Raw genomic sequence first — 115343 nt, 5'->3', positions numbered from 1 at the left:
GAAGACCAGTCTACGTGACCATTGATATTGATGTGTTGGATCCCGCTCATGCACCAGGAACCGGAACGGTCGATGCAGGTGGTATTACATCAAAAGAGCTGTTAGCATCCATTCATGAGATTGCTCATTCCAATGTAAACGTCATAGGAGCCGACTTAGTTGAAGTAGCGCCAATCTACGACCACTCAGAACAAACAGTCAACACAGCAAGTAAATTAATAAGAGAAATGATCCTTGGATGGGTCAAATAAATAGGTGCCAGGCACCATCCAAATTTTGGATGGTGCCTGGCACCTCCTTTGTTGCACTTCCCATACAAAAAAATTATAATAATTAAGTTAAACACTAGATAAGAAGAGAATATTTATAAAGCACAAAATCACGATATATTTGGCAACTTTGTGCATATTTGAACAAAAATCCAACAAAAAGAAAAACTTCGATTATAATAAGCGAAGTAAAGGAAGTGTGCCCGTTGCAGACGAAACCGGCGGACCAAGTACCTATACAACTAAAAATCAAAACAGTGATTCAAAATGATGAGGACAAACAGTCTTTTGAATTAATCACATTTGGTCGATACTATAAAAAAGGCCAATCTTATTACCTGCAGTATGATGAGGTTCTTGATGAGGTAACAGTCAAGACGATTGTAAAAGTAGCTGATGGAAATGCTATGATACTAAGAAGGGGTGCAATTAATATGAGGCTACCCTTTCAATTAAAGCAAAAACTCCGAGGTAGCTATGAAACCCCATACGGAACTCTTGAAACCACTACATATACAAAAAGATTAGCGTATTCTTTTGCCGAAGATCAAAATGATGGTTCGGTCGAAATTATTTATGATTTATCCATGCATGGTTCGAATGCGGGCAATTATCATCTAAACATCACGTTTAAGGAGGAGAAAGGATGAACATCGTCGAGCAAATCCAAACAAAATTAAAAGAAGAGATTAAAGCAGCTGTCGTGAAGGCTGGTCTTGCCAATGAAGGCGAAATTCCATCTATCATATTAGAGGTTCCAAAGGACAAATCACATGGGGATTATTCAACAAATATGGCTATGCAGCTTACGAAAATAGCTAAGAAGGCTCCACGTATGATTGCAGAAGAGCTAATATCTCATTTTGACCAATCCAAGGCTTCCATTGAAAAGATAGAAATTGCAGGCCCAGGCTTCATTAATTTTTACATGGATAATAGCTACCTAACCGATTTAATTCCTGTCATTTTAGAGGCAGGGGACAGCTTTGGGGAAACAAATGTAGGAAATCATCAAAAGATTCAAGTCGAGTTTGTTTCTGCTAATCCAACTGGGGACCTTCATTTAGGACATGCTCGTGGTGCTGCGGTGGGGGATTCCTTATGTAATATTTTAGACAAAGCTGGTTATGATGTTTCTCGTGAATACTATATTAACGATGCCGGAAACCAAATTAACAACTTAGCATTATCAGTAGAAGCACGTTATTTCCAAGCACTTGGAATAGAAAAGGAAATGCCTGCAGACGGCTATCATGGCGAAGATATCATCGGTATTGGAAAAAGACTTGCAGAGGAATTCGGCGACCGCTATGTCAATGCCGATGAACAGGAACGTTTTGACTTTTTCCGTGAATATGGTCTTAAATATGAAATGGAAAAATTGAAAAAGGACCTTGAGGATTTCCGCGTTCCATTCGATGTATGGTATTCTGAAACTTCACTGTACCATGATGGAAAAATTGATGCAGCATTGGATAAGTTACGTGAAAATGGTCATATTTATGAAAAGGATGGAGCCACTTGGTTCCGTTCCACTACGTTCGGTGATGATAAGGACCGTGTTTTAATTAAACAGGATGGTTCATACACGTATTTAACTCCAGACATTGCTTATCATAAGAATAAATTGGATCGTGGCTTTGAAAAGCTAATTAATATTTGGGGCGCTGATCACCATGGTTATATCCCACGTATGAAAGCAGCGATTCAAGCAATGGGCTTTAGCAAGGATGCATTAGAGGTTGAAATCATCCAGCTTGTTCATTTATATAAAAATGGTGAAAAAATGAAAATGAGTAAGCGTACAGGAAAAGCTGTAACCATGCGTGAACTTGTTGAAGAAGTGGGATTAGATTCAACTCGTTACTTCTTTGCGATGAGAAGTGCAGATACACATCTTGATTTTGACTTAGATTTAGCCGTTTCCCAATCAAATGAGAACCCGGTTTTCTATGCACAATATGCACATGCACGTATTTGCAGTATCCTTCGCTCTGGAGAAGAGAATGGTTTAAAAGTAGATAAAAATGCCGATTTCTCACTAATCCAAGCAGAAAAAGAAATCGATGTGTTGAAAAAGCTAGGGGAATTCCCTCAAGCAGTTGGTGAAGCAGCATTAAAACGCTTGCCTCATCGCGTTGCCAACTATATCTTTGATTTAGCATCTACCTTCCATAGCTTCTATAATGCGGAAAAGGTACTAGATATGGAAAACGTGGAAAAATCGAAGGCGCGTCTTGCTTTAGTAAAGGCAGTACAAATCACATTGAAAAACGCACTTGCATTAATTGGTGTATCAGCACCGGAAAAAATGTAAAAAAGTTCAGAAGTTAATAGGTGAAAGTTATTTTCCTCCCTGTTATGAAAGAATCCTTGATTAATGGAACTTCAAAAATGATTCATGCATTTCTTGCAGGTAGGACATAATGAATAATGTAAGAATCTGAAGTTTTTAGAGGAGGAAAGCAGCATGAAGATTGTCATACTTTCAGTTTTTACCGGATTTATCGTTGGATTCTTATTTTCCTTATTTAAGCTTCCAATTCCTGCCCCACCAGCATTAGCAGGTGTTATGGGAATAGTTGGGGTTTACTTAGGATTTGTCGTATTTCAAAAAGTTGCACCATGGTTTCAAAACCTTCTTGGTTAACCAAAAGCACACTATACAATATAGTAGGAATAACAGCTGGCGCTTAAATATGAAGCCAGCTGTTTTATTTTTTCCCTGACTCTTATTTTGAAATAAACTAGACTTAATGGCAACGAAACAAATGGAGCAGGCTCCTAATTTTACAAGAAAAGGGATACTGGCCTTGCGATGATTTCTTTCACCTTTATCTGGAAGCTCACCATATCCAAGGCATTCGGATTTAATAAATCGGCGTCATTAATATCTTCCTGAACCGCCTGCTGAACTTGATTAAAAAAATCCTGACTATAAATAAAACAGTTCAATTCATAGTTCAAAAAAATGCTCCGCATATCAAAATTTGCTGTTCCAACATCACAAGATTCTTGATCAATCATAAAAACCTTAGCATGGTAAAAGCCATTAACAAATTGATAAACCTTGGCTCCTTCCTTTAATAGCTGACGTAAATATCGGAAGGATGCCTCCTTTACAAGTGCGTGATCAGGCTTATCAGGAATAAGAAGAGTAACCTTTATTCCTTTTTGCAATGCCTCAATTAGAAGTTGATTTAATTTACTGCTTGGAATAAAGTAAGGGGTCCCGATAACAATAGATTCTTTTGCGTTCTTAATATGATCGGCAAAGACTTTATCTAAAAATAAACCATCAGTTGGCACAATCTGATGTAAGACTGGTCCTTTTTCAAGTGGAGGAAAATAATCCTCCTTTTGAAGTAAATCCATTTTTGTTGCTTCCTTCCAATCATGGAGAAATTCCTTTTGTAAATCCTGAACTCCTTCTCCATTAATTTTTAAGTGGTAATCCCTCCAGGGGGAAAGCTTCGGATTCATACCAATATATTCTTCACCAATATTAAAACCACCCATATATCCGATTTTTCCATCAATCACGCTAATTTTCCGATGATTCCTGACCTGGCTTGAGTAGAAGTAAAAGGGAGCCACTATTTTATTGCAAAAGGAAAATTCAATCCCTTCCTTTTTTAATTCAGCAATTGTTTTTTGAGAAATCTTATGGCCTCCGATTTGATCAACCAAAAGACGGACCTCAACTCCCTCTGAGGCCTTTTCAATCAAAAGTTTGAAGAATTGTTTGCTAATATTGTCATTCTTGACAATAAAAAAGAGAATATGAATATGTTTTTTCGCTCTTCTTATTTCAGAAAAGAAATCATCAAAAAGATCGTTTCCTTGTTTAAATAATGAAATATCGCTATACCTTTTTGGATAGTGTCTCTTTTGAAGTGTAGCGAGATGCCTTTTTCTACCGAATGAATAATCAAGCCATAGGTACATGAATATGATTAATAGGAGGATGAAGGCCGTGAAAAGTATCTTCATTTGATTGACTCCTCGCTTGGTTTTCTTATTATTTTTAACCTGAATGGTTGGAACTATGAGCTGAAATTAAGAGGGGGGGAATCGGTGGAGGAATAAAAATTATCTAAAAAAATTGGTTGACTGAATGTTCATTCATTATATAATGGAGATAAGTTATATTGTCAGAAAATTTTATTCTGTTATAATTTTAAGTTATTAAAGGGGTTAAGAAGGGGATAGTCAGACCTCGTGAAAGGAGAAGGTTGGATGAACGGTCTATTATGGCTGAATTTAATTGCGTTCTTATTCGTAACCGCTTACGCAATTAATCTGTTTGTTTACTTAGTTAGGACCAGAATCAAATTTATTAAGCTTGGGAAAAAGGCTGAGTTTGATAATGATGTAAAGAAGCGTCTTGATAAAATATGGGTGAATGTCTTCGGTCAGAAAAAACTGATGAAGGACAAAAAAAGCGGTGCCATTCACGTCATGTTTTTTTATGGCTTCATTCTCGTTCAGTTTGGTGCTATAGATTTCATAATAAAGGGGATTAAACCAGGGGCACACTTACCTCTTGGGCCACTATATCCTGCGTTTACATTCTTCCAGGAAATTGTCACCTTCATTATTTTAGTAGCCGTTGTTTGGGCTTATTACCGTCGTTATATTGAAAAACTTGTTCGTTTAAAAAGAGGTTTTAAAAACGGCCTTGTCCTAATTTTCATCGGTGGATTAATGCTTTCTGTTCTTGTTGGGAATGGAATGAGTATGATTTGGCATGGAGAAGAGGGCGTTTGGACAGAACCGATAGCTTCAATTATTGGTACAGGATTATCAGCAATAGGTGAAACACCTTCCATTGTTATTTTCTATATTGCTTGGTGGTTACACTTATTATTCTTATTATCCTTCTTAGTGTATATTCCACAAGGAAAGCATGCCCACTTAATTGCTGGTCCTGCGAATGTATATCTTAATCGTTTAGATAAAGCAGGGAAATTAAGAAAAATCGATTTTGAGGATGAAACACAAGAATCCTTCGGTGTGGGTAAAATTGATGACTTTACACAGTTACAATTAGTTGATTTATATGCTTGTGTTGAGTGTGGGCGTTGTACAAATATGTGTCCAGCAACCGGAACAGGTAAAATGCTTTCACCAATGGATTTAATTTTAAAGCTACGTGATCATTTAACCTTCCATGGTGCTGCAGTAACATCACAACAGCCATGGGTTCCAACATTTGCTTTTTCAAATACAAAAGGGAATCAAATTGCTCTTGCTTCAGCAGGAAAAGGTGTTGAGGAAGCAGCTGCAGGTCTTGCATACAACCCAAGCCTTATTGGTGAGGTTATTACCGAAGAGGAAATTTGGGGATGTACAACTTGTCGTAACTGTGAAGACCAATGTCCGGTTATGAATGAACATGTTGAAAAAATTATCGACCTTCGTCGTTACCTTGTATTAACTGAAGGAAAAGTGGATCCAGATGCAAAACGTGCGATGTCAAACATCGAAAAGCAAGGAAATCCATGGGGACTTAACCGTAAAGAGCGTGAAAACTGGCGCGAAGCTCGCGAGGATGTGTACGCTCCAACTGTGAAGGAAGCGAAAAAGGCTGGAGAAGAATTCGAATATTTATTCTGGGTTGGATCTATGGGTTCTTATGATAACCGTAGCCAAAAAATTGCCCTTTCCTTCGCTAAGCTACTAAACGAAGCAGGCGTGAAGTTTGCCATTCTTGGAAACAAAGAGAAGAACTCTGGAGATACTCCAAGAAGACTCGGAAATGAATTCCTATTCCAAGAGCTAGCAACGAAAAATATCGAAGAATTTGAAAAGAACGAAGTGAAAAAGATCGTTACCATCGATCCGCATGCCTATAATATTTTCAAAAATGAGTATCCTGATTTTGGGCTAGAAGCAGACGTTTACCATCATACAGAGGTATTGTATGAGCTTGTGAAGGAAGGCCGATTAAAACCACAATATCCGGTGAATGAAACCATTACCTTCCATGACTCTTGTTACTTAGGTCGTTACAATGATGTTTATGACCAACCACGAGAAATTTTAAAATCAATACCAGGTGTGAAGCTTGTGGAAATGGAACGTAAACGCGAAACAGGTATGTGCTGTGGAGCCGGTGGGGGATTAATGTGGATGGAAGAAGAAACCGGCCACCGCATTAACGTTGCACGTACAGAACAAGCATTGTCTGTTAATCCAACAGTCATCAGTTCAGGCTGCCCTTACTGCTTAACAATGCTAACGGATGGAACGAAAGCGAAAGAGGTTGAAGATCAGGTTTCAACCTATGATATTGCCGAGCTATTAGAAAAATCCGTATGTGGAGAGCAAAAGGATTTAGTTTCATAATAGAAGCTGACACTTGTTAACTAAGTAGAAATTGAAGCACGGGGAAAATTCGAAAAAAATTTCGAATTTTCCATATTGTGTTTCAATTTCTATTCTTTTTCGGTAAAATAGATATAGAAAACGATTACAATCCATCAAAAATAGAAAAGGGTCTTTGATTTATTATGAAGGCCCTTTTTTATGAAAGCATTTCGAACGAGCGTTCAGTCAATGAACGCGTTGAATTCTAGAATGGTCTAATAAAGGGGGAATTAGATTCATTCATTTATTCAAACTTTCTACAGTTGCATTTTGTTTAGGGGAGAAAATGTCAAACTACCAAACCTCAAGTTATTTCACCAAGATTACACTTCATATTTATCTGTCAACAGGTATATTTCCGTTAAAAATGACTGTTCTTTAAACAAATGAATAAGGGGGAATTTTTTTGGGAAAAACCGTTATTTTAGGTGGGGCTCGTACACCATTTGGAAAGTTAGGCGGAGCCTTGAGCAGCTTAACTGCATCTGACCTCGGAGGGATTTCTGCGAAAGATGCTTTAAAAAGGGCAAACGTTAATCCTGAAGAAGTAGGAGAATTTATTTTTGGAACGGTTCTCCAAGGAGGGCAAGGTCAAATCCCGTCACGTCAGGCTGCAAGAAAGGCAGGTCTGCCTTGGGAGGTAAAAACCGAAACGATTAATAAGGTGTGTGCCTCTGGAATGAGGAGTGTAACGCTCGCAGATCAAATCATTCGTGCTGGAGACGAAGAGGTCATTGTGGCAGGAGGAATGGAATCCATGAGCAATGCTCCATATATTCTTCCAAAAGCACGTTTTGGATTCAGAATGGGAAATGCGAGTGTCTTAGATCTCATGATTAACGATGGGCTAAGCTGCAGCTTTTCTGGTGTCCACATGGGTACCTATGGAAATGCCGTTGCAGAAGAGCTTGGAATTAGCCGCATGGAGCAGGATCAATGGTCTTTGAGAAGCCATGAGCTTGCCATCGCTGCAATGGAATCTGGAAAATTTGCAGAGGAAATTGTTCCAATCGAAATTCCACAAAGGAAGGGAAATCCAATTGTAGTGACAAATGATGAAGGGCCGAGAAAGGACACCTCGTTAGAGAGATTGTCTAAATTAGCACCTGCCTTTCAAAATGAAGGCACAATTACAGCCGGGAATGCTCCTGGTGTAAATGATGGTGCAGCAGCACTTGTGTTAATGAATGAGAAAAGAGCCTTGAGAGAAGGAAGAACGATTGAGGCCTTCATTCTTGGTCATGCAGCTGTTGCAATAGAAGCGAAAAACTTTCCGAAAACGCCGGGAATTGCCATTAACGAGTTATTGAAAAAGACTGGAAAATCGGTTGAAGATATCGACCTTTTTGAAATAAATGAAGCTTTTGCCGCCGTTGCTCTAGTTAGCAGTCAAATTTCAGGTATACAACCGGAAAAACTGAATGTTAATGGAGGTGCCGTTGCCTTAGGACATCCAATCGGGGCCAGCGGAGCCAGGATTATTTTAACCTTAATCCATGAGTTAAAGCGACGTGGTGGGGGAATTGGAATTGCTGCCATCTGTAGCGGCGGAGGGCAAGGCGATGCAATTATGATTGAGGTACCAAGGACTGGGAATTAAGCTAGTATCCAGGCTGGGCCGTGAACTTAAGCAGCAATTTAATAAAATAAATAATATGGAATAGATACGGGGGAATGGAACATGGAAGTTAAGAAAATAATGGTCATTGGCGCAGGACAAATGGGCTCTGGGATTGCCCAGGTTTGTGCGGAAGCAGGCTACACAGTCGTCTTAAATGACTTAAAACCAGAATTTGTCGAGAGAGGCTTTGGGATTATCCAAAAAAATCTAGCTCGCCAAGTATCAAAGGAACGAATCACACAAGAAAAAATGGACGCAACCTTAAGCAATCTCATCCAATCAACATCACTAGATGATGCAAAAGAAGTGGATTTAGTCATTGAAGCGGCAGTAGAAAATATGGATATTAAGGCAAAGATTTTCGCGCAGCTGGATGAAATTGCTCCAGATCATGCGATTTTAGCAAGCAATACGTCATCATTACCAATTACAGAAATTGCCGCTGTAACGAAAAGACCTGAAAAGGTGATCGGTATGCATTTTATGAATCCTGTCCCTGTAATGAAATTGGTTGAAATTATTCGAGGACTTGCTACAGCAGATGAAGTATACCAAATCATTGAAGATATCACGAAAAACATTGGGAAGGTTCCAGTAGAAGTGAATGACTTCCCAGGCTTTGTTGCCAATAGAATATTGCTTCCAATGATTAATGAAGCGATTTACGCTCTATATGAAGGGGTAGCAACAAAAGAGGCAATCGATGAGGTTATGAAGCTTGGAATGAATCATCCAATGGGTCCATTAACATTAGCTGATTTCATTGGTCTAGATACCTGCCTATATATTATGGAAACATTACAAGAAGGACTTGGTGATGATAAATATCGCCCATGTCCATTGCTTCGCAAATATGTGAAAGCCGGATGGTTAGGCAAAAAGTCAGGTCGAGGCTTTTACGTGTACGAATAACCTTTTGACACAATCAATAGAGCGAAAACCGATGATACAACTGGAGGGGAGATATGAATCTACATCTTACAGAAGAACAAAAGATGATGAAAAAAATGGTCCAAGAGTTTGCCCAAAACGAAATAGCCCCATTTGTTGAAAAAATGGAGCAGGGAGAGTTTCCACGTGAAATTCTTAAGAAAATGGGGGAGCTTGGCCTAATGGGAATCCCAATTCCTGAGCAGTATGGAGGATCCGAGATGGACTTTATCTCCTATATACTCGCAATTCATGAAATTTCTAAGGTCAGCGCGACCATTGGGGTAATTTTATCTGTTCATACATCCGTTGGAACGAATCCAATTGTCTACTTCGGGACAGAAGAACAGAAGCAAAAATATGTTCCAAAATTAGCGTCGGGTGAATTCCTTGGTGCCTTTTGCCTCACTGAACCGAGCGCTGGATCAGATGCAGGAAGCTTGAAAACAAAAGCAGTACTACATGGAGACCATTATGTGATAAACGGTTCTAAGGTTTTTATAACAAATGGTGGGGAAGCCGATGTTTATATTGTCTTTGCCAAAACCAATCCAGAGGCTGGCTCAAAGGGTATCTCCGCTTTTATCGTGGAAAAGGGGACACCGGGGCTTATTTTTGGAAAGGATGAGCATAAAATGGGGCTCCATGGTTCAAGAACCCTACAATTAACCTTTGAGGATATGCGGATTCCTAAGGAAAACCTTCTTGGAAATGAAGGGGAAGGGTTCAAAATTGCCATGAGTAACCTTGATGTAGGGCGCATTGGAATCGCTGCTCAAGCTTTGGGAATTGCTGAAGCGGCCTTTGAAGCCGCTGTGGCATACGCAAAGGAAAGGCATCAATTTGGGAAGCCGATTGCATCTCAACAGGGGATTGGATTTAAGCTTGCAGACATGGCAACTAATATCGAGGCAGCTAAACTATTAATCTACCAGGCAGCTGATATGAGAATGAAAGGTCTTCGCTGTGGTAAGGAAGCCTCTATGGCAAAACTATATGCTTCGAAAACAGCAGTTGAGGTTACGACGGAAGCGATTCAAGTTTTAGGCGGGTATGGCTATACCGAGGAATACCCAGTTGAGCGCTTTTTCCGCGATGCAAAAATCACTGAAATCTATGAGGGAACAAGTGAAATTCAAAGAATCGTAATCAGTAAACAATTGTAGCTTATGATTAGGGGTTTTTAGGTTAACGAAAATCTCTAATTTAAATAAAATAATGTTTCAAACATGGGAGGAAGCAGAAATGAACTTTCAACTAACGGAAGAACACGAAATGATTAGAAAAATGGTTCGCGACTTCGCGAAAAATGAAGTAGCTCCAACCGCTGCAGAGCGTGACGAGGAAGCACGCTTTGACCGAGGAATTTTTGACAAAATGGCAGAGCTAGGCTTAACAGGGATTCCATGGCCTGAGGAATACGGCGGCATTGGAAGTGATTTCTTAGCCTATTGTATTGCTGTTGAAGAATTATCAAGAGTAGACGCATCAGTAGGAGTTATGCTATCTGCCCATACGTCTTTAGCTGGATGGCCAATTTACAAGTTCGGTAACGAGGAACAAAAACAAAAATACCTTCGCCCTATGGCACAAGGTGAAAAAATCGGTGCTTACTGCTTAACAGAACCAGGAAGCGGCTCGGACGCCGGTGGTATGAAAACGACTGCACGTCTTGATGGAGATCATTATGTACTTAACGGTTCAAAAATCTTTATCACAAATGGTGGAGCGGCTGAAACCTATGTCGTTTTTGCTACTACTGACGCAGAAAAAGGAACAAGAGGGGGTCAAACGGCATTTATCGTTGAATCAGACTTCCCTGGCTTCTCCGTTGGGAAAAAAGAAAAGAAACTAGGCATTCGTTCATCACCTACAACTGAAATTATCTTTGATAACTGTATCGTTCCAGTAGAAAATGTCCTTGGTAAAGTAGGGGAAGGCTTCAAAATTGCGATGATGACCCTTGATGGTGGACGTAACGGAATTGCTGCACAAGCTGTTGGTATTGCTCAAGGTGCCCTAGATGCTGCAGTTGATTATGCAAAGGAAAGGGTTCAATTTGGTAAACCAATTGCTGCACAACAAGGAATTGGATTTAAGCTTGCTGATATGGCAACGAATGTTGAAGCTGCAAGACTATTAACCTACCAAGCAGCATGGTTAGAATCAAATGGTCTTCCATATGGTAAAGAATCTGCCATGTCAAAATTATTTGCTGGAGATACAGCAATGAAGGTGACAACAGAAGCAGTCCAAGTCTTTGGTGGATATGGATATACAAAAGACTACCCAGTAGAAAGATTTATGCGTGATGCAAAAATCACCCAAATCTACGAAGGTACACAAGAAATTCAACGCCTCGTTATCTCAAGAATGCTAACAAAATAACAAATAAAATAAACCAGTTACCCCTCGTGGACAACTGCCCACCCGGGGCAACTGGTAATAAATGGATGGTGCCTGTCACCCTAAAGGGGGATTACATGGAAAAACGTGAAGTTCATGCGTCAGTTAAGGATGAACGACTAGTAAAGATGCGGCGAAATCAAATGATTAAAGGGGCAATCACCCTTTTCAAACAAAAGGGGTTTCATCGGACGACAACGAGAGAAATTGCGAAGGCCTCAGGATTTAGCATAGGAACGCTATATGAATATATCCGCAAAAAAGAGGATGTTCTCTACCTTGTTTGTGATTCGATTTATGATGAAGTTCGCGAGCGGCTGCAAAAGGATATAAATACGAATCATGGAACGCTTGATAGCTTAAAGCAGGGGATTTCTGATTATTTCCGAATCGTCGATGAAATGCAGGATGAGGTACTAGTCATGTATCAAGAGGCCAAATCCCTTACTAAAGACGCTCTTCCATATGTTCTCAAAAAGGAAATGCAAATGGTTGCGATGTTTGAGAAGCTAATCCGGGTTTGTGTCGAGAATGGAGAATTGCAATTAACAGAAACACAAGTAAAAATGCTTGCACATAATATTTTTGTCCAAGGTCAAATGTGGAGCTTTAGACGTTGGTATCTTCAAAAAATATATACACTAGAAGAATACATTGAGCTTCAAACGGATTTGATAATTAAAGGTATAAAGTAAAATCACTATATTCATGGGTTTTACGTTAACTATAGAATGATTAGGGGATAGGGGGAAAATTATGGACCAAGTACAAGTATATAAACCGAAGCATCATATTCGTTTTGTCACTGCTTCAAGTCTCTTTGACGGGCATGATGCCTCTATTAATATTATGAGAAGAATACTGCAAGCAAGTGGAGCGGAAGTGATTCATTTAGGCCACAATCGTTCTGTCGAGGAAGTAGTCAATGCAGCCATTCAAGAGGATGTGCAAGGAATTGCCATCTCATCCTATCAAGGCGGACATGTTGAATACTTCAAATACATGTATGATTTATTAAAAGAAAAAGGTGCACCGGATATTCTAATTTTTGGCGGCGGTGGCGGTGTAATCATCCCAAGGGAAATTAAAGAGCTTCATGATTATGGCATCGCAAGGATTTTTTCACCAGAGGATGGAAGAACACTTGGTCTCCAAGGAATGATCAATATTATGCTTGAACGATGTGATCATCCAACCATTTCCGGAGAAGCATCAGAGCATATTGCCAGACTTCCAAAGGGAGAAGTTAATGCGATTGCCAAGCTCATCTCACTTGCCGAAAATCATACCGAGGTTTTACAAGAGGAAGCAGCAGCGGTTGAAACAATCTTAGGAAAAATAAAGAGCTTAGAAAAATCAGTTCCAGTCATCGGTATCACCGGTACAGGTGGAGCAGGAAAAAGCTCTCTAACTGATGAATTGATCCGTCGTTTTCTAAATGAAATTCCTGAAAAGAGAGTAGCGATTCTTTCTGTTGACCCAACGAAACAAAAAACAGGTGGCGCTCTTCTCGGAGACCGCATCCGAATGAATGCCATCTTTTCACCTCGCGTTTATATGAGAAGCTTAGCTACAAGAAAATCAAAAAATGAGTTAAGTCTAGCAATCAAAGATGCAATTACAGTAACTAAGGCAGCAGGTTTTGATCTAATTCTTGTGGAAACAAGCGGTATCGGTCAAGGAGATGCAGAGATTACAGAAATCTGTGACCTTTCCATGTACGTAATGACAAGTGAATTCGGTGCCCCTTCACAGTTAGAGAAAATAGACATGATTGATTTTGCTGACCTCATTGTTATCAATAAATTTGAGCGGAAGGGTTCAGAGGATGCCAGACGCCAAGTGCAAAAGCAATATCAGCGAAGCCGAGCCATATTTGATCAGGAATATGAGAACATGCCAGTCTACGGGACAATTGCCAGTCAATTTAACGACCCAGGAACAAACGCCCTATTTGCTGCATTAATTGAAAAAATCAATGAAAAGACCGGAACCAACTGGTCAACAACCTTTAGTAAACATACCCAAGTAGAAAAACAAAATGTCATTATCCCCAATGAACGTCGCTACTATTTAAGAGAGATTTCTGATACCGTTAGAAACTATCATAAAAAAGCCAATCAACAAGTTCAAACCGCACGAAAACTATTCCAGCTTGAAGGTGCCATCGAAGCAGTTAAAGGAAGAGAAGCAAATGAGGAAGTATTAGCCTCACTTAATGCAATAAAGAAAGAGATAGAAGCTCAGCTTACACCAGAATCTAAGCAAATTTTACAAACCTGGGAAGAAAGAAAAGCAAAATACAATGCGAATCAGTTTGTTACGAAAATTCGCGACAAGGAAATCGTCACGGTCTTAAAAACAAAAAGCTTATCAGGGCTTCATATCCCTAAGGTATCTTTACCAAAATATGAGGACTATGGTGAAATTCTAAAATGGGTATACAAGGAAAATGTCCCTGGAGAGTATCCTTATACGGCAGGTGTATTTCCTTTTAAACGTGAGGGAGAAGATCCAAAGCGTCAGTTTGCAGGAGAAGGAACACCAGAAAGAACGAACCGTCGCTTTCATTACCTGTCAAAGGATGACCCGGCGAAACGTTTAAGCACAGCATTTGATTCTGTTACACTGTATGGTGAAGACCCAGATTATCGTCCCGACATCTATGGGAAGGTAGGGGAAAGCGGAGTTAGCATTTGTACCCTTGAGGATATGAAAAAGCTATACAAGGGCTTTGACTTATGTCATCCGTCAACCTCAGTTTCTATGACCATTAACGGACCTGCACCGATTATTCTTGCTATGTTTATGAATACAGCCATTGAACAGCAGGTAGAAAAGAAGGAAAAGGAATTAGGAAGAAGCCTATCTGATGCAGAGTTCGAGGAAGTAAAGGCTTTTACACTGCAAACGGCAAGAGGAACGGTGCAAGCAGATATTTTAAAAGAGGACCAAGGGCAAAATACCTGTATCTTTTCAACGGAATTTGCCTTAAGAATGATGGGAGATATTCAGCAGTACTTTATCGACCACAAGGTGCGAAACTATTATTCGGTATCTATTTCCGGCTACCATATTGCAGAAGCGGGAGCGAACCCAATTTCTCAGCTGGCTTTTACCCTATCTAATGGCTTTACCTATGTGGAATATTATTTAAGCAGAGGAATGCATATTGATGATTTTGCACCAAATCTTTCATTCTTCTTCTCCAATGGGCTGGACCCAGAATATACGGTTATCGGGCGTGTGGCACGCCGCATATGGGCGACAGTCATGAGAGAGAAATATGGAGCGAATGAACGCAGTCAAAAGCTTAAATATCATATTCAGACCTCTGGGCGTTCACTCCATGCTCAGGAAATAGACTTTAATGATATTCGAACGACCTTACAGGCGCTTATGGCCCTTCATGATAATTGTAATTCTCTTCATACAAATGCATATGATGAAGCGATTACGACACCAACAGAGGAATCAGTCAGACGGGCGATGGCGATTCAAATGATTATTACAAAAGAGCACGGTTTAACAAAAAATGAGAATCCTCTTCAAGGATCCTTCATTATTGAAGAGCTAACTGATTTAGTAGAGGAGGCGGTATTACAGGAATTTGATCGCATCAATGACCGTGGTGGGGTACTAGGTGCAATGGAAACGCAATATCAACGGGGAAAAATTCAAGATGAATCCATGTACTATGAAATGAAGAAACACACTGGTGAGCTACCTATCATCGGAGTGAACACCTACTTAAACCCAAACCCACCATCAGAAGAGGCTGTTGATAATATGGAGCTAGCTCGAGCAACGAAGGAAGAAAAAGAGCTTCAAATCCACAACTTGCGAGCATTTCAAACAAGTAACAAGGACAAAGCAACAGGAGCGCTCAATCAACTAAAGGAAACAGCTATCCATGGGGGCAATATTTTTGCAGAATTAATGGAAACAGTGAAAGTTGCAAGTCTAGGTCAAATAACAAGGGCCCTATATGAAGTAGGAGGCCAATATAGAAGAAATATGTAAAAAATAGAGTTGGTCAGATTTCCTTAATCTAATATCAGGTCTTTCCTGATTCAGATTGAAGACATCTGACCAAACTACTTTAGGGGAATAATTTCATATCAACTATTTTTAAAGTGAAATATGATTAAAGTAATCATTTTTTTCTCTAATTCCTGTATAATCAAAATAAGAATGAAGGGTTCAATTGCCAATAAAGGCTGATATACATAAACACGTAAGCATACTTAAACTTTTTTGAACCTATTTAGGAAGTGAGAAGGGTGAAACGTTTATTTCTTTTTGCAGCTTTCGTAGGCCTCATAATCGCGACCTACTACCTATATCAACGGCAGCTAGGTGCAATTGGTTTTTTAATATTGTCTGTATTCTTCTTTTCCTTAGCATGGAATCAACGTTTCAAATATGCATATCGTGAAAAAGAGAATCGCATCGGCCGAAAATATTGGAGAATAGCAAACAAAAAAGAACTCGGAAAAAAGTAAGTGAAACAATAGATAGAACTAGCATAAACCCCAATTTTTTGTTTATAATGAAGAATATGCAATCATGGATAAATTTATTTTAGCAAGAAATGAGAGTATTACATTTATATGTTCGTTCGAGGAGTGTCTTGAGAAAGGAAGTGCCATAATGAGTTTGGAAAAGTACTCAACGGAACAGTTGCAAGAAATGTCTTTTATCGAAATTTGCTATGAAATGCTAGAGGGGAATAAGCAGCCGGTCTCTTTTAGTGAGATTATGGAGGAAATAAAGAAAATCCTTAATCTTTCCGATGAGGAAGTCAGAGCAAAAATCGCACAGTTTTATACGGATTTAAATATAGACGGTCGCTTCATCGCGTTAGGGGAAAATCGTTGGGGCCTTCGTGTTTGGTATCCAGTAGATCAAATAGAAGATGAAGTTGTTGCTCCTGTAAAATCGAAGAAGAAAAAGGCGAAAAAGGTTGTTGAAGATGAAGAAGAACAAGTGGAAGACTTTGATGATCTTGATGAAGAAGAGCTTGATATAGATGAAACTGAAGAGTTTGATGATGAAGAAGATAGTGATGATGACCTTCTAACAGATGATTTAGATGAAGAAGATGAAGATGAAGATCTATTAGAAGAAGATGAGTTTGATTTAGATGATGAAGACCTTGACGATGAGGAACTGGATTTAGATGAGGAAGATGAAGATCGATAATTGAATCATCTTGACTTTTAATTTTTATGCTTGTAAAATAATTTTTGGGCTCCTTAAAAAAGGAACGATAATGATAATACGCTAAAATAGCGCTCCCTTACTGAAAAGTAAGAGGGCGTTTTTGTTTTTTTTTACAAAAGGTTAACGGAATAATTTTTATTGCTACCCCCTAACCAAACTATTATTTTAACAATAGTCTTTATTTTAAATAGTGACCAATTGTGCAAACTGTATCTAAGGGGGAATTTACATGACAAAGTATATTTTTGTAACTGGCGGGGTTGTGTCATCACTTGGAAAAGGAATCACCGCTGCGAGTCTAGGGAGACTCTTAAAGAACCGTGGATTAAGTGTAACCATTCAAAAATTTGATCCATATATTAACGTGGATCCGGGTACGATGAGCCCATATCAACATGGGGAAGTATTTGTTACAGGTGACGGAGCTGAAACGGATCTAGACTTAGGTCATTATGAGCGTTTTATTGATATTAATTTAACAAAGTACAACAATGTCACAACTGGAAAAATCTACTCAACAGTACTGAAGAAAGAACGTCGAGGAGATTATTTAGGTGGTACTGTTCAAGTAATTCCGCATATCACGAATGAGATCAAAGAGCGTGTTTTCCGTGCCGGAAGAGAAACGAATGCTGATGTGGTCATCACTGAAATTGGTGGAACAGTAGGGGATATTGAATCATTGCCATTCCTTGAAGCGATTCGCCAAATTAAAAGTGATATTGGACGCGATAATGTCTTATATGTTCACTGTACTCTTGTTCCTTATATTAAGGCAGCAGGTGAAATGAAGACAAAACCAACTCAGCACAGCGTGAAGGAATTAAGAAGCTTAGGTATTCAACCAAACGTGATTGTCGTTCGTACGGAAATGCCAATGACTCAAGATATGAAGGACAAGATTGCCTTGTTCTGTGATATCGACGCAAAAGCTGTAATTGAATGTCAGGATGCAGATACTTTATATACCATTCCATTGGCACTTCAAGAGCAAAATTTTGACCAAATTGTTTGCGACAATTTGAAAATTCAAAGCCATGAAGCGGATATGACTGAATGGAAAAAGCTTGTTGATAAAGTTGTTCATTTATCTCGAAAAACGAAAATTGGCCTTGTAGGTAAATATGTTGAATTACAAGATGCCTATATTTCCGTTGTAGAATCATTAAAGCATGCTGGATATGCATTTGATAGTGACATTGAAATAAAATGGATTAATGCCGAGCATGTAACAGCAGACAATGTGAAGGAATTGTTGGACGAGGTGGATGGTGTTCTAGTTCCAGGTGGATTTGGAGACCGCGGAATAGAAGGGAAAATTCTAGCAATCCAATATGCTCGTGAAAACAAAAAGCCATTCCTGGGAATTTGTCTAGGCATGCAGCTTGCTTCTATTGAATTTGCTCGTAATGTATTAAAGCTAGATGGAGCACATACTGCAGAAATCGACCCTAATACTAAGCATCCAATTATCGATTTATTACCTGAACAAAAGGATATCGAGGATCTTGGTGGTACCTTGCGTCTAGGATTATATCCTTGTAAGCTTATAGAAGGGACAAAGGCATTCGCTGCCTACAATGATTCAGTTATCTATGAGCGTCATCGTCATCGCTACGAATTTAATAATCAATATCGTCAAGAGATGGAACAAGCAGGATTTATCTTCTCTGGTACAAGCCCTGACGGCCGTCTAGTTGAAATTGTTGAGCTAGAGGACCACCCTTGGTTTGTAGCATCACAATTCCATCCTGAATTTACCTCAAGACCAACGAGACCACAGCCTCTATTTAGAGACTTCGTTGAAGCGTCCTTAAAAATGAGTGAAAAATAACAGTAAATAAAAAGGCTGACCCAAAAGTGAAGTTGCCAGGCACCCAAGCACTATATCTAGTATCAAGGTGATATAGAAGTTTAGTGGTGCTAGACGACTTATGGGACAGCCTTTTTCCTATCATTTTATTGGCTCTCAAGTCATTGATAGCTGAAAAATGATAATGGTAAATATTGGAACTAGCGCCAGTTAAGGAGATGTATTAATCTCGAGTCTAGTAATAACGGAACCGGTGTCCGTAAAGGAATTAAGGATAAACCAGGTGGAACTATAACGGACACAGGATTCGCTAAATTAATAAAAACAGGCAAATAAGGGAAAGTAACGGACAGGGAATCCACTATTGGTTGAAAATAACAGAAAAAACACGTCAAATGAATTAAATAACGGAAGGAGAGTCCGTAGAACTCAAAATTCCATGCCTAAAAACTGAAATAACGGAACCAGTGTCCGTAAGTGAATTCCCAAAACACCAGTATTTCACAAGCCAAATTCCACAGTTATCTAGCCTGATAACATTTAATCCTCATATTCCTCCAAAATTTCCTCCAAAGTATATTTTAGAGCATAATAAGCAAAAAGTGCGGCCATGGATGAAGGGAAGCCATATCGATTGCCTTCATTATTTGGTAAAAGCCCCTTGGTTAGTCGTAAATCAATATGAACATCCGCTAGCTGGACCAAACTCGATTGGTCAGAAGAGATTTCACTAGAAATAGAAACAAACGGAATATTGTTATCCGATAGTCCTTGCCCAATTTGACAAGCCTGTTCATCATGGGAAAAGCGGGAAATAAGAATTACTCGGTCGGCATTGGTTAGGGTTGAAATGCTCTCAATCCCTTGCCATTCATAGACACCCTTAAATGGCTCTGCACCGTATAGAGCCTCTATTTCAACTGCCTTCATTTCATTTATTCCAACAATATAAATTTTACCTTCCCCAATAGCTGCCTGTGCTAGTAAACGAGCACCGTCTTCCATCGCCATTTCCTCTTTTTCCTGAATTCGCTTAAACAAGCCCTGAAGCTGAGTAGTAAACATTTTTAGCAATTTTTTGCACATCCTTTTTTCATTCTGTTCTAAACATTGATTATAGAGAAAATTTGATTGAAGGTAAAATGCTCAAAGAGAAATAAACAAGAGACCTTCAGAACATACGAATTCAAGCCACAAATACCGTTGAGTAAATCATATGAAAACAGTAAAAAATGTTTGTAAGCATGCAGGAAAATCAGTGGGTGAAATAGAAGTAAATGGATATGAGAAAAGGATGCTTGAATTACCCGAATAATAAGGTTTATCTCCATAGAAAAGTTTTCATCTAGGAAATTTCTATAAATAGAGAAGAGGTGGCTTAATGAAAGGGAAAATATTAATAATAGACGATCAGTTTGGCATTCGTATCCTCCTTAATGAAGTCCTTCAAAAGGAAGGATATAGGACCTTTCAAGCAGCAAATGGAGTACAAGCTCTTGATATTGTAAAAACCGATTTACCTGATTTAGTCCTCCTAGATATGAAGATTCCAGGAATGGACGGGATTGAAATATTAAAGAGAATGAAAATGATTGACCCAGACATACGTGTCATTATCATGACCGCATATGGAGAACTAGATATGATTCAGGAGGCCAAGGATCTTGGTGCTCTTACGCATTTTGCAAAACCATTTGATATTGATGATATTCGTGCAGCAGTGAGAAAATACTTACCGGTACACCTCAGCTAATGGTAGCGCTTCCTTTATAGCGAAATTATGACACTTCATAAAAAATGGAATGTTTAATAGAAATTCCTATTTCAATTTGGTATGATTACAAATGAATTAGATGATTCGTCTTCTACTCTTTTCAATCTTAAATGTTACATAATCTTACCCAAATAGGGTAAACTTATTTAGAAATATTTGCACCTGAGGACAATCATCAATGAAGGAGGAAAAATATAATGCCTTTAGTATCTATGAAGGAAATGCTTATTAAAGCAAAAAATGAAGGGTATGCTGTAGGACAATTCAACATAAACAATCTAGAATTCACTCAAGCCATTCTACAAGCTGCTGAAGAAGAAAAATCACCTGTAATCCTTGGAGTATCAGAAGGTGCAGCTCGTTATATGAGTGGTTTTAAAACAATTGTAAAAATGGTTGAAGGTTTAATGGAAGACTTAAATATTACTGTTCCTGTTGCTATTCATTTAGACCATGGTTCTAGCTTTGAAAAATGTAAAGAAGCTGTTGATGCTGGTTTCACTTCTGTTATGATTGACGCATCTCATCATCCGTATGAAGAAAATATCGAAATTACTTCAAAAGTAGTTGAATATGCACATTCTAAAGGTGTATCTGTTGAAGCAGAATTAGGAACTGTTGGCGGTCAAGAAGACGATGTTGTTGCAGAAGGCATTGTTTACGCTGATCCAAAAGAGTGTGAAGATCTTGTAAAACGTACAGGCATCGATGCACTTGCACCAGCACTAGGTTCAGTTCACGGACCATACAAAGGTGAACCAAAATTAGGTTTCAAGGAAATGGAAGAAATCGGAAACATCACAGGACTACCTTTAGTTCTTCATGGTGGTACTGGAATTCCAACAAAAGATATTCAAAAGGCTGTATCTCTTGGAACAGCAAAAATCAATGTGAACACTGAAAACCAAATTGCTTCTGCAAAACGCGTACGTGAAGTATTAGCTGCAGATTCAGAAGTATATGATCCACGTAAATACTTAGGACCAGCTCGTGAAGCTATTAAAGAAACAGTTATTGGCAAAATTCGCGAATTCGGTTCTTCTAATAAAGCATAATAAAGCTGAAATCTAGTTTGAAACCGTCTTTTTTATAAGAGACGGTTTCAATTTCATTCATTAATTTCTAAAAATTTCGTTGAGTGGGAACATTTAGATTAGATATAGATTTTATACATAATTTGGTTTGCTACAAACTTGACTATTGGTGAAGGAAGAGGGGGTAAAAAAATGAAGTTTTTTATTGATACGGCTAATATGGAAGAAATAAGAGAGGCATATTCTCTTGGAATTGTTTCTGGAGTAACAACCAATCCATCACTCGTTGCTAAGGAAAAAAATGTCTCTTTTCATGATCGTCTTCGAGAAATTACAGAGCTTGTACCTGGTTCCGTAAGTGCTGAGGTCATTGCACTTGATGCTGAAGGCATGATAAAGGAAGGTAGGGAACTCGCAAGCATTGCTCCTAATATTACAGTTAAAATTCCTATGACACCAGAAGGCTTAAAGGCTGTCAATGTCTTGTCAAAGGAGGGTATACATACAAACGTTACCCTTATTTTTAGTGCCAATCAAGCTTTGCTCGCTGCAAGAGCTGGTGCAACCTATGTTTCGCCATTTTTAGGTAGACTTGATGACATTGGTCACAATGGTTTAGATTTAATATCAACCATTTCAGATATTTTTACAATCCATGATATTCAAACAGAAATAATTGCAGCCTCTATTCGTCATCCACAACATGTAACTGAAGCAGCTTTAAGAGGTGCTCATATTGCAACTATTCCATATAAGGTTATTCTTCAATTGTTTAAACATCCACTGACAGATAAAGGGATTGAAGCATTTTTAGCTGATTGGAGTAAGCGCTAAATTCTAATTAGATTTGTGCTTCATATGAGCTAAAGTTCATATAAAGGTTGACCCGATACCCGGGTGATTTCGTTTCATTGAGATGATGTTTCTCCATTTGAAGCTATCCCAAAGAAGAGCCTCTTCACTTTTTCTTTCTAGCATTCCTCATGAATAGGAATCTAGGTAGATCAAGGTTGATGATAGGTTCATCCTTTGGGATAGCATCCTTTCTTATTTTCCATCGAGTGTCCACAATAACTGGTGAATATCCCTATTCTATTCCTTCAAATTATAAAAATTGGATTCATTTCCACTAGAATTTCAGAACTTTTTAGTCGACCTAACGGCCAAACAGTATTAAAGTGAAAATATAGAATTTTATTATTTATTCTATTCATTAGAGAAACTTTTTCGAATTACCGCACATGAACAATGGTTTTTCGTGTAAACTAAAGATTAGGATAATGTCGGAATTTGCTTTTAACAATTGGAAGATAATGCTAATAGAGCAATAGTCTTTTTCAATTTGGTAAAAGCTTTGCCGTTTTTAATGATTAGTATGGTTAACAGTTGGAGAAATATGATAATAGAAAGAGAACTAGACAAAGCACCCCAGTATATGAATTTCTATTATACGTTGAACTAACTAGCAGGTAAATCAGTACTGATATTTTAAAAAGAGCATAATGACTAAAGCTTATTAGGCGTAGAAGGGAGTCTAACATGGAAAAGCTTATGATCGCAGGGGGATACCCTTTAAAAGGAACCGTTCGAATTAGTGGTGCAAAAAATAGTGCTGTAGCATTAATTCCCGCAACCATTCTCGCAGATTCCCCTGTCACAATTGAGGGTTTACCAGATATTTCTGATGTTCATATTTTGAAATCATTATTAGAGGAAATTGGTGGTGTTGTTATATTTAAGGATAACGACATTACCGTCAATCCTTCTTCGATGGTTTCAATGCCACTACCAAATGGTAAGGTGAAGAAGCTTCGTGCTTCCTATTATTTGATGGGAGCTATGCTAGGTCGATTTAAAAAGGCCGTTATAGGGCTTCCAGGTGGGTGTCATTTGGGACCTAGACCAATTGACCAACATATTAAAGGCTTTGAGGCATTAGGGGCAAGGGTAACAAATGAACAAGGAGCTATTTATTTACGGGCGGATGAGCTAATAGGAGCTAGAATCTATCTAGATGTTGTGAGTGTTGGGGCAACCATCAATATCATGCTCGCAGCCGTTCGTGCAAAAGGTAAAACCATTATTGAAAACGCTGCAAAAGAGCCTGAAATCATCGATGTGGCGACATTATTAACAAACATGGGGGCGAAAATTAAAGGTGCTGGTACCGATGTGATACGCATAGAAGGGGTTGAGCATTTACACGGATGCAGGCATACGATTATTCCAGATCGTATTGAGGCTGGTACATATTTGATTTTAGGAGCAGCAGTTGGGGAAGGAATCCTAATCGATAATATTATTCCTCAGCACTTAGAATCCTTGATTGCAAAATTAAGGGAGGCAGGTGTTCATATAGAAGCAAGTGACGATCAGGTCTTTGTCGGGAAAGCGGATAAATTAAAGGCAGTGGATATTAAAACACTCGTTTATCCCGGATTTCCGACCGATTTGCAGCAGCCTTTTACTGCCTTATTGACAAAGGCAGAGGGAACAAGCATGGTGACCGATACGATTTATGGAGCAAGATTTAAGCATATTGATGAATTAAGAAGGATGAACGCGAATATTAAAGTAGAGAGCCGTTCCGCCATCATCAATGGTCCTGTACAACTTCAGGGAGCAAAGGTAAAAGCAAGTGACCTAAGGGCTGGAGCCTCATTAGTCATTGCAGGCTTGCTCGCAGAGGGAGTATCAGAGATCACTGGGATCGAGCATATTGATCGGGGTTATAGCCACCTGGTTGAGAAACTCAATGGACTAGGGGCAACGGTTTGGAGAGAAGCATTAACACCTGAAGAAATTGAACATATGAAAAACGCCTAAAAGAGGTTTCAAGCCAGACAACTAGACTTACATAAAAAGGAGTGCTTGTTGAATAATTGGGGAGGAATCAAAAATGGAGAGAAGTTTAACAATGGAACTGATCCGTGTGACTGAGGCAGCAGCATTGGCATCAGCCCGTTGGATGGGGAGAGGAAAGAAAGAAGAAGCAGATGATGCTGCAACAACCGCAATGAGAAATGTCTTTGATACGGTACCAATGAAAGGAACAGTAGTCATCGGAGAAGGTGAAATGGACGAGGCTCCGATGCTCTATATCGGCGAAAAGCTTGGCACTGGATTTGGACCAAGAGTGGATGTTGCTGTTGATCCGTTAGAAGGAACAAACATTGTGGCATCAGGGGGCTGGAATGCTCTAGCTGTCGTAGCGATTGCAGACAACGGAAATCTCCTTCATGCTCCAGATATGTATATGGAAAAAATCGCTGTTGGACCGGAAGCAGTTGGAAAAATTGATATCAATGCTTCTGTTACTGATAATTTAAAGGCAGTAGCGAAGGCGAAAAATAAAGATATTGAAGATGTCGTAGCAACGGTATTAAATCGACCACGTCATGATCAGATCATTGCTGAATTACGAGAAGCAGGGGCGAGAATTAAACTAATCAATGATGGTGATGTGGCCGGTGCAATTAACACAGCATTTGACCATACAGGCGTTGACATCTTATTTGGAATTGGTGGGGCACCAGAGGGTGTTCTATCGGCCGTAGCCTTAAAATGTCTCGGCGGTGAAATCCAAGGAAGACTCCTTCCGCAAAACGATGAAGAATTAGCACGTTGTATAAAAATGGGCTTAGATGTAAATAAGGTTCTTTTAATGGAAGATTTAGTAAAAGGCGATGACGCTATTTTTGCTGGTACTGGTGTTACCGATGGAGAATTGCTCCGTGGAGTACAATTTAAAGGCTCTCATGGCTCTACTCATTCTGTCGTTATGCGCGCCAAATCAGGAACTGTCCGATTTATCGAAGGCCGTCACAGCTTGAAGAAGAAGCCAAATCTAGTAATGAAATAAAGCTACTCATTAACGAGGTTAACCCAGGTGATCCTCTGCCGGGTTAACCTCAAAAATGAATAAAAATACAAAAAGATGTGACATTCTCCCAAAACTTTTTCTTCACTTATCTGGATTTCCTTAATTATTCGAAAAAATCTATTGATTATTTTCCTTCCAAAAGGGTAAAATAAGATTGTTTTTTATTATTTTAAAATTGTATGCATGAACATGCAATTTTTCATCTTTTTTCCATCTGTTATATCTTCATTTACTTCAAGAAACCTCAGTCTAGGATTTTTTCCTTTTCGACCATAATTATTTTTAGAAGAATATCAATTAAATAGTATGGTGGAAATGTTTAATACTATAAAGTGTGGTGCCAAAATGGAATTAACTATTTCAAGTTTAGAAAATTTAAAATTAAAAGAGCTTTATGAGCTGGCGAAAACCTATAAGGTTTCTTATTACAGTAAGCTTACTAAAAAGGAACTGATTTTTGCCATCTTAAAAGCACGTGCTGAACAAGAGGGATACTTCTTCATGGAAGGCGTGCTAGAAATTATCCAATCAGAAGGGTTTGGATTCTTAAGACCAATTAACTATTCTCCGAGCTCTGAGGATATTTATATTTCTGCATCTCAAATTCGTCGTTTTGATTTACGTAATGGCGATAAGGTTTCAGGAAAAGTAAGACCTCCTAAAGAAAATGAACGTTATTATGGACTTTTGCATGTAGAAGCAGTTAATGGCGATGACCCTGAGTCAGCTAAGGAAAGGGTTCACTTCCCTGCATTAACACCTTTATACCCCGATCGACAAATGAAGCTTGAAACAACTCCAAAACGAATCTCTACGAGAATTATGGATTTAATTGCACCTGTTGGGTTTGGACAACGCGGACTGATTGTTGCTCCTCCAAAGGCAGGTAAGACAATGCTTCTAAAGGAAATAGCTAATGCCATCACGACCAATCACCCAGAATCAGAACTAATCGTTCTATTAATCGATGAACGACCAGAAGAGGTAACTGATATCGAGCGTTCCGTTGCGGGCGATGTTGTAAGCTCAACCTTTGACGAGGTTCCTGAAAACCATATTAAGGTTGCTGAGCTTGTTCTCGAAAGAGCGATGAGACTCGTTGAGCATAAACGCGATGTGATTATTCTAATGGATAGTATTACTCGTCTTGCTCGTGCCTACAACCTAGTTATTCCTCCAAGCGGCCGTACGTTATCCGGTGGTATCGACCCAGCTGCCTTCCATAGACCAAAGCGTTTCTTCGGTGCAGCCCGTAATATTGAAGAGGGTGGAAGCTTAACGATATTAGCTACTGCATTAATTGATACGGGATCAAGAATGGACGATGTAATTTATGAGGAATTTAAAGGAACGGGAAATATGGAGCTTCATTTAGATCGCTCCTTGGCAGAAAGAAGAATCTTCCCTGCAATCGATATACGTCGTTCAGGAACTCGTAAAGAAGAGCTTCTTCTTCCGAAGGATCATCTTGATAAACTATGGGCGATTCGTAAATCCATGTCAGATTCTCCTGACTTTGGCGAGAAGTTTTTACGCAAGCTGAAGCAAACCAGAACAAATGAGGATTTCTTTGCCCAGCTGTCAGAAGAAATGAGAGCGAAACGTTCCTGAAATAGATTATAGAAAAAAATCTCGGTTGGAATTCCCATATTGCAAAAAGGAATAGTCCTTGCTATAATAAATCCAGTGTGTTTTTGAAATATTACGGGTATCCTAACCGTAACCATATAACTCTGTTTCGAATGATTCAGGGCGGAAGGAGATGAAAAGAATGAAAGCAGGAATTCATCCTAATTATAAAAAAGTAATGGTAAGATGTGCTTGTGGAAACGAGTTTGAAACTGGTTCTGTAAAAGAAGAGGTTAAAGTAGAAACTTGTTCTGCTTGTCATCCATTCTATACTGGTCGTCAAAAATTCGCTGAAGCTGGCGGACGTGTTGACCGATTCAATAAGAAATACGGTCTTAAGTAATTTGAAAATAGCAAAGACAGGCAAGAGGTTTGATTACTTGCCTGTTTTTTATTGGTGATAGAGAGTTATTACATAGATTTTTCGCTCAAGATGTAGTAATCTCCATAGGCTTTTTAAGAAATGTGAGGAAGGAGAGGCCGTACATGTACGTAATGAAGCATCACGGATGGGTTGAAGTAATCTGCGGCAGTATGTTCTCTGGAAAATCAGAAGAGTTGATTCGACGTGTGCGAAGAGCTCAATTTGCAAAACAAAAAATTGCGGTTTTCAAACCGAAAATCGATAATCGATATAGTGACGAATCTGTAGTATCACACAATGGGACATCCTTTATAGCGATTCCTATCTCGCATTCAACGGAAATTTTTCAGCATATTGATTCAGATATTGAGGTTATTGCTGTCGATGAAGTACAATTCTTTGACCCTGAGATTGTCGATGTGATCCAACACCTTGCTGATAGTGGACATCGCGTCATTGCAGCGGGTCTTGACCAGGATTTCCGTGGTGAGCCATTTGAGCAAATGCCAGCCCTAATGGCCATTGCTGAACTAGTTACTAAGCTGCAAGCTGTTTGTGCGGTTTGTGGTTCGCCGTCAAGTAGAACCCAGCGTTTAATCAATGGACAGCCTGCTTCATACGATGATCCGGTTATTCTTGTAGGTGCCTCAGAAAGCTACGAGCCACGTTGCAGACATCATCATGTGGTTTTAAAATCACCAAAAATGATGGAGAGCCGTTCTGAAACAAAAAGGGCGTAATGATATAAGATAAATCTGGGCAACAGCCCATAATTTTTTTAAAAGCTGATGTTTTGTCAGCTTATTTTTTTGTCCTTCATGAGTCTTCCAACTGGAAAAAAATCATTAACACAATCCTACTAAAAGAGGGAACTCTACTAGTAGGAGGTGTATTAAAGTTGAAAAAAGCATCCTTATTCCTTATTCTTTTAGCCATTTTAACCGGATGTAATCAAAATCAAAATGCTGAAGGTGTATATGATCGGGACGAGGATTCGAATGCCCGTACATTTGTCCAAAATAGTCATTCGCTGGATTCCCCAATTGGTAGAGCAGACCAAAGGATGTCAGAGCAGAATCCAAATCTCGTTCCTGTTGATGAAACCAGAAGCCGATCCAATCAAAAGTCAGACATTGATCAAGCTAGAAAAACAATTGAAACAATGAATGGATTTGTGCCTGGTTCTGTTTGGATAAATGGTGGGAGGATGAGAGTAACAGCCTATACAAAGGGGAACCTCTCCGATGAGGAAGAAAGAGCGGCTGAAAAAAGGCTTAATAACGCATTGGTTCATGCCCTTCCTCGTTATAAAATAGATGTTCATGTTGAAGGCAAGCAAAGATAGCATGCTCTGAATAGGGCATGTTTTATTTTTGGTTTGGTGAAAGAGCGATTTTTGAGATGAATTTTGTAGGGATCAATCAACAAAATCTTTAATAGAAACTCCCCCCTTCTCCTAATAGATGGCTTTGACGTCTCTCCTTCCCTATACTATAATTAAAATGTTATGCATCGAGATAGAATTCAATTTTTATATATAAATGCAAATGTCGTCGGACTACAATTTTTCCGAAAAAAATTAATAAAATAAATGAAAGAACTCGAAAAATAAATAGAGGTGAATGTCTGTGTTTGATCGTCTTCAAGCTGTAGAAGATCGCTATGAAAGATTAAATGAGCTTTTAAGTGATCCCGATATTGTGAATGATCCAAAAAAACTCCGTGAATATTCCAAAGAACAATCTGGGATTCAAGAGACCGTGCAAACGTATCGTGAATATAAAGAGGTTCGAGGGCAATTACAAGATGCAAAAGCAATGCTAGAGGAAAAACTAGATGCTGAAATGCGTGATATGGTGAAGGAAGAAGTTTCCGAGCTTGAGGAAAGAATCGAAGAATTACAAGATAAGCTAAGAATTCTCCTTATTCCAAAGGATCCGAATGATGATAAAAACGTAATTATGGAAATTCGTGGAGCTGCAGGTGGGGATGAGGCGGCCCTTTTCGCAGGGGATTTATTCCGCATGTACAGCCGCTTTGCAGAAAGCCAAGGATGGAAGATTGAAATCATCGATTCTAATACAACAGGCGTTGGTGGCTATAAGGAAATAATCTTCATGATTAACGGAGACGCGGCTTATTCAAAATTAAAGTTTGAAAATGGGGCGCACCGTGTCCAACGTGTTCCTGAAACTGAATCAGGCGGCCGAATCCATACTTCTACAGCAACGGTTGCTGTTTTACCAGAGGCTGAGGAAGTGGAAGTGGAAATTCATGATAAAGATGTCCGTGTAGACACCTTTGCATCGAGTGGACCTGGGGGACAAAGTGTTAACACGACGATGTCTGCTGTTCGCTTGACCCACTTACCAACCGGTATCGTCGTTTCCTGTCAGGATGAAAAATCACAAATTAAGAATAAAGAAAAAGCAATGAAGGTACTTCGTGCCCGCGTTTATGATAAATTCCAGCAGGAGGCTCAAGCCGAGTACGATCAACAACGTAAATCAGCTGTTGGAACGGGTGACCGATCTGAACGAATTCGCACATACAATTTCCCGCAAAACCGCGTGACTGATCACCGTATTGGCTTAACGATTCAAAAGCTCGACCAAATTCTTCAAGGAAAGCTTGATGAAATTATTGAAGCGCTAATCATGGAAGAGCAATCTAGAAGATTAGAGAATGCCTCTAATGAGTAAGAAAGTGTTCGAAGCCCTCAAATGGGCTTCTTCTTTTTTAAAGGAACAAAATCGGGATGAAAATGCGGGAGAAATTTTATTGCGATATTATATGAATCTAAGTCGGGCACAGCTTTTGTCTCGATTGCAGGAGGGAGTTCCTACTGAAAAATGGGAGCTGTTTAAGCTTGCGGTACAAACCCATGTTGAGGGAAAACCAATTCAGTATATTATGGGGCAGGAAGAGTTTTACGGACGTATTTTTTATGTGAATGAAGAAGTTTTGATTCCAAGGCCAGAAACGGAAGAGCTTGTTTTAGGCGCTTTGGAGAGAATGAATCGTATGTTTGCTGGAGATTTGACTTCGCTACGAGTGCTTGATGTTGGAACAGGAAGTGGAGCAATCGCCATCACATTAAAATTAGAAAATCCTGAGCTTGAAGTAACGGCATCTGATATAGCTGAAGCCTCTTTAGAGGTTGCGAGGAAAAATGCTGTAAATCTTGGTGGAGAGGTTGAGTTTGTCGCAGGGGACTTATTGAAGCCTTTTATCGAATCAGGTACGAAATTTGATGTTGTTCTTTCCAATCCACCGTATATTCCTGTGAGTGATATGGCCTCAATGTCTGAAGTGGTAACCGAACATGAACCGCATCGCGCACTTTTTGCTGGTGAAGATGGGTTGGACTTGTATAGAAGGTTCGCGAAGGAATTGCCACATGTTTTAAATGAAAAAGCTCTTGTTGGTTTTGAGGTAGGCGCAGGTCAAAGTGATGCTGTTAAAAAACTGTTGCTCGAGGCCTTCCCACAGGCAAAAGTAGATGTTGTTTACGATATTAATGGCAAAGATCGAATGGTATTTGCAGAGATCATTTAGATATGACGCATGAGGTACTGATTGCTCCCTTTTAAGTAGAAATTTTGGCTACGAAAGGGAGTATATCATTGGTTCGTGCGTTTTTTTCTGTGTCAAAACCTTTAGCATCCGAAATTTTATTCTATTTTTTCATTTTACTAGTGTTTAAGAATCCGATTTCTTGTCCACAATATTTCTATCAAGTTGAAAACGGGCAGTAAGTTCTCCCAGCTCAAAAGTACATTAATTGAGAAGCTCACTGCCCGAAAACTCGATACAACAAGCCCACCTGAAATGGAAGAAACTATGAAATGGTGGTGGCATAAGAGAAGGGGCGGAGGAAATCTTGAACACAAAGCATCTTGCAATAATTTATATTTTTATTCTATCATTCGGAACAATCTTAAGTTTATATATACCAAAAAATGAAGTAACCGCAAACAGCGAAATCGTCATTCCAAAGGAAGCCATTCGTCTTAGAATTCTAGCTAACAGTGACAGTGAAAAGGATCAACAGCTAAAAAGAAAGGTAAGAGATGCGGTTAACCATGAAATAAATGGTTGGGTTGAAAATCTTACATCAGTGGAATCAGCAAGAAGCCTAATTCGTTCTCGATTACTAGAAATTCAAAGAATCGCAGAGCAGGTGGTAGCTAGTGAGAAGTCAACTCAAAGTGTACATACGGATTTCGGAAAGGTAGAGTTTCCTACTAAGCTTTATGGACAATATCTCTACCCGGCAGGAGAATATGAAGCCATCTTAATCACACTTGGAGAAGGAAAAGGGGCGAATTGGTGGTGTGTACTTTTCCCTCCATTATGCTTTTTAGACTTTGCGAGTGGTGTCGCTGTTAAGGAAGATGAAAAGAGTAATGATAGTTTGGAAGGCTCGGAAAATAGGAGCGGGGAAGGCAGTAAAAGAAGTGAAAACAAAGAACAAACTAGCAGTGAAAGGCAGGATTTAGACCAGGACAAGGCACCAGACACAAAGCAAAACCAAGGTCAAAGTCAAGACTCAAAGCAAGCCCCACCAGTATATACAGAAGAAGACGAAAAACCAGTAGAAGTGAAGTTTTTCATTAAAGTCCTTTGGGATAAATTGAGGTGACAGGCACCATCCAATTGGCACCATCCAATTTTTGGATGGTGCCTGTCACCCTTTTGGTTCTACTTTTTCAAATCTATCATATTTATTAATGAATGATTAAGAGAGGGTAGGTGGGTTTGATGGAGACATTGGTTCGTGGTGGAAAGGTAGAAGATGTGGATAAGCTGATTGCTTTTTTAAATGAAGCAAGAGTGGGCACAGAAGGAGTAGAAAGCGGGATTGAATATTTTTTAATAATGGAAGATAAAGATGGAAATATTAAAGCGACACTTGGGATTGAACCTCTTGGGAGCTACGGACTGCTCAGGTCGTTAGTGATGACATCCGTACTGAAGGAACAGGACATACTGGTCATGTTTGAACAAATCCTGCGCTTAGCACGGGAAAGGCAATTAACAACCTTATATTTGGCTACCAATAAATCAAAATCACTAGATTTCTTTCAAGTAATCGGATTTGAAAAGGAAGAGACTGAGGAATTACCAAAGGAGCTAATGCATTCAAAGCATGTCCAATATATTTTATCTGTGGATAACTCCGTTTTCATGAGGTTAAACCTTTAAAATTGTGGATATGTAGCTTAAGTTATCCACTATAAAAACGTTTTTATACACAAAATGTGGATAAGACTTGAGTTATCCTCCTTCTTCTTTTATACTTTCATACGTATAAAGGAAGGATAAGTATTTGAAATAGGAGAATTATCAAGGTCATCTAGAAAAATCAAATACTTCTATTTGAAGGTGGATATTAAATGAAAACAATCATTTGGTCAGTGGATAAAAATGTGGATAATCAAGAAAGTTATCAACAAATTGCACAGGCAGCCGAGTTTTTAAAGGAAAATGAGGTTATAGCCTTCCCGACAGAAACCGTATATGGTCTCGGTGGGAACGCAAAAAGCAATGAGGCGGTTGCGAAAATCTTTGAAGCAAAAGGAAGACCGAGCGATAATCCGTTAATTATTCACATTGCAAATAAGGGCCAGCTGCTCCAATTTGTTAAGGAAATTCCTGAAAAGGCAAATCAGTTGATCCATCACTTTTGGCCAGGACCATTAACTATCATATTTCAGAAAAAAGAGGGAGTATTATCGGAAAAGGCGACGGCTGGTTTATCAACTGTGGCCGTTCGAATGCCCAATCATCCAGTTGCTCTTGCGCTCATCGAGAAATCTGGTCTTCCGATAGCAGCACCAAGTGCAAACCGATCAGGGAAACCAAGCCCTACAACGGCAAACCACGTATTTGAAGATCTAAATGGTCGAATTCCCGGGATTGTCGATGGGGGGAGTACGGGAGTCGGCGTGGAATCCACGGTGGTTGATTGCACGGAGGATATTCCAGTCATCCTTCGTCCGGGAGGCATTACAAAGGAACAGCTGGAGGCGGTTGTTGGAGAAGTGAAGGTGGACCCCGCGCTAACGGATGAGCAAAAGGCACCAAAAGCTCCAGGCATGAAGTATCAACATTATGCGCCAAATGCGCCACTTTACCTTGTTAATGGAAGTACAGCCTTTATTCAAACCCTTGTCGATGAAAAGCAAAAGGAAGGATTCAAGGTTGGAGTTCTAACTACAGAAGAACATCAGGGAGATTACAAAGCGGATTATATATTTGCCTGCGGGAGAAGAAGTGAGCTAGAAAGTGTAGCAAACCTCCTTTATAAGGCTCTTAGAAGCTTTAATCGCTCAGGTGTAGATTTGATTTTCAGCGAAATGTTTCCAACAGTTGGGGTAGGGCATGCCATAATGAATCGGTTAACAAAGGCAGCTGGTGGTAAAATAATAGAAGAAACAGGGAAAAAATAGGCTGATAAGTCAATGTAGTGGGAACCTTTTTCATAAAAGAATATTCTAAACCTCCTTGGACGTGCATATCTTGAAGTAGCAAGTCCCGAGGGAGGAATAGAATGTCTGCAATGGTTGGAGAAATATTCACACTTGGTTTAATGGCATTTGCCCTAAGTATGGATGCATTTTCAATCGGTTTAGGAATGGGAATGTATCAGATAAGGCTTAGGCAAATTTTTAAGATAGGGCTGACAATAGGTATCTTCCATGTGTGGATGCCATTGCTAGGGATTATTTTCGGTCGATTATTGTCTGAGAGATTGGGAGCCATCGCCGGATTCGTAGGTGGAGGTCTATTAATCTTATTAGGTATTCAAATGCTTTGGTCAAGTATGAGAAAGGATGACCAAGCACTTATTACTCCAGTTGGCATCGGCTTACTTATTTTTGCCATCAGTGCAAGTCTTGATAGTTTTTCAGTGGGACTCACTTTAGGGATATATGGAGCAAAAACGGTAGTGGCATTATTTTGCTTTGGAATTGGAGCAACCCTATTAACATGGGCGGGCTTGCTTATTGGACGAAGAGTTCAAGGGCTGCTAGGTACATATAGTGAAGCATTAGGTGGAGGAATCCTACTAGCATTTGGAATAAAATTGCTATTATCGTTCTCTTAAAAAGTATATAAGTGCAAACAGAAAGGCTCATCTTCAATCGGGATGGCCTTTTTGTATGGGATAAGAAACCTATTCACACAGTAGAAAATGAAAAAAATGATGAAAGCCCCTTCATTTAATGGAGATTTTAGGATATTCTAAATAATGATAAAAATTTAGGAGTTTTGACTCATATTGTTTGGGTTAAACCCAAAATTCCAAATGTTTTAAATTTTTCAAAGCTTGTCTATGGATGTCAACGTTTTTCGCTTATAATGGTAATGAGGAGGAAAAGGAATGACCCGCATTCTGTTTGTATGTACAGGAAATACCTGTCGAAGCCCAATGGCAGAAGCTATTGTAAAAAGCAAATCCATTCCTAATTTAGAGGTGAAATCTGCAGGGGTTTTTGCCATGGATGGGGGAGCAGCCTCAGAAAATACACAAGCTGTATTAAAGGAAAACCAAATTGAACACAACCATCGTTCACAAATGCTGTCAACAGAAATGGTTAAATGGGCCACCTACATTTTAACAATGACTAGTGGTCACAAAAGTACAGTCCTGAATATGTTTCCAGAGGCAAAAGAAAAAACATTTACTATAACTGAATTTGTAGAGGGAAACTCAACCCGTGATATTGCTGATCCTTATGGTGGATCAATAGAAATATACAGAGATACATACAAGGAACTAAATGAAAAAATAGAAAAAATAATCGAACGTATACAAAAGGAGAGTTAAAGGAACAGGGGGAGGAAGAAATGGGGGAAAAAAAGAAGTACAAGTTTGGACTTAGGAAAAAGCTTGTTATGTTTACAACAGTCCTAGCGCTTATCACATATTCGACAAGTGGAGTATTTATTTATATTTTATATCCATTGTTTAAGGATATTTTACCAGTAGGGGAATTTACCTTTACGGTGATAACACTAAGCTTGGGGATTATTTGGTCTGGTATTTTGGCCTTCTTCTTTGCAGCGCTAATAATAAGACCATTACAGAAGCTTGAGAAAATTGCATTAAAGGCAGCGCATGGAGACATCGGGGAGGATGTGGAACTTCCACGTACAGATGATGAAATTCGTTCATTAGGGGTAGCCTTTAATCACATGCTTTATTCTTTAAGGGATATGGTCCTTAAGATCGATGAAAACTTCCAAGAAACGAATGAGAAGGTTATTGCTATTTCGCAGGAAGCATCTGCAGCAGCTGAGCAGGCATCAGCCATCTCCAGAACCATTAGTGAAATATCACAAGGTGCTGACAACTCTGCAATTTCCATTCAAAACACAGCAGAGGCCGTAGAAGATGTCATTAGAATTGCGGTCGAGGTTCAAAATAAAGCAAAGGCTTCAGAGGGTGTTTCCAATGATATGGTTCATGAGCTTGAAGAATCTAAGAAAGTCGTTCACTCATTAATCTCTGGTATTGAACGATTGGCTGATGATAATAAAAACTCTCTTCAAACAGTAAAAAGATTAGAGAGAAACGCAGAGAAGGTCGGGGAAATTATTCAATTGGTCGGTGATATTGCCGCCCAAACCAACTTGCTAGCATTAAATGCCTCTATTGAAGCAGCTCGTGCCGGTGATCACGGAAAGGGCTTTGCTGTAGTGGCTGAAGAAGTTAGGGTTCTAGCAGATGAAAGCGCTAAGGCCGTTCAAGGAATTTCCGAATTAGTACAGAACATCCAACAGGAAGTCATCAATGTCGTCAATCAAATCACTCAGCAAGTAGACATAGCTAATAATGAAGCGAAAAAAGGAACCGAAACAAAAGAAGTCATTGAAGAAATGACGAAAACCATCGATGAGATGGCGTCATCTATTGCAACGATCACTAAATTAGTAGACCAACAAATGATTGAAATTCAGCATACATCTACGCAATCACAAGAAGTAGCTGCCATCGCAGAGGAAACCTCAGCTGGAGCACAGGAAGTAACAAACGCTACTGTCCACCAAACACAGGTAATGGAAAACGTAGAAAGCCTAGGTATGGACCTCAAGCATCAAGCAGAAAAATTAAAAGAGACCATTACGCGGTTTAAGCTGTAGGGATGTAATAGGTTTGTTGGTATTTTTAGTGTGAACTGTTGAAAGCGGTAACTAAAGGGCTGAATTGCTTGCTGTCAGACAGTACCTAATATGAATAGCCGAAGTCATTGTTCCAATGAAGATATAAGACAAAAGCATTAGCCCTCACCGAACAGCTAATGCTTTTTCTTTTTACCTTTATATTTATAGGTGAATATGTCAAAATAAAAATATTAAATCATCTATCAAATGGACAGAGTGAATATGGAGGAGAGAAAAATGAGAGTAGCCATTGCATCGGATCATGGTGGAGTAAATATTCGAGAAGAAATTAAAAATTTACTTGAGGAAATGGGTATTGCCTTTGAGGATTTCGGCTGTGAATGTGGAACCTCCGTTGACTATCCAGATTATGCATTACCAGTTGCTGAAAAAGTAGCAAACGGTGAATTTGATCGCGGAATTCTTATTTGCGGAACAGGCATCGGCATGAGCATTGCAGCAAACAAGGTAAAAGGAATTCGCTGTGCGCTTGTACATGATGCATTTAGTGCAAAGGCTACACGCCAGCATAATGATAGTAATATTTTAGCCATGGGAGAGCGGGTTATTGGTCCAGGGCTTGCTCGTGAAATAGCAAAAATATGGCTGACAACGGAGTATGAAGGTGGCCGTCATGAAAACCGTTTAAATAAAATTAAGGAAATAGAGGATAGAAATCTTTAATTCTTTCATGTCAAGAAGGAGGAATACCAATTGTCAGATTCCATATCCCATTGGGAGGAAGAATTGCACAGCATCCTACAAGAATTTCAAAAGCAGGCCAATCTGACAAGCAAGCATTTGTTAGTAATCGGCTGTAGTACAAGCGAGGTCATTGGCAAGAAAATCGGAACCGCGGGCTCTGAGGAGGTTGCCGAGATGATTTTTCGTAAGCTTTTGGATTTCCAAGAGGCTACTAGTGTTTCATTGGCCTTTCAATGCTGCGAACACTTAAACCGGGCGCTTGTGATTGAGAGAGAAACAGCTGAGGAAAAGGGCTATGATGAAGTAACGGTCGTTCCTGTTCGAAATGCTGGTGGAGCGATGGCAACTTATGCTTATTCTCATTTAAAGGATGCCGTTGTTGTTGAGCAAATCCAAGCGGAGGCAGGAATAGACATCGGTAATACCTTAATCGGGATGCATCTAAAGCCGGTTGCAGTTCCAATACGTGTACCTCAGAAAACCTTTGGAGGCGCCCATGTCACATTAGCAAAAAGTCGTCCAAAGCTAATTGGGGGCGAACGAGCAGTTTATGTAAGTGAACCAAAAAACCAATCTTGCAGCTGACATAAAACGGATTGATAAAGGTCTAACATCAAACAGAATGAAAAAAGGGTTACAAGCCAGAGAACATAAATGGATTCAAAAATAAAGCCTAGCATGAATCGAAATGGTCAAGCCGAATAGGGTGTGTTATTTTTCCAACATCTGTATGAGGTTTGACCTTTTTCATTGTTATTGTTTATACTTTTTTAATTTTCATTCTATTCAATTAAAAAACGTGCTAGAATAGTTTATGAATTTCGGTTAAGTGAAGAAATAGTATATATGAATATGGCTTAAAAAGGGAGGATTCACATGAAGCATTTATCACAGCAGGATCAACAAGTATTAAAAGCGATTCAAGACGAATTAGGGAGACAAAGGTCAAAGATTGAACTTATCGCATCAGAAAACTTCGTAAGTGAAGCGGTTATGGAAGCACAAGGTTCAGTTTTAACCAATAAGTACGCAGAAGGATATCCAGGAAAACGTTATTATGGCGGCTGTGAATATGTCGATGTGGTAGAAGACTTAGCTCGTGAACGGGCAAAAGAAATTTTTGGTGCAGAATATGTCAATGTTCAACCTCATTCAGGTGCCCAAGCGAATATGGCTGTTTATTTTACCATTTTGGAACATGGTGATACAGTTCTTGGAATGAATCTTTCTCACGGTGGCCACTTAACACACGGAAGCCCAGTTAACTTCAGTGGGATTCAATACAAATTTGTCGAGTATGGTGTAGATCAAGAAACACATCGCATCAATTACGATGATGTTTTGGAAAAAGCACGTGAGCACAAGCCAAAATTAATTGTTGCAGGTGCTAGTGCCTATCCGCGCCAAATCGATTTTAAACGTTTTAGAGAAATTGCTGATGAGGTTGGAGCATATTTAATGGTGGATATGGCCCATATCGCAGGTCTTGTTGCAGCTGGACTCCATCCAAATCCAGTACCATATGCAGATTTTGTCACAACAACAACTCATAAAACCCTTCGCGGACCACGCGGCGGTATGATTCTTTGTAAAGAAGAGTTCGGTAAGAAAATCGATAAGTCCATCTTCCCTGGTATCCAAGGTGGACCATTAATGCATGTCATTGCAGCAAAAGCTGTAGCATTTGGTGAAGCATTACAAGAAGGCTTCAAAGAGTATGCACAAAATATTATCGATAATGCCGCACGTTTAGCGGAAGGCTTAAAGGGTGAAGGAATTGACCTTGTTTCAGGAGGAACCGATAATCATCTTTTACTTCTTGATATGAGATCATTAGGTTTAACAGGTAAAGTGGCTGAAAAAGTCCTAGACGAAGTAGGAATCACGGTTAATAAAAACACGATTCCGTTCGACCCTGAAAGCCCATTTGTCACTAGCGGAATTCGTGTAGGTACAGCGGCGGTTACTTCTCGTGGCTTTGGATTAGAGGAAATGGATGAAATTGCATCTATTATCGCGTTCACTTTGAAAAACCATGAGGATGAAGCAAAGCTGAAGGAAGCGGCAGACCGAGTAGCTGCTTTAACAGCGAAGTTCCCTTTATATCCTGAAAAATAATACTGTAATAAGTCGTGTCAGAATCCTCATTTTGGACACACTAGTTAATGATTGAGTTAACTATGTGGAATAAGGATTCTGGCGCTTTTTTGTTTGGTTTGTGATTTGGGCGTTGAGAAAGGGTATTGAGGATGATTGTGGTTTAAGGGAGTGCAGATTTGTGTGAGGGTGTGAGAATGATTGGGATTTTTGAGAGTGATGGTTGAGGTTGAGGTGAGTAACTGTTGAGTTTTGGGGGGTGTTGGGGTTAATGAGAGGAATAGGTGGGTTTTGAGAGTGGTTGGATTTTTGCGTAGAATACGTGAATTAGGTGAGTGGATGGGAATGTGCTTGGCTGACTGCTGAATTAGGTGAGTAGATGGGAATTATCGTGAAAGACTGCTGGATTGGGAGAGTGGATGGGAATTATTGGGGAAGACTGTTGGATTGGGAGAGTGGATGGGAATTATTGTGAAAGACTGCTGGATTGGGAGGGTGGATGGGAATTATTGGGGAAGACTGCTGAATTGGAAGTGTAGATGGGGATTTTATGAGAATGACTGTTGAATTTTGGAGTAGTAGCAAGTTGAAGACTGATGGACTTTGAGAGTTGATTGGTATTTTCGCGAATAAACCCAGGATTTTGAGAATAAGAAGGAAATTTCGCGAATAAACATATTGTTTCGCGAATAAAAAGTGAGTTCGCGAATAAAAGTCAGGTTTTCGCGAATAAAACTTGATTTTTCGCGAATAAATTTTAAATTTCGCGAATAAAACCCCAAATTTCGCGAATAAACCCTCGTATTTCGCGAATAAACCCTCGTATTTCGCGAATAAACCTTGGCGGGACCCGTAGTTTTTAATAATCACTGGCCAAAACTAAACTCTAGATTTCGATTTCGGCTAAAAAACCAAGTTTTTTGGTCATCCTAAGCTCAAAGAGGATGAAAACCCCAACATATTCCACAAAAGAGCACCCCACCTCAACCCAAAACCCTCAACCCAAAACCCAAAACCCAAAACCCACAACCCAGTACCCTCAACCAAAACCCTCAACCCCACCACCCAAGGCACAACCAGAAAAACCCAACACTCTCCAACACAAAATAACCAACCAACCCCACCACCCAATATAGAATATTAAAATTGAGTGAATATTTGAAAGAAAATGGAAACACATTTCACTTTATTGCTATAATGTAGACAAAGTGAATCTTGCCCCGATGAATATTTTTCTGTACAATTAAACGCAGTGTGTAAAACAACTACATAAATAATGTTCATTAAAATAAAGGAGGAAGCTATTATGGCAAAGGTATACGTTTTTGATCACCCACTCATCCAACATAAGCTTACATACATCCGTCAAAAGGATACTGGAACAAAGGATTTCCGAGAATTAGTGGATGAGGTGGCAACACTTATGGCATTTGAAATCACTCGTGATATGCCATTAGAAGAAATCGAAATTGATACTCCAGTAAGCAAGACAAAGTCTAAGGTTTTATCAGGGAAAAAGATTGGTCTTATTCCCATCCTACGTGCTGGTATTGGAATGGTAGATGGAATGCTGAAGTTAATCCCTGCAGCAAAGGTTGGCCACATCGGACTTTATCGTGACCCAAAAACGTTAAAGCCTGTTGAATACTATGTTAAGCTTCCTAGTGATGTGGAGGAAAGAGATTTTATCGTTGTTGACCCAATGCTTGCAACTGGTGGTTCTGCGATTGAGGCAATCACTTCTCTTAAAAAACGCGGAGCAAAGCATATTAAATTTATGTGCCTGATCGCTGCTCCAGAAGGCGTAGAGGCTGTGCAGAATGCCCATCCAGATGTGGACATCTACATCGCTGCTCTTGATGAAAAGCTTAATGAAAAAGGTTATATTGTTCCTGGTTTAGGAGATGCCGGCGACCGTTTATTTGGAACAAAATAATAATAAGAAGGTATTTTGGGATGAATCAACCGATTAAGGTAATGACGATTTTCGGGACAAGACCTGAAGCTATAAAGATGGCACCGCTCGTCCTTGAATTTAAAAAATATCCAGAGTATTTCACACCCATCGTAACTGTTACAGCTCAGCATCGCCAAATGCTTGATCAGGTATTACATATTTTCGGAATTACACCAGATTATGATTTGAACATCATGAAGGATCGACAAACATTAATGGATATAACAACCCGCGGGCTTGAAGGCTTGGATGAGGTCATGAAAAAGGTAAAGCCTGACATCGTTCTCGTCCATGGAGATACAACAACAACCTTCATTGCGAGCCTCGCAGGCTTTTACAATCAGATTCCGGTCGGGCATGTTGAAGCAGGCCTAAGAACATGGAATAAATACTCTCCATATCCCGAGGAGATGAATCGTCAGCTAACAGGAGTCCTATCAGACTTACATTTTGCGCCGACCTCGAAATCAGCTGATAATTTAATCGCTGAAAATAAGGTGGCCAATCAGATATTTATTACCGGCAACACCGCAATCGATGCCTTAAAGACAACCGTTCGAAATGAGTATCAGCATGAGGTGCTTGAAAAATTAGGGCAAGACCGTTTGATTTTATTAACTGCTCATCGCCGTGAAAACCTTGGCGAACCGATGCGAAACATCTTTCGAGCGGTGAAGCGCATGGTCGAAGAAAATAAAGATATACAAGTTGTATATCCTGTACATTTAAATCCCGTTGTCCGGGAGATTGCATCCGAAATACTAAAGGATGATCCGCGAATTCATTTAATAGAGCCACTCGATGTCATCGACTTTCATAATTTTGCATCGAGAGCGCATTTAATCCTCACTGATTCAGGTGGCGTTCAGGAGGAGGCACCATCACTAGGTGTTCCGGTTCTGGTGCTTCGAGACACTACGGAAAGACCAGAAGGAATTGAAGCGGGGACACTTAAGCTTGTTGGTACAGATGAAGAGGTCATCTACCAATCTGCTATGGAGCTTTTAACGGATAAAGCCGCATATGAAGCAATGAGCAAAGCAGCGAATCCATATGGAGACGGAAATGCTTCGAAAAGAATCTGTCAGGCCATTCGCTACTATTTCAAACAAACAGACCAGAGACCAGAAGAATATCGGTAAAATGAGACCCAAATTTGGGTCTTTTTTTTATAAAACAAGATTAGATCACTCGGTTCGTTCATGTCGAACTTTAAGTGGAAGCCTCTGAATGTAAAATTCAGATTGAAATTTTGTCTATTTTATTTAAAAGAAAACGCATACGACATAAAACGGTAAAAAAAGTTGGGATAATTTGTACTTGACAAAAATTTTTACTCACAAAATATTTGCGAAAAATGACGAAAAAGACGATAATATGAAAATAAGGTTGGTGAGGCGAAAAAGGAATAAATTGTAACATTAGGAAAATATTAAGGTAAACGTCTTTTCAATAGACAAATGGTGACAATTTTGAACTTTTTGTGAATTTAAAAAGTTTACAAACTAGTCTGTAAACTTTTTGGGGTTAAACGCATTGACATTGACAACCACCTATTGTATGCTTACAAAGGATATCGGTGATAGGGTTTTCAATCATGATAATGCTTGATTTTTCCAGCTTTTTTTGGGAATTACACATCCCATTCTCCATTAGAGAGGATGAGCTTTGATGAATAATAAAAACCGCCACCCATTCCAAGCGATGGCATTAATGTCTGCGATTTTATCTCAATTAGTTGGATCTGTTCTTATCGGCATATTCGCGGGAAGATGGCTTGATGGATTGGTAGGAACTGAACCCCTTTTCCTCATTATAGGCTTGCTGTTAGGATTAGCAACTGGGATTTACGCAATGCTTCGTTTAATTCGACATTTTTTTTCAGGAGTTTAAACCATGCCAGAACTACAAGCGATGTATATACGAGAGCGCAAATACATATTTTTTTTATTGTCTTTCTATGTTTTGGGTTGGGGCTTTACCTCCTATAAAAGCATTTTTCTAGGGCTTATTCTGGGTACAAGCTTAAGCCTTTTTAATTTGTGGTTAATGGCAACTCGTGTCCAAAAACTCGGTGAAGCGGTTGCAAAAGGCAAAAAGGCCGGTTCACTTGGAATGTTTTTAAGAATGTCAGCAGCTGTTATTGCAGTCGCCATAGCATTAGAGTTTCCTGAATATTTCCATCTTATAAGCGTGATTTTGGGATTAATGACAGCTTATATTGTCATTATGATAGATTTATTTTTTCAGACTTTTCAGAAACGTAAATAGCGGGAAGAGAGGTGAATATTGTGAATCATGAAGCTCCGTTATATGAATTTATGGGATTAACCTTTAACTTAGCAAACGTGCTAATGATAACAGTAGCCAGTGTTATTGTGTTCATTATTGCGGTTATTTCAACTCGTAAGCTAGCATTAAAACCTACTGGGATGCAAAACTTCCTTGAGTGGATTATGGATTTTGTTAAAAATAATATTATTAAATCCACGATGGATTGGAGAGACGGGGGTCGATTCCATGTTTTAGGGGTTACCTTGATCATGTATATTTTTGTTTCTAATATGCTAGGTCTTCCTTTTGCAGTGGTAGTTGATGGTACGCTTTGGTGGAAATCACCAACAGCTGACCCTGTTGTAACCTTAACATTGGCCGTAATGGTAGTCGGCTTGTCACACTATTATGGTGTTAAGCTAAGAGGTCCAAAGGAATATGGAAAAGGCTTTTTCAGTCCAATGAAATTTTTATTCCCGTTAAAAATTATTGAAGAGTTTGCAAATACCTTAACATTAGGTCTGCGGCTTTACGGTAATATTTATGCAGGTGAATTGCTTCTTTCGCTTTTAGCAGGTGGCTTGGCGAAAGTTAGCGTAATAGGTTTAATTGCAGCCATTCCGTTAACAATGGTATGGCAAGGTTTCTCATTGTTTGTAGGTACTATCCAAGCATTTATCTTTACTATGTTAACAATGGTTTATCTGTCTCACAAAGTCAGTGATGACCATTAATAATATATCTGTTCAACCATTGAACAAAAAAATACATTCATTTATACAATTTGAAGGAGGAACTTTATAATGGGTCTTATAGCAGCAGCAATTGCAATCGGTTTGGCAGCAGTAGGTGCCGGTATTGGTAACGGATTAATCGTAGGTCGTACAGTAGAAGGTATCGCTCGTCAACCAGAAGCTCGTGGTATGCTTCAAACAACTATGTTCATCGGGGTTGCATTAGTTGAAGCCCTTCCGATTATCGGGGTCGTTATTGCGTTCATGGTACTCGGTCGTTAATTTATCAATAAAAAGTTCAAATGGCGGAGGTTTTGTATCAATACTTCGCCATTCCTTTATGTCTATTATTTCAAGATAATAATAATGTTTTTGCAGAATACAAGGGTTTAGAATACTTGTTGTTTTCCTAAGTGAACGACTCTTGAAGGGAGTGAATCGTGGATGTTAACAAGCAGTTTAGTTCTAGGTTCCGCCGAAGCTGCTACACATGGTGGAATTAATACGGGAGATATCCTATTTCAATTATTAGTATTTCTTGTCTTGTTAGCATTGCTTAAAAAGTTTGCGTGGGGTCCATTAATGGGCATTATGAAACAGCGCGAAGAGCATATTGCTAATGAAATCAATGAGGCTGAACAAAGCCGTTTAGAAGTTCAAAAGGTTCTTGACCAACAACAGGAACTTCTTAAAGAAGCTCGTCTAGAAGCTCAAAACCTAATCGAAGGCGCGAAAAAACAAGGGGATGTACAACGTGATGAAATCGTTGCGTTAGCACGAACTGAAGCTGAACGAATTAAAGAATCTGCTAAGCTTGAAATCGAGCAGCAGAAGGAAAAAGCAGTTGCAGCTATTCGCGAACAAGTGGCTTCTCTATCTGTGTTAATTGCTTCTAAAGTAATTGAAAAGGAATTAACAGTAGAAGATCAAGAGAAGTTGATCAACGAATATATCAATGAGGCAGGAGAAGAGCAATGATGAGCTCAACTGTAGCTAGACGCTATGCGCTTGCTCTTTTCCAAATTGCAAAAGAACAACAGCTTCTTGACCAAATGGAAGAAGAACTGCGTGTAGTAAAAGAAACCGTTAGTGATAATGAAGATTTACAAGCAGTTTTAAAATCTCCAAAACTTACGAAAGAGAAGAAGAAAGAGATTTTAGCAACCGCATTTGCCAACGTGAATCCACATGTATTAAATACATTAAAGTTGTTAATTGACCGTCATCGTGAAAACATCATTTCCGATGTCGCATATGACTTTATTGAACTATCTAATGAAGAAAAGGGAATTGCGGAAGCAAAAGTATACTCCGTACGCCCTTTAACAGATGAGGAAAAAGAAGCATTCTCTACAACCTATGCAGCAAAAGTAGGGAAAAAATCTCTTCGAGTAGAGAATATTGTTGATACTGATTTACTAGGCGGGATCAAGATCCGCATAGGGAACCGTATTTTAGACGGAAGCCTTAAAGGAAAACTTGATCGCTTAGGACGTCAATTGTTAGGCTAAGATTGGAAGATAGGGGTGAAACTCATGAGCATCAATGCTGAAGAAATTAGCGCGCTGATAAAAAAGCAAATTGAAAACTATCAGTCTGAAATTCAAGTGAGTGATGTAGGTACGGTTATCTCAGTTGGTGACGGTATCGCTCGTGCTCATGGCCTCGACAATGTCATGGCTGGAGAACTTGTTGAATTTTCAAACGGCGTTATGGGTATGGCGCAAAACCTTGAAGAAAATAACGTCGGTATTATCATTTTAGGACCTTTCACCGAAATTCGTGAAGGTGATGAAGTCCGTCGTACAGGTCGTATCATGGAGGTTCCAGTTGGGGAAGAGTTAATCGGACGTGTTGTTAACCCACTTGGACAACCAGTTGATGGAATGGGACCAATCAATACTACTAGAACTCGTCCAATTGAAAGTAACGCACCAGGCGTTATGGATCGTAAATCTGTTCATGAACCATTACAAACAGGTATTAAGGCGGTTGACGCATTAGTACCAATCGGACGTGGACAACGTGAGTTAATCATTGGGGACCGTCAAACAGGTAAAACATCTGTTGCGATCGACACAATTATTAACCAAAAAAATGAAAATATGATTTGTATCTATGTTGCGATTGGACAAAAGGAATCTACTGTTCGTGGAGTAGTAGAAACTTTACGTAAAAATGGCGCATTAGATTACACAATCGTTGTTACTGCATCTGCATCACAACCTGCTCCATTGCTATTCTTAGCACCATACGCAGGGGTTTCAATGGCAGAAGACTTTATGTATAACGGAAAACACGTGCTAGTTGTATATGATGACTTAACAAAACAAGCATCAGCTTATCGTGAACTTTCCTTGTTATTACGTCGTCCTCCAGGTCGTGAAGCATATCCAGGGGATGTATTCTACTTACACAGCCGCTTACTAGAGCGTGCAGCAAAATTAAGTGACGCAAAAGGTGCTGGATCTATCACAGCCTTACCTTTCATTGAAACACAAGCTGGTGACGTTTCAGCTTATATTCCAACAAACGTTATTTCCATCACAGATGGACAAATTTTCTTACAATCAGATCTATTCTTCTCCGGTGTACGTCCAGCGATTAACGCAGGTCTTTCCGTATCCCGTGTAGGAGGATCCGCGCAAATTAAAGCGATGAAAAAGGTTGCTGGTACATTGCGCGTGGACTTAGCTTCTTACCGTGAATTAGAAGCTTTCGCACAGTTCGGTTCTGACTTAGATAAAGCAACACTAGCAAAACTTGCTCGTGGGGCACGTACTGTTGAAGTACTAAAACAAGATCTAAACAAACCATTAAAAGTTGAAGAGCAAGTGGCCATTCTTTACGCACTTACTCGTGGATTCTTAGATGATATTCCAGTTCAAGATATTCGTCGTTTTGAAGCAGAATACCTTGCATGGTTAAATATTAACCGCAAAGAATTGTTAGACACGATTGTCCAAACAAAAGATCTTCCTGCTGATGAAGATTTTGCTGCAGCAATCAACGACTTCAAAAAGTCATTTGCAGTTTCTGAGTAATCAGATCTAGACATAAAAAGTATAATGGGGTCTCGTTCAGCCCCTATCTAACTCTTCTCAAGGGAAAGCTCGTCTTTTTCCTTGGGAAGTATTTGAAATGAAAAGGGGCTTGACCTTGAACTGGACGATTCTTTGGTAAGGGTGGTGAGAACCTATGGCATCATTACGTGATTTGAAAAATAAAATTGCTTCAACGAAGAATATGAGTAAAATTACTAAAGCTATGCAAATGGTATCAGCTTCTAACTTTAACCGTGCAGAGATAAATGCAAAAGGCTTTGTCCCATACATGAATAAAGTTCAGGAAGTAACTGCTGCCGTTGCGGCTGGAAGTAAGGGTGTAAAACATCCAATGCTAGTATCCCGTACGGTTAAAAAGACAGCGTATATTGTCATTACTGGAGAGCGTGGTCTAGCAGGAGCTTTTAATAGTAACGTTTTACGTCTCGTATTACAACGTATTCAACAACGCCATACATCAAAGGATGAATATGTTATCATTGCACTCGGTAGAATGGGTCGTGACTTTTTCGTGAAACGTGATATGAACGTGATTCTTGATGTAACAGGGATTGCTGACCAACCAGTCTTCGAGGACATTAAAACAACAGTTAACCAAACTGTTCGGATGTTCGCAGATGGTGCATTTGATGAATTGTATATGTATTACAATCATTTTGTCAGTGCCATTCAACAAGAAGTTACGGAAAAGAAAGTATTGCCACTCACTGATTCAGATGTAGCATCTTCACCTACACCAGTATCAACATATGAGTTTGAGCCATCACCAGAGGAGATCTTAGATGTGCTTTTACCTCAATATGCAGAAGGCTTGATTTATGGTGCACTTTTAGATAGTAAGGCCAGTGAACATGCTGCACGTATGACTGCGATGAAAAATGCGACTGATAACGCATCAGAGCTTATTGATAACTACAGCTTAATGTTTAACCGCGCTCGTCAGGCTGCAATCACGCAAGAAATCACTGAAATTGTCGGTGGAGCTGCGGCATTAGAATAAATGGATGAATGTAAATCGCAAATAACATGATGGGAATTTGAACGGGAATCGTTTTCCAAGATTGGTTATATGCGCTTAATAACGTTAGGAGGGAAAAAGATGAACAAAGGACGCGTACTTCAAATTATGGGTCCGGTTGTTGACGTAAAGTTCGAAAGCGGTCAACTTCCTGAAATCTATAATGCATTAAAAATTGTTAATAAAGCGTCTAACGAATCTGAAGTAGACATCAACCTAACACTTGAAGTTGCTCTTCATTTAGGTGACGATACAGTACGTACCATTGCCATGTCTTCTACTGACGGACTAACTCGTGGTAGTGAGGTTGAGGATACTGGTAAGCCAATTTCTGTTCCAGTAGGTGACGTTACACTTGGACGTGTATTCAACGTATTAGGAGATAATATTGACTTGAATGAGCCAGTACCTGCTGATGCTCGTCGTGATTCTATTCACAGAGAAGCACCTAAGTTTGAACAGCTTTCAACTACGGTTGAAATTCTTGAAACTGGTATTAAGGTAGTAGACCTTCTTGCTCCATACATCAAAGGGGGAAAAATTGGTCTATTCGGTGGTGCCGGTGTTGGTAAAACCGTATTAATCCAGGAATTAATCAATAACATTGCGCAAGAGCATGGTGGTATTTCCGTATTCGCAGGCGTTGGTGAACGTACTCGTGAAGGAAATGACCTTTATTGGGAAATGACAGACTCTGGCGTTATTAAGAAAACAGCGATGGTATTCGGTCAGATGAACGAACCACCTGGTGCACGTATGCGTGTTGCCCTAACAGGTTTAACCATGGCTGAATATTTCCGTGATGAACAAGGACAGGACGTTCTTTTCTTCATCGACAATATCTTCCGTTTCACTCAAGCAGGTTCTGAGGTATCAGCGTTACTAGGACGTATGCCATCTGCCGTTGGTTACCAACCAACACTTGCTACTGAAATGGGTAAATTACAAGAACGTATCACATCAACAAACGTTGGTTCTGTTACATCAATCCAAGCGATTTATGTACCTGCCGATGACTATACTGACCCAGCGCCAGCAACAACTTTCGCTCACTTAGACGCAACTACAAACCTTGAGCGTAAGCTTTCTGAGATGGGTATTTATCCAGCGGTGGACCCACTAGCATCAACTTCTCGTGCATTGTCACCTGAAATTGTTGGGGAAGAACACTACGATGTTGCTCGTCGAGTACAACAAACATTACAACGTTATAGAGAATTACAAGATATCATCGCGATCTTAGGTATGGATGAGTTATCTGACGAAGATAAACAAGTCGTTGACCGTGCGCGTCGTATCCAAAACTTCTTATCTCAAAACTTCCACGTGGCTGAACAATTTACAGGTCAACCAGGATCATATGTACCTGTAAAAGAAACAGTTAGAGGATTCAAAGAAATTCTTGAAGGTAAGCACGACAACCTTCCTGAAGATGCATTCCGCTTAGTTGGTAGAATTGAAGAAGCAGTCGAGAATGCTAAGAGAATGGGTGTAGAAGTCTAATTTCGGGACAGGAGGGTAAAAAATGAAGACAATTAAAGTCAGTGTTGTTACTCCCGATGGCCCAGTGTATGATTCAGATGTTGAAATGGTAATCACAAAGGCTAAAAGCGGTGAGCTTGGTATCTTACCTGGTCACATTTCGATGGTGGCACCGCTCGAGATTACTTCTGTACGTCTTAAAAAAGATGGTAAATTTGAGTATATTGCCGTCAGCGGTGGTATTTTAGAAGTGCGCCCAGATCAAGTAACGATTCTTGCACAAACAGCTGAAAAGGCGGAGGCTATCGATATCGATCGTGCCGTACGTGCAAAAGAGCGTGCTGAACAAAGACTTCAATCCACACATAAGGAAGAAGTCGACTTCAGAATCGCAGAACTTGCATTACAACGTGCGATCAACCGTATTTCAGTGGCTGAAAAAAGATAAATTAACACGAAATACACCTTCTGGCTTGATTATGAATCAGGTTGGGAGGTGTTTTTTTGTTGTGGATGTTTAAGATGGGATCTCCTTTTGTAATTCTTGATTTCCTACCTGGGGAAAAGCCCGATCGCAGATAAAATGGGATTTCAGCTTACACCCTGGAAAGGCTCAATGGTGGGAAAAATGGGATTCTACTCTACTACCCTGTGTAAAGATTAATCTTGGGAAAATGGGATTTCACTTTACTTCCCTGTGAAAAGCCCCATCGCGGATAAAATGGCATTTTCCGCGGATAAAATAGAATAATCGCGGATATATCGCAAAAATCGCGTAAATATTGAAAAAATCGCGGATAAAATCAAATTATCGCGTAAATCCACATTTCAATAACCCGCAAAGTGTAGAAAGTAACCAAAATCCTCCCTGGAACTCCCAAATCCGAGGCAGAAATCCCGCCAAAGGCCAAAAACATAGGACAATAGGTCCATTCAACTACAATAATTAATTATTTACATAGAAAAAAGGGCCAGAGATCTCAAAAATCTCTAGCCCTGTCTCCAAACTATTTATTTAGCACTCATAATTTTCCTAGGCTTTATGCTTTTTTCAGTATTAATGCTCAAACCAAGCTGCCCATATTCATTAGATCCCCATGCATATACCGAACCATCACTTGTTAAAGCAACAGTATGCTCTGCACCTGCCTCAGCTTGAACAACATTCTTAAGAGAGAGTTTAACAGGAATATTTGAATTACCCCCCTTAAATGACATATCATAAGAGGATGCTTCCTTTCCATTTCCGAGTTTCCCATATACATTTTCTCCCCAAGTATAAATCGTTCCGTTATTTGCAACAGCGACTGAGTGTTCTGAACCACCGTCGACCTGTTTAATTTGTTGAAGGTAGTACTTACCGCTCGTATCAACAACTCTCGTAGGTTTGCTTGTAAAAAGACCTTCTGAGCCGATTCCCAATGAACCCTTGTCATTTGCCCCCCAAGCATAAACATGGCCATTGCTTTGTACCGCTAAGCTATTATATGTCCCAGCCGATACCATTTTTACCTTTGAGAGGGAAGGAACTTTATATGGTACTTTATAAAGGGTACTACCTGTTTTCCCATTTCCGATTTCCCCATGGGTGTTCGCTCCGAATGCCCAAACCGAACCATCACTTCTAGTAGCTAAAGTATGATAGCGGCCAGCTGCAATAGATACTACCTTTGTCAAACCAGTTACCCTTTGCGGTTTTTCTAACCAACCGCTAGTTTTTCCGATTCCAATCTGACCTGAAAAGTTGTTTCCCCAAACATACACAGTTCCATCCTTTTTCAAAGCGACCATATTTTGATCTCCAGCAGCTATATCCTTGATATCCTTTAAACTGCTTATCTTGTAAGGTTTTGGTTTTACTCCATTATAAATAGGTAAATATGGATTTCCAAACATCCAAACGGTTCCATCCTTCTTTAAGGCTAAGGAGAAGCTATCACCGGCTGCGATGTCTTTTACCCCTGTCAAACCAGTTACCTTGACAGGCTTATAAGAATCAGAGGTCTTATTGTTACCTAATTGTCCTGTTTGATTTTGACCGAAGCTCCAAACAGTTCCATCCCTTTTTAAAACAAGAGTATGATAAGCTCCAGCTGAAATGGCTGTACCTGTAATTCCTTTTATAGGCTTGGTAACCTTTTCGTTTACCATTACGTAAAATTCAAGAGTAAGTCCCTCATATTCTGCATAAATCGTCGTTTGTCCAGAAGAAACTGCTTTAATTACACCATTTGAGACAGTAGCAATCTTTGTATTAGCAGATTTCCATTCAGCGTATTTAGCCACATCTTTTTCGGTGTAGTCAGAGTATTTAGCTGTAACTTTCACAGATTGTGTTTTTCCAATGTCGAGAGTCACATACGTATTACTTGTTACTAGATCGATAACCTCCAAGACTCCATCATCATCCATGTCGTCTTCATCGTCATATTCATCATCTTCAGGAGGGTCAGTTTGTACGACAAATGTAAATTGCGCCTTAGTAGATGTATAGTTATCAATACGGACTTTTGCATAATCTCCATTATCTAATTCAATTAAATAAATGGAGCCCTCTTTCACGTCTAAACTTTTTGACGTTCCAAATCCGTTTGGATAATCATCTAAATATAAAGGATCACTTAAATCACCATTAGGCAATTCAGCAATAAAATTTGACCCGATGTCACCATATTGATTAATGACAAAATCTGCTTTGTTTCTATCACTTGTGATGGACATGCTGTCGATGTCATAGCCCCCACTTTCTAATACATCACCAGACCACAGCAAAACGAACGGGTGTAATGGTTGATACAACGCTTCTTCTTCCTCAGACCAATAGATGGTGTTATCTTCCGCTTGAATATTGGCCGAAGGAAGTACCGTTTGAATGAGAAACAAGGCAGCAACCAAAACGGTAATAAAACTCATCCTTCGCTTCATAACTAGCCCTCCTTATTAACTGCTTTTTTCACAAAAAAATGACCCTCTTTTTCCTGCGCGTCTGCGTTTCTAAAGTGGGTCTTTTTCACCATTATAATACCAATTTTCAGATAATTTAGTCAACACAATTCAGGGTTGGAAGAGGTTATTCATAGGTTTGTAGTAAAAATGATGGAGTATCTGTAACAAAGAAGGTTTCTTATTAAAAAGCTGGTGTTGATCTTGTTTGAAAAGTGAAGATGCATGCATTTATGGTCTTATTGGAAGATTTAATTCGCGGATATAATGGATCCTTTCTTAAAAATGTCGATTTATGAAAATAGTAGATTATAAATTTCAGAAATAGCTGATTCGAGGAATTATGAGTATTGCTAAAAATAGGTCAATCAAGGAATTATGAATATTGCTTGAAAAACGCATACTCAAGGAATCATGAATTTGCTTGAAAATAGTAAATTGAATGATCATGAATTTTTCCTAAAAATTGCTCAATCAGGGAATTATGAGTATTGTTTGATAATAGCTGATTCAGGGTACCGTGATTTTTACTTAAAAACTGCCCATCGCGGATAAAATGGCAAAATCGCGGATATATTCAATTTATCGCGGATATATTGAAAAAATCGCGGAAATATTAAAGAAATTCGAGGATAAAATCAAAAAATCGCGGATATCCAAAATTTTAGTCCCGCCAAGCAGGAATTCCCCCCCATTTTAACGAACAAATAGTAATTAATTTAAGGAGGTAGATCAATTTGATTGTAAAAGAACGGTCGATTCCGCTTAGACTTAGGGTGGATGAGGCATTATTAAGAAGAATACACGTAGAAAATCCAAAAAGAAGCATGATACAAGAGGATTTAGCCAAAATGAATGCAGGTTACAAAGGGGAACAAGCGATAGATTACTATATAAACTTTCTTTCTCAAGAAAACTACCACATATTCCACGACCTTCGCCTCAAGAAAGACGATTTGTTCTTTCAAATTGACACGCTGATTCTTACATTAAAATTTATCCTAATTATTGAGATAAAAAACATTGCTGGCTCTATCTATTTTGAACCGATTTTTAAACAGCTAATACGAACAAATGATGAGAAGGAGGAAGGCTTCCCTGATCCAATTTCGCAAGCTCAAAGGAAACAGCAACTTTTAATAAAATGGTTAAAAAGCCATAAGTTCCCCGTTATCCCCATTGATTATCTTATCGTCATTAGTTTTCCATCCACAATCATTAACTCTTCAAAAAGAATGTCAAAGTATTACCAAAAAATCTGCCACCTTCATACATTTCAAGAGAAAGTTGAGGAGCTAAATCAACATTATCAGGAACAAAAATTAACTACTAGGGAACTAAATAAACTCAAGAAGCTTCTATTAAAAAGTCATACTCCGCTAAAAAACCATCCACCTTGTCCATTTAATATTCAGGAGTCAGAAATCCTGACTGGTGTACAATGCCCTTCGTGTCTCCACACTCCCATGATTCGAGTAAAAGGCAATTGGTCCTGTCCAAAATGTCAAACCAAAAGTAAGGATGCACATATTCAAGCAGTTAACGATTATTTTTTGCTTTTCGATCACACAATGACGAACCAACAAATGCGCGAATACCTCCATTTAAAATCGCCTGATACTGCGACAAGATTATTAGTTTCTATGGATTTGTCTTTTACAGGTTCTGGGAAAGGTAGGGTTTATTTCAATAATAATGATTAAGAAGGAGAGTAGTTCATAGATTAGAAGTAGGGGTCCCTGTGGATAAGGGGATAACGCGACGGAAGAGCTCCCGCCGGTGCCGACGTACCATCACCTCCGCTACCACGGCAGATACCAAATTAAGAGTTTATTCCGCATACTCAAAAGCGAGCTCTCAAACTCTGCATAAACCCTTAATTCACTGGCGGAAGTTTTTCCATAAATAATATTTGGTTTGTCGACATGGTTTGGGGTTGGTGCTATAATGAATTCGGTTACAATTTTAATAATATAGAATTTTTAGGCATTGGAGGGGATGGACATGGAGTGGTTAAATCTATATCAGAATAATTATCTGATAGTTTTTATTTTTCTATGTCTTGGAATTTTGTTGCCTGTGGTGGCTTTGTTTTTAGGAAAGCTGTTGCGTCCATATAAGCCGGTTGATGCGAAGTACACCACTTATGAAAGCGGNCGGAGTGGTTAAATCTATATCAGAATAATTATCTGATAGTTTTTATTTTTCTATGTCTTGGAATTTTGTTGCCTGTGGTGGCTTTGTTTTTAGGAAAGCTGTTGCGTCCATATAAGCCGGTTGATGCGAAGTACACCACTTATGAAAGCGGAATTGAGCCTTTTCACGATTCGCGTGTACAGTTCAATGTCCGCTATTATATTTTCGGTCTCATGTTTGTTATTTTTGATGTGGAGACTGTTTTTTTGTATCCATGGGCGGTTGCTTATGAGAAGCTTGGAATCTTTGCATTGATTGAGATGTTTATTTTTGTTGTGATGCTTTTAATTGGTCTCGTCTATGCATGGAAGAAGAAGGTGTTAAAGTGGATCTAAAATTGGACGGTATCTCAATTGAGGAGATGGAAGAGCTTAAGAGAAATGTTTTTATTACAACCTTAGATCAAATTAAAGCTTGGGCACGGAGTAATTCATTATGGCCAATGACCTTCGGGCTTGCTTGTTGTGCAATTGAGATGATGGGAGTTGGGGGATCCCATTATGACTTAGACCGATTTGGTTCCTTCTTTAGGACTTCTCCGAGGCAATCGGATGTGATGATTGTTTCAGGGACGGTCACGAAAAAGATGGCACCAATTGTAAGACGTTTGTATGAGCAAATGCCTGAACCGAAATGGGTGATTGCGATGGGTTCGTGCGCAACGGCTGGTGGTCCTTATGTGAAGTCGTATGCGGTTGTAAAAGGGGTCGATCAGATTGTACCGGTTGATGTATATATACCAGGTTGTCCGCCTAACCCAGCAGCTTTAATTTATGGAATTAATAAATTAAAGGAAAAAATCCGGTATGAGGCTAAGACTGGGAAGAAGGTGATTTAATCCATGAGTGGAGAAAAGGACCTAGAACAGTTGAAGAAGGAAGCGGCCGAGAAGGCGAAGGAGCTTGCGAGAAAACGTTTAGCCGAAAAACAAGCTTTAAATGTTGATAAAAGTGAAGATGTTGTTGTGGACCAATCCAATCAAGAAACTTCAAATGTAGAAGCAAAGCAGGAGTCTACCAATGAAGAGGATATAGATATCGCGAAGAAAAAGGCTGCAGCCGCGGCAAAAGCGAAGGCCGAAGCATTAGCAAAAATGAAGGCGAAAGCAGAATCGGAGTCAGTTCCTGCTTCTTCTTCAGAGGATGATGATATGGACCTAGCGAAGAAGAAGGCGGCAGCTGCAGCGAAGGCAAAGGCAGAGGCTCTAGCAAAAATAAAGGCAGCAAAGGAAGAGGAGCAGTCCAATCTAGGAGAGCAAGTTGACCAGGCTTCAGCACCTGAATCCGAAGATGACCTAGATTTAGCGAAGAAAAAGGCAGCTGCAGCAGCAAAAGCGAAAGCCGCAGCCGCTGCAAAGGCGAAGGCCGCAGCAATGGCCAAGCAATCAGGAGAAGAACCAGCAACAGATGATGAAAAGGCAAAAGCAATTGCAGCAGCAAAAGCAAAAGCCGCAGCCGCTGCGAAGGCCAAGGCTGCAGCATTAGCCAAGCAATCAGGAGAGGCACCAGCAACAGATGATGAAAAAGCAAAGGCAATTGCCGCAGCAAAAGCAAAAGCGGCAGCAGCAGCGAAGGCGAAGGCCGCAGCACAGGCGAAATCAGGTGCAGGTTCTGCGACAGATGATGAAAAGGCCAAGGCAATCGCCGCAGCAAAAGCAAAAGCGGCAGCCGCAGCCGCTGCAAGGGCCAAAACAGCAGGGGCCAAGGCAGGTTCGGACACTCCAGCTGAAGAGAAAAAGCCATCAAAAAATCAGCCATACCTTGATAAATATGTAAGGGTCATTGAAGAACATCTCGGTAAAGAGGTATTAGTAGACTCGTATATTAACAGTCTCTCTAAAGATGTTCCGACTTTAGTTGCAAAGACGGATTCATATTATAAAGTTGCGGAGTTTTTAAAATTTAATGAGCAGCTAAGCTTTGATTATTTGTCAGAGCTACACGGAACGGACTTTGAAACACATATGGAAGTGTATGTTCATCTGTATTCCTATAAGAACCAGCAATCGGTTGCTTTGAAGGTCAAAATTGACCGTGATGAGCCAACCATTCATTCCTTGCTTCCGCTGTGGGCGGGGGCGAACTGGCCAGAGTGTGAAGCTTATGATTTATTAGGCATTCGATTTACAGGTCATCCTAACCTTCATCGAATTATGCTTGGTGAAAACTGGGTGGGACATCCTCTGCGCAAAGACTATGAACCGTATGATGTGGAGGTGTAGCTTATGTTACGAACAGAGGAAATGCTGTTAAACGTAGGACCGCAGCATCCTAGTACACACGGTGTGTTTCGTCTAGTGATTAAAATAGATGGGGAAATCATAAAAGAAGCTAAGCCAGTCATTGGCTATTTGCATCGTGGGACTGAAAAGCTAGCAGAAAACCTTCAGTATACTCAAATCATTCCATACACAGACCGGATGGATTATCTATCCGCGATGACCAATAACTATGTGCTTTGTCATGCGGTTGAAACGATGATGGATATTAAAATCCCAGATCGTGCTGAATACCTGCGTGTCATGGCGATGGAATTAGGAAGGGTTGCGAGCCATCTTGTCTGGTGGGGGACATTCCTGTTAGACATTGGGGCAACAAGTCCATTTTTGTATGCCTTCCGAGAACGGGAAATGATTATTAATATGCTTGCTGAATTATCAGGTGCAAGACTTACCTTTAACTATATGCGGGTTGGTGGAGTCAAATGGGATGCACCTGAAGGCTGGGTGGAAAAGGTCAAAGAATTTATCCCTTACATGCGCGAGCAGCTGAAGGGCTACCATAATCTCGTAACTGGGAACGAAATTTTTATGAATCGTGTCAAAGGGATTGGCAAATACACGAAGGAGGATGCATTGAATTACTCACTAAGTGGGGCGAACCTTCGTTGTACAGGTGTAAAATGGGATCTTCGTAAAAACGAGCCATATTCCATTTACGACCGCTTTGATTTTGATATTCCGACTCAAGCAGGTGGGGATGCTTGGGCGAGATATCACTGTCGTCTGGCAGAAATCGAGGAATCTTTGAAAATACTAGAACAGGCAGTAGAGCAGTTTCCTTCAGAGGGAGAAATCATGGCAAAGGTTCCGAAAATTATTAAGGCACCAAAGGGAGAGGCCTTTGTCAGAATCGAATCTCCTCGTGGAGAAATTGGCTGCTATATTGCTAGTGACGGTAAAAAAGAACCTTATCGCCTTAAATTCAGAAGACCGTCTTTTTATAATCTACAAATTCTCCCTAAATTACTAGAGGGACAAAATATTGCGAACTTAATTGTTATTTTAGGAGCAATTGATATTGTCCTAGGGGAGGTAGACGGATAATGGTTGATGAGTTATTACATTCTGAAGCTGGGCTGATGAATTTCGGGATATTCTTTTTACTGGCAGTCATACTCCTTCTAGTCGTACTAGGATTTGTTACATATGCAATTTTAGCCGAACGGAAAGTCATGGGGTTTATGCAGCTGAGGCATGGCCCAAACCAGGTTGGTGGTCGCTGGGGCCTATTACAAACGGTAGCTGACGTTCTAAAGCTTTTATTAAAAGAAGATATCATTCCGAAGCAAGCGGATCGACCACTATTTATTATTGCACCAGTCATTGCGTTTGCTCCTGCGTTTATGGTGCTCGCAACTATTCCATTCACGGATAAATTGCAATTTGCTGATATTGGCGTAGGATTGCTCTATTATATTGCCATTTCAGGTCTTTCAACAATTGGAATTGTAACAGGGAGCTGGGCATCCAATAACAAGTATGCATTACTAGGCGGTATGCGTGCAGCAGCACAGATGATTTCATATGAAATCCCACTCGTCATGTCTGTTTTGGGGATTATTTTACTATCAGGTAGTCTAAATTTAAACGAAATTGTCGCAGCCCAGGAAAATGGATGGTTTATCATTGTTCAGCCGATTGCTTTTATCATCTTTATCATTGCTGCAACAGCAGAATTGAACCGGGTACCATTTGACCTTCCCGAGGCAGAATCAGAGCTCGTTGCTGGGTTCCACGTAGAGTATTCAGGCTTCCGTTGGGCATTCTTCATGCTTTCGGAGTATGTTTATTTCTTTGCGATGTCGTCATTGATTACGGTTCTATTTTTAGGAGGATGGCTGCCACTTCCATTCTTAGGGTTTATCCCTGGAGCAGTGTGGTTTGCGCTCAAATTTAGCTCAGTGTTCTTCTTCCTCGTTTGGGTCCGTGTGACGTTCCCACGCCTACGTGCGGACCAGCTAATGGAATTTGGCTGGAAGGTGCTGCTGCCTGTAGCGATAGCCAACATTTTCTTAACGGCTTTGATAAAAGAAATCGTGAACCTGTTTTAATAAGTGGCTACTTGAAGATGGGGCTACAATTAATTTCACGTTTAAGGGGTTTTAACAAATAAAGGGGAACATCAAGAATTCTCATATCTAAGTGATTTTACTAAAGCTTGGATGATGAGAAAAAGAAACACGCAGAAGTATTGCGATAACATCATATAAGGGGTGAGTTATTTGCTAGGATTAGCGAAAGGTTTGAAATATACCCTGAAGAACTTAGCAAGGGAGAAAGTCACGTACGATTATCCGAATAAGCCGCTTCCACTTCCGGATAGATTCCGTGGGATCCAGAAATTTTACCCTGAAAAATGCATCGTTTGTAATCAATGCTCAAACATTTGTCCAACGGATTGCATTCAATTAACGGGGAAAAAGCACCCGGATCCAACGAAAAAGGGAAAAATCATTGATACGTATGATATCAATTTTGAGATTTGCATTTTGTGTGATTTATGCACCGAGGTTTGTCCGACGGAAGCGATCATTATGACAAACAACTTTGAACTCGCGGAATACAGTCGTGACGAGCTATTTAAAAATCTCGACTGGTTGAACGAAAATGATGAAAATATACGGAAGGTGAATAAACCATGACAATATCAGGTGAATTTCTAGCGTTTATGGGTCTCGCCTTAGTAGCGGTCATCGGTGGCGTTCTTTTATTGAATCTAACGAAGGTTGTTCACATGGTCGTTGCTCTCGTTTTTACCTTCGTCAGTATTGCTGGAATCTACATTATGCTTTCAGCTGAGTTTGTCGCAGCGGTTCAGATTTTGATTTATTCAGGTGCCATCACGATTATCATGCTATTTGGAATCATGCTGACGCGCCACAATGATGAAAGCGAGGAAAAGGGTGGATTACTAAAAAGAATCTTACTCTTTATCGGAGTCATTGCCTTCGGTTGGGCAGTCTATATTGGAATCTATAATCTCGACCTTGCCCCAGAAGCAAGCGACCTACACATCAACAATACAGAACAAATTGGAATCGCACTCTATTCAAAATACATCATTCCATTTGAACTTGTATCTGTTGTACTACTCGTAGCGCTAGTCGGCTCCATCATCCTGGCAAAAAGAGATGACAAAAAGGAGGCGGATAAAAAATGACCTCCGTCCCATTATCAGCCTACTTGGCTTTAGCATTAATCTTATTTTGCATCGGTCTTTATGGTGCATTGACAAAAAGAAATACAGTCATCGTATTAATTTCCATTGAGTTAATGCTGAATGCAGTCAACGTTAATCTTGTCGCCTTCAGTAAATATGGAGTCGCCCCGTCCATTGATGGGCAAATATTTGCCCTGTTTGCGATGGCGGTAGCTGCTGCAGAAGCGGCAGTCGGCCTGGCCATCCTAATTGCGTTATACCGCAATCGTAAGACGGTTAATATTGATGAGATGGATCAGTTGAAGCATTGATTTGTAAGTTTAGCTATTTAATAAAAGAATGAGAGGATAAGCGTGGGGATTGTGTAGATTGTTAGTGATTGTGGAATTGTTGTTGTGATTGGGGAAGTTTGTTGTTGGTTAGCTGGCTGGCTGTGGGTTAAAAATGGCTGTGGGTTAAAAATGGCTATCGCGGATATATTGCTAGAATCGCGGATAAATCGAAATAATCGCGGATATATTGTGAAAATCGCGGATATATCAAAAAAATCGCGGATATATTGATAAAATCCGCGGATAAACGTAATTTCAGCAATTAAAAAAATTGCGAGAATGGCCAAAAATGCATATCCCTCCGCCAAAAATGAGCGGGATGCAACAAAAAATGTCGTTCCAGCCGATAAAACAAGCGGGGAAAAACAAAAAAATGCCTGTTAATCCGCCCAAAAAAGCGGAAGGCAACAAAAATGGCGTGCCGCCTAAAACAAGCGGGGAAAAACAAAAAAATGCCTGTTACCCCGCCATAAATAAGCGGGAGTCGCAAAAAATGCACGACAACCCGCCCGATAATCGAGGAAAATAACCCAAAACCACAAACTTAAACGCACACGATGCGAGAACCGGGCAAAAACACAAACCAACTCGCCCAAAATGCGTGGGCCCAAACCAATACCAGGCGGGTCAAACACAAAATGCGTGGGCCCAAACACAAAATGCGTGGGCCCAAACACAAAATACGTGAGCCCAACTCAAAATTACGCGAATCCAACACAAAAATGCGCAAGCCCAAACAAAAAAACAAACACACCAAAATAAAAACGGGCACACCCAAACAAAAAAACACGCTCTTATCCAACACATTCAAAAAAGGGGATTGTGATATTGATGGAGAATGCATGGATCATACCGCTTTTCCCGCTATTATCGTTTTTGTTCCTGCTGCTGTTCGGCAGACGGCTGAAAGAAGCGAGTGCTTATGTTGGAATCTTCCTCACATTATGCTCGCTCGGATACTCATTGTTGGTGTTATTTGAACGGTTTACCTCACCAACCTATAAGGCCGAAGCGGAATGGTTGAAGATAGGGGATCTAGGAATAACAGCGGGTTTTGAAGTGAACCAACTTAATGCATTAATGCTGGTCATCGTGTCGCTTGTCAGCTTCCTTGTACATACGTATTCCAAAGGATATATGCATGATGACGACCGGTTTTCAGTATTTTATGCCTACTTAGGATTATTTACCTTTGCGATGCTTGGTCTGGTTATCTCACCAAACCTATTGCAAACCTATATTTTCTGGGAGTTAGTCGGACTCGGTTCCTTCCTTTTAATCGGATTTTATTTTTACAAGGAGGAAGCGAAGGCTGCTGCGAAAAAGGCCTTTATTATGACTCGTATTGGGGATGTCGGCCTCTTAATCGGCATGATTCTCCTATTCTGGCAGGTTGGTAGCTTTGAATATGATGCCATTTTTCAAGCTGTTGATAAAGGGGTCATTTCAGCTGGCATGATTACGCTCACGGCTATCCTAATTTTTGTCGGAGCCGTTGGGAAGTCTGGTCAGTTTCCACTTCATACATGGTTGCCGGACGCAATGGAAGGTCCGACACCGGTTTCAGCCTTGATTCACGCAGCAACGATGGTAGCGGCAGGGGTTTATTTAGTAGCTGCTTTATTCCCATTGTTTACAGCAAGTGAAACGGCATTGATAACGATTGCCACTGTCGGTGCATTCACGGCTATTTTTGCCGCGAGCATTGGCTTAGTTCAAACGGATATAAAAAGAGTACTAGCTTACTCGACTGTGAGTCAGCTAGGGTATATGATGCTTGCTCTTGGATCTGCAGGATACGTTGCAGGCGTGTTCCACCTCATGACACATGCCTTTTTCAAAGCGCTCCTATTCCTTGCAGCAGGTAGTGTCATTCATGCAGTTGCCACGCAGGATATTGAAAAAATGGGTGGATTATGGAAGAAACTTAAAGTAACAGGTCCACTCTTTTTAATCGGGACGTTAGCGATTAGTGGAGTACCGTTGTTTTCGGGATTTTTTAGTAAGGATGAAATTTTAGTAGCGGCTTGGGAGGCAGGTCATCCTGTTCTCTTCACATTAGCGGTTATCGCAGCCTTTTTCACTGCATTCTATATGTTCCGCCTGTTCTTTATGGTATTCACAGGAGAAGCTCGGAGCAAAATGGAGAATGTTCATGAATCACCTGTGTCCATGACTTGGCCAATGGTCATCTTAGGAATCCTCGCCATTGTCGCTGGATATGTGAATACACCTTGGTTCGGCACCTTCCTTGGAGATTGGCTATTAGACGGGAATGAAGCATTAGGACACGGTCACATTGAAGGTCCGCTTTGGATCATGGTCGTAGCCACAGTCGTTTCCTTGCTTGGAATCTTCCTAGCTTGGCTGATTTACGGGAAGAAAAGTATTAGTAGAGACTGGATTACAAGCTCCATACCTGGGGTTCACGGAATTTTATATAACAAATATTTTATCGATGAAATCTATGAATATACGATTATTTATGCTACAAAGGTGTTTAGCCTTTTCCTTCGTTATATTGAAATCTTCATAGTTGAAGGAATGGTGAAAAGCATCGTTGCCATCGTGCACAAGCTTGGGAAAATCGGATCAAAAGTTCAAAATGGTCAGGTTCAAGTGTATGGAACGGTTGCCTTTGTTGGCTTAGCGGTTATTATGGCGGTATTTGTTTTTGCAGGGGGGTACTTTAAATGAATCTAGATCATTATTTGTCACTACTAGTGTTCTCCCCGTTACTTGGAATGGTTATCCTGGCTTTTATCCCAAAAACACAAGAAGTCACAATAAAGGTTGTTGGATTTTTAGCCACTCTACCAGCTACTATTTTAGCGCTAGTTGCCTTCCTGCAATATCGGGCAGGTGCAAGTCTTGAAAAGCTTAGTGAAAAAATAGACTGGATTCGCTTTAGTGATTTACAGGCGTTAGATGAAAATTTGTATGCAGTGAAATATGAGCTTGGAGTAAATGGCTTTTCACTCGTCATGATTCTTTTAACAGCCATTTTAGCTACTTTAGCCACAGTTGCATCCATTTATGTAAAAAAAGAATGGAAAGGCTTTTTCCTTCTATTTTTACTATTAGAAATAGGAATGCTCGGCGTCTTTGCAGCAGAAAACTTAATTCTATTCTTTATCTTTTTTGAAATTACATTAATCCCGATGTTCTTCCTAGTTGGAAAATGGGGTTATTTTGAAAAAGAAAGCGCGGCATTCAGCTATTTGATTTATAACGGAATCGGGTCTGCGATTCTACTAATTGTTATTATTATCCTGTTTGCAAGAACAGGTACGACGAATATTGAAGCATTAAAACAAATCTTAAGTACACCAAATGCAGAATTAGTGGCACCGATTTCAGATTCCTTGAAATTCGGCTTGCTCCTCGCATTATTAGTTGCTTTCGGTGTAAAGCTACCAATTTTTCCATTGCATAGCTGGATGTTAAAGGTTCACGTCCAAGCACCTCCAGCGATTGTCATGCTTCACTCCGGTGTGTTATTAAAAATTGGAGCTTACGGTTTAATTCGATTTGGGATGGGAATCTTCCCAGAGGAGTTTAAGTCTCTTGCTGTGTTAATCGTCATCTTAGGCGTGATTAACCTGCTATATGGAGCATTCTTAGCTCTTGTGCAGAAGGATTTCAAAATGGTTCTTGCCTATTCATCCATCTCCCATATGGGAATTGTGTTAATGGGACTTGGGGCGATGAATGAAGCCGGGGTACAAGGCGCGATTTTCCAAGTCGTTTCCCACGGTTTGATTTCAGCATTGCTCTTCTTCCTGGTGGGTGTCATGTATGAACGAGTTCATACCTCCATGATCGATCGACTTGGTGGCATGGCAAAAGCTTTACCACTGACGGCTGGATTTTTGCTAGCAGCTGGAATGGCTTCACTTGGTTTACCAGGGATGTCAGGCTTTGTCAGTGAATTCATGGTGTTCTTAGGATTATTCGATGAAATGCCAGTACTAGCTGCAATCGGGGCAATAGGCATCATCATCACGGCAGTCTATATTTTAAAAGCCATTTTAGGAATGACCTTTGGCAGTGCGAATCGCTCCTATCAAGGGGTTGGTGATATTCGTGCCATCGAGCTTGTTCCTGTGATCGTGTTAGTTGGATTTATTGTATTAATTGGTGTATACCCAAGTGTATTGAGTGAACCACTGCAAGCAACACTTGAAACTATCTTACTTGGGATTGGAGGGTGATGAAGGATGGATTTAGATACATTGATGTCATTTGAGTGGAGTATTATGACACCAGAGTTCATCATCCTTGGTGTAGCAACGGCCCTTTCCCTACTAGACCTATTTATGCCAAAGGCAAATGGTCGAAGAATACTAGGGTGGATCGGCTTTGTTGGAATTCTTGCGGCCCTTGTGTCATTACTTGGATTATTGGGTCACGATACAGCATCGATTCTATCGAATACCTTCCGCTTAGATTCGTATGCGAAGGCCTTTAAAATTTTACTATTAATCGGAGCAGCACTGGTCATGCTCCTTGCAATCAGCTATCAGCCTAAGGAAGGTTTAGATGAATTTAGGGGAGAGTTCTTCTATTTATTCTTAGCCGCCTTACTTGGTGCCATGGTGATGTCATCCAGTGGCGATTTAATTACCTTATTCGTCGGTTTAGAGCTTTTATCTCTATCTTCATATATATTAGCGGGGATTCGGAAAAAACAGCTTCAATCCAACGAATCGGCGATGAAATATGTGATTAACGGTGGAATTTCAACCGCAATCACCTTATTCGGTATGAGCTATGTGTATGGGTTAACAGGAACTACTAATCTCGTTGACATGGCTAAGGTTCTTGTCACAATCATGGATGAACAACAGGTCTACTTATTAGGCTTGGCATTCCTGATGATTTTTGTTGGCCTTTCCTTTAAGATTGCTTCTGCACCGTTTCATATGTGGGCGCCAGACGTCTATCAAGGAGCACCAACTCCAGTTACAGCCTTTTTAAGTGTTGTTTCAAAGACAGCGGGATTTGTGATTCTCATTCGTGTCATTCTATCAATTTTTTCGAACGTCCCTTCAGAAGGTCCAAATTCTGTTTCGCTGTTAGTTTCGATGCAGGATTATATCGCCTTTCTAGCAGGGGCCACAATGATAATAGGAAACGTCGTAGCGTTAAGACAAAGAAACATCAAGCGCTTATTCGCTTATTCCAGCATCGCTCATGCCGGTTACCTGTTAGTCGCGATTGCGGCAATGTCCTTCGTAATGTTTGATGCAATGTGGTTCTATTTAGGGGCCTATTTGTTTATGAATCTAGGAGCATTCGCTGTCATCCAATTGATGACGGAAAAAACGGATATAGAGGATATCAGTCAGTTCTCAGGGCTTTATCGAAGATCACCGGTGTTAGCAGTATCTATGGGGATTTTCATTCTATCCTTAGCAGGAATCCCAGCAACGGCAGGATTTATTGGAAAGGTGAACATTTTCATCGGGGCTCTCGTCCAAGATCATTTTGTTCTAGCGTCTATCATGATTGCAACAACCATCGTGTCGTATTTTTACTATTTCGGTATCCTGACGCAAATGTTCCTAAGACCAGCACCACATGACCACGGTGAGATTAAAGTACCAGTGGGAACAGGAATCGTCATCGGAATCTGTGCAGTCGCAACCATCCTATTTGGTATCGTCCCAAATATCGGACTCGACTTCCTGCACAATAACTTTGATCAGTTTACGGATTTCTTGAAATAAGGAAGAAGAAGGGGGATGGGTGTCCTCCTTCTTTTTAAATTGTTCAGTCGCTCGTTGTTCCCTTACCCAACCTTAAATAAGAATTTCATCCTATTGTAAAAAAAGCAATCCAACGTAAAATCAAAAGTAAAGTCAATTCCCATCATTCACCAAACCACTTCAATATCCAACCAATTATTTTATTCAAACCCACCCATTTCCATGCCAAACTATCAAATATTTAATGAAAACTTGATAACTTTTATGAAAATGAAATATTTTAGAAATATTTCACATATATTTTTCACGGAAAGGGGTGGGATTACTTTCCTATTAGGGAAAACGGTGCTAAAATGTAGGTGGGATAAGAGTTATGAAGGAAATGAAATGGTAGTGTATTTTTATCATTTTTTTCAGGAAGACAGATATTTATGTCATGTCATCCAAACAGACAATCAAATAATGCACCATTCCTATTGGTGAAAACGTATGCCTAATGTGAGAATTAAGCCATCTGGCTCTTTTTTTTGCAGCGAACTATTAGAAGGAGGGGAGATCAGATGATGGCTGATTTCGGACAACAGGCAGTAATAAGTATTATTTCACATCTTGTCTTTATTGCAATTGCGTGGTGGGCTCTTCAGTCGATTCAGTTTGAACGGTTGCTTAAGAAAAATCACGTCTTTCAGGCGAGAGTACTATTCGTATTATTGTCCATTGCCCTAGGCTCTATTGTAAGTAATTTTTTCCTAGACTATCTCCTCTGGTCCCAGCAACTACCTCAATTACTTCAATAAGTAAAAAAAATCGACCATAAACGAATATAGATGAATCTTACAGCAACAATTGTGATAAAGTGATCATTTGTTCTTATTGGATTCATTTAACAACAGTGGCTCAAATAAGATGTGACTTCACCTACAATCGTTGCTTTACATAGTAAAAGAAGGATGGAAAATGAGTGTGTGGGCTTTTCCTTTTAGAGAAATGGTAAAAATTTAGGTCTTCATACATGTTTCTTTTTCATCCCTTTTTCGTTAGAATTTATTTTGTGTGTGTTTGACAAACAACTGGAAGAGAAATCCTTTTTTGAAATTGTCAAAAAGTGACGACATTTCCCAAGTATGCTCCCCCGACTATTGGTAACAATGGTACTAAGGGGAGGAGTAATAAATGAAGGAAATGAAGTTCTATATCGCAATCATGGTTATGATTGGTTCTATAATATTTAGCTCTGGGACACAAGCAACAGAGGCTAAAGTAGAAGTGGATTTAATTACGTTAGCTGAAAAAATTAATGACGAGAACATGATTATCAATGGATGGTCTCTGCATGCAAGAGAAAAATTAGTCGTTAAAGATCAAAAGGAAATTGAGAAGTACGTGGACTCACTTCAACAAAAATTTCCTGATTGGAAATGGGGCACAAAAGTTGACCAAAACCATTGGGAGGCAAGAGCCGTTCAATTCAAAGAGAATAGAAAAGAGAGCCTAACGATCCTTTCTACCCTCACAAATGAACAGCGAGATGCGTATATCCTATATGAGGTACAAAGCAAGGAAATGAATGAAAGCCACAAGGAGTTTCTGAAAAATGATTTATCCAAGAAGCTTTCAGACATTTTTCGAGGAAATGCCACAATTTTCTCTTGTATAAAAGGCCAGTTCAATGATAATATGAAGACGTCATTGCCTAATACTGTAAATTATTTATTAAAAGCATATAAGGCAGAGGAGATCGAAGGGTTGAAAGAAGAATCATTTATTTCAATTTCTGCTTTTTCTCCACTTTTTGAAAAATCAATTTCAACAAGCAGTCAAGAGATAAACTTACAAATTGGACTTAGAAATGAAGGATTGGGCTCGGTAACGACCTTCGTAGTTGGAACCCCAATCATTACGATTGAATATTAATATATAGATATTGGACGCGGAGGGGAATACACTTGGAAAAAATCATCGTCCGCGGCGGAAGAAGGCTTAGCGGTTCTGTAAAAGTAGAAGGAGCAAAGAATGCTGTTTTGCCAGTTATCGCCGCATCATTATTAGCAAGTGATGGAAGAAGCGTAATTCGTGATGTGCCAACTCTCTCCGATGTATACACGATCAATGAAGTATTACGCTATTTAAACGCCGATGTGGAGTTTAAGAATAACGAGATCACTGTCGATGCATCTAGAGAGTTAAACAACGAAGCACCTTTTGAATATGTACGTAAAATGCGTGCTTCTGTATTAGTCATGGGATCCTTATTAGCTCGTAATGGCCGTGCTCGTGTTGCACTGCCTGGAGGATGTGCAATAGGATCACGTCCGATTGACCAGCATTTAAAAGGATTTGAAGCAATGGGTGCGATCGTGAAGGTTGGAAACGGCTTTATTGAAGCAGAAGTGGAAGACCGTTTACACGGAGCAAAGGTTTATTTGGATTTCCCTAGTGTTGGTGCAACTGAAAACATAATGATGGCAGCCACTTTAGCTCAAGGAACAACTACCATTGAAAACTGTGCAAAAGAACCTGAGATTGTGGATTTAGCCAATTTCTTAAATAAAATGGGTGCAAAAGTAAGAGGCGCCGGCACAGGAACGATTCGTATCGAAGGCGTAGATATGCTATTTGGTGCAGATCATACAATGATTCCAGACCGCATCGAAGCAGGTACCTTCATGGTCGCTGCAGCAATCACTGGTGGAAATGTGCTCGTAAAGGGAGCAGTCCCAGAGCATTTAACTTCCTTAATTGCGAAGATGGAAGAAATGGGAGTTATGATTGAAGAGGAAGATGACGGAGTTCGCGTCATTGGCCCAGATGAACTAAAGGCAGTTGATATAAAAACGATGCCACATCCTGGCTTCCCAACTGATATGCAAGCGCAAATGATGGCATTATTATTACATGCCAAAGGCACAAGCATGATCACTGAAACTGTTTTTGAAAATCGTTTCATGCATGTGGAAGAATTCCGCAGAATGAACGCAGATATTAAAATTGAAGGCCGTTCCGTCATCATGAATGGACCATCAAACCTTCAAGGCGCAGAAGTATCTGCAACAGACCTTCGCGCAGCAGCAGCCTTAATTTTATCAGGCTTGGTAGCCGATGGAATGACTCGTGTCACTGAGCTTAAGCATTTGGACAGAGGGTACGTGAATTTCCATCAAAAATTAGCTAATTTAGGCGCAGACATCGAGCGCGTAACCGAAGCTGATGAAATTCCAACTGTACCAAATACGTTAGTTACTGATTTGAACGCGTAAATATATACTTTGCATAAAAACCGTGGAAATTTGATTTCTGCGGTTTTTTTGTTTGTGTGCCTATCCTTTCGTAGGTGCTGGCCTTGTATTCTTAGGCTCAGCTTGTGCCACGATAAATTTGAATTTTGACTATTTCTTTCTTTAAAAAATACAAACGATATAAATAATATGGACCAAAAACCATTAATTTAAACCTATTATTTTGTATAAAAGTTCATTTTTTTTAGAGTCATAAATGCTTGTCCATTTCCATATGATTGAATGTAGAGAGGCTCGGCTTCTATGGTGGAGTTTTATTATTGAAAAAACGATTTAAGCAAATACATACTTAAATGTTACTCTCAAAACCTCCACTTAGAAACCGATAGCAATTGAATATCATCATATGGAGGATCAAAACATGACCAAAATCAAACCAATCATCGTACTAGCCATTATTTTATTCTCAGTCACTTTATTGGTTCCCTCACTCCTTGTAATTCCGTTCTCAGAGGAAAAGGCAAGCGGACAGCTCAAGCAGGATGTAACGAATGAACAGAAGCCAAAAGCAAAGGAGACAGTCACAGAACCAGCAGTCGAAGTATCCGTCTACCGAATGGAAAAGCAAAAGCTTGAAACCCTCCCATTGGATGAATATGTGGTAGGAGTGGTAGCCTCAGAAATGCCAGCAGATTTTGAAATGGAAGCATTGAAGGCCCAGGCATTAACCGCAAGAACCTATATCGTAAAACAACTATTAAGTAATCAAAAGTCCAAGCTTCCGGAAGGAGCCCTCGTCTCAGATACCGTCATTCATCAGGTATATAAAAATGAGGAGGACTTGAAAAGAGTTTGGGGCATGGATTACAAATGGAAGCTGAAAAAAATAAAAGAAGCAGTAGAAGCAACAAGCGGGGAAATCATTACTTATGATCACTCTCCAATCGATGCAACCTTTTTCTCCACCAGCAACGGTTATACAGAGGACTCAGGAGAAATTTGGCCGAATCAGCTCTCTTATTTAAAAAGTGTAGAAAGCCCTTGGGATCAAAAGTCACCAAAGTTCAATGGTCAGAAAATCATGAGGGTAAAAGAATTCGAGAAAATACTTGGTGTAAAGCTAACCGATAATAATATAGGAACAATCACAGAAAGAACCGAAGGAAAGCGAGTAGGGAAGGTGGAGATCGACGGAAAAACCTTTAAAGGGGAAGTCATCCGCGAAAAACTAGGCCTCCAATCAACCGACTTTAGCTGGGAACGAAAGGGAGACTCAATCTTCATCACAACCAAAGGAAACGGCCACGGAGTTGGAATGAGCCAATACGGTGCCAACGGCATGGCCCAAGAAGGAAAAACCTACAAACAAATCGTCAAGTACTACTACAATGGAGTACAAATCTCCCCATCAAAATCCTACCTAAACAAAATCACAGTGAAAAAATAGGGTGACAGGCACCATCCAGAAAATGGATGGTGCCTGTCACCTTTTTTGCAAAATCATGAATAATTATCCAACCTTTGTCGAAAACTAAGTAGAAAAAAATTTTTTTAGAAATGTATATAATTTTCCAGAAGTGTTCAGAATGATTGCTGAGGTGATGTTAAATGAGAGAGGAAGAAAAGAAACAATCTTCTCAAGGTTCAAGGTTCAAGCGCTTCACAAAAAAACGTTGGGTATTCCCGGCAGTCTATATCGCAAGCGCAGCAATCATTCTAACCGCGGTTCTTTGGTATCAAAACTACAGCAAGGATAATAGCAAAGAAAAGTTCGATTATAAGGCAACTGATATTGCAGATAAAAAGACGAAGGAACCTGCAGTGGAAGTTAACCGTTCAATGGAAAACTTTGTTATGCCTGTAACGAAGCCTGAAACAGCCGTAATTGACATGGGATTCTATGATGAAAATGGCAGTGAAGAAGATCAGGAAGCAGCGATTGTTGTTTACAACAATACGTATTATCCATCAACAGGTATTGATATCAAAGCAAAAGACGGCAAAACTTTTGATGTAATAGCATCATTAAGCGGTACCGTTACAAGTGTCAAAGAAGATTCTCTATTAGGAAATGTAATTGTAATTGAGCATGATGAAGGAATTGTCTCTCAATATCAATCTGTTACTGACATTGCAGTAAAAGAAGGAGATCAAGTGGAACAAGGACAAGCTCTAGCAAAAGCAGGCCAAAGCCAGTTTAATGAAAAAGCTGGAGTACACGTTCACTTTGAAATCCGCAAAGACAACGTACCAGTCAATCCGTTAGAATACTTCAACAAGCCATTCAGTGCCCTTCAAAAGGCAAATGTCACTGTAGAACCAGTTGACAACAGTGGCGCAACTGAAAATACTACAACGGATCAAGACGATGAAGCAACAACAACCGAATCTGATGAATCAACTTCTGACAAAAATACGGATTCAGAAAAGTCTACTCAATCAGAGGAAGACAAGGATGAAGTAAAAACCAACAATTCTGATGCTGAAGATAATAGCTCTTCATCTGATAAGAGCCCAGAAACAGAATCTGCTGGTGCATAATTGAAATCGGATAAATTTCTAAGGTAATTCCCGCATACTTGTGTGCGGGTTTCTTTTTTTGAGAGGGGAATTGTTGCTGCTGTTTTTAACTGGGAAAAAGGCTATTATACGTCATTGTGATTATTATGTTGGTTGGTTCGAGTAATTATTAGGGTGGATTTTGGTAGAAAGGCATTTACTTTGTGGGGAACGGAACGATGGATTGTCTTTCGTAGGGGGGATGAGGGACAAAATCGGGTTGGGAAACGATGGGAAAGTCTTTCATCGGGGGCATGAAGGACAAAACCTTGTTGGGGAATAGTAAAAATGTCTCTCATTGAGTGAATGAAGGACAAAACCTGGTTGGGAATCAATAAAAGTGTCTTTCATCGGGGGCATGAAGGACAAAACCGGTTAGGGAAACAGTAAAAATGTCTCTCATTGAGTGAATGAAGGACAAAACCTGGTTGGGAACCAATAAAAATGTCTTTCAACAAGGATATGATGGACAAAACCTGATAGGGAATCAATCAAAATGTCTTTCATCAAGGATATGAAGGACAAACCCCCGATTGGAAAACAATCAATCTGTCCTCCAAAAAATCCATAAAGCCCACACCCCAATCTGAAAAACAACCAAAATCCCCATCACCAAGCCAACAAAATCCCCATTAGGAAATATATATGCTAACCAGCAAAACACCAACATAAAAACCAAGCACATCTCACTAACCACCCTACCAAAATCCCTCCCACCAACTAACAAAAACCCCACAATCAAATAACAAAAAAATAGCATGCAAAATCCAAAAATCCAAATTTCACATGCTACTTTATTAAATTGGTGTATTGCACACCCACACTAGCACCCGCACCCAGCAGGAACCCAAAACATAAATGCAATTTTACCTAAAAATTACTTATTCTCAAAATAAAGCTTCAATCCCTCAGCCACGGCGGTTGCTACTTTCTTGTGGTAATTCTTTGTTGAAATAATCGCTTCCTCATCAGGATTAGACAGGAATCCTAGCTCCAACAGGGCAGCAGGTTGATTATTTTCACGGACCACATGGAGATCACCGAATTTAGTTCCTCGGTTGACCAGACCTGTTTGATCGATTAATGCCTGGCGAATATAATCGGCCAAGGCAAAATCCTTACTCTTAGAGTAATAGAATGTCTCAATCCCTTTGGCAGCCTTGCTACCAGAGTTATAGTGAACACTAACAAATGCGTCTGCACGATATTGGTGACTTACGGCTACACGTCCGGATAATGAAATGTAGGTATCCGTTGACCTTGTTAAGTACACCTTTGCTCCTTCCTTTTCAAGAAGGGAACTAATTTCTTTTACAGCAGCTAAGGTTAAGGTTTTTTCATTATTTTTCTTTCCAAGCGCCCCAGGATCATATCCTCCATGTCCAGCATCGAGAACAATTACCTTTCCGACGATTGACCTTGAGGCAGAATCACGATCTCCAAGGAGCCAAGCGGCCACCCAGCCTTGCTTACCATCGTCTGTCATGACCTCAACCCAGTCATCCTTCTCACTAACCTTTGTAAGAGCAGTTCCACCTTTTTTGGTTGCAACAATATCATAGGATGTACCTGGCCCCTTCCGAATATTGCTATCCTGCAATAAGTAGATGGTATCTCCTTCAACGGTTCCATCCGATGGACTCGGTTTATCATCATTAGAGGAAGGTTTAGCAGGAGAACTGGCAACAGGTTTTTTCGTCGTTAAGTATTTTAGGGAGGCCCAACCGGTTTTTCCGGCCTTAGTTTTGATTTTGCCCCATGTACCTTTTGTGGAGGTAACTTGAACGGCTTCATTTTTCTTCAGTGTAAAAATAATATTCTTTGAAGAAGATGTAGATGTTGATGAGCGAACATTTAATGCACTGGCTGTTACATAATAGGTTTTCACAGTGCTAGGAACTGCAATAGAAACTGGTTTCGTAGAAATATAATTGAGGGAAAGCCAGCCATAGGATTTCTTACTGGAAATATAGACTTTTCCCCAGTTTCCACTTTGACCTTTTACAGTAACCGCTGTTCCTTTTTTCAAGCTAGCAAGCAGAGCTCCTTTGGTGCTTGCTGTTTTGCGTACATTCAAGGATGTAGCATTCACGTAGCCTTTCCAGCTAACATATGTTAAATACTTTGATGAAACCCACCCTTTCGTCTTTCCTGCTGTTATGTAAGACCAATCCTTAGAAACCTTAGAGACAGAAACCACTTGATTTTTCTTCAAGGAACCAACCTTGGAATAATTTGTTCCAGCTTTCGATCGTACATTAAGCGAGGTGGCATTCACTTTACTTTTATAAGTTGTCGAGGCTTCAACAGACTTGTCCAATAACGGAAGAAAGGAAAGTAGTAGGATAAAAGATATGAATACTTTTAGTAGAGAGTTTAGTTTCATCAATTTCTCACCCCTTTCGTTAGTAGAAACTAGTTGAATTTCATATCTATTATAACTATACAATATATCCTAAATAATTGGTGAAAAAAGTGGTAAAAGACCCAAATATGATGACAAATTGGGAAAAATATCATAGATTATCGCACCATAGGGGAATTTAGGAGGATTTGAATATTTCTCGGGAAATTTGTCGGGGAAAGGGACGATGAATTTACAAAAAATTACATATGTGTCGTTTTTTATGAAGTTTGTCGAAAAGAGAGAGTACATTTTTTTAAAAAAGAAAGCTCTACCTGAAAACCCCCTTTACGGTAAAAAGGCAAAAAAAGGGATAGGGGGCTAAGGGCAAAGTGTAGTTTTTAAAATTGCCCATACTTAGTTTGTGATGCGTTTAGGAACTAGTTTTTTGAAGCTCTACTTCATAACCTAGTGTCTTTAATTTTTTTACAGCTCTCCTTACGAGTGTCTCTTCCCTTCTTTTGTCAAAAATGTCAGCACCTAATTCCTGGTATGTCTCCTTATTCTTGAGGATGTGGTAAATAATTTTGATGACCCCAGAACCAATAGATACTGCTGCCCGATTTTTCCCTCGCCTCGAAGCGAGCCGATGGTATTTTGAAGTTAAAAAATTAGGATCTTTTTTCCGACCTATGGCATGCGCGGTTTCCACCAAAGTACTTCGAAGATACTTATTTCCTTTTCGGGTCTTCGCAGGTTTTTTTCCAGAGTGTGAAGTGTAAGTTTATTCCAATAATATTTGAAAAATTAAAGGAAAAAATTATAGGTTTGAAGAATAAATCTCACAACATATGTATACAAATGTGTACATATAAAATAGGAGGTGTAAATAATGGGACAAGATTTTCGTAAAAAAACATTTCGAGGTGCAAAAATTGAAGATATTATCTTGGAATTAGAGAAGCTAAGCTCGTTATGTGAAGAGAAATCTAAAAGTAGTGACCAATTAGAAAGACAACGTTTTTATGAGGGAATGGCTATTGCTTATACAACAATTGAAGTGAAATTAAAAGGCGATTTCGATTATATTGAGCCGAAAGTAATTGATGAACTGTACAATGCTATAGAGAAAACTTCAAATCCAAATAGTATAAACAATACAGAACACGTTGCAACTTGTTCTTTTTGTCGTAGAAGTAAAGAAGAAGTCGGAGAATTAGCGATGGGACCAGGAGTTTCTATATGCATTGAATGCTTAGAGTTTGGTGCAGAAGTTATTAAATCAAATTCCTCAGAAGGTTAAACTCTCTCTAACAAGCAGGTTGTTACTTTAACAAAATTGGAAAACCTTTATAATTTGGTTTCCCATATTTCTAATTATCAACATTAACATTTAACACAGCCAAAAAGAAAGAAAAATAAGTCATAATTCTGGCGAAGCCCTTTTCTGTCCTATTTTCAAAAAATTTCCACAATACCTTGTCCCTATTACGTTTTTCGTGCATAATCCCGTATCCAAGCTAATAAACTGTTACAAACCTATAAAGAGAGTGTTTGAGGTGGGGGATCGTTTGAACAGTAACCGAAGTGAATATGGCCTAGGATCTGTTTATTTTTTGTAATGGCAGAAGATGGTTTGTTGAAGGTAAAAGCGAGTCTCATTTCACACTCCTCACATCCATTTTAGGGAGGGCGAGTGGTGTGCACGATTACATCAAAGAGAGAACCATCAAGATTGGAAAGTATATCGTGGAGACGAGAAAAACGGTTCGCGTAATTGCGAAGGAGTTTGGCGTATCCAAAAGTACGGTCCATAAAGACTTGACAGAAAGGCTTCCTGAAATTAATCCAGAGCTTGCAAATGAAGTGAAGGAAATATTAGATTATCATAAATCAATTCGACATTTACGCGGAGGTGAGGCAACAAAACTAAAGTATAAGAAGGAAGAGCTAGAAGGCGAGCCCGTCCAATAAAATTAGATTTTAACAGTCTAGTCTGATCAAGCTAGGATTGGTTGGGCTAGGCTATTTTGATACAGGGGAGAGCTAGATTCTTGTATTTCGGTGTGACCTTCTGGAGATGTCGATTTGATAAAAATTGTTCCAGAAACATGTGTGTTGTGTAATATCAGTGGGATTCGCTGAAAATTATTACAATAAATATTGGGCTTTATTAAAAAAATCGGCCAGCAAAACCCAAAATTATCGTAAATTAACCAAAAAAACGGCGGATTTCCAGTGGATTCGTGGGAATTTGATATTACCATGAAAAAATATAGCATAAACATCAGCCCCGAGAATAACATATCCGCGATAATTCAAACATATCCGCGATTTTCAGCAATATTTACGCGATTATTTCAATTTATCCGCGATTCTAGAGATATATCCGCGATTATCGAAATTTATCCGCGAAAACGCAAATTCCTTGTATTTGCCCACCCCTGCAATAACCCCAATTACATAAACCACAAAAATATTCGTGTTAACCCACTATCCAAGCAGACACCCAAGACCCATTCCCCAAGCGAATCCCAACCCGGTCCCAGGGCCCAACCCCATCCCAAGACCAGACTCCCAAAAAAACCCAACCCCCATCCCAAAACCCAACCCGGTCCCAAGGCCCAACCCCCACCAAACCCACCCCAATAAAGACTAGACTCCCCACCAATTGGCCAAACTAAGGAAAATAGCCATGATTCTGCCATAAGATTGGTCAAAATTTGACAAAATGTTACTTTCTTCTTGCAAAGTATGATAGAATATTCAATTAGGGTAGAACTCGATTCTAATTTAATAAATGTAGTTCACTTGTTGGCGCCAGAGGATAGGATTGAAGTGGCAACAAGCATTAGGAAATAGAAAAAAACTGCAAGAGTATGCTGCTGAATATGAGTCTGATAAATTAGGTGATCACAGGTCGAACCGGACTATTTGCTCAAGGAGGAAATATTGGAATGTTTGCTAGGGATATAGGAATTGATTTAGGAACGGCTAATGTACTCATTCATGTCAAGGGCCGTGGAATCGTACTAAATGAACCATCAGTTGTAGCGATTGATCGCTCTACTAACAAAGTTTTGGCTGTAGGTGAAGAGGCTAGAAAGATGGTTGGTCGTACACCAGGTAATATCGTGGCCATTCGTCCGTTAAAAGATGGAGTTATCGCAGATTTTGACGTAACAGAAGCGATGCTAAAGCATTTTATTAATAAATTAAATGTTAAAGGCTTTCTTTCTAAACCGCGCATCTTAATTTGTTGCCCAACAAACATTACAAGTGTGGAGCAAAAGGCTATCAAGGAAGCAGCGGAAAAGAGCGGCGGAAAGAAAATCTACTTAGAAGAAGAGCCAAAGGTAGCAGCAATTGGTGCCGGAATGGACATCTTCCAACCAAGTGGGAATATGGTTGTTGATATCGGCGGTGGAACAACTGATGTTGCAGTTCTTTCCATGGGTGATATCGTTACATCCTCTTCCATCAAAATGGCCGGAGATAAATTTGACAATGAAATTCTTCAATATATTAAACGTGAATACAAGCTATTAATTGGGGAACGTACAGCTGAGGATATTAAAATTAATATCGGAACCGTCTTCCAAGATTCTCGTCATGAGGAAATGGAAATTCGCGGTCGTGACATGGTTTCAGGCTTACCAAGAACCATTACTGTTCGTTCTGAAGAAATCGAACATGCTCTTCGTGAATCTGTTGCCGTTATCGTCCAAGCAGCAAAAAGCGTGCTAGAACGTACACCACCTGAATTATCAGCGGATATTATTGATCGTGGCGTTATTTTAACAGGAGGCGGAGCGCTTTTACACGGAATTGATATGCTCCTTGCTGAAGAATTAAAGGTTCCTGTATTAGTTGCTGAAAATCCAATGGATTGTGTGGCAGTTGGAACAGGAATTATGCTCGACAATATTGATAAACTTCCAAAAAGAAGATTAGGCTAAGCTTGTCGAATACCCCAAGTATTTGACAAAAAAGTGGCTTGCATTGGTAGGAAACATATTTTTTCCCAATGTTGGTCACTTTTTTTTATGTATTTCGACCTATTTCTGCAAAAAATTAATGTTTATTCGTGTATATTTTTTTATAATAGATATAAGTGAAAGTCTGTCTATGAAAAAGAAAGAATTTTTGATAAAAATAATTTTGAGCACGCGCTCCGGAACTGCTGCATTTTTAAGCAATTGAAACGCTGCTCATATTTTACCTGAGGTGATCATATGTTTAGAGGTTTCTATACCGTAGCATCTGGTATGCTTGCCCAGCAGCGCAAAACAGAAATGCTGACCAATAATATGTCAAATGCCAACACACCTGGATATAAAGCAGACCAATCTTCCATGAGGTCATTTCCAGCGATGTTGTTAAATAGAATGGACCAAAAAACGGTCCCAACAGAAGATAGCTTCAGTCTTCCGACTACGAACCGTGTAGGCTATTTAAACACAGGCGTATACATGCAAGAGGCTATGCCTAAGTTCATTCAAGGAGATCTTCGTGATACCGGCCTAAGCACAGACCTTGCGTTAGTAGATATCAATATTCCTGCGAATGAAGAAAACGGGCAGAGAGGCTCTGTATTTTTTACCGTTGAAAGTGCAGACGGAAATCCACGCTATACGAGAAACGGGAATTTCACTCTCGATGGCTTAGGTTATTTAACCACTGCGAGTGGGCAGTACGTTTTAGATGATCAAGGAGATCGAATTCAACTCTCCAGCGATAAATTTACCGTCGACGAAAACGGCTTAATTACAGGAGAAAATGGAGAAACAGCAAGAATCGGAATTGGTTTTTCAGATAATCCTCTTCAATTAATAAAAGAAGGCGACGGTCTGTATCGCACAGCGAACAGAAACCCGCTAGAAAGCGCGTATAATGCTGAAGGAATTCAGTTTAAAATGCAACAGGGCTTCATTGAAGGCTCCAACGTCGATGTCAGCCGCACAATGACGGACATGCTTACTTCTTATCGTGCATTTGAAGCTAACCAGAAGGTACTTCAAGCTTATGACCGTAGTATGGAAAAGGCGGCAAATGAGATTGGGAGAATCGGATAACGATTTGGCTATGTTATGTTAGGATGGAACTGTTCAGACCACCATATGGCAAGTGAACGTGAAATAGAATTGTTCGGATTAATATTCGGCAGTGAACGTGGATTTGAATTGCTCGGATTAATATTGGCAAGTAAAAGTGGATTTGAATTATTTGGATTAATATTAAGCAAGTGAATGTGAGCTTAAACGGCTCATGTCAACATTCGCAAGTGAACGTGAACTTGAAACGTTCAGATTAACATAAGACTATTGCATGTTAGACCAAAACAGCTTGGCTGAATCCAGCTAGAACGGAAGGGGGAAACGAATTGAACCGCACAATGCTTACAGCAACAAACACACTTGCACAATTGCAGAAACAAATGGATATCATCAGCAATAATATCGCTAACGTCGACACCACTGGATATAAGCGAAAAGAATCGCAATTTACCGATTTACTGGTTCAGCAGGTAAACAACCAGCCAATCGAACAAAATGAGATTGGCCGCTTAACACCAAACGGAATTCGTCAAGGAAATGGTGCCAAGCTTGCTCAATCAAAGATTGTAATGTCACTTGGTGCGATTAAAAGTACATCCCGCACACTCGATACTGCTTTTACAAAAGAGGGGCAGCTTTATAAGGTACTTGTGCAAGATGGCAACGAAAGCAACATAAACTATACGAGAAACGGTGCCCTTTATCTATCGCCAGTGGGGGAAGATGAAGTCATGCTCGTGAATGGTGACGGTTTTCCTGTTCTCGACGAAAATGATAATCCCATCACCATTACAGGAGATGTGAAGGAATATACAGTGACCGGGAATGGCCAACTAGTGGCCAATATGACGAACGGCAGGGTTCAAACCTATAATTTAGGCGTAGTCCAAGTCAATAAACCGCAATTCCTAGAGCAAAAGGGAAATAATCTTTTCGGATTGCCATACAATTATGCTGAGCTCGACGCTACCGTTGAGGATATTCTCACTGAATTAAATGGACCATTAAGAGAGCAAATCGGAATCCAAGGAAGCGCGCTAGAACAATCCAACGTCGACCTTTCTAAAGAAATGACCGATTTGATAAATGTCCAAAGAGCCTACCAATTTCAATCTCGTTCCGTCACCTTAGCTGATCAAATGCTAGGACTTGTGAACGGAATTCGCTAAAAGGGGTTAAAAATATGTCTGTAAACAACAATAGCCATGAAGCTTCGGTTACACGTGAACAAGTCAAAATGGAACGTGAGCATAATCGTGATCGTGAGAACCAAACGGAAAAATTAAGTGAAAGAAGAAAAAGAATTCGCGTTCGCCTAATTCCCGTCTGGCTTCGTGTCGTCATTGTTGCCATTATGATTGTCTTTGCCGTCATGATCGGTGCAATTTTTGGCTACAGCGTCCTAGGCGACGGAAAAGCCGGCGACGTCTTCCAAAAATCAACCTGGACACATATGGTAGACCTAGTCAAAAAAGAAAAATAGCGTGACAATCACCACCCCGGTGACCGCTATCAATAACAGTCACCACACACTGGAAGGGAGACAGAGCACTCCCTTCCTTTTTTTGAACTGGGGTAACTAGGGTGACAGGCACCTGTAAGTAAATGGAAACTATCAGATGAAATTTAAAGCAACCCTTCATTTATTCTTGACCAAAAAGGAAGAGAGAATTCTTTAGAATTGAATTTGGACATTTTAGGGATCATCCTTTACAATGTACACAGAACCTAATATTAGTAGGAGGTACTAAAATGTTAGATATTACTCAAATGAAAGAAATCCTTCCACATCGTTATCCCTTTTTATTAGTTGATAAAATTTTAGAAGTAGAAGAAGGAAAAAGAGCAGTGGGTATTAAAAATGTCACGGCAAATGAAGAATTTTTCAATGGACATTTTCCTGATTACCCGGTCATGCCAGGGGTTTTGATCGTTGAATTATAAGGGGTTATAATTTATTAATCTCTAATTATATGTTTCTAGTTGATTATTAAGCTAAAAACCAAGATACACATGCATTTTGGTTTTTAATAATATGGTGTTCCAGTGTGTTTTTTGTGAGAGGGCTAATGCTCTCTCTTTTTTTATTGTGCTATACATTTTGTATGTGTATTTAGAAGTCGGTTATTTGTTGTTATTTATGTGTTTATTAAAATATTGAATTATATGCTTATAATTTAGTTGGAACTTAATATTAGTGTGCATTATAATTAAAGAAAAATAATAGTTTGAAAGATTTAAAATTAATGGAGGTTTTTATGGGAGGATTAGAATTAAAAACAATAATGGTAATACAGAAAGAGGAACCTTTTATGGTTAAGCCATTAAGAACGATATGTAGAAATGGTCTTCCTTTACTCGAAGTTACTGATTACTTAAAAGAAATCCAAGAGGCTAAATCAGAACAAACTCTTAACTCATATACACAACATCTTTTTGTCTTTTATGGCTGGTTGCATGAATCAGATATAATGCTCGAAGATATGACACCTAAGGTACTAAAAGATTATATTAAACATCTAAAGAATTTTAACCATAATCCTGATGAAATCATGGACAACAAAAATAAAGTTCTTTCTGAGAATACTGTATATCAATACGGTGGTACTGCTATTCGTTTTATAGAATGGTGCATGTCCCCAAGTGATCAAATTAAGCTCTTAAAAAAGGTTAAGAGTGGGAAAATAATGCGTCGTGGAGGAATGCTAAGAGGGATAAAAAATATAGTCGAAATAAGCGTTTTAAAAGATATATTGCCTAAAATAAAAGATAAACTACCTGAATTTCTTAGAGGAGAACAAATAGTTGCTATTAGAAAATGGATTAATGATACATATGAAGATTATTATGATTTTCCACAAAGAAGCCTGTATTTATGTGCTTTTGAAATATTAATTGGCTCAGGTGTGAGAAAAGGAGAGTTAGTATCGTTACAACTGGATTGTCTTGAATCAGAAAAAGTAGAAGGAAAAGTAAATTATTGGCTTAAACTCCCTTATCCAAATGAAATTGAAGAGAAATATGATAAGGAATTGCTTCGTAAAATTGGAGTGAATTTAAAAACTGGATTTCGTAAAATTCCAATTACTTCTTTTACTGCAAAGGCGATAAACTCATGGAAAGCAAAGAGACCGCCCGAAGCATCACATCATACCTTTTTACTAGCTAATATACACCCAGATCGACTAGGTCATTATTTTACTACAGAAGTTTTACGAAATTTGTTAAATCAAATGAATAATCCTGACTATGGGGTAGGGTTAGACGCTCATATTTATCCCCATATATTTAGACATTCCTATGCAACTGAGATGACGAGTTTGGAGGTACCGTTGGATACTGTTCAACGTTTGTTGGGACATGCCTCAATCGAAAGTACCCTTGTTTATACTCATCTTGATAATGCTGTAGTTAGAAATCATCTTGAAGAAAAGGTATGGGGGCACACGAAGTTTTTTGGAGGTTATTAGGTGAAAGAAAGTAAGGAAATCATAAATAAAATTCAAGAGGCGTGGCAAAAAGTATTACATGAGAATTTATCTCCAAGTTTATCTGAGTTTGCAAATTTGGCAGGTATTTCTGCTAATACATTGAGAAAATATTCCGAATGGAATCAGAAGGTAAAAGAAAGATATAAACAAAACGGTGTAAGATATAGACAGGATAAAGAAAGAACACTAAAAAAGATTCAAGAGGCTTGGAAAAGGATCCTAGTAGAAGACTTATATCCTAGTGTGTCGGACTTCTCATTACTTTCGGGTGTACCAAACCGAACTATACGAAGATACCCAGAGTGGTATGAAAAAATACAAAACAGATACAAAGAAAAAGGAACTAACAAATTAATAGATAGAACACTGACAAGAATTCAAGAAGCTTGGGAAATGATTGTAGAACAGGATTTGTATCCAAATTTAACTGACTTCTCGGAATTATTTGGTATATCAAGAACGGCTATAAGAAAACACCCAGAGTGGCAACAGAAAATATTAAATAGACATGAAGATAAAGGGATTAATAAAAAAGTAAAAAGAACAGAAGAAAAGATTAAAAAGGCATGGGATAAAATCATAGCGGAAGATCTTTATCCATATTTAAAGGAATTCTGTGATATAGCAGGTGTTTCTAGGAGTGCATTAACCAAACACCCGGAATGGCAAAGAAAGGTTATAAATAGGTATGAGGAAAAAGGAATCGGTAGAAGAAAAGTAACTTCAATAGGGAAAATTCAAGAAACATGGGAAAAAATTATAGAGGAAGATATATTTCCAACTCTGACTGAGTTCGCTGAAATTTCGGGTGTATCTAGAACTCAAATAAGTAGGTACCCCGAATGGAAACAAAAAATAATAAACAGATATGAGAACGAAAGAAAAATAGATAGAATATTAGAGAAAATAGAACAAACCTGGAATAGAATTCTGAAAGAAGAATTGTATCCAGATTTATCGGAGTTTTGCGATATGTCCGGGGTAAGCGAAGAAGAAATTACACGAAAATATGGAACATGGGAAACTAAAATAAAAAAGCACTATAAAGAAATGAGTATATTAAGAAAAATTGAAGCCACTTGGGAAAAGGTAATTGAGGAAAAACTAAATCCGTCAGTTATGCAATTTGGCATTATGGCGGGAATTAGTGGTGATAGCATCAGATATTACTACCCCGAATGGGCAGATAAAATAACCTTTAGGTATAAGGATGGCGATTTGCGAGATGTTCTTACTAGAATAAAGGATACATGGGAAGAGATTGTTAGTGGGGGATTATATCCAAGCTTAAGTGAGTTCTCAACAATGGCAAATGTCGATGTGACCACTATTCAAAGAAGTTATCGTGAATGGGCAGATAAAATTCTTCAACGTAATGAGAGTGTTTTTGTAAGTGCTAATGAAAGACTAGAAAGTGCTTGGAACGAGATTATAGAGAAGGATTTATATCCGACTATGACGGAGTTTGCAGAGATGTCCGGACTAAGTAAATCTCATATGTATGTGTATTATAAAGAGTGGGTTTTTAAGGTTAATGAACGTCTAGAACTTCTAAAACCAGATAAAACATTTATGCGAAGAAATACTTCGGATTCAATTTTATATATATTAACAAATGGGGATTGGCAAATTACTTACACTCGTCATGAGAAAGATTATAGTGTTAACCTTTCCTGGGAATACATACCAGATGAATGGCTGGAATTTTGGCAAACGGTGGCCAAAACTATATTCGATAAAGACAAAATTCTCGAGACTGGGGCAATTATTAGAAATGCAAAAAGGTTTCATGAGTGGCTTTCATTTCCTGTTTTTGATTTAGAGACTGGTGAAATTTTAGGTGAGAATCGGAGTATTGATAGCTTTGATGAATTAACAGAAAGCGATTTTGGTCAATTTGAAGAGGCGCTTAAAGTTATATCTTTCGCTGATTTACCTATAGTAGAAACTGAGACTGCGAGAAGAGAAATTCTTACCGATTTAGCCGATGGTTTTCTAGTGGCTGCTAGAGAATTAGAACGGCCTGAAGTAACTATGAAAACTGTTGAGAGAATACGAGAGTTTAAGAATGGTGCTTACAAAAATATGATGAGAAAAGCTTTTGAAAGGAATGCGAAGAAAGTTCTCTCTATAAAAGATTTAGAAGAAGTTCTCGAAGCATTAGCTCGTGAATATGTCGATTGTGAACAAGTTGGCGATGCGCTTAAAAGAACACTTTATAAAAAACCTTCAGGTGTGGCAGATATGCTTGCTGTTATTTATATACGTTTAGGAATTAGACATGGCATTAGGCCCGAGGAAATACTTGCTTTGAAAGTTGATGACATTATAGAAGATAAGGAAAATGGACATCATACCATTCATTGTATAGATGTTGGAAACAAGCCTGAACGCTATGTAGCAATTGATAAAAGTACATTAGATGCTATTAAATATTATCTTCAGTGGTCAGAACCTGCTAGGAAAGAATTGGACACGAAATTATTTGCCGTTTGCTATATAAGAGTGAATTCTGGTAAGTATATTGCTAGGGCTGCAACTGCAAATGATTTGCAAAACGCAACCTATTACTTTAAAAAGAGACATGGGCTTAGGGATGAGCTAAAACTTAATGGTAAGAATTTACGGAGGACTTTTGGATCTATTCTTGCAATGTCAACTGATAATAGAGAAGTTGTAAGGCAAGCATTGGGGCATACTCGAGTTGAAACAACTGAAAGACATTATACAGCTTTAAACCGAATTAATTTGAGTTACCAGGTTTCTAAGGCATTAAGAGTATATGCACTTGAACTCGCATTTGCTTATAGGAATATAGTTTATGACATAGCAGATGAGCTACCTGAGGTGCAAAAAGCATTAGAGGTCAATCCTGAACGAGATTTAAAGGAAGGCGTTTGTAATGTACCTAAAAAGACTGAAACCCTTGCGGATTCATGTGTTCGAGCACCTTCTTGTCTAGAGTGCAACTTTTTAATTGTAGAAGCACGCAAATTGCCGTTTTATTATGCAGAAAAAGAGAAGTATATGAAAAAGTATGAGGAAGCAAAATCAGAAAGGGTTAAACAATCTCGACTTCGAAGAGTTCAGCAATTAGAAGCATATATATTTCGAATTGAAGATGCGATAGATAAAAAGAAAGAAAGGGAATTGAAGGAAGATGGTAACGGAAGTGATGAAAAACGCCCTCGTAGGAGAACGGCCTACAAAAAGAAAGCGAGGTAAATTACTTGCAAAAGGATTTAAGTAATAGGTTTCGAAACGAAAATATAGTAGAGGAAGAGAAAAATCAGGATTTAAAGATATTTATTGACGAGAATAATGAAATCATCCCAGGTTGCGGATTTAGTGTAAGAAGTGAAATATGGGACTTGCATTTTCGTGAGACTTTGGCTATGAGAGGACCTAAATTGGATTTCAGTTCTCTTCCACTATGGATAAGGCATTTTGTTCAAGATTACATTGAAAATTTATTAACGGTAAAAAAGTTTACAAATTTAACAATATACAATCATTTACAGGCTTGTATAAACTTTGCTGAATTTTTAATAGAAAATCGTCCGGACATATTATCTGTAAAACAACTCGACTTTCATGTGGGAAAGTCATTCTTGAAATGGTTGAAAACAAAGACAGATTCAAACGACGTAAAGGCGAAAAAGCAGGGACATCTTAGAGGGTTTTCCAAATTTATGCATAAATATCGGCCAGGTATGACCCAAGATAATTTTGGATTTCCAACCTATTTTATTTCGAGGTCAAAAAAAATCATTCGATCATATTCAGACTATAAAACAAAAGATGTACCTATTGACACTGTTAAACAAATAATGAGTGCTATATCTCAGGAGGAAGAACGTCAAAAAAATATACTAAGAACTGCAAAAGATAACTGTGGGAATAGAAAAACCAATGCAAAGAATTACCTAATTTATTGTCAGGCATTAAAGATCCTTATTGCATCTGGAAGAAGGACCTCTCATGTTTTGATGATTGATAAAGATCCGTTAAAAGAACCAACATCAGGGGAAGCAGCAGGTGTTTGGCTAACATGGAAAGAAACAAAGACTGATTTGGACGAACAAGATGTTTTTATACCTTTTCCACTTGATCAGGAAGTAAGGGAAGCAGTTAAATATGTTAAAGAATTAAGAAAAGACCTTCTTGAGTATGTAGACGAAGAAGACAAGAATAAATTGTTTCTGGTAATGGGATTTAGGAATCCGGGGGGAGGGCCTCATGCCCACCCAATTCATTATAAAAGCTTTAGGAACTGGGTGAATGGGTATAAAAACTCTGTTGAAGGTGTATGGCGTCCTGGTTTCTTGGAAAGGTACAACATAATCCAGGATGGTGAAATATATAAATTTAAACTACATAGTCTTCGTCACACTCGGTTTAAGCAGTTGCGTATGGGTGGAGCTGGAATTGGGACGATTCAAAATGATGCAAAACATCTCTCGACTGATATGACCATAGTTTATTCAACTGATGATGAAGTTGCAGCAGCTGATTTTCAGAAAGCGACTGAAAAAAAAAGAGTTAATGGGTTATGGAAAAGATTTAATATATAACAAAGAAATCAGGTTAGATAAACTTTCTCCAGAGGAATTAAAACGTGCTCGTGAAAATGGTATGTTTATTCAATTTACTGAATTTGGATATTGTTTTTTAGAAATCGAAAAAGGGAGATGTCCAACAGGTAACTCATGTTGGATAGGTGAGGATGGCTGTGGTTGCAAATACCATCTAACTGCCCCAGAATTTTTACCAATAATTAAAGAAGATTTAGATTTAATTTTAGAGGATTATGAAGACACCCTAAAGGAATCCCCTAATTCACCAGTAATAGGGCAGTATAACGCTATAATCAATCGCTATGAGCAAATTGTTCAGGAGGCACAAGAAGTGCAGAAGGGAAGTAAAGGTAATGGCTAGAGATAAAGAAGCCACTTTAAAAAAAATACAAGAAGCCTGGGATAATATCATTAAAAATGATAGGCATCCAACTATGGCAGAATTTGCAAGGGTTGCAGGCGTTGGTACTAGCACAATCTATCATAATTATCCCGAATGGGCAAAACAAATCCAAAAACGTCGAGACAAAAAACATGGTAAACGTAAAGCATCTCCGGTAACAAAGTCTAGAGAAAAGGAAAGTTTAAAAGCTGCAACAGAACAAATAAAATTATTACAGATTGAAAATCATAGATTAACAACCTCTTTAGAGGATGCTACTAAAGAAATTGGGAAATTACGTCTAAAAGTACAAAAATTCGATGAAATTGAAAAACAAAACCAATTTTTATTGGGTGGTTTTGATTATTTAATAGATCAGTTAATTGCTAGAGGAATGACAAAGGAAAAGGTTGACAATATTTGGGGTATGTTTGAAAAACATATATTGCCTGTAAAGGGTGAGGATGCTAAAAACAAAAGGATATAGGTTGTGTTAATGAACAATATATTAATTTCAATATGAATGATATTTTAATATAACAAACCACCAATTTACATTATTAAGAGACTACTGGAGAATTGACCCCAGTAGTCTCTTAATCTCAAGTTTGACACTTAAAACCGCCAAAACCATTGGTAAGTCAATGTTTTTGGCGGTTTTTTTATAGATAAAACTGCGTACTATTTTACCTTTTTTGTTTGTTTTAAAATTTTTTTCATCTCTTTTTGGGTTACAATTTCAAAATCAGTTCTGAAGCCAAAGGCATCGTGTAAAGCATCTGTAACCTTTGTTCGAGTATATGTAGGTATGTATCCTTCCCCATCTGTCTCCAACATTTTCATCTCTTTCAACGTGTTGATTAATTCATGACATGTGAATTGCTCATCTAATTTTTTCTCTAAAATACGATAAATCAATAGAGATAGGAAGCAGGTTAGAAAGTGTGCCTTTATTTGGGTGTCCTTTTGTAAATATACAGGCCGAGATCGAAATTCACTTTTTAATATACGAAACGTCTCTTCAATCTCCCATCTTCCATGATTAATTTTGATGATTTCCTCAACAGTAGACTCTAGATTTGTACATACTGCATAAAATCCATCATACATTTTTTCATTATCAATCTGTTCTTGATTTAGGATTGCTTGAGTTTTGTTGGCAATTTCGCCATTGTTTGTAACATGTGTTGCCTTAATGAACCTTTTAGGATCATTTTGATGGGGTTTATTTAATGAGTTCGGATTTTCCATTTTCTTAATCGCTCTCTCGACTTGATTATCTCGAATGGACGATTGGTATCGCTCATAAACAGGGGAATAGGTAACAATTAATTTCTGTTCCAAATCATTTTCTTTTATCCATCGCTCTTTGTAATACATTCGTTCGTCATTTTCGAGCTTTCGAATATCATCCAAGTTTACTTCTTGATTACTCCCAGATATTCGCCATCCTTTGGAATCTAATGCCCACTCCTTGAGAAATTTCTTAAGCTTTTTAATGGATTGTGTCGTCACAAAGGCACGTTTTCCTCGGGTATTATATAACCGATTACTGTTAGAGGAGAGACCGGCATCTGTACATACAACAAATTTTGAAAGATGGAAGTCCTTCAGGATGCGACGTTCTAATGGTTTCAATGTTGTTTGTTCGTTTGTATTTCCGGGTGTCATACTAAAAGCCAAAGGAAGACCGGAACCATCCATGAATAGTCCCATTTGAACGATAGGATTGGGACGGTTTTCTTTTGAAACGCCATACTGCTTGATGCCTTCGGATTCTTCTATCTCAAAGAAAAAGTTTGTACAGTCATAATAGAGAATCTGCGTATTACGATTGACAACATTTAGGCTATTCTTATAAACCATCTCTTCAATATGGTCAGATTGCTCCGCAAGGACTCCTAATGCTCGATAGATTTGATGTGACCGAAAATGAGAAGGCTCAAGTAAATCTTTTGCATGTTCGAATGTTCCTTTTTTGGATGTGGGGTGTAGAACCCGCAAAAAAAGAAGACGTGAAAGAATTTCATTAAGATCATAATCAAAATCATATTTTTGGGAAATCCGCTGACAAACTGTATCTAATTTTAACTCGTGATAAATCGTTTGCAGAAAAAGATACCCTATATTGAATTGCCTCTGTTTATCCAACGCAATCTGTTTCAATGGGCTAAATTTGACAATCACTTTTTGGCTACTTTCTTTTTCCTTTTGAGTTAATTCCATGGCATATTCTTTTGCCCACGTATATGGATCTACACCAGGATGTTTTTCTAGAATGTCATCATCATTTCCCAAAGCTTCAACGACCTTAGAAGATTTTTTTCCGTTTCGGTACACGTCTTTAATAATTGAATAAGAGGTTGAATTTTTAGAAACACTTTTTTTGACACGCATAAATATCCCCACCGTACATGAAATATACTCTAATTGTACCATTGTACGGATTAGTACGCAATATTTATGTGTATTATTTGACAAAAAAATATAAGCCTACGTAGGCTTACAGTCACTTTTTATTTGAATTAGGTGTAAAACTCCCGGGTTCCTGAGGATCAGGAGGAAACGCAAAAACACCATCTGGAAAAGCTTCATCGAATTCTTCTACTTCTTTTCGTAGCATCAAATCACGCCCCTTTATGTTAATATTACATTATATAAGATAATGGGAAAACTCTTGCGTCAAATAATATAGGGGGCCGTGAAAAGTGAATGATAAAGACGAAGGCGTGTCCGAAGAAGTTAAATTGGCTGTAGAAAGACTTTGTAAGCGATTAGAGCCTAAAGATAAAGAAAATAATGCTTTATGGAAATTAGTCACAGAAATATGTCAACAAAATGAAGTTGATAAAGACTAAACTTTTATTACATAGAATTCAAAATTAAGGGGCGTTGCAAATGGAACTAATCCCGCGTAGAGAGCCACAAGGGATCTCATGTCAACACTACCAAGAATACTTAGATAAATTGAAGATATACGAAAACAATGGCATCTTTGACGAACAACAAATGAAAATGCTTTACCTACTTATGGCTGATCTTGGGATAGAAACCATGGTTAAAAGCTTACCTACGGTAACAAGAAAAGAGTTATTAGAAACTTTGGAAGAAGCAGAGATGGCGCGAAGATGTTTAGAAATCGTGGAGAATGAAGTCTTGAAATTCGGTAAATATAGCAAGGTAGAACACGAGCATAAATTCGATAAAAAGAACAATACTTTATATATTTTTTTCGTGTAATCGATACAGGTTCTATTTGGTCTGTACGTTACAAGTTTTATAATGGGGAGTTCAAGGAAGAAGGGCGTTTTCAAGCATTTGCGTGTGAGGATACTTTGCGTAAATTATTAGACAGATAATCCCGATGAGATGTCAGATTTAGTTCATAACTAAGAGCTGCTTTAAAACAGGAACGGATATTGGTATATGAGGGGCTTTTAATTTACGTGGAAGGTTATTTTCAATAAGCGTTTATTAATTAATCCAAAAGGGAGTTTTTCAAGTGAAGACATGGGAGAAATCTCAAATAGATGAACATAACAGAACCGATGAGGCAATACTGCAAGAGATGTTAACAGTAGTAAAGAGGTTGGTAGACAGTGGCTATTCAATAGATGAGGTATCCAAACATACACCCTATTCAGCAGAAGAGCCAGAAGGATTTCTTAAAAGGTTTGGAAAATGATTAGGAACATTTTTTATCGAAAATACTCGGTCCTTTCCTCCCTCCTTTCGGAAGTTGCCGGTGTGCCGATAAGCTTTAGTGATAATTGTAAAATTCCAATATTTTCATGAAAGAGGAGGCTAACGTGCAAAAACGGGTATTTTTAGAAAATATAATTTTTAGCTTCAAAATACACTCAGACCCGTAAAAACCTATCAGAATGTCATATCATTATTCATTCTTTTTATTCGTTATCATCCCATATGTAGACAATCTCTTTGAGTATTTGCTCTCGCAATTGCGGTTTTATCATTGCTTCAGTTGCTAAATCAACCTTTAGGCCTAAATTATCTTCTAAGTAATATTTAATAGACAACAATTCTAAACCGAGTGCCAACTCAGATTCTATTAGAATACCCACATCACTAGTATTTTGTTGTTGATTACGGGCGTATGATCAGAAAATGCCAATTTTTTTAATTCCATATTCCTGTAAGAATTTTTTTGATGCTTTTATTATTTTTCTATTATTTTTCTAGATCTTTTATTAATGGGTCTTTCATATCCGACACAAAAATCGACTAATACCCACTTAAATATTTTTGACAATTAACGGAACACTATCCTTTTATCTAGTCTCCAATCTGGACTGGGTGATTTACCAGCAACGGTATCTTATGGAGGCATAACTATACGGGTAATCGTTATTTACATATTAATATAGGAGGACAATTACATACATAAGAAGCACAGATGACGCGCGTATCATCTGTGCTTTTTTAAGGGAATTATGTTTTTAATATTGTTTCTAAAAAGAAAGCAATATGCTGGTCTAAAAGGGATTCTACTTCTGAGGTATCCTTCCCATCAAATGTTAGAATATTATATTCCGTTAGTAAGGAGAAAACAGGATATTGATACTCTATTGCTAACATTTTTGGATTGAGTGGACGGATCTTTTTCATGTCTATTAATTTTGTGAAAACTATTTCAAGGAATTGTATCGTTGTTTTGAATAAATCGTTTATAATTATTTCTCTTGCAAGAGGAGAACGGTATTGCTCTACTTGAAGAATTCGCCATATTTTTTGCCCGTTTTCATTCTCCATATACTTCTTGAAATTTCTGTGTCCTGCTTTTAAAAATTCCTCTACTGAGTTAGTTTGTAAAATATTATCTAACATTTCAATTGGTGGTAGCGTTTTAGAGAAATCATCTCTAAAAAAGGTAAAGATATCCTCCAGTATAGCATCTTTACTACGATAGTGATTATATAAGGAGCTCTCCTTAATCCCTACTTCTCTAGTAATTTCACGTATAGATACTCCACTATATCCTCTTCGGGAGAATAGGTCCAATGATGTATAAAAAATTCTTTCCTTTGTGCTTAATGTCATACTTCTACACCTCATTTTAGTCATTCTTTTATCTAAAAGATTTCTATTTATACACAGTACTAAATATTGAATAGATATTGCAATATGCTAATGAATGGATATAATAATATTATATACTAACGTTAGTTAGTTTTAAAGAAGATTATTACTGGAAATTTACAAACCCATGTAAAAATAGAAGGAAGTGTAAGTGTTGACCGAGCAACTCATAAACAAAGACAATAAGCCTCATAAATTAAAAGCAGATTGTGAAAATTGCTTTGCTCTGTGTTGTGTGGCGTTGCCTTATTCGCAGTCTGCCGATTTTGCTATGAAAAAATGTGGCGGAACTCCTTGTATACACCTTGAATCGAATTATAGGTGTAAAATTCACCAAAATCTTAGAACTAGTGGCTTTAAAGGATGTACGGTATATGAATGCTATGGAGCAGGTCAAAAGGTTTCTCAAGAATCCTTTCAAGGGGTAAGTTGGAGGGATTCTCCGAATATTGCTGATGAAATGTTCCGGGTATTTCCAATTATGCAGCAACTTCATGAAATGCTTCATTACTTACAGGAGGCTTTAAACTTACAGGATGCACGCCCTTTATATAATGAATTGCAACAGATATACGAAGAAACGGAAATGGTTACGCATGGTAGTCGAGCGTCCCTCTTAGAATTTGATGTGCCTGCGCATCGAATGATTATTAGTAATTTGCTTCTAGATGTAAGCAAATTAGTGCGAACCAAAGTAAAGGGTGGGAAATACCTAAAACCTAAAGGAGTGACCACTGATTTAATCGGTGCAAATTTTAAAAGAGCTAATCTAAAAGGTATTAGCTTTAGAGGGGCTTATTTAATTGCTGCTAACCTAAGAGGTGCTGATTTAAGAATGTGTGATTTTCTTGGTTCAGACTTAAGAGATGCCGACTTAAGTGGGGCAAATTTGACAGGAAGCTTCTTCCTAACTCAGGCACAAGTGAACGCAGCTAAGGGTGATAAAATGACCCAATTACCCAAATCGGTTTCTCCGCCACTACATTGGTTAGTTTAGATGAATTAGGTCAAGTTCAATAAATTATTGGAGTGATAGAATTGAAATCTTTTATTCGTACGGATCAATTTAATTTTATAAAAAGACAAGTACAAAATCTTGTTAATGGTCACGCTACAGCTAATGATGATGGTGTGAGGAGTGCTTTGAAATCAATGACTTTAGAAAGAGTTTTAGTTTTATTTCCTTTAATAGATGAGGAACAAGCACAGTTATTACAACCCATATCTTTAATTGATAATAAAGAAGAGGCAGAAGCCTTTTTATCACAATTGAAGCCTTATGTCATGCCTTTTGAAGTGTCAGAGCAGGGAATAAAGAAGCTATTTCCTAAAGCTAAGAAGTTAAAGGTACCTTCGCTTGCTGAAATAGATTTACGCGACATAGCTTATCTAAGTTGGACAGATACCACTTCTAATAAAAGGTATATCGTCATTAATCGTGATAGTAAGCTGATCGGTATAGAAGGTTCATTTACACCATCGAATCAAAAAGGGGTTTGCTCTATATGTAATAGTCATAAAGAGGTTGGGATGTTCCTTGTTAAAGAAAAAGGAAAAGAACAAGGAACTTTTAAGACAAAAGGAAATTATATATGCCATGATAGTCAATCATGCAATAAGAATCTGACATCTTTAGACAAATTAAATAATTTTGTGGATTTGCTTAAATGATGAAACCTGATAAAGAGTAGAAGTAGTACTGTATGGAACAGCTAGTGATTAGAACTCAAGCCAAGTGAAAGCACCAGTGTGGGTTTTCTCAATATTGTGGTAAACAAAATTAAATAATAAAGAAAGTTGGTGTTCTCTTTGAAATTTATGGAAAAGGTTACATTAGGTAATGTTGAACAATGGTACATTGCTCGTGGTTCTAGTATAGAAAACCCAATTCTATTATTCTTTCATGGTGGCCCAGGAAGTCCCCAAACAGGGGCACAACATAAGTATAATAGAGAATTAGAAAAACATTTTCTTGTTGTGAATTGGGATCAGCGAGGCTGTGGGAAGTCCTATAACAAAAACGTCGACCCACAAACTATGAATGTGCAACAACTACTCTCTGATGCATATGAACTAGTACAACATTTATTAGAACGTTTCAACAAAAAGAAAGTCTATATTATGGGTCACTCGATGGGAGCATTGCTAGGAATACTATTTGTAGAAAAATATCCAGATGTAATCACGGCTTATGTGGGAATTAATCAACCTATTAATCGACCCTTAGAGGAAGAAAATTCTTATAAATTCACTTTTAATCATGCCACTAAAGCGAATGACAAAAAGGCAATTTTAGAATTAGAGCAAATAGGCGCACCCAATAATGGTTCGTATAAATCAATTGATGGACTGGTAAAGCAAAGAACCTATCTTACAAAAATAGGTGGAGTTACCTACAAGAAAAATGCTATGTTCATCAATATGCATTACTTGTTAAGTTCTCATTTTAACATGAGGGATCGACTAAATTTCTTTAAAGGATTCTCTTTCACTTCTCAACACTTGTGGGAGGAATTATGTTCTTATAATATAGCTGAGAGTTTATATGAATTAGATGTACCTGTTTACTTTGTCATGGGGCGACACGACAAAATTGTCCATGACCTAGTTGAAACTTTTTATCAAAAAGTCAAAGCACCAAGAAAGAACATCTTGATTCTAGAAAATTCGGGGCACATGGCTTGTTTTGAAGAGCCAGATGTATTTAACAGTTTTATGATTAACAAGGTACTGAAAGAGAATGAGGCTGTTTAAACGATACAAAAAGGCCATTTTGAGAAAAATGACAATCTGTGATTTGATTTATAAATGTTCTTATTTTTTCTCTTTTTGAGAAGTAAGTGGATAGGTAAGATTAAGTAAATAGCAACCCAACATAAAAAACATAACATTTTTTTAGAGTGTACACGTTGATAATTCTTTCTAAGAGTATGCTAACAGCCAAAAATAATTGTAGGAGAAGGAGAATTTTCAAATGTTTAGTGTGTATTATAACAGATTTAAGGTTGCTTTCTGGATAATTTTAACGATTTTATTTGCTACAGGGAGCATTTCAAATATCTACACTGGTACTGATTGGGAAGTAGCATTAAATGCTGTACTTGGAGCTGTTTGTTTAATTGTATCCATAACATTATTTGTTAAACAAAGGAAAAATGAGAAATGAAAAAAGACTTAACTGAAAAGGATGGAAGATTAATATTACTGTTGACACTTTTAGGAGCTTTCGCTGCCGTAGTAATGATTCCTTATCAAAAGGAGATAGGGCTACTAGATATATTGATTGAGACCTATCATATCTCCTTTACAATTGCTGCAATAATAAATGTCATTCAGGTAACACTCTACACGTTAATTGCTTCAGCTATTGGCCTCCATCTTGCTAGACGTGTAGGTTTTAATGTTTCTTATCTAAGAGGTTTAGTATATAAAAATAAAACAGTTCCTTTGTCTTTGAAATGGATAATGATTGCAATTTTAGGCAGTGCAGTAGGAACATTAATCATTGCAGTCCTAGAAGTAAAGGTATTTCAACCTCATTTTGTAACCCAGTTAGTACCGAATGTAAGTCTGTGGAAAATAGGATTGCTTATGTTTTATGGTGGTATTGTTGAAGAAATATTATTACGTCTTTTCCTTCTATCTTTAATTGTTTGGATTTGTTCCATTTCCTATCGGAAGCAGTCTAGGCCTATTCCAAAATATATCTACTGGATTGCGATCCTTGTATCGACCTTATTATTTGGGCTCGGGCATTTACCAGCAACTGCAACTGTCTTTGGTGAGATTACTAGTTTATTATTTATTCGTGCTATAGTATTAAATGGATTGATGGGTGTCTTCTTTGGTTATTTATTTTGGAAAAAAGGTCTAGAGTATGCAATTATTGCCCATATGCTAGGGGATGTATTTTTGCATGTAGTATGGCATTCGTTGTTCACGTAATAGTACAACATAAGCAACATTTTAACTTGATAAAACAAACAGAACATATATAGGGGAGACTAACTAAAAGTTTACTTTTCTTTCTACTAGCATAGTATCATTTTCAGTCAGAATGTGTACCGAAGTGTCTTAGATTTCAATTTTAGGAGAAAAGAATATGAATGGTATAACTTTACGAGATATAGATAGCAATAACTTTTTTCAATGTATAATGTTAAAATCGCAGGAGTCTACAGGTTACCCTCTTTTTGAGGAAAATGTTGCTTCAAATGTCTTTTCCATTGCACAATCAAAGGTTGAACCTGAATGGGTTACGAAAGCAATCTACAATAATGAGAATGAGATGATAGGTTTTGCGATGTATGGACTTTCTCCCATTTTACATGTGTATTTTATTACAAGGTTAATGATCGACTATAAATACCAGGGAAAAGGTTATGGAAGATTAGCCATGCTGGAAATAATCAAGGAAATGAGAAAGCTCTCTTGTGGAGAAATCTATACAAGTTTTGTTCCAACTAATGACAGAGCAAAAAACTTATATATGAGTCTGGGTTTCAAAGACACTGGCCGTGTCGTAGAATTTGGGGAAGAAACCGAGCCACTTTATTGTTTAAATCTTAACTAGTAGTGGAGACCGTCTTGGATGGTCTCTTTTTCACATAGAATATTTCAATTATTATAGTTCTAATTTTTATGCTCACAAGGTTATTCGTTAAAACTATCTAAGTAAAAAAACAGTTATACGTTTAATTAGAAAATGTTTCGGTAAATAGTTTACGTTAATTCGTTAGGAGTAGTTAATATGGACTTAAAATTGATTTGCAATACATGGGATATTGGTAGGATTATAGAGATTAGGGAAATTAATCAAGGCTTTATGAATAAAACATACTCTATAATTACAGAGGATAATTCGTATATTTTAAGAATTTATGAGAGTGAAAGTGATATAACCAAGGTTAGACGTGAGTATTTGATACTGGAGTACCTAAGTAATTGTCAGCTTTCCTTTGAAGTACCCACTTTTATAATGAACCATACTGGTGATTATTTATATCAGTCATCTGAAAATGGAACCATTTCTATTTTAATGCCTTTGTTAAAAGGGATTAATCCAGATTTAAGCGATGCTAAACAAGCTTATGAAGCTGGAAAGGCATTAGGAGAGTTAAATAAAGCACTAAGTAGACTAAGTGAAGATGTATATAAAGATTTGGGAAGAAATCCTGCCTATGATCAATTTCGTCAATTTCATCCTTTAATTAAAGGTATTGATAAAATTGTTGATCATTTACCAACTTCTATTGCAAAAAAACACGAACTACATAAGATCTTTCAACAACTTGATAAGGAGATTGATAATAGTTATTATCATCTGCTTGGAAAACAGTATATTCATGGTGATTATACTTCGGGCAATATATTGTCTATCAAAGGAAAGATAACTGGAATCATCGACTTTGAATTTTGTTGTTATGATGTACGTCCTATGGATTTGGCAATTGCGCTAGGCGGAGGACCAACAGCATTATGGGAAATGGACCAAAGTCTAACCAACATAGGCATGCTGACAAAAGGATATGTTAGTGTTACCCCCTTAACCGAAAATGAATTATTGTATATTCCTTTTTTGATAAGACTTCGTCGTGCTGCCATGTTCGTTTACTTTACGGCAAGGTATGTAAAAGGGCTTGATAGTGAAAATTGGATAATTGGAATCATAGATTGGATACTTGCAAGTGAAGCTTGGCTAATCGACAACAAGGATAGATTAATAGATAAAATTATACAACAAAGCAGGTGAATTTTATTGCATTTCTTGGAAGAAGGGATATAATAGTATTATGTGCTAACAAACGTTAGTTATTATAGTGCGAATATGATGTATCTTAAGGAGAATTAGAAAAAAAGAGGGATATTATGACACGAAACATTTTAGTTAGAGAAATTACAAAAGAGAATTGGGAAGAAGCATTCAAAATATCTGTTCATGAAAACCAAAGTACATTTGTTCCCACTGTGGCAGAATCTCTTGCTTTTGCATATCTTAAGCCTTGGGATGAAGCGCTAGATCCTTACGCTCTTTATTGTAACGATTCAATCATTGGTGCTTTCTACATTTCTTATACACCAGGTAGTGAGCATAATTACTGGATCGGTGGATTTCAAATTGATAAGAAGTTCCAAGGAAAAGGTTATGGAAAAGATTCTTTACATATTATAGTAGACTTCATAAAAAAGACACATCCCGCATGTAAAAGCATCTCATTAACTGTAGAGAAAGAGAATAATCATGCAATACATTTATATGAAAAGATAGGATTTACAAGTCAGAAAAAAGCAAATATGTATGGAGAACTTGTTTTTAAACTAGATGTACCAAACTGAAGCAAACTTATTTTGGTAGTGTCTTCATAAAGTAGAGGGCATAACCTGTCTATTAATAGAAATGGTATAGGACTATGCAAAAAAAGAAGCAGGTTAGTTCCAATGTCCTACAGCCAAATCAAATGTTGCATTGACTATATCGATCGTATGAATTTTCCATCTTCTTACCAAGGTTACTTTTTCCCTGCACCAGGAATAAGAGCGTATAAACAAGTATCTGCGTGTTCCCGTTTTAGATATTTTTTTAAAACGAGTAGAGCAGATGCTTTCAGCGTGTCAAAAATTGAATCATACAACTGTCAATGCTTTGGGTATTGCAAAAAAAGGACCGTCTATTGACGGTATCTTTTTCCTAATAAGAAGAACTAAGTTACTTCTTAATAAATCTCATAATTAAACTGACAATGAACGAAATTATTGTATAAACTACAACCCAAATAAAGAAAGATTCATTGAAAACAGAGAAAGTTAAGATGGTGAACACAACTAATGTTAATAGTGGCATTACAAACCATCTTCTAACCAAAATGAAACCGATAATTGATGCTACAAGAACAATGATAGGACATATTAATAATACCAGAAAAAATTCCATATCTACTATTACCTCTTTATAGGTTATACCATTCTATACAAGACCTAGTTAATTTTTATCTAAAAGCAACAAGGATTACGAAAAGTGCCTTAAAATTTGTGCAAAATATACCTATGGTGACTTTATAAATTTATTGTTTCTCATACATATGGCGATGAAGATCCTCAATTGTTTGTGGTGGTAACTTGTCAATTTCCTTTATAGCATTTTTAATATCTTCCTTTGCACCAAGAATTATAGCTTCTTCTAGCTCTTCGTTCCACAGTCCTCTTTTATTAAGAAATTTCCGGAAGCGATTTAAAGGGTCTTTGCTTTTCCATTTTTCAACTTCATCTGACTCTCTATAAAGGTCAGGATTATCACCTGAAGTAGAATGTGGACCAAATCGATATGTTAGTGCTTCGATAAGTGTTGGTCCTTCGTTATTAATTGCTTGATTACGTGCATCCTTTGTTGCTTTATAAACAGCTAATACATCCATTCCATCTACTCTTATACCCTTAATTCCAGCCGCAACAGATTTTTGTGCGATTGTTTTAGCTGCAGTTTGCTTTGAAAATGGTGTAGAGATCGCAAATTGATTATTTTGGACAAAAAAGATTGCTGGCGTATTAAAGGCTCCGGCGAAATTCATTCCTTCATAAAAGTCGCCTTGTGAGGAACCGCCATCACCCGTATATCCTACAGCAACTGCCTTTTGATGTTTTTTCTTTAAACCAAGTGCTACACCTGCAGTTTGAATAATTTGTGCACCAATTATGATTTGTGGAAGCAACGCATTAACACCGTCTGGAAATTGACCAGCTTTAAAATGTCCTCTGGACCAAAGAAATAAATTTTGTAATGGTACACCATGAAAGAATAACTGTGGAATATCTCGATAACCCGGTAGTATCCAATCTTCTTTTTCAAGTGCAAATTGACTTCCTATCATTGATGCTTCTTGCCCAGATGTTGGAGCATAAAAACCAAGTCTCCCTTGGCGATTTAACAAAATAGATTGTTTATCAAGAGTTCTTGTATAAACCATTCTTCTCATCAATTCAACTAAATCATTATCGGGCAAGTTCGGAAAATTCAGCTCATCAATTACATTTCCTTCTTCATCTAAAACCCTAAATTCTTGAAATTCTTTTTCAATTTTATGTAGTAGATTTTCATTCAAAAGAACCAACACCTTTTATAAGTATATTTTATACGAGCGTATATATTTACATTATAAATATTCTGGCTAATACTGTCAATATTAGTTATGAATGTATAGATCGATTACTAAAAATATTAGTTGAAAATCTATGGACATTCTATATCATTAATATTGAGGTGAGTTTTTTGACACTTGAAAAGCAATTGCTATATTTACTCTCTAAAGTGGGAGAAATTGAAGGTAAAAAGCTAATCAAAACATATGAAGCTATGGGCTATACCCCACAAATAATTAGAAATTTATTAACTAAATTAAAAAAGGAAAAATATATTGATTCATTAAATCGTGCCATTTATCGAATTACTCCATTAGGAAAAGAAGTCCTCAGTTCTTTATATTTTAAAAGGGATTTATACAGCAAGCATTGGGATGGGAAATGGTACATCATTTTAATTGAAATACCAGAAATGTTAAGGAAAAAAAGAGATATATTTAGGAGAAAACTGATTCAATTTGGATTTGGGCAATTAAATAAAAGTGTGTATGTTTACCCTTGGGATATAACAAAAGATGTAATTAATATTATCGACACACTTGAAATTGAGGATTATGTAACGATTCTTGCAAGTAATGAATTCCTATTAAATAAGATTTCCAAAGATGGTGAGAAAGGAGCAAATAAAGCATTAGAAATATGGAAGATTGAAGAACTGAATAATATATATAAAGAAAAATTTGAACGGTTTGAGATGGAACGTAAATCAGATATTAATAAGCTACTAAATAATCAACATCCGGATGATTTAATAGCATTTAGCTATTATTTAGAGATATGTAAATTAATAAATGAACTGTTGGATATTGATCCCATGTTACCACCAGAATTTTTACCGGGGAGCTGGGGAGGTACAAAGGTATTATCAGAATTAAATAGGTTATATAAGTTGATAGCAAATATTATTCCTAAAGAGTCTATCTATTACATTTTTGTAGAGAAGGATCTATAGGATCAGTGCTTTCTTACTGAACTGTTATAATAAAATAAGGTAGCAAAAGTAAGAGTGTGAATATTGTACTTTACGTATAGGGTGCGTTAATCCAAAGGATTAGCGTTTTTTTGTTGTTTAGCGTACAATGATTAACTTTTTTGCTGTGGATATTTCTAAATGAGGTGTATTTAGGTCTAGCTTCAGCACCTAGCCCTTCGAGGTAGAAATGAGTGTCAAGAAGTCAAAACACGACTTTTATTGACACAGAAGATTTGCTTGCCGGGGCTGAGAAAGCGCCTTAAGCGTTTTGTTTCTAAAGAGCAGAAGGCTAAATACGGGAATGTTTAATTGGTAAGGTTCTCTTACATTTGTCGATAGAGATCATCAACTGATAATGGAGGCAACTTGTCAATTTCGTATATAGCATTTTTACTCTCTTCCTTTCCATTATTCTAAAAAGCAATTATCTTATCCAATGACCATTCACGGGTATCTGTACATTCTATAAGTAATATTCCTTCCGTGTAAGAGTCCATTTTACCAATTAGTTCTCCACTTGAATTCCATGCACAGCTTCCCCCAGCAGCTTTATATCCGCCAGTTTCACCACAATAATTTGCCATAAAGACTGTCATATTATACTTTTTTGCCGTGTGCTGAAGTACCTTAGTATCGTTTGAATAACCATTGTCTGACAACAATGCGCTTGTGATATAAACCGAGGTGTTAGTGCTGTAAGCATTGCTTCTGTGTATAGGGTTGTTTGTATCCGCGCAAATTGCAAAGGAAAATATTTCATTCTTTTCTATTATTTTAGGATCCAAATTCCCCGGAATAAAATATTGTTCCTCGCCAGGATATAAAAAATGTTTGGTATAAAGTTCAAAAGTACCGTCTTTAAAGAATATTAAACTGCAAATCATTATATCTTTTCCAAACCTAACGGGAACTCCAACCACAGCATTTATATTATTGGTAATACAGCAGCTTCGAATTTGAATTAATCTCTCATCTTCATAAGAGAATGCAAGTTGATCTGAACGCTCTAATTCGTACCCCGTTAAAGATAGTTCTGGAAAAATGACATAATTACTGTGATGTTTTCCTGTAGCTTCAATGACAGCACAATGCTTCTTTAAGTTGTATTCGAGGTCTCCGTCCATTACCGAAATTTGAGCTAATGCAATAGTTATATTCTTTTTCTCATCCATCATATAATGCTCCTTCCCTATCCTCAATTTTTAAACTTTCTTGCTAGTAATTGGTATTTTTTTGTTGCAATTTAAAAAAGAAGTATTATAATATTCAATGTACTAACGTTCGTTAGTGTTAAGACGATTATAATATAAAGGAGTTTTTTTGTCTAAGTAATTTTTGCCCTTTTTATAAGTCGAATAAATATGGAGTTTATAGGAGGTTAGTAGAATGAGTAAAATAATGCGTTTAGAAGGGTTCATTGTATTTTTACTTGCCATTGGATTTTATTATGTAAATGAATTTAGTTGGATAGTATTTATTATCTTTTTACTTGCGCCTGATGTAGGAATGGTAGGATATGCAGTTAATAATAAAATGGGTGCATATATTTATAACATTTTTCATACTTATACGATTCCTCTACTTTTAATAGGAGTGTCAATTTTAATGAAAGTTGATATCCTCTTATTGGTTGGCTTGATTTGGAGTGCTCATATTGGAATGGACCGCTCCTTAGGCTATGGATTAAAATACAGCACTGGATTTAAAGATACACATCTTGGTAGGTTTTAAGTTTTAATACAACCATTAATGGTGAGTCCATTTGTACATCTAAAGGATATTTGAAGGGAGAATAAATTATGAAGAGAGTAGCTGTTTTTTGTGGGTCGAGTGATGGGGCACAAAAAGAATATAAAGAAGTAGCAGCAGAACTTGGAAAAGAACTAGCAGTAAGGGGAATCACATTGGTTTATGGAGGGGCTAGTGTAGGAATGATGGGAACATTAGCTGATTCGGTTTTACATAATGGTGGAGAGGTCATCGGGGTAATTCCTAAGTTGTTAGAAGAGAGGGAAATCTCGCATAAACTGTTATCCAAATTATATGTCGTCGAGACTATGCATGAAAGAAAGGCGCGAATGTCAGAGTTAGCTGATGGCTTTATTGTTTTACCAGGCGGTCCTGGAACAATGGAGGAATTTTTTGAAATTTTCACATGGGCGCAAATTGGATTGCATCAAAAGCCTTGTGGACTTCTTAACGTCAAAGATTATTTTAATCCATTACTTGATTTGCTTGACCATATGATTGAACAAAAGTTTTTACATGAAAGATTCAGGTCTTTCGCGATTATAGAAAACAAGCCAGAAGCTTTATTAAGAGAACTTTACCAGTTTGAGCCACTTTCAATAAAAACGTATTCTACTTCAAAAGTGATAAATTAATTGCTTTTATGATATAAATCTGACATATCGCCTAAAGAACCATCCTATAGCACAAAATTAATAAGAGAGAAGTGAAATAATGAAAGGGAAAAAAAAGCATAAATTTTGGAGAATTGTTAGAAATGTATTTTTAATCTTATTATCTATCTTTCTACTATGGATTGTATACCATCAGGTGATGACTAAATTTGAGCAAAAGAAGTACTCTGCAATTGGGCAGTTAGTTGAGGTTGATGGGAAGAAAATGCACGTGTATACAGAGGGGGAGGGTGAACATACCGTTGTCCTATTAAGTGGATTAGGTACGACAGCTCCTGCGCTAGATTTCGAACCGTTGATGAATGAAATGGCAAAAAATAATAAAGTTGTAGTCATAGAGCCCTTTGGTTATGGCTGGAGCGACGTAACAAAGAAGGAACGAACAGTTGAGAACATTACGGAGGAAATCAGAGCAGCTCTTAAGGAAAGCAATATCAATGGGCCTTATATCTTAATGCCTCACTCCGTTTCGGGAATTTATAGCATGTATTACGTAAATAAATACCCTGATGAGGTAGAAGCTATTATTGGAATTGATAGCACTTTACCGATGGCAACAGAATACTTTCAAGAAGCTGCACCAAGTTTACCAGGATTTTTGAAACTTGTCGCCCCAATGGGAATCGCAAGAGTTGCGGTAAATGTCATTCCTGATAATTTTCTTCCAATCGCAGATGAAGGGACTTATTCTGAAGAAAATTTACAGATGACTGAGAAGCTTTCTGCTTGGAAGGCATACAATTCTAATGTTATAGAAGAAGCACAAGAATTAAGCAATAATATCAAGAAGACAAAGGATATGTCATTTCCTCCAAACATACCTATTATGATGTTCACGACAAAGGAAGACAAGGTAAATGAAGAAGGAAAATCAAATGTCACATTTTATCAAGACCAATTACGTAATCAAGATTCTAGCGAACTCATCATCTTGGATGGACATCATTATTTACACTGGACAAAATCTCAGGATATGAGTAAACAAATTAATGATTTTATTGAGGACTACATTGGAACTGAATAAAGCAAGACCCAGGAGCGACGGTTCTCAGTTAGAAGGATTCATTTCATTTGAAGTGTAGATTCACTTATCTTAAGGAAAACTGGATGTAGCTTTTGATAAGACAGTCGTTACATTAAGTGAGATCTAAGAATCGGTAGGAGAGCGATAACTTCAAACTCTTACCTATCTTATAAATAACTACTTGGTACTGATACACTCTATTTTACAACTGAAACCTAGGCGTTTCTCAATGAAAATCTGACTAATGAGACATACCTTTTTCTAGTACTAGAGTAGCAGTCCATGCATCATTATTATTATATTTATGCAATAAATGGAGCCTAATGCAGCATCTGGCGTTCAGAAGGAGAACTGCAATAATTTAGAGGTTGAAAGAGATTATGTATGCTTGTGTTCAGGGGAGAACTTTATCTAAATTTAAGTTGGAATAAAATATAAAACATTTCCTTTACATACATTACAGGGGTATAGTATGTAATAAATATAGCAATTATTTCCTTGTTATATATTGGAGGTTAAAGGTTATGGAAGCACTATTAGAAAACAAATTACAAATGCAAAGTAAACAAAAATCACTTGTGTTAAGTATTTATCTTACTGGAATCTTTATGGGAGCCCTAGATCACGGAATTGTCGGGCCCGCATTAAGCTCGATTGTTAGTACATTTGGCATCAATACTTCATGGGGGGTGTGGAGTTTCACGATTTATACCTTACTTTTTGCAGTTAGTATACCCTTAATGGGCAAATTCTCTGATCGATTTGGTAGAAAGCGAATTTTCATGATTGGTATTCTGTTATTTGGATTAGGCTCATTACTATCAGCTGTCGCTCCTAACTTTTTGACCTTTTTAGTAGGAAGGAGTATTCAGGCAATAGGTACAGGGGGTATATTCCCGATTACTGCTGCTTACATTACTGTAAGTTATCTAACTGAAGAACGTGCGAAAGCAATGGGATGGATTGGTGTAGTATTTGGTTTAGGAAGTATTATGGGGCCTATTGTAGGAGGATATATCATTCAAAATTATGCATGGCAATGGATCTTCTTAATCAATGTACCTATTTCAATCTTGGTTGTTTTTTCAATGAGTGTGATGAAATTACCACAAACAATTAGTAAGAAACCAATCGATTATTTAGGCATTATCTTAATAACAGGGATTATCCTTTCTGTTATGCTAGGTATTACATTGAAAAATGTCCCAATACTTATCATTGGTTTACTAATCGTCCCATTTTTCATTAAAACAGAAAAGCATTCACAAGATCCTATCATCAAACTGAATTACTTCAAGTCAAAATATGTGTTAATTATTTTAACCTTATCACTGATGTCCGGTTTCATAATGGCATCAACAATGAATCTTTTACCGTTATATATAGAAACAAACTTTGATGTAACGAAGGCACAATCGTCTTATGGAGTGGCTCCACTTGCAATTGCTTCTATGGCTGCTTCCTTGATAGGTGGGTATTTGGTTACAAAGTGGGGAGCAAGAAACATATTGTTTCTAGGGTTTGCAATCACATTAATCGGTTCACTTTCTTTCATCTTTCCGATTACCTATTCATTGCTACTTGTTTCTGCTGCTATAACTGGTTTTGGAATTGGGATTATTATTGGTGCACCACTAAACATCCTAGTGATACAGGGAACTTCAATGGAAGAAGCAGGTTCAGCAGTTGGGCTGCTAAGTTTATTTAGATCCTTAGGTTCGACCATAGGACCAACAATTGCTGGTATCATTTTATCGTCTATTGCAAGCGGTTTTGCCTATATATTTATAGTATTAATGATTGTTTCAGGTTTAGCATTGTTATTGTTTATGAATTTAAAAAAATGAGAAGCGTTTATGTTGAAACAACTATCGATAGTGAAATGAAAATCTATGCGTCTCCTAAGAATAAAGGGAAATTATTACAAAACGATAAACTACTAGGTGAAAGAAACATTCTTAAAATAAGTAAATCCTCTGATGTAAAAAAAATAGAGAATTATTTTCCAATCAATACTTTACATAGGGTAGGGGGGTATGGTAAATTATATTCATAAGGAGGTTATGAATATGGTTGAAGAACAGGAAGAATTGATTGAAAGTGAGAATTGCTGCTCCAATCATTCTGAAAAGGTAAGTCATCACTCAGAAAAAGTGAAGAAGTCCTTGGTTACCCGCTTAAACAGAATTGAAGGACAGATTCGTGGTATTAAGGGTATGATTGAAAAAAATACGTATTGTGATGATGTCATTACACAAATTTCAGCGGTCCAATCAGCATTAAATAGCTTTTCCAAAGAATTATTAGATCATCATTTAAGAAGTTGTGTAACAGAAAGAATACAAGATGGTGATTTAGAGGTAGTCAACGAACTTCTAGTTACGATTCAACGATTAATGAAAAAATAAAGGGAGAGATAGATATGGAGAAAGTAACCTTAACTGTAAATGGAATGTCATGTGGTCACTGTGTCAATTCTATAGAAGGAAATGTAGGAAAATTAAATGGCGTATCAGAAGTGAAAGTCCACTTATCTGAAGGAAAGGTGGATGTAGCGTTTGATTCAACAGTTGTCTCTTTAGATGAGATTAAAGAAACAATTGCTGATCAAGGTTATGATGTAGTTTAAGTTGAAATTTGATACTGAAGGAAACGTGCTGAATGATATGCACGTTTCCTTTTGAAAACAAATATACCATCACTGGGTATGGGAGGTTAAGAAGATGACTCAGGAACTTAAAGAAGCAGTTCTTCCGATAACAGGAATGACATGTGCTTCATGTGCGATCCGAATTGAAAAGGGGCTTAAAAAAGTAGAAGGTGTAGAAGACGCGAATGTAAACTTCGCCCTAGAAAGAACATCCATTAAATACAATCCAAATGTTGTTCAAATAGATGAATTCAAAAAGAAAATAAATGATTTAGGATATGACGTAGTCGAGGAAAAAGTTGAGCTAAATATTATTGGCATGACATGTGCTGCTTGTGCGACAAGAATAGAAAAAGGTTTAAATAAAATAGAGGGTGTTACAAAAGCGAATGTAAATCTAGCGTTAGAAAGTGCAACCGTTGAATACAATCCATCACAAACAGGTCTAAACGATATGTTACAACGTGTTGAAAAGCTTGGTTACAAAGCAACTCTAAAAGATGATCAAAAAGAAGACCTTGTAGATATGAAGGCAAAAGAATTAGAAACACAACAAGGAAAATTCCTCTTTTCACTTATTTTATCCGTTCCACTTTTGTGGGCAATGGTTAGTCACTTTAGCTTTACATCTTTTATTTACCTTCCAGACATGTTTATGAACCCTTGGGTACAGCTGACACTCGCTACTCCTATTCAATTTATTGTTGGGAAACAATTTTATGTTGGAGCTTTTAAAGCCTTACGAAACAAAAGTGCAAACATGGATGTACTAGTTGCCTTAGGTACCTCTGCTGCCTACTTCTATAGCTTATACCTATCAATTGTATCAATTGGTAGTGGAAGTCACATGGTGGAATTGTATTATGAAACTAGCGCCGTTCTTATTACATTAATTATTTTAGGGAAATTATTTGAAGTTCGAGCAAAGGGTCGCTCTTCTGAAGCAATAAAAAAATTAATGGGTCTTCAGGCAAAAACGGCAACAGTTGTACGTAATGGAGTTGAACAAGAGGTTACATTAGAGGATGTAGTTGTTGGTGATTTTCTCCTTGTAAAACCAGGAGAAAAGGTACCGGTAGATGGTGAAATCATTGAAGGTCGCTCTGCTTTAGACGAATCCATGTTAACGGGTGAAAGTGTTCCTGTTGATAAAACAGTCGGTGACATAGTCATTGGTTCCACCATTAACAAAAATGGATTCCTAAAGGTGAAAGCAACAAAGGTCGGACGTGACACAGCACTTGCGCAAATCATTAAAGTGGTGGAAGAGGCACAAGGATCAAAAGCACCAATTCAACGATTGGCCGATCAAATCTCAGGTATTTTTGTCCCGATCGTAGTGGGTATAGCGGTTCTTACATTTTTCGTTTGGTTCATCTGGGTAGCACCTGGAGACTTTGCTGAAGCACTAGAAAAATTAATTGCTGTTCTTGTCATCGCATGCCCATGTGCATTAGGTTTAGCTACTCCTACTTCCATTATGGCTGGATCAGGAAGAGCAGCAGAGTTTGGAGTATTATTTAAAGGTGGAGAACACCTTGAGATGACACACCGTTTAACAACGATTCTTTTAGATAAAACAGGGACTGTGACGAACGGTACTCCAGTTTTAACGGACGTTTTAGTTGAGCAGGGAGTGGACGAAAATCAATTTTTACAACTTGTCGGAACAGCTGAAAAACAATCTGAGCACCCACTGGCTGAGGCTATTGTAGCTGGAATTAAGGAAAGAAATGTCGAACTTACTGAGGTTGAGGAGTTTGAAGCGATTCCTGGATATGGAATAAAGGCAAAAGTAAATGGCCAATTCATTTTAGCGGGCACAAGGAAATTAATGCAACAACATAGCATCAAGATTGAGCAGGCACTCCGTACAATGGAACAGCTTGAGGAAAAAGGAAAAACGGCGATGCTCATTGCGATCGATAATCAATATGCAGGTATAGTCGCAGTAGCCGATACAATTAAAGAAACGTCAAAAGAAGCGGTAAAGCGTCTAAAAGACATGGGTCTAAATGTTGTGATGATTACAGGGGATAATGAGCGTACAGCCAAAGCGATTGCAAAAGAAGCTGGTATTGACTCAGTTGTAGCGGAAGTCCTTCCAGAAGGAAAAGCAGAGGAAGTGAAAAAGCTACAAGAACAAGGAAAAATTGTTGCAATGGTTGGAGATGGGATTAATGACGCACCTGCTTTAGCGATCGCTGATATTGGAATGGCAATCGGTACGGGAACAGATATTGCAATGGAAGCTGCGGACATTACCCTTATTCGTGGAGACTTAAATAGCATTGCCGATGCGATCTTTATGAGTAAAAAGACCATTCGTAATATTAAACAAAACCTATTTTGGGCATTTGCTTACAATGCACTTGGGATTCCAGTTGCAGCACTAGGCTTCCTAGCACCTTGGTTAGCAGGAGCGGCCATGGCGTTTAGTTCTGTATCTGTTGTCCTGAATGCACTTAGATTACAAAGAGTTAAACTATAGATAAAAGGAGAACGTCCTATGAAAAAGTGGATCATTTCAGCTTTTCTGTATTTAGCTATTGTCATTGTTGGGTACTTTGCCTATGAAGCTGTTTTCGGAGTAGATGAAAAATTAGACGCTCATACTGAGGAGCACACTGCTTCAACTAGTGAAGCAAAAGAGGCTGGGAAAGCTCATGACTCACATTCTAGAGATGAATTACATGAGCATGGTCAACAAACTAGTACAGAAAGTGAAGTAAAGGTAACCGTAAAAGAAGAGAATCAATCATTAACAGTAAGACTTGAAGACCTTGCTGGAAATCCTGTAACAGATTTAGAAGTAAGCCATGAAAAGCTTCTTCACTTGATCGTAGTGGATGATCACTTAGACCAATACTTCCATCTACATCCGGAAGAAACTACACCAGGACAATTTAAAGTGGAAAGTCCACTAAAAGAAGGTACGTATAAGGCATTCGTTGATATTAAACCAAAGGATCTAAATTATGAAGTTCAAACGATTTTATTTACTGTAGGAAATCCTGACACTGGAGAGCATAGTCATAGCTCTTTGAAGATCGATCAAACTCTAGAAAAAACAATAAATGGAAACAAAGTAACGATGACACCCACATCATTAGTCGTGAATGAGCCGGTTAACTTGACATTCGATGTTCACGGAGCCAAATTGGAATCATATTTAGGAGCATTAGGCCACGTTGTGATTCTAGATGAACAAGCAGATGAATATCTTCACGTACATCCATTAGATGGTGATACACCAGTTTTCGAAACGCAATTTTCAAAGCCAGGAATTTATAAAATATGGGCAGAATTTCGGGAAAACGGGAATGTTACAGTCTACCCATTTATTGTAGAAGTAAAATCATAGGTTGCTAGGAGTTACTATATAAAAGTAGCTCCATTTTTTATGTTCAAAATTTAAATTATAAGGGGATAAAAGGAGTACCGTCAAGAAAATGCGGGTTAACAACACTAAGCCAATCTTCAAGACGGTTCCCCTATTTTTAACAACGTTAAGAAAGTTGTAGTGATCTTAAAGAATCTAATTAAGAAGAATATTCATTTATTTAGGTCTGTTCTTTTAACTAAAGTTATCAATAGATAACTTTCTTATTTATGGACCTAAGAGTAATGCCATACATAAGAACAAACAATTTTAGAAAAAATGAATTTCTTGATAGAAATAAGAACAATGATTACGTAATAACTTGTGTAGGGGCCACTTACGAGGAGGAAATGAATGAGAATAAACGATAGTAACGTTGTGCAACAGTTAACAAAAAGAAATGAAAAAGCTTTATATTATATCATCGATTGTTACGGAGGTTTGATAAAAAAAGTCATTCAAAAGTACTTGTACAATTTAGAATCTATTCAAGAGGAATGTTTGGATGATGTACTACTTCTTATCTGGGATAATATTCATTCATATGACGAAAGTAGAAATTCACTTAAAAATTGGGTAGCAGCTATCGCAAAATACAAGGCAATTGATTATCAAAGAAAATACAAAAGATATTTAGAGCAAAAAGATATCCATGATGAGATGGTAGAAAGTCCATTTGACGTAGAAGCACATGTAACAAGAAATATGTTAAGTAGTACTACTGAGAAAATGCTCAGTTACTTAAAGAAAGAAGATCGTACATTATTCATCAAACATTATGCTGAAGAGAAAAATATCGATGAATTAGAAAATGAAACGGGTTTGGAAAGATCCGTTCTTTATAATCGTTTGTCCCGTGGGCGAAAAAAGCTTCGGTCATTATTTCAAGGTAATTCAGCAAGTGGAAAATAGAATGAGGTGAATAGATGAAAAACTTATTCGAGAGTTTAAATGATGAAAAAATTACTCTATTAGAATTTGAAGACGGTCAAATAACGGATATCGAAAAGAAAGCTACTAAAAAAAGAATAAAGGCAAAGTTAAAGAGTAGGTCTGGTAATAAAGAAAGGATACTTGCTGTAGCAGCTTCGCTGGTAGTCATAACAATTTTAGGGATGAATACAAAATATACTTTAGCAGATATTCCAATAATCGGGGACGCACTAGAGAAATTTGTGCATTCACAAGAAGGTTCATTAAGTGATTATAAAACAGTCATTGGAGAATCGGTAGAAAGCAATGGAGTGAAGCTGACATTGAATGAAATAATATTAGATGAAGGTCAACTCCTTATTAGTAGTACATTCCATACGGATATATCGGATAATGACTTGGCTTATAATTGGTATTCAAAAATAGAGGTTTATATTAATGGGAAAAAGTCAGACCTCGGGGGAGGTGGAGGCCCCGAAGGAATAACCAATTCAGCAGTGAATTATTTTTGGGCTACGGATTTAAAAAATATTAAACTGCAAGATAATCAACAAATTAAAATAGTCTTTAATGATTTGGAACGAAGTGATTCAAAGAAATTAATAAAAGGAAAGTGGAGTTTTGAATTTACTGCATCCGGTGAAAAACTCAGGGCAGACAAGAAATCAATACCAGTCAATAAGTATTTTATCCTAGAGGAGGGTCAGAAAGTGACGGTAGAAGAATTGATATTAACTCCTGTTTCAACAGTAATTACTTATAAAATGGAGGGTATTTCCAATGACCTTTACTTCAGACTTGAAGATCAAAATGGGATGAAATTGCAAGAATTCTCTAGACAGCTCTCAAGTGACATCAACATTAATAGATTTATAGCATTAGAAAACAACATAGCCAAACTGAAGGTCATTCCATATATCTATTCTAATGAGGCAGGAGTAGATAATAACGAGGTGATTCTCTATGATGAAATTTTTGAAATAGATGTGAAATAAAGATTTAACGAACGTTAGTTTAAGCGGTAAATATAGAAGTAATAAAATGGGAAGGAATGGTATGTTATAAGGGCTGTTTTTTTCTCTATTTATACATAGTGTTGATTAAATGACCTTTCACTGAGGTGAGTCCAAATTTATGAATTTTAGGGCGGACAAAAGATGAAACATATGCAGGAACAGATGTAGAAGAAATTGGAATGAATTGGTCCTAAACAATAGTCCTTCAAGTAATGATAAAAATTGTATGAGGAGCAAACAAGAGTTGATTTTTGTCTGTAAAAAAAATATTAGGGAGATAAATACATTGAACGTTAATGAATTTCAGGAATGGGTAAAAGCTTATTATGAAAAAAGAGGGTGGTCAGAATTAGACATATTTATTAGAATTGGTTTTTTAGTTGAGGAAACAGGAGAAGTTGCTAGAGCAATAAGATCTCTAGAAATCGGTAGAGATAGACCCGATGAAAGTAAAAGAACATTATCACAACTAAAGAAAGAATTAACAGAGGAACTTGGGGACGTCCTAGGCAACCTGATCGTTATTGCAAATAAATATGAAATACCGCTAGAAGATATTTTTAGGTCTCATCGTGATAAATTAGATAATCGGTATACATAAAAAAATAATCTACTAAGCTGATTGCATCAGAAAAACTATTTGTAGTTTTACAGAATTCTGGACATAGCTCGTTTAGTACAATCCGAGGACAATTGAACCGACAATAAAAAAATGTTGAAAACAAAGAATTTGCAACCTAATGAAGTAATTTATGTGGGAGATGAGCACTGAGATATAGTTGCTTGTAACAAGAGTAACGTAAAAGTGATCTGGGTTTAAGGGGGTTACGATGGAAGAGACGTAAATAAATCAGCTAATCCTTATTATATAGCTCAAAAACCTGAGGGTATACTTGACTTAATCTAAATAAAGTTATGTCTCATTCAAATTACTGATTGATTTAAGTGAAAAGTCAATTATTTCAGGAGAGAAGGTTATCCTTAGACCATTTAATTCCGATGGCTTCCCTATATTGAAAAATGTTATGGGATCCTGGGGTTATAAAACTTACAGGAAGCACATCTTTTTGATTTTAATCCCAGAGCAAAAAAAGTATATGAAAAGTTGGCTTTTTATTAGATAGTGTAGATAAAAACAACTTAGAATTTGAAGGTAAATGAATTGATTTCTTAAAAATGAAATTAACAAGAGATAATTGGTTTAGGATGAGAGAAAATACATAAGAAGATTAATTACTCTAATATTAGGTTCTATGCAGTGTTAATATAGTACCCTTTATGTTTACTAGGTAATTGTTAGTCAATATTCTCCAATAATTCACAAACAACGCCATGATATACTACACAAACGTAGGTGAAAAAAACGACACTGCGGAAAATTTTGTGTAAATAAGTCTGAAATCAATCCTCCTTGGCAAGAATTAGGATAAATAATTTTTGCTAAGGAGGATTTTTCGACATGAAATTACCAAAGGAAGTAATCAAAGAAATGGTGAAGGAACAAAAATTCACTAGTACTAATCAAATCATGGAAACCATCAAAGAAATGTTCGCCGATATATTGGAGGAAGTTCTCCAATGTGAAATCGATGAGCAGCTGGGTTATGAAAAAC

General features: G+C 38.1%; 111 protein-coding genes and 4 pseudogenes (1 of these 115 only partly in view). 104 read left to right on the top strand and 11 right to left on the bottom strand.

What is annotated here, in order from left to right:
- The 4 genes from speB to BQ6100_RS19685 all read left to right on the top strand — a co-directional run.
- Window positions 1-251: the end of an agmatinase gene (gene speB / locus BQ6100_RS19700; protein WP_075983225.1), read on the top strand. It extends 622 nt beyond the left edge of the window; 251 of the gene's 873 nt are visible here — the last part of the coding sequence; its start codon lies beyond the left edge, outside the window; it ends in the stop codon at window positions 249-251.
- 224 nt (window positions 252-475) lie between these two features.
- Window positions 476-919 carry a DUF1934 domain-containing protein gene (locus tag BQ6100_RS19695; RefSeq protein WP_075983224.1) on the top strand — a complete coding sequence of 148 codons (444 nt, stop codon included), beginning with the start codon at window positions 476-478 and terminating at the stop codon, window positions 917-919.
- A complete protein-coding gene (gene argS / locus BQ6100_RS19690; RefSeq protein WP_075983223.1) occupies window positions 916-2586 on the top strand; it encodes an arginine--tRNA ligase in 1671 nt (556 codons plus the stop codon). The genes BQ6100_RS19695 and argS overlap by 4 nt, the downstream gene beginning before the upstream one ends.
- A gap of 153 nt (window positions 2587-2739) precedes the next feature.
- Window positions 2740-2919 carry a XapX domain-containing protein gene (locus BQ6100_RS19685; RefSeq protein ID WP_075983222.1) on the top strand — a complete coding sequence of 60 codons (180 nt, stop codon included), beginning with the start codon at window positions 2740-2742 and terminating at the stop codon, window positions 2917-2919.
- A gap of 140 nt (window positions 2920-3059) precedes the next feature.
- Here BQ6100_RS19685 and cls read toward each other — a convergent pair whose 3' ends face one another.
- Window positions 3060-4262, bottom strand: coding sequence for a cardiolipin synthase (gene cls / locus BQ6100_RS19680; protein ID WP_075983221.1), 1203 nt, complete (start codon window positions 4260-4262; stop codon window positions 3060-3062).
- 246 nt (window positions 4263-4508) lie between these two features.
- On the opposite strand from cls, the gene BQ6100_RS19675 reads away from it, so the two are divergent.
- From BQ6100_RS19675 to BQ6100_RS19630, 10 genes are all read left to right on the top strand, one after another.
- On the top strand, window positions 4509-6620 hold the full coding sequence (locus tag BQ6100_RS19675; protein ID WP_075983220.1) for a heterodisulfide reductase-related iron-sulfur binding cluster: 2112 nt from the start codon (window positions 4509-4511) through the stop codon (window positions 6618-6620).
- 427 nt (window positions 6621-7047) lie between these two features.
- Complete coding sequence (locus BQ6100_RS19670) at window positions 7048-8241, top strand: acetyl-CoA C-acetyltransferase (RefSeq protein WP_075983219.1); 1194 nt, start codon at window positions 7048-7050, stop codon at window positions 8239-8241.
- 81 nt (window positions 8242-8322) lie between these two features.
- On the top strand, window positions 8323-9174 hold the full coding sequence (locus BQ6100_RS19665) for a 3-hydroxybutyryl-CoA dehydrogenase (RefSeq protein WP_075983218.1): 852 nt from the start codon (window positions 8323-8325) through the stop codon (window positions 9172-9174).
- 53 nt (window positions 9175-9227) lie between these two features.
- Window positions 9228-10358: an acyl-CoA dehydrogenase gene (locus BQ6100_RS19660; RefSeq protein ID WP_075983217.1), complete on the top strand. Its 1131-nt coding sequence runs from the start codon at window positions 9228-9230 to the stop codon at window positions 10356-10358.
- A gap of 79 nt (window positions 10359-10437) precedes the next feature.
- On the top strand, window positions 10438-11580 hold the full coding sequence (locus BQ6100_RS19655) for an acyl-CoA dehydrogenase (protein WP_075983216.1): 1143 nt from the start codon (window positions 10438-10440) through the stop codon (window positions 11578-11580).
- 95 nt (window positions 11581-11675) lie between these two features.
- Window positions 11676-12293, top strand: a complete 618-nt coding sequence (locus BQ6100_RS19650) for a TetR/AcrR family transcriptional regulator (protein ID WP_075983215.1) — start codon at window positions 11676-11678, stop codon at window positions 12291-12293.
- A gap of 61 nt (window positions 12294-12354) precedes the next feature.
- Complete coding sequence (gene icmF, locus BQ6100_RS19645) at window positions 12355-15621, top strand: fused isobutyryl-CoA mutase/GTPase IcmF (RefSeq protein ID WP_075983214.1); 3267 nt, start codon at window positions 12355-12357, stop codon at window positions 15619-15621.
- A gap of 260 nt (window positions 15622-15881) precedes the next feature.
- Entirely contained in the window at window positions 15882-16103 is a 222-nt protein-coding gene (locus BQ6100_RS19640) for a hypothetical protein (protein WP_075983213.1), read from the top strand.
- Between the two features lie 148 nt (window positions 16104-16251).
- On the top strand, window positions 16252-16803 hold the full coding sequence (gene rpoE / locus BQ6100_RS19635; RefSeq protein ID WP_075983212.1) for a DNA-directed RNA polymerase subunit delta: 552 nt from the start codon (window positions 16252-16254) through the stop codon (window positions 16801-16803).
- Window positions 16804-17053: 250 nt separating this feature from the next.
- The gene (locus tag BQ6100_RS19630) at window positions 17054-18658 is read left to right on the top strand and encodes a CTP synthase (protein WP_075983211.1); all 1605 of its coding nucleotides are present in this window, start codon (window positions 17054-17056) and stop codon (window positions 18656-18658) included.
- A gap of 519 nt (window positions 18659-19177) precedes the next feature.
- Here the strand turns inward: BQ6100_RS19630 and BQ6100_RS19625 are convergent.
- The gene (locus tag BQ6100_RS19625) at window positions 19178-19711 is read right to left on the bottom strand and encodes a DUF2529 domain-containing protein (protein WP_075983210.1); all 534 of its coding nucleotides are present in this window, start codon (window positions 19709-19711) and stop codon (window positions 19178-19180) included.
- A gap of 307 nt (window positions 19712-20018) precedes the next feature.
- On the opposite strand from BQ6100_RS19625, the gene BQ6100_RS19620 reads away from it, so the two are divergent.
- The 33 genes from BQ6100_RS19620 to BQ6100_RS19465 all read left to right on the top strand — a co-directional run bounded on the left by BQ6100_RS19620 (window position 20019) and on the right by BQ6100_RS19465 (window position 50275).
- On the top strand, window positions 20019-20390 hold the full coding sequence (locus BQ6100_RS19620) for a response regulator (RefSeq protein WP_075983209.1): 372 nt from the start codon (window positions 20019-20021) through the stop codon (window positions 20388-20390).
- A 218-nt stretch (window positions 20391-20608) separates the two neighbouring features.
- Entirely contained in the window at window positions 20609-21466 is an 858-nt protein-coding gene (gene fdaB, locus BQ6100_RS19615) for a class IIb fructose-bisphosphate aldolase FdaB (protein WP_075983208.1), read from the top strand.
- 171 nt (window positions 21467-21637) lie between these two features.
- A complete protein-coding gene (gene fsa, locus BQ6100_RS19610; RefSeq protein WP_075983207.1) occupies window positions 21638-22279 on the top strand; it encodes a fructose-6-phosphate aldolase in 642 nt (213 codons plus the stop codon).
- A gap of 705 nt (window positions 22280-22984) precedes the next feature.
- Window positions 22985-24271 carry a UDP-N-acetylglucosamine 1-carboxyvinyltransferase gene (locus BQ6100_RS19605; RefSeq protein WP_075983206.1) on the top strand — a complete coding sequence of 429 codons (1287 nt, stop codon included), beginning with the start codon at window positions 22985-22987 and terminating at the stop codon, window positions 24269-24271.
- A gap of 73 nt (window positions 24272-24344) precedes the next feature.
- On the top strand, window positions 24345-25307 hold the full coding sequence (glpX, locus tag BQ6100_RS19600; RefSeq protein WP_075983205.1) for a class II fructose-bisphosphatase: 963 nt from the start codon (window positions 24345-24347) through the stop codon (window positions 25305-25307).
- 366 nt (window positions 25308-25673) lie between these two features.
- A complete protein-coding gene (rho, locus tag BQ6100_RS19595; protein WP_075983204.1) occupies window positions 25674-26939 on the top strand; it encodes a transcription termination factor Rho in 1266 nt (421 codons plus the stop codon).
- A 160-nt stretch (window positions 26940-27099) separates the two neighbouring features.
- Complete coding sequence (gene rpmE, locus BQ6100_RS19590; protein WP_075983203.1) at window positions 27100-27300, top strand: 50S ribosomal protein L31; 201 nt, start codon at window positions 27100-27102, stop codon at window positions 27298-27300.
- Between the two features lie 143 nt (window positions 27301-27443).
- Window positions 27444-28061 carry a thymidine kinase gene (locus BQ6100_RS19585; protein WP_075983202.1) on the top strand — a complete coding sequence of 206 codons (618 nt, stop codon included), beginning with the start codon at window positions 27444-27446 and terminating at the stop codon, window positions 28059-28061.
- A 158-nt stretch (window positions 28062-28219) separates the two neighbouring features.
- On the top strand, window positions 28220-28666 hold the full coding sequence (locus BQ6100_RS19580; RefSeq protein ID WP_075983201.1) for a hypothetical protein: 447 nt from the start codon (window positions 28220-28222) through the stop codon (window positions 28664-28666).
- 283 nt (window positions 28667-28949) lie between these two features.
- On the top strand, window positions 28950-30023 hold the full coding sequence (prfA, locus tag BQ6100_RS19575; RefSeq protein WP_075983200.1) for a peptide chain release factor 1: 1074 nt from the start codon (window positions 28950-28952) through the stop codon (window positions 30021-30023).
- Window positions 30016-30879: a peptide chain release factor N(5)-glutamine methyltransferase gene (prmC, locus tag BQ6100_RS19570; protein ID WP_075983648.1), complete on the top strand. Its 864-nt coding sequence runs from the start codon at window positions 30016-30018 to the stop codon at window positions 30877-30879. The genes prfA and prmC overlap by 8 nt, the downstream gene beginning before the upstream one ends.
- Before the next feature lie 325 nt (window positions 30880-31204).
- Window positions 31205-31966 carry a stage II sporulation protein R gene (gene spoIIR, locus BQ6100_RS19565; protein WP_084780504.1) on the top strand — a complete coding sequence of 254 codons (762 nt, stop codon included), beginning with the start codon at window positions 31205-31207 and terminating at the stop codon, window positions 31964-31966.
- 119 nt (window positions 31967-32085) lie between these two features.
- Complete coding sequence (locus BQ6100_RS19560) at window positions 32086-32529, top strand: GNAT family N-acetyltransferase (protein WP_075983198.1); 444 nt, start codon at window positions 32086-32088, stop codon at window positions 32527-32529.
- Window positions 32530-32720: 191 nt separating this feature from the next.
- Window positions 32721-33776 (top strand): L-threonylcarbamoyladenylate synthase, encoded by a 1056-nt coding sequence (locus BQ6100_RS19555; protein WP_075983197.1) that lies wholly within the window; start codon window positions 32721-32723, stop codon window positions 33774-33776.
- 101 nt (window positions 33777-33877) lie between these two features.
- The gene (locus tag BQ6100_RS19550; RefSeq protein WP_075983196.1) at window positions 33878-34435 is read left to right on the top strand and encodes a manganese efflux pump MntP; all 558 of its coding nucleotides are present in this window, start codon (window positions 33878-33880) and stop codon (window positions 34433-34435) included.
- A 276-nt stretch (window positions 34436-34711) separates the two neighbouring features.
- Entirely contained in the window at window positions 34712-35158 is a 447-nt protein-coding gene (locus BQ6100_RS19545) for a low molecular weight protein arginine phosphatase (RefSeq protein WP_075983195.1), read from the top strand.
- Between the two features lie 20 nt (window positions 35159-35178).
- Window positions 35179-36474: a methyl-accepting chemotaxis protein gene (locus tag BQ6100_RS19540; RefSeq protein ID WP_075983194.1), complete on the top strand. Its 1296-nt coding sequence runs from the start codon at window positions 35179-35181 to the stop codon at window positions 36472-36474.
- Window positions 36475-36732: 258 nt separating this feature from the next.
- Window positions 36733-37179, top strand: coding sequence for a ribose 5-phosphate isomerase B (rpiB, locus tag BQ6100_RS19535; protein WP_075983193.1), 447 nt, complete (start codon window positions 36733-36735; stop codon window positions 37177-37179).
- A gap of 30 nt (window positions 37180-37209) precedes the next feature.
- The gene (locus BQ6100_RS19530; protein WP_075983192.1) at window positions 37210-37785 is read left to right on the top strand and encodes a TIGR01440 family protein; all 576 of its coding nucleotides are present in this window, start codon (window positions 37210-37212) and stop codon (window positions 37783-37785) included.
- A 291-nt stretch (window positions 37786-38076) separates the two neighbouring features.
- A complete protein-coding gene (gene glyA, locus BQ6100_RS19525) occupies window positions 38077-39318 on the top strand; it encodes a serine hydroxymethyltransferase (protein WP_075983191.1) in 1242 nt (413 codons plus the stop codon).
- Window positions 39319-39704: 386 nt separating this feature from the next.
- Window positions 39705-39836: a hypothetical protein gene (locus BQ6100_RS21875; protein ID WP_261798583.1), complete on the top strand. Its 132-nt coding sequence runs from the start codon at window positions 39705-39707 to the stop codon at window positions 39834-39836.
- A gap of 767 nt (window positions 39837-40603) precedes the next feature.
- Window positions 40604-41233: a uracil phosphoribosyltransferase gene (upp, locus tag BQ6100_RS19520; RefSeq protein WP_075983190.1), complete on the top strand. Its 630-nt coding sequence runs from the start codon at window positions 40604-40606 to the stop codon at window positions 41231-41233.
- Between the two features lie 20 nt (window positions 41234-41253).
- A complete protein-coding gene (gene wecB, locus BQ6100_RS19515) occupies window positions 41254-42396 on the top strand; it encodes a non-hydrolyzing UDP-N-acetylglucosamine 2-epimerase (RefSeq protein ID WP_075983189.1) in 1143 nt (380 codons plus the stop codon).
- Window positions 42397-42925: 529 nt separating this feature from the next.
- Window positions 42926-43147, top strand: a complete 222-nt coding sequence (locus BQ6100_RS19510) for an AtpZ/AtpI family protein (protein ID WP_075983188.1) — start codon at window positions 42926-42928, stop codon at window positions 43145-43147.
- A 3-nt stretch (window positions 43148-43150) separates the two neighbouring features.
- On the top strand, window positions 43151-43525 hold the full coding sequence (locus tag BQ6100_RS19505) for an ATP synthase subunit I (RefSeq protein ID WP_075983187.1): 375 nt from the start codon (window positions 43151-43153) through the stop codon (window positions 43523-43525).
- Window positions 43526-43545: 20 nt separating this feature from the next.
- The gene (gene atpB / locus BQ6100_RS19500) at window positions 43546-44262 is read left to right on the top strand and encodes a F0F1 ATP synthase subunit A (protein WP_075983186.1); all 717 of its coding nucleotides are present in this window, start codon (window positions 43546-43548) and stop codon (window positions 44260-44262) included.
- Between the two features lie 69 nt (window positions 44263-44331).
- On the top strand, window positions 44332-44544 hold the full coding sequence (gene atpE / locus BQ6100_RS19495) for a F0F1 ATP synthase subunit C (RefSeq protein ID WP_075983185.1): 213 nt from the start codon (window positions 44332-44334) through the stop codon (window positions 44542-44544).
- A 162-nt stretch (window positions 44545-44706) separates the two neighbouring features.
- Window positions 44707-45240: a F0F1 ATP synthase subunit B gene (gene atpF, locus BQ6100_RS19490; RefSeq protein ID WP_075983184.1), complete on the top strand. Its 534-nt coding sequence runs from the start codon at window positions 44707-44709 to the stop codon at window positions 45238-45240.
- On the top strand, window positions 45237-45773 hold the full coding sequence (locus tag BQ6100_RS19485) for a F0F1 ATP synthase subunit delta (RefSeq protein ID WP_075983183.1): 537 nt from the start codon (window positions 45237-45239) through the stop codon (window positions 45771-45773). The genes atpF and BQ6100_RS19485 overlap by 4 nt, the downstream gene beginning before the upstream one ends.
- Window positions 45774-45797: 24 nt before the next feature.
- Window positions 45798-47306, top strand: coding sequence for a F0F1 ATP synthase subunit alpha (atpA, locus tag BQ6100_RS19480; RefSeq protein WP_075983182.1), 1509 nt, complete (start codon window positions 45798-45800; stop codon window positions 47304-47306).
- Window positions 47307-47460: 154 nt separating this feature from the next.
- Window positions 47461-48327, top strand: a complete 867-nt coding sequence (gene atpG / locus BQ6100_RS19475; protein WP_075983181.1) for an ATP synthase F1 subunit gamma — start codon at window positions 47461-47463, stop codon at window positions 48325-48327.
- Between the two features lie 99 nt (window positions 48328-48426).
- Window positions 48427-49848: a F0F1 ATP synthase subunit beta gene (atpD, locus tag BQ6100_RS19470; protein WP_075983180.1), complete on the top strand. Its 1422-nt coding sequence runs from the start codon at window positions 48427-48429 to the stop codon at window positions 49846-49848.
- A gap of 22 nt (window positions 49849-49870) precedes the next feature.
- Complete coding sequence (locus BQ6100_RS19465) at window positions 49871-50275, top strand: F0F1 ATP synthase subunit epsilon (RefSeq protein WP_075983179.1); 405 nt, start codon at window positions 49871-49873, stop codon at window positions 50273-50275.
- A gap of 563 nt (window positions 50276-50838) precedes the next feature.
- Here the strand turns inward: BQ6100_RS19465 and BQ6100_RS19460 are convergent.
- Window positions 50839-52752 carry an RCC1 domain-containing protein gene (locus BQ6100_RS19460; RefSeq protein WP_075983178.1) on the bottom strand — a complete coding sequence of 638 codons (1914 nt, stop codon included), beginning with the start codon at window positions 52750-52752 and terminating at the stop codon, window positions 50839-50841.
- 755 nt (window positions 52753-53507) lie between these two features.
- Here BQ6100_RS19460 and BQ6100_RS19455 point away from each other — a divergent pair.
- The 19 genes and pseudogenes from BQ6100_RS19455 to BQ6100_RS19365 all read left to right on the top strand — a co-directional run bounded on the left by BQ6100_RS19455 (window position 53508) and on the right by BQ6100_RS19365 (window position 72227).
- On the top strand, window positions 53508-54473 hold the full coding sequence (locus BQ6100_RS19455; protein WP_075983177.1) for a nuclease-related domain-containing protein: 966 nt from the start codon (window positions 53508-53510) through the stop codon (window positions 54471-54473).
- 301 nt (window positions 54474-54774) lie between these two features.
- Window positions 54775-54924, top strand: a pseudogene (locus tag BQ6100_RS19450) (NADH-quinone oxidoreductase subunit A); the annotation flags it as partial.
- Window positions 54925-54959: 35 nt separating this feature from the next.
- On the top strand, window positions 54960-55301 hold the full coding sequence (locus BQ6100_RS19445; RefSeq protein ID WP_075983176.1) for an NADH-quinone oxidoreductase subunit A: 342 nt from the start codon (window positions 54960-54962) through the stop codon (window positions 55299-55301).
- A 26-nt stretch (window positions 55302-55327) separates the two neighbouring features.
- Window positions 55328-55804, top strand: a complete 477-nt coding sequence (locus BQ6100_RS19440) for a NuoB/complex I 20 kDa subunit family protein (RefSeq protein WP_390622449.1) — start codon at window positions 55328-55330, stop codon at window positions 55802-55804.
- Between the two features lie 3 nt (window positions 55805-55807).
- Window positions 55808-57187: an NADH-quinone oxidoreductase subunit C gene (locus BQ6100_RS19435; protein WP_075983174.1), complete on the top strand. Its 1380-nt coding sequence runs from the start codon at window positions 55808-55810 to the stop codon at window positions 57185-57187.
- A 3-nt stretch (window positions 57188-57190) separates the two neighbouring features.
- The gene (locus BQ6100_RS19430) at window positions 57191-58291 is read left to right on the top strand and encodes an NADH-quinone oxidoreductase subunit D (protein WP_075983173.1); all 1101 of its coding nucleotides are present in this window, start codon (window positions 57191-57193) and stop codon (window positions 58289-58291) included.
- A complete protein-coding gene (gene nuoH, locus BQ6100_RS19425; RefSeq protein ID WP_075983172.1) occupies window positions 58291-59298 on the top strand; it encodes an NADH-quinone oxidoreductase subunit NuoH in 1008 nt (335 codons plus the stop codon). The genes BQ6100_RS19430 and nuoH overlap by 1 nt, the downstream gene beginning before the upstream one ends.
- A 171-nt stretch (window positions 59299-59469) precedes the next feature.
- Window positions 59470-59889 carry an NADH-quinone oxidoreductase subunit NuoI gene (gene nuoI / locus BQ6100_RS19420; protein WP_075983171.1) on the top strand — a complete coding sequence of 140 codons (420 nt, stop codon included), beginning with the start codon at window positions 59470-59472 and terminating at the stop codon, window positions 59887-59889.
- Entirely contained in the window at window positions 59886-60407 is a 522-nt protein-coding gene (locus tag BQ6100_RS19415) for an NADH-quinone oxidoreductase subunit J (protein WP_075983170.1), read from the top strand. The genes nuoI and BQ6100_RS19415 overlap by 4 nt, the downstream gene beginning before the upstream one ends.
- Window positions 60404-60718 (top strand): NADH-quinone oxidoreductase subunit NuoK, encoded by a 315-nt coding sequence (gene nuoK, locus BQ6100_RS19410; RefSeq protein WP_075983169.1) that lies wholly within the window; start codon window positions 60404-60406, stop codon window positions 60716-60718. The genes BQ6100_RS19415 and nuoK overlap by 4 nt, the downstream gene beginning before the upstream one ends.
- A 331-nt stretch (window positions 60719-61049) precedes the next feature.
- Window positions 61050-61268, top strand: coding sequence for a hypothetical protein (locus BQ6100_RS19405; RefSeq protein WP_141770175.1), 219 nt, complete (start codon window positions 61050-61052; stop codon window positions 61266-61268).
- Between the two features lie 299 nt (window positions 61269-61567).
- A complete protein-coding gene (gene nuoL, locus BQ6100_RS19400; RefSeq protein ID WP_075983167.1) occupies window positions 61568-63436 on the top strand; it encodes an NADH-quinone oxidoreductase subunit L in 1869 nt (622 codons plus the stop codon).
- The gene (locus BQ6100_RS19395) at window positions 63433-64953 is read left to right on the top strand and encodes an NADH-quinone oxidoreductase subunit M (RefSeq protein WP_075983166.1); all 1521 of its coding nucleotides are present in this window, start codon (window positions 63433-63435) and stop codon (window positions 64951-64953) included. The genes nuoL and BQ6100_RS19395 overlap by 4 nt, the downstream gene beginning before the upstream one ends.
- A gap of 6 nt (window positions 64954-64959) precedes the next feature.
- Window positions 64960-66471, top strand: coding sequence for an NADH-quinone oxidoreductase subunit NuoN (gene nuoN, locus BQ6100_RS19390; protein ID WP_075983165.1), 1512 nt, complete (start codon window positions 64960-64962; stop codon window positions 66469-66471).
- Between the two features lie 539 nt (window positions 66472-67010).
- Entirely contained in the window at window positions 67011-67247 is a 237-nt protein-coding gene (locus BQ6100_RS19385) for a DUF1146 family protein (protein ID WP_075983164.1), read from the top strand.
- A 376-nt stretch (window positions 67248-67623) separates the two neighbouring features.
- The gene (locus tag BQ6100_RS19380; RefSeq protein WP_075983163.1) at window positions 67624-68364 is read left to right on the top strand and encodes a YwmB family TATA-box binding protein; all 741 of its coding nucleotides are present in this window, start codon (window positions 67624-67626) and stop codon (window positions 68362-68364) included.
- 32 nt (window positions 68365-68396) lie between these two features.
- A complete protein-coding gene (gene murA / locus BQ6100_RS19375; protein ID WP_075983162.1) occupies window positions 68397-69707 on the top strand; it encodes a UDP-N-acetylglucosamine 1-carboxyvinyltransferase in 1311 nt (436 codons plus the stop codon).
- Between the two features lie 400 nt (window positions 69708-70107).
- Entirely contained in the window at window positions 70108-71133 is a 1026-nt protein-coding gene (spoIID, locus tag BQ6100_RS19370; protein WP_075983161.1) for a stage II sporulation protein D, read from the top strand.
- Between the two features lie 161 nt (window positions 71134-71294).
- The gene (locus BQ6100_RS19365) at window positions 71295-72227 is read left to right on the top strand and encodes a M23 family metallopeptidase (RefSeq protein WP_075983160.1); all 933 of its coding nucleotides are present in this window, start codon (window positions 71295-71297) and stop codon (window positions 72225-72227) included.
- Window positions 72228-73122: 895 nt separating this feature from the next.
- On the opposite strand, the gene BQ6100_RS19360 is transcribed toward BQ6100_RS19365, so the two are convergent.
- Window positions 73123-74631, bottom strand: a complete 1509-nt coding sequence (locus tag BQ6100_RS19360) for an N-acetylmuramoyl-L-alanine amidase (protein WP_075983159.1) — start codon at window positions 74629-74631, stop codon at window positions 73123-73125.
- A gap of 205 nt (window positions 74632-74836) precedes the next feature.
- Here BQ6100_RS19360 and BQ6100_RS21365 point away from each other — a divergent pair, with 205 nt between their 5' ends.
- The gene (locus BQ6100_RS21365; RefSeq protein WP_159433186.1) at window positions 74837-74974 is read left to right on the top strand and encodes a hypothetical protein; all 138 of its coding nucleotides are present in this window, start codon (window positions 74837-74839) and stop codon (window positions 74972-74974) included.
- A 48-nt stretch (window positions 74975-75022) separates the two neighbouring features.
- Here the strand turns inward: BQ6100_RS21365 and BQ6100_RS19355 are convergent, their stop codons facing one another.
- Entirely contained in the window at window positions 75023-75304 is a 282-nt protein-coding gene (locus BQ6100_RS19355; RefSeq protein ID WP_141770174.1) for a hypothetical protein, read from the bottom strand.
- A 177-nt stretch (window positions 75305-75481) separates the two neighbouring features.
- On the opposite strand from BQ6100_RS19355, the gene BQ6100_RS19350 reads away from it, so the two are divergent.
- From BQ6100_RS19350 to BQ6100_RS19295, 13 genes and pseudogenes are all read left to right on the top strand, one after another.
- Entirely contained in the window at window positions 75482-75892 is a 411-nt protein-coding gene (locus BQ6100_RS19350; RefSeq protein WP_075983157.1) for a ClpX C4-type zinc finger protein, read from the top strand.
- Between the two features lie 398 nt (window positions 75893-76290).
- The gene (gene spoIIID / locus BQ6100_RS19345) at window positions 76291-76563 is read left to right on the top strand and encodes a sporulation transcriptional regulator SpoIIID (protein ID WP_075983156.1); all 273 of its coding nucleotides are present in this window, start codon (window positions 76291-76293) and stop codon (window positions 76561-76563) included.
- A gap of 983 nt (window positions 76564-77546) precedes the next feature.
- Complete coding sequence (gene mreB, locus BQ6100_RS19340) at window positions 77547-78548, top strand: rod shape-determining protein (RefSeq protein ID WP_075983155.1); 1002 nt, start codon at window positions 77547-77549, stop codon at window positions 78546-78548.
- A 276-nt stretch (window positions 78549-78824) separates the two neighbouring features.
- The gene (locus BQ6100_RS19335; RefSeq protein ID WP_075983154.1) at window positions 78825-79664 is read left to right on the top strand and encodes a flagellar hook-basal body protein; all 840 of its coding nucleotides are present in this window, start codon (window positions 78825-78827) and stop codon (window positions 79662-79664) included.
- Between the two features lie 45 nt (window positions 79665-79709).
- Window positions 79710-79838 carry a hypothetical protein gene (locus BQ6100_RS21870; RefSeq protein ID WP_261798582.1) on the top strand — a complete coding sequence of 43 codons (129 nt, stop codon included), beginning with the start codon at window positions 79710-79712 and terminating at the stop codon, window positions 79836-79838.
- 134 nt (window positions 79839-79972) lie between these two features.
- Window positions 79973-80815: a flagellar hook-basal body protein gene (locus BQ6100_RS19330; protein ID WP_075983153.1), complete on the top strand. Its 843-nt coding sequence runs from the start codon at window positions 79973-79975 to the stop codon at window positions 80813-80815.
- Between the two features lie 14 nt (window positions 80816-80829).
- On the top strand, window positions 80830-81129 hold the full coding sequence (locus BQ6100_RS19325) for a DNA-directed RNA polymerase subunit beta (protein ID WP_075983152.1): 300 nt from the start codon (window positions 80830-80832) through the stop codon (window positions 81127-81129).
- Between the two features lie 269 nt (window positions 81130-81398).
- Window positions 81399-81584: pseudogene (locus tag BQ6100_RS19320) on the top strand (3-hydroxyacyl-ACP dehydratase FabZ); the annotation flags it as partial.
- A gap of 320 nt (window positions 81585-81904) precedes the next feature.
- Window positions 81905-83116, top strand: coding sequence for a tyrosine-type recombinase/integrase (locus BQ6100_RS19315; protein WP_075983151.1), 1212 nt, complete (start codon window positions 81905-81907; stop codon window positions 83114-83116).
- Window positions 83117-86362, top strand: a complete 3246-nt coding sequence (locus BQ6100_RS19310; protein ID WP_075983150.1) for a site-specific integrase — start codon at window positions 83117-83119, stop codon at window positions 86360-86362.
- A gap of 5 nt (window positions 86363-86367) precedes the next feature.
- The gene (locus BQ6100_RS19305; protein ID WP_075983149.1) at window positions 86368-87711 is read left to right on the top strand and encodes a site-specific integrase; all 1344 of its coding nucleotides are present in this window, start codon (window positions 86368-86370) and stop codon (window positions 87709-87711) included.
- Entirely contained in the window at window positions 87683-88075 is a 393-nt protein-coding gene (locus BQ6100_RS19300) for a hypothetical protein (protein ID WP_075983148.1), read from the top strand. The genes BQ6100_RS19305 and BQ6100_RS19300 overlap by 29 nt, the downstream gene beginning before the upstream one ends.
- The gene (locus tag BQ6100_RS19295) at window positions 88068-88583 is read left to right on the top strand and encodes a hypothetical protein (protein ID WP_075983147.1); all 516 of its coding nucleotides are present in this window, start codon (window positions 88068-88070) and stop codon (window positions 88581-88583) included. Before BQ6100_RS19300 ends, BQ6100_RS19295 begins: the two co-directional genes overlap by 8 nt.
- 194 nt (window positions 88584-88777) lie before the next feature.
- On the opposite strand, the gene BQ6100_RS19290 is transcribed toward BQ6100_RS19295, so the two are convergent.
- Window positions 88778-90493, bottom strand: coding sequence for an IS1634 family transposase (locus tag BQ6100_RS19290; protein WP_075981344.1), 1716 nt, complete (start codon window positions 90491-90493; stop codon window positions 88778-88780).
- 311 nt (window positions 90494-90804) lie between these two features.
- On the opposite strand from BQ6100_RS19290, the gene BQ6100_RS21360 reads away from it, so the two are divergent.
- From BQ6100_RS21360 to BQ6100_RS19280, 3 genes are all read left to right on the top strand, one after another.
- Window positions 90805-90954, top strand: a complete 150-nt coding sequence (locus tag BQ6100_RS21360) for a hypothetical protein (protein ID WP_159433185.1) — start codon at window positions 90805-90807, stop codon at window positions 90952-90954.
- Window positions 90955-90994: 40 nt separating this feature from the next.
- Window positions 90995-91336, top strand: a complete 342-nt coding sequence (locus BQ6100_RS19285; protein WP_075983146.1) for a hypothetical protein — start codon at window positions 90995-90997, stop codon at window positions 91334-91336.
- 262 nt (window positions 91337-91598) lie between these two features.
- Entirely contained in the window at window positions 91599-91781 is a 183-nt protein-coding gene (locus BQ6100_RS19280; RefSeq protein ID WP_075983145.1) for a hypothetical protein, read from the top strand.
- Between the two features lie 223 nt (window positions 91782-92004).
- Here the strand turns inward: BQ6100_RS19280 and BQ6100_RS21355 are convergent.
- Window positions 92005-92205, bottom strand: a pseudogene (locus BQ6100_RS21355) (nucleotidyltransferase family protein); the annotation flags it as partial.
- A 343-nt stretch (window positions 92206-92548) separates the two neighbouring features.
- Entirely contained in the window at window positions 92549-93157 is a 609-nt protein-coding gene (locus BQ6100_RS19270) for a TetR/AcrR family transcriptional regulator (RefSeq protein WP_159433183.1), read from the bottom strand.
- Window positions 93158-93431: 274 nt separating this feature from the next.
- On the opposite strand from BQ6100_RS19270, the gene BQ6100_RS19265 reads away from it, so the two are divergent.
- The 8 genes from BQ6100_RS19265 to BQ6100_RS19230 all read left to right on the top strand — a co-directional run bounded on the left by BQ6100_RS19265 (window position 93432) and on the right by BQ6100_RS19230 (window position 99532).
- Window positions 93432-94193, top strand: coding sequence for a pentapeptide repeat-containing protein (locus BQ6100_RS19265; protein WP_235816557.1), 762 nt, complete (start codon window positions 93432-93434; stop codon window positions 94191-94193).
- Between the two features lie 41 nt (window positions 94194-94234).
- A complete protein-coding gene (locus tag BQ6100_RS19260; protein WP_075983142.1) occupies window positions 94235-94867 on the top strand; it encodes a FusB/FusC family EF-G-binding protein in 633 nt (210 codons plus the stop codon).
- Between the two features lie 147 nt (window positions 94868-95014).
- Window positions 95015-95950 carry an alpha/beta fold hydrolase gene (locus BQ6100_RS19255; protein WP_141770173.1) on the top strand — a complete coding sequence of 312 codons (936 nt, stop codon included), beginning with the start codon at window positions 95015-95017 and terminating at the stop codon, window positions 95948-95950.
- Between the two features lie 220 nt (window positions 95951-96170).
- Window positions 96171-96362, top strand: a complete 192-nt coding sequence (locus BQ6100_RS19250) for a hypothetical protein (protein WP_075983140.1) — start codon at window positions 96171-96173, stop codon at window positions 96360-96362.
- On the top strand, window positions 96359-97141 hold the full coding sequence (locus tag BQ6100_RS19245; protein WP_075983139.1) for a CPBP family intramembrane glutamic endopeptidase: 783 nt from the start codon (window positions 96359-96361) through the stop codon (window positions 97139-97141). Before BQ6100_RS19250 ends, BQ6100_RS19245 begins: the two co-directional genes overlap by 4 nt.
- Window positions 97142-97298: 157 nt before the next feature.
- Window positions 97299-97769, top strand: coding sequence for a GNAT family N-acetyltransferase (locus BQ6100_RS19240; protein ID WP_075983138.1), 471 nt, complete (start codon window positions 97299-97301; stop codon window positions 97767-97769).
- Between the two features lie 177 nt (window positions 97770-97946).
- On the top strand, window positions 97947-98948 hold the full coding sequence (locus tag BQ6100_RS19235; RefSeq protein WP_075983137.1) for a phosphotransferase enzyme family protein: 1002 nt from the start codon (window positions 97947-97949) through the stop codon (window positions 98946-98948).
- Between the two features lie 116 nt (window positions 98949-99064).
- Window positions 99065-99532, top strand: coding sequence for a GNAT family N-acetyltransferase (locus BQ6100_RS19230; RefSeq protein ID WP_075983136.1), 468 nt, complete (start codon window positions 99065-99067; stop codon window positions 99530-99532).
- Between the two features lie 370 nt (window positions 99533-99902).
- Here the strand turns inward: BQ6100_RS19230 and BQ6100_RS19225 are convergent, their stop codons facing one another.
- The gene (locus BQ6100_RS19225) at window positions 99903-100127 is read right to left on the bottom strand and encodes a DUF2651 family protein (RefSeq protein WP_075983135.1); all 225 of its coding nucleotides are present in this window, start codon (window positions 100125-100127) and stop codon (window positions 99903-99905) included.
- A 130-nt stretch (window positions 100128-100257) separates the two neighbouring features.
- Entirely contained in the window at window positions 100258-101292 is a 1035-nt protein-coding gene (gene pdhA, locus BQ6100_RS19220; protein ID WP_075983134.1) for a pyruvate dehydrogenase (acetyl-transferring) E1 component subunit alpha, read from the bottom strand.
- A gap of 167 nt (window positions 101293-101459) precedes the next feature.
- Between pdhA and BQ6100_RS19215 the strand changes: the two genes are divergently transcribed.
- Window positions 101460-102281, top strand: coding sequence for a PaaX family transcriptional regulator C-terminal domain-containing protein (locus BQ6100_RS19215; protein ID WP_075983133.1), 822 nt, complete (start codon window positions 101460-101462; stop codon window positions 102279-102281).
- Between the two features lie 434 nt (window positions 102282-102715).
- On the opposite strand, the gene BQ6100_RS19210 is transcribed toward BQ6100_RS19215, so the two are convergent.
- The gene (locus BQ6100_RS19210; RefSeq protein ID WP_159433182.1) at window positions 102716-103474 is read right to left on the bottom strand and encodes a carbon-nitrogen hydrolase family protein; all 759 of its coding nucleotides are present in this window, start codon (window positions 103472-103474) and stop codon (window positions 102716-102718) included.
- 214 nt (window positions 103475-103688) lie between these two features.
- Here BQ6100_RS19210 and BQ6100_RS19205 point away from each other — a divergent pair, with 214 nt between their 5' ends.
- The 12 genes and pseudogenes from BQ6100_RS19205 to BQ6100_RS22145 all read left to right on the top strand — a co-directional run.
- Window positions 103689-104033 carry a DUF4260 domain-containing protein gene (locus BQ6100_RS19205; RefSeq protein ID WP_075983132.1) on the top strand — a complete coding sequence of 115 codons (345 nt, stop codon included), beginning with the start codon at window positions 103689-103691 and terminating at the stop codon, window positions 104031-104033.
- 68 nt (window positions 104034-104101) lie between these two features.
- Window positions 104102-104686 (top strand): LOG family protein, encoded by a 585-nt coding sequence (locus BQ6100_RS19200; protein WP_075983131.1) that lies wholly within the window; start codon window positions 104102-104104, stop codon window positions 104684-104686.
- A gap of 79 nt (window positions 104687-104765) precedes the next feature.
- Window positions 104766-105749: an alpha/beta fold hydrolase gene (locus BQ6100_RS19195; protein WP_141770172.1), complete on the top strand. Its 984-nt coding sequence runs from the start codon at window positions 104766-104768 to the stop codon at window positions 105747-105749.
- A 524-nt stretch (window positions 105750-106273) separates the two neighbouring features.
- A complete protein-coding gene (locus BQ6100_RS19190; protein WP_075983130.1) occupies window positions 106274-107596 on the top strand; it encodes an MFS transporter in 1323 nt (440 codons plus the stop codon).
- A gap of 222 nt (window positions 107597-107818) precedes the next feature.
- Window positions 107819-108157 (top strand): metal-sensing transcriptional repressor, encoded by a 339-nt coding sequence (locus BQ6100_RS19180; RefSeq protein ID WP_235816556.1) that lies wholly within the window; start codon window positions 107819-107821, stop codon window positions 108155-108157.
- A 14-nt stretch (window positions 108158-108171) separates the two neighbouring features.
- Complete coding sequence (gene copZ, locus BQ6100_RS19175) at window positions 108172-108378, top strand: copper chaperone CopZ (protein WP_075983128.1); 207 nt, start codon at window positions 108172-108174, stop codon at window positions 108376-108378.
- Between the two features lie 94 nt (window positions 108379-108472).
- On the top strand, window positions 108473-110890 hold the full coding sequence (locus BQ6100_RS19170) for a heavy metal translocating P-type ATPase (protein WP_075983127.1): 2418 nt from the start codon (window positions 108473-108475) through the stop codon (window positions 110888-110890).
- Between the two features lie 18 nt (window positions 110891-110908).
- Window positions 110909-111763 carry a hypothetical protein gene (locus BQ6100_RS19165; protein ID WP_075983126.1) on the top strand — a complete coding sequence of 285 codons (855 nt, stop codon included), beginning with the start codon at window positions 110909-110911 and terminating at the stop codon, window positions 111761-111763.
- Between the two features lie 372 nt (window positions 111764-112135).
- Window positions 112136-112693 carry a sigma-70 family RNA polymerase sigma factor gene (locus BQ6100_RS19160; protein ID WP_075983125.1) on the top strand — a complete coding sequence of 186 codons (558 nt, stop codon included), beginning with the start codon at window positions 112136-112138 and terminating at the stop codon, window positions 112691-112693.
- Window positions 112694-112707: 14 nt separating this feature from the next.
- Entirely contained in the window at window positions 112708-113709 is a 1002-nt protein-coding gene (locus BQ6100_RS19155; protein WP_075983124.1) for a DUF4179 domain-containing protein, read from the top strand.
- A 307-nt stretch (window positions 113710-114016) separates the two neighbouring features.
- Window positions 114017-114331, top strand: coding sequence for a MazG nucleotide pyrophosphohydrolase domain-containing protein (locus BQ6100_RS19150; protein WP_075983123.1), 315 nt, complete (start codon window positions 114017-114019; stop codon window positions 114329-114331).
- Window positions 114332-115189: 858 nt separating this feature from the next.
- Window positions 115190-115343: pseudogene (locus BQ6100_RS22145) on the top strand (IS256 family transposase); the annotation flags it as partial.

This window comes from Bacillus massilinigeriensis (assembly GCF_900117315.1).
Classification (GTDB): Bacteria; Bacillota; Bacilli; order Bacillales; family Cytobacillaceae; genus Bacillus_BE; species Bacillus_BE massilionigeriensis.
This window is presented reverse-complemented; position numbering and strand designations above follow the sequence as displayed.

What these genes read in the sequence shown, in the direction of transcription:
- argS (WP_075983223.1), top strand. Translation starts at nt 916, where the DNA reads ATGAACATCGTCGAGCAAATCCAAACAAAATTAAAAGAAGAGATTAAA.
- BQ6100_RS19685 (WP_075983222.1), top strand. Translation starts at nt 2,740, where the DNA reads ATGAAGATTGTCATACTTTCAGTTTTTACCGGATTTATCGTTGGATTC.
- cls (WP_075983221.1), bottom strand. Translation starts at nt 4,262, where the DNA reads ATGAAGATACTTTTCACGGCCTTCATCCTCCTATTAATCATATTCATG.
- BQ6100_RS19675 (WP_075983220.1), top strand. Translation starts at nt 4,509, where the DNA reads ATGAACGGTCTATTATGGCTGAATTTAATTGCGTTCTTATTCGTAACC.
- BQ6100_RS19665 (WP_075983218.1), top strand. Translation starts at nt 8,323, where the DNA reads ATGGAAGTTAAGAAAATAATGGTCATTGGCGCAGGACAAATGGGCTCT.
- BQ6100_RS19660 (WP_075983217.1), top strand. Translation starts at nt 9,228, where the DNA reads ATGAATCTACATCTTACAGAAGAACAAAAGATGATGAAAAAAATGGTC.
- BQ6100_RS19655 (WP_075983216.1), top strand. Translation starts at nt 10,438, where the DNA reads ATGAACTTTCAACTAACGGAAGAACACGAAATGATTAGAAAAATGGTT.
- BQ6100_RS19650 (WP_075983215.1), top strand. Translation starts at nt 11,676, where the DNA reads ATGGAAAAACGTGAAGTTCATGCGTCAGTTAAGGATGAACGACTAGTA.
- icmF (WP_075983214.1), top strand. Translation starts at nt 12,355, where the DNA reads ATGGACCAAGTACAAGTATATAAACCGAAGCATCATATTCGTTTTGTC.
- rpoE (WP_075983212.1), top strand. Translation starts at nt 16,252, where the DNA reads ATGAGTTTGGAAAAGTACTCAACGGAACAGTTGCAAGAAATGTCTTTT.
- BQ6100_RS19630 (WP_075983211.1), top strand. Translation starts at nt 17,054, where the DNA reads ATGACAAAGTATATTTTTGTAACTGGCGGGGTTGTGTCATCACTTGGA.
- BQ6100_RS19620 (WP_075983209.1), top strand. Translation starts at nt 20,019, where the DNA reads ATGAAAGGGAAAATATTAATAATAGACGATCAGTTTGGCATTCGTATC.
- fdaB (WP_075983208.1), top strand. Translation starts at nt 20,609, where the DNA reads ATGCCTTTAGTATCTATGAAGGAAATGCTTATTAAAGCAAAAAATGAA.
- fsa (WP_075983207.1), top strand. Translation starts at nt 21,638, where the DNA reads ATGAAGTTTTTTATTGATACGGCTAATATGGAAGAAATAAGAGAGGCA.
- BQ6100_RS19605 (WP_075983206.1), top strand. Translation starts at nt 22,985, where the DNA reads ATGGAAAAGCTTATGATCGCAGGGGGATACCCTTTAAAAGGAACCGTT.
- glpX (WP_075983205.1), top strand. Translation starts at nt 24,345, where the DNA reads ATGGAGAGAAGTTTAACAATGGAACTGATCCGTGTGACTGAGGCAGCA.
- rho (WP_075983204.1), top strand. Translation starts at nt 25,674, where the DNA reads ATGGAATTAACTATTTCAAGTTTAGAAAATTTAAAATTAAAAGAGCTT.
- rpmE (WP_075983203.1), top strand. Translation starts at nt 27,100, where the DNA reads ATGAAAGCAGGAATTCATCCTAATTATAAAAAAGTAATGGTAAGATGT.
- BQ6100_RS19585 (WP_075983202.1), top strand. Translation starts at nt 27,444, where the DNA reads ATGTACGTAATGAAGCATCACGGATGGGTTGAAGTAATCTGCGGCAGT.
- prmC (WP_075983648.1), top strand. Translation starts at nt 30,016, where the DNA reads ATGAGTAAGAAAGTGTTCGAAGCCCTCAAATGGGCTTCTTCTTTTTTA.
- BQ6100_RS19560 (WP_075983198.1), top strand. Translation starts at nt 32,086, where the DNA reads ATGGAGACATTGGTTCGTGGTGGAAAGGTAGAAGATGTGGATAAGCTG.
- BQ6100_RS19555 (WP_075983197.1), top strand. Translation starts at nt 32,721, where the DNA reads ATGAAAACAATCATTTGGTCAGTGGATAAAAATGTGGATAATCAAGAA.
- BQ6100_RS19550 (WP_075983196.1), top strand. Translation starts at nt 33,878, where the DNA reads ATGTCTGCAATGGTTGGAGAAATATTCACACTTGGTTTAATGGCATTT.
- BQ6100_RS19545 (WP_075983195.1), top strand. Translation starts at nt 34,712, where the DNA reads ATGACCCGCATTCTGTTTGTATGTACAGGAAATACCTGTCGAAGCCCA.
- BQ6100_RS19540 (WP_075983194.1), top strand. Translation starts at nt 35,179, where the DNA reads ATGGGGGAAAAAAAGAAGTACAAGTTTGGACTTAGGAAAAAGCTTGTT.
- rpiB (WP_075983193.1), top strand. Translation starts at nt 36,733, where the DNA reads ATGAGAGTAGCCATTGCATCGGATCATGGTGGAGTAAATATTCGAGAA.
- glyA (WP_075983191.1), top strand. Translation starts at nt 38,077, where the DNA reads ATGAAGCATTTATCACAGCAGGATCAACAAGTATTAAAAGCGATTCAA.
- upp (WP_075983190.1), top strand. Translation starts at nt 40,604, where the DNA reads ATGGCAAAGGTATACGTTTTTGATCACCCACTCATCCAACATAAGCTT.
- wecB (WP_075983189.1), top strand. Translation starts at nt 41,254, where the DNA reads ATGAATCAACCGATTAAGGTAATGACGATTTTCGGGACAAGACCTGAA.
- BQ6100_RS19510 (WP_075983188.1), top strand. Translation starts at nt 42,926, where the DNA reads ATGAATAATAAAAACCGCCACCCATTCCAAGCGATGGCATTAATGTCT.
- BQ6100_RS19505 (WP_075983187.1), top strand. Translation starts at nt 43,151, where the DNA reads ATGCCAGAACTACAAGCGATGTATATACGAGAGCGCAAATACATATTT.
- atpE (WP_075983185.1), top strand. Translation starts at nt 44,332, where the DNA reads ATGGGTCTTATAGCAGCAGCAATTGCAATCGGTTTGGCAGCAGTAGGT.
- atpF (WP_075983184.1), top strand. Translation starts at nt 44,707, where the DNA reads ATGTTAACAAGCAGTTTAGTTCTAGGTTCCGCCGAAGCTGCTACACAT.
- BQ6100_RS19485 (WP_075983183.1), top strand. Translation starts at nt 45,237, where the DNA reads ATGATGAGCTCAACTGTAGCTAGACGCTATGCGCTTGCTCTTTTCCAA.
- atpA (WP_075983182.1), top strand. Translation starts at nt 45,798, where the DNA reads ATGAGCATCAATGCTGAAGAAATTAGCGCGCTGATAAAAAAGCAAATT.
- atpG (WP_075983181.1), top strand. Translation starts at nt 47,461, where the DNA reads ATGGCATCATTACGTGATTTGAAAAATAAAATTGCTTCAACGAAGAAT.
- atpD (WP_075983180.1), top strand. Translation starts at nt 48,427, where the DNA reads ATGAACAAAGGACGCGTACTTCAAATTATGGGTCCGGTTGTTGACGTA.
- BQ6100_RS19465 (WP_075983179.1), top strand. Translation starts at nt 49,871, where the DNA reads ATGAAGACAATTAAAGTCAGTGTTGTTACTCCCGATGGCCCAGTGTAT.
- BQ6100_RS19460 (WP_075983178.1), bottom strand. Translation starts at nt 52,752, where the DNA reads ATGAAGCGAAGGATGAGTTTTATTACCGTTTTGGTTGCTGCCTTGTTT.
- BQ6100_RS19440 (WP_390622449.1), top strand. Translation starts at nt 55,328, where the DNA reads ATGGAAGAGCTTAAGAGAAATGTTTTTATTACAACCTTAGATCAAATT.
- BQ6100_RS19435 (WP_075983174.1), top strand. Translation starts at nt 55,808, where the DNA reads ATGAGTGGAGAAAAGGACCTAGAACAGTTGAAGAAGGAAGCGGCCGAG.
- BQ6100_RS19430 (WP_075983173.1), top strand. Translation starts at nt 57,191, where the DNA reads ATGTTACGAACAGAGGAAATGCTGTTAAACGTAGGACCGCAGCATCCT.
- nuoH (WP_075983172.1), top strand. Translation starts at nt 58,291, where the DNA reads ATGGTTGATGAGTTATTACATTCTGAAGCTGGGCTGATGAATTTCGGG.
- BQ6100_RS19415 (WP_075983170.1), top strand. Translation starts at nt 59,886, where the DNA reads ATGACAATATCAGGTGAATTTCTAGCGTTTATGGGTCTCGCCTTAGTA.
- nuoK (WP_075983169.1), top strand. Translation starts at nt 60,404, where the DNA reads ATGACCTCCGTCCCATTATCAGCCTACTTGGCTTTAGCATTAATCTTA.
- BQ6100_RS19405 (WP_141770175.1), top strand. Translation starts at nt 61,050, where the DNA reads ATGAGCGGGATGCAACAAAAAATGTCGTTCCAGCCGATAAAACAAGCG.
- BQ6100_RS19395 (WP_075983166.1), top strand. Translation starts at nt 63,433, where the DNA reads ATGAATCTAGATCATTATTTGTCACTACTAGTGTTCTCCCCGTTACTT.
- nuoN (WP_075983165.1), top strand. Translation starts at nt 64,960, where the DNA reads ATGGATTTAGATACATTGATGTCATTTGAGTGGAGTATTATGACACCA.
- BQ6100_RS19385 (WP_075983164.1), top strand. Translation starts at nt 67,011, where the DNA reads ATGATGGCTGATTTCGGACAACAGGCAGTAATAAGTATTATTTCACAT.
- BQ6100_RS19380 (WP_075983163.1), top strand. Translation starts at nt 67,624, where the DNA reads ATGAAGGAAATGAAGTTCTATATCGCAATCATGGTTATGATTGGTTCT.
- spoIID (WP_075983161.1), top strand. Translation starts at nt 70,108, where the DNA reads ATGACCAAAATCAAACCAATCATCGTACTAGCCATTATTTTATTCTCA.
- BQ6100_RS19365 (WP_075983160.1), top strand. Translation starts at nt 71,295, where the DNA reads ATGAGAGAGGAAGAAAAGAAACAATCTTCTCAAGGTTCAAGGTTCAAG.
- BQ6100_RS19360 (WP_075983159.1), bottom strand. Translation starts at nt 74,631, where the DNA reads ATGAAACTAAACTCTCTACTAAAAGTATTCATATCTTTTATCCTACTA.
- BQ6100_RS21365 (WP_159433186.1), top strand. Translation starts at nt 74,837, where the DNA reads ATGAATTTACAAAAAATTACATATGTGTCGTTTTTTATGAAGTTTGTC.
- BQ6100_RS19350 (WP_075983157.1), top strand. Translation starts at nt 75,482, where the DNA reads ATGGGACAAGATTTTCGTAAAAAAACATTTCGAGGTGCAAAAATTGAA.
- mreB (WP_075983155.1), top strand. Translation starts at nt 77,547, where the DNA reads ATGTTTGCTAGGGATATAGGAATTGATTTAGGAACGGCTAATGTACTC.
- BQ6100_RS19335 (WP_075983154.1), top strand. Translation starts at nt 78,825, where the DNA reads ATGTTTAGAGGTTTCTATACCGTAGCATCTGGTATGCTTGCCCAGCAG.
- BQ6100_RS21870 (WP_261798582.1), top strand. Translation starts at nt 79,710, where the DNA reads ATGGCAAGTGAACGTGAAATAGAATTGTTCGGATTAATATTCGGCAGT.
- BQ6100_RS19325 (WP_075983152.1), top strand. Translation starts at nt 80,830, where the DNA reads ATGTCTGTAAACAACAATAGCCATGAAGCTTCGGTTACACGTGAACAA.
- BQ6100_RS19315 (WP_075983151.1), top strand. Translation starts at nt 81,905, where the DNA reads ATGGGAGGATTAGAATTAAAAACAATAATGGTAATACAGAAAGAGGAA.
- BQ6100_RS19300 (WP_075983148.1), top strand. Translation starts at nt 87,683, where the DNA reads ATGGGTTATGGAAAAGATTTAATATATAACAAAGAAATCAGGTTAGAT.
- BQ6100_RS19295 (WP_075983147.1), top strand. Translation starts at nt 88,068, where the DNA reads ATGGCTAGAGATAAAGAAGCCACTTTAAAAAAAATACAAGAAGCCTGG.
- BQ6100_RS19290 (WP_075981344.1), bottom strand. Translation starts at nt 90,493, where the DNA reads ATGCGTGTCAAAAAAAGTGTTTCTAAAAATTCAACCTCTTATTCAATT.
- BQ6100_RS19285 (WP_075983146.1), top strand. Translation starts at nt 90,995, where the DNA reads ATGGAACTAATCCCGCGTAGAGAGCCACAAGGGATCTCATGTCAACAC.
- BQ6100_RS19270 (WP_159433183.1), bottom strand. Translation starts at nt 93,157, where the DNA reads ATGACATTAAGCACAAAGGAAAGAATTTTTTATACATCATTGGACCTA.
- BQ6100_RS19255 (WP_141770173.1), top strand. Translation starts at nt 95,015, where the DNA reads ATGGAAAAGGTTACATTAGGTAATGTTGAACAATGGTACATTGCTCGT.
- BQ6100_RS19250 (WP_075983140.1), top strand. Translation starts at nt 96,171, where the DNA reads ATGTTTAGTGTGTATTATAACAGATTTAAGGTTGCTTTCTGGATAATT.
- BQ6100_RS19245 (WP_075983139.1), top strand. Translation starts at nt 96,359, where the DNA reads ATGAAAAAAGACTTAACTGAAAAGGATGGAAGATTAATATTACTGTTG.
- BQ6100_RS19240 (WP_075983138.1), top strand. Translation starts at nt 97,299, where the DNA reads ATGAATGGTATAACTTTACGAGATATAGATAGCAATAACTTTTTTCAA.
- BQ6100_RS19235 (WP_075983137.1), top strand. Translation starts at nt 97,947, where the DNA reads ATGGACTTAAAATTGATTTGCAATACATGGGATATTGGTAGGATTATA.
- BQ6100_RS19230 (WP_075983136.1), top strand. Translation starts at nt 99,065, where the DNA reads ATGACACGAAACATTTTAGTTAGAGAAATTACAAAAGAGAATTGGGAA.
- BQ6100_RS19225 (WP_075983135.1), bottom strand. Translation starts at nt 100,127, where the DNA reads ATGGAATTTTTTCTGGTATTATTAATATGTCCTATCATTGTTCTTGTA.
- BQ6100_RS19210 (WP_159433182.1), bottom strand. Translation starts at nt 103,474, where the DNA reads ATGGATGAGAAAAAGAATATAACTATTGCATTAGCTCAAATTTCGGTA.
- BQ6100_RS19205 (WP_075983132.1), top strand. Translation starts at nt 103,689, where the DNA reads ATGAGTAAAATAATGCGTTTAGAAGGGTTCATTGTATTTTTACTTGCC.
- BQ6100_RS19200 (WP_075983131.1), top strand. Translation starts at nt 104,102, where the DNA reads ATGAAGAGAGTAGCTGTTTTTTGTGGGTCGAGTGATGGGGCACAAAAA.
- BQ6100_RS19195 (WP_141770172.1), top strand. Translation starts at nt 104,766, where the DNA reads ATGAAAGGGAAAAAAAAGCATAAATTTTGGAGAATTGTTAGAAATGTA.
- BQ6100_RS19190 (WP_075983130.1), top strand. Translation starts at nt 106,274, where the DNA reads ATGGAAGCACTATTAGAAAACAAATTACAAATGCAAAGTAAACAAAAA.
- BQ6100_RS19180 (WP_235816556.1), top strand. Translation starts at nt 107,819, where the DNA reads ATGGTTGAAGAACAGGAAGAATTGATTGAAAGTGAGAATTGCTGCTCC.
- copZ (WP_075983128.1), top strand. Translation starts at nt 108,172, where the DNA reads ATGGAGAAAGTAACCTTAACTGTAAATGGAATGTCATGTGGTCACTGT.
- BQ6100_RS19170 (WP_075983127.1), top strand. Translation starts at nt 108,473, where the DNA reads ATGACTCAGGAACTTAAAGAAGCAGTTCTTCCGATAACAGGAATGACA.
- BQ6100_RS19165 (WP_075983126.1), top strand. Translation starts at nt 110,909, where the DNA reads ATGAAAAAGTGGATCATTTCAGCTTTTCTGTATTTAGCTATTGTCATT.
- BQ6100_RS19160 (WP_075983125.1), top strand. Translation starts at nt 112,136, where the DNA reads ATGAGAATAAACGATAGTAACGTTGTGCAACAGTTAACAAAAAGAAAT.
- BQ6100_RS19155 (WP_075983124.1), top strand. Translation starts at nt 112,708, where the DNA reads ATGAAAAACTTATTCGAGAGTTTAAATGATGAAAAAATTACTCTATTA.